104 protein-coding genes, 1 tRNA gene, 1 pseudogene and 1 riboswitch (1 of these 107 cut by a window edge) are annotated in these 113,797 nt (G+C 64.0%); of the genes and pseudogenes, 65 read left to right on the top strand and 41 right to left on the bottom strand.

The window, feature by feature from the left end:
- Window positions 1–282 precede the first annotated feature (282 nt).
- Both BLQ92_RS21570 and BLQ92_RS21575 read left to right on the top strand, forming a co-directional pair.
- Window positions 283–1,449: an MFS transporter gene (locus BLQ92_RS21570; protein WP_090686576.1), complete on the top strand. Its 1,167-nt coding sequence runs from the start codon at window positions 283–285 to the stop codon at window positions 1,447–1,449.
- 82 nt (window positions 1,450–1,531) lie between these two features.
- Window positions 1,532–2,689, top strand: coding sequence for an MFS transporter (locus BLQ92_RS21575; RefSeq protein WP_090686577.1), 1,158 nt, complete (start codon window positions 1,532–1,534; stop codon window positions 2,687–2,689).
- 64 nt (window positions 2,690–2,753) lie between these two features.
- Here BLQ92_RS21575 and fahA read toward each other — a convergent pair whose 3' ends face one another.
- From fahA to BLQ92_RS21590, 3 genes are all read right to left on the bottom strand, one after another.
- Entirely contained in the window at window positions 2,754–4,064 is a 1,311-nt protein-coding gene (fahA, locus tag BLQ92_RS21580) for a fumarylacetoacetase (RefSeq protein ID WP_090686578.1), read from the bottom strand.
- Window positions 4,061–5,443 carry a homogentisate 1,2-dioxygenase gene (gene hmgA / locus BLQ92_RS21585; RefSeq protein ID WP_244106377.1) on the bottom strand — a complete coding sequence of 461 codons (1,383 nt, stop codon included), beginning with the start codon at window positions 5,441–5,443 and terminating at the stop codon, window positions 4,061–4,063. The genes fahA and hmgA overlap by 4 nt, the downstream gene beginning before the upstream one ends.
- 139 nt (window positions 5,444–5,582) lie before the next feature.
- Entirely contained in the window at window positions 5,583–6,938 is a 1,356-nt protein-coding gene (locus BLQ92_RS21590; RefSeq protein WP_090686579.1) for an MFS transporter, read from the bottom strand.
- 239 nt (window positions 6,939–7,177) lie between these two features.
- On the opposite strand from BLQ92_RS21590, the gene BLQ92_RS21595 reads away from it, so the two are divergent.
- On the top strand, window positions 7,178–8,002 hold the full coding sequence (locus tag BLQ92_RS21595; protein ID WP_090686580.1) for an EAL domain-containing protein: 825 nt from the start codon (window positions 7,178–7,180) through the stop codon (window positions 8,000–8,002).
- Window positions 8,003–8,005: 3 nt separating this feature from the next.
- Here the strand turns inward: BLQ92_RS21595 and BLQ92_RS21600 are convergent, their stop codons facing one another.
- A complete protein-coding gene (locus tag BLQ92_RS21600; RefSeq protein WP_090686581.1) occupies window positions 8,006–8,791 on the bottom strand; it encodes an IclR family transcriptional regulator in 786 nt (261 codons plus the stop codon).
- 106 nt (window positions 8,792–8,897) lie between these two features.
- On the opposite strand from BLQ92_RS21600, the gene BLQ92_RS21605 reads away from it, so the two are divergent.
- The gene (locus tag BLQ92_RS21605) at window positions 8,898–10,088 is read left to right on the top strand and encodes an acyl-CoA dehydrogenase (RefSeq protein ID WP_090686582.1); all 1,191 of its coding nucleotides are present in this window, start codon (window positions 8,898–8,900) and stop codon (window positions 10,086–10,088) included.
- A 235-nt stretch (window positions 10,089–10,323) separates the two neighbouring features.
- On the opposite strand, the gene BLQ92_RS21610 is transcribed toward BLQ92_RS21605, so the two are convergent.
- A complete protein-coding gene (locus BLQ92_RS21610; protein ID WP_090686583.1) occupies window positions 10,324–10,962 on the bottom strand; it encodes a peroxiredoxin in 639 nt (212 codons plus the stop codon).
- A gap of 342 nt (window positions 10,963–11,304) precedes the next feature.
- On the opposite strand from BLQ92_RS21610, the gene BLQ92_RS21615 reads away from it, so the two are divergent.
- The 3 genes from BLQ92_RS21615 (at window position 11,305) to BLQ92_RS21625 (ending at window position 12,636) form a co-directional block, all read left to right on the top strand.
- A complete protein-coding gene (locus BLQ92_RS21615; protein WP_007584918.1) occupies window positions 11,305–11,607 on the top strand; it encodes an ElaB/YgaM/YqjD family protein in 303 nt (100 codons plus the stop codon).
- Window positions 11,608–11,721: 114 nt separating this feature from the next.
- Window positions 11,722–12,108, top strand: a complete 387-nt coding sequence (locus tag BLQ92_RS21620; RefSeq protein ID WP_090686584.1) for a phage holin family protein — start codon at window positions 11,722–11,724, stop codon at window positions 12,106–12,108.
- Between the two features lie 63 nt (window positions 12,109–12,171).
- Window positions 12,172–12,636 carry a DUF3318 domain-containing protein gene (locus tag BLQ92_RS21625; RefSeq protein WP_090686585.1) on the top strand — a complete coding sequence of 155 codons (465 nt, stop codon included), beginning with the start codon at window positions 12,172–12,174 and terminating at the stop codon, window positions 12,634–12,636.
- Between the two features lie 32 nt (window positions 12,637–12,668).
- On the opposite strand, the gene BLQ92_RS21630 is transcribed toward BLQ92_RS21625, so the two are convergent.
- The 8 genes from BLQ92_RS21630 to BLQ92_RS39540 form a co-directional block, all read right to left on the bottom strand.
- Window positions 12,669–13,142, bottom strand: coding sequence for a type IV pilin protein (locus BLQ92_RS21630; RefSeq protein WP_090686785.1), 474 nt, complete (start codon window positions 13,140–13,142; stop codon window positions 12,669–12,671).
- Window positions 13,143–13,182: 40 nt separating this feature from the next.
- Window positions 13,183–13,701, bottom strand: coding sequence for a pilus assembly PilX family protein (locus BLQ92_RS21635; protein ID WP_425194952.1), 519 nt, complete (start codon window positions 13,699–13,701; stop codon window positions 13,183–13,185).
- A 32-nt stretch (window positions 13,702–13,733) separates the two neighbouring features.
- On the bottom strand, window positions 13,734–14,543 hold the full coding sequence (locus tag BLQ92_RS21640; RefSeq protein ID WP_425312475.1) for a PilW family protein: 810 nt from the start codon (window positions 14,541–14,543) through the stop codon (window positions 13,734–13,736).
- Window positions 14,540–14,953 carry a type IV pilus modification PilV family protein gene (locus tag BLQ92_RS21645; protein ID WP_244106376.1) on the bottom strand — a complete coding sequence of 138 codons (414 nt, stop codon included), beginning with the start codon at window positions 14,951–14,953 and terminating at the stop codon, window positions 14,540–14,542. The genes BLQ92_RS21640 and BLQ92_RS21645 overlap by 4 nt, the downstream gene beginning before the upstream one ends.
- Before the next feature lie 8 nt (window positions 14,954–14,961).
- Window positions 14,962–15,528, bottom strand: coding sequence for a GspH/FimT family pseudopilin (locus BLQ92_RS21650; protein ID WP_090686587.1), 567 nt, complete (start codon window positions 15,526–15,528; stop codon window positions 14,962–14,964).
- Window positions 15,529–15,678: 150 nt separating this feature from the next.
- Window positions 15,679–16,161, bottom strand: a complete 483-nt coding sequence (gene nrdR / locus BLQ92_RS21655; protein ID WP_090686588.1) for a transcriptional regulator NrdR — start codon at window positions 16,159–16,161, stop codon at window positions 15,679–15,681.
- Window positions 16,162–16,164: 3 nt separating this feature from the next.
- Window positions 16,165–17,412 carry a serine hydroxymethyltransferase gene (gene glyA, locus BLQ92_RS21660; RefSeq protein ID WP_090686589.1) on the bottom strand — a complete coding sequence of 416 codons (1,248 nt, stop codon included), beginning with the start codon at window positions 17,410–17,412 and terminating at the stop codon, window positions 16,165–16,167.
- A gap of 163 nt (window positions 17,413–17,575) precedes the next feature.
- A riboswitch (ZMP/ZTP riboswitch) is annotated at window positions 17,576–17,675 on the bottom strand.
- On the bottom strand, window positions 17,662–17,979 hold the full coding sequence (locus BLQ92_RS39540; protein ID WP_143016649.1) for a hypothetical protein: 318 nt from the start codon (window positions 17,977–17,979) through the stop codon (window positions 17,662–17,664). It overlaps the preceding riboswitch by 14 nt.
- Window positions 17,980–18,045: 66 nt before the next feature.
- On the opposite strand from BLQ92_RS39540, the gene ydfG reads away from it, so the two are divergent.
- From ydfG to BLQ92_RS21710, 9 genes are all read left to right on the top strand, one after another.
- Window positions 18,046–18,792 (top strand): bifunctional NADP-dependent 3-hydroxy acid dehydrogenase/3-hydroxypropionate dehydrogenase YdfG, encoded by a 747-nt coding sequence (ydfG, locus tag BLQ92_RS21670; RefSeq protein WP_090686590.1) that lies wholly within the window; start codon window positions 18,046–18,048, stop codon window positions 18,790–18,792.
- A gap of 66 nt (window positions 18,793–18,858) precedes the next feature.
- Window positions 18,859–19,338, top strand: coding sequence for a tol-pal system-associated acyl-CoA thioesterase (gene ybgC / locus BLQ92_RS21675; RefSeq protein WP_090686591.1), 480 nt, complete (start codon window positions 18,859–18,861; stop codon window positions 19,336–19,338).
- 154 nt (window positions 19,339–19,492) lie between these two features.
- A complete protein-coding gene (gene tolQ, locus BLQ92_RS21680; protein ID WP_074265790.1) occupies window positions 19,493–20,170 on the top strand; it encodes a protein TolQ in 678 nt (225 codons plus the stop codon).
- A 10-nt stretch (window positions 20,171–20,180) separates the two neighbouring features.
- On the top strand, window positions 20,181–20,633 hold the full coding sequence (gene tolR / locus BLQ92_RS21685; protein ID WP_090686592.1) for a protein TolR: 453 nt from the start codon (window positions 20,181–20,183) through the stop codon (window positions 20,631–20,633).
- Entirely contained in the window at window positions 20,630–21,634 is a 1,005-nt protein-coding gene (gene tolA, locus BLQ92_RS21690) for a cell envelope integrity protein TolA (RefSeq protein WP_090686593.1), read from the top strand. The genes tolR and tolA overlap by 4 nt, the downstream gene beginning before the upstream one ends.
- Window positions 21,635–21,749: 115 nt before the next feature.
- A complete protein-coding gene (gene tolB / locus BLQ92_RS21695) occupies window positions 21,750–23,042 on the top strand; it encodes a Tol-Pal system beta propeller repeat protein TolB (RefSeq protein ID WP_090686594.1) in 1,293 nt (430 codons plus the stop codon).
- Between the two features lie 18 nt (window positions 23,043–23,060).
- Complete coding sequence (gene pal / locus BLQ92_RS21700) at window positions 23,061–23,570, top strand: peptidoglycan-associated lipoprotein Pal (protein WP_090686595.1); 510 nt, start codon at window positions 23,061–23,063, stop codon at window positions 23,568–23,570.
- 15 nt (window positions 23,571–23,585) lie between these two features.
- On the top strand, window positions 23,586–24,335 hold the full coding sequence (ybgF, locus tag BLQ92_RS21705) for a tol-pal system protein YbgF (protein ID WP_090686596.1): 750 nt from the start codon (window positions 23,586–23,588) through the stop codon (window positions 24,333–24,335).
- A gap of 181 nt (window positions 24,336–24,516) precedes the next feature.
- A tRNA-Lys gene (locus tag BLQ92_RS21710) sits at window positions 24,517–24,592 on the top strand.
- 67 nt (window positions 24,593–24,659) lie between these two features.
- Here the strand turns inward: BLQ92_RS21710 and BLQ92_RS21715 are convergent.
- Entirely contained in the window at window positions 24,660–26,345 is a 1,686-nt protein-coding gene (locus tag BLQ92_RS21715; RefSeq protein ID WP_090686597.1) for an ABC transporter substrate-binding protein, read from the bottom strand.
- Window positions 26,346–26,518: 173 nt separating this feature from the next.
- On the opposite strand from BLQ92_RS21715, the gene BLQ92_RS21720 reads away from it, so the two are divergent.
- The 4 genes from BLQ92_RS21720 to BLQ92_RS21735 all read left to right on the top strand — a co-directional run bounded on the left by BLQ92_RS21720 (window position 26,519) and on the right by BLQ92_RS21735 (window position 30,034).
- On the top strand, window positions 26,519–27,325 hold the full coding sequence (locus BLQ92_RS21720; protein ID WP_090686598.1) for a hypothetical protein: 807 nt from the start codon (window positions 26,519–26,521) through the stop codon (window positions 27,323–27,325).
- A 519-nt stretch (window positions 27,326–27,844) separates the two neighbouring features.
- Window positions 27,845–28,198 (top strand): hypothetical protein, encoded by a 354-nt coding sequence (locus BLQ92_RS21725; RefSeq protein ID WP_090686599.1) that lies wholly within the window; start codon window positions 27,845–27,847, stop codon window positions 28,196–28,198.
- A complete protein-coding gene (locus tag BLQ92_RS21730; protein ID WP_090686600.1) occupies window positions 28,198–29,337 on the top strand; it encodes a glycosyltransferase family 4 protein in 1,140 nt (379 codons plus the stop codon). Before BLQ92_RS21725 ends, BLQ92_RS21730 begins: the two co-directional genes overlap by 1 nt.
- Before the next feature lie 325 nt (window positions 29,338–29,662).
- On the top strand, window positions 29,663–30,034 hold the full coding sequence (locus BLQ92_RS21735; protein WP_090686601.1) for a hypothetical protein: 372 nt from the start codon (window positions 29,663–29,665) through the stop codon (window positions 30,032–30,034).
- Window positions 30,035–30,085: 51 nt separating this feature from the next.
- Here the strand turns inward: BLQ92_RS21735 and BLQ92_RS21740 are convergent, their stop codons facing one another.
- Window positions 30,086–30,709, bottom strand: a complete 624-nt coding sequence (locus tag BLQ92_RS21740) for a ParB-like protein (protein ID WP_090686602.1) — start codon at window positions 30,707–30,709, stop codon at window positions 30,086–30,088.
- 247 nt (window positions 30,710–30,956) lie between these two features.
- Between BLQ92_RS21740 and BLQ92_RS21745 the strand changes: the two genes are divergently transcribed.
- Window positions 30,957–31,769, top strand: a complete 813-nt coding sequence (locus BLQ92_RS21745) for a mechanosensitive ion channel family protein (RefSeq protein ID WP_090686603.1) — start codon at window positions 30,957–30,959, stop codon at window positions 31,767–31,769.
- Window positions 31,770–31,882: 113 nt separating this feature from the next.
- Here the strand turns inward: BLQ92_RS21745 and BLQ92_RS21750 are convergent, their stop codons facing one another.
- Window positions 31,883–32,554: a VTT domain-containing protein gene (locus BLQ92_RS21750; protein WP_090686604.1), complete on the bottom strand. Its 672-nt coding sequence runs from the start codon at window positions 32,552–32,554 to the stop codon at window positions 31,883–31,885.
- Window positions 32,555–32,638: 84 nt separating this feature from the next.
- Between BLQ92_RS21750 and BLQ92_RS21755 the strand changes: the two genes are divergently transcribed.
- The 3 genes from BLQ92_RS21755 to miaA are packed head-to-tail and all read left to right on the top strand — an operon-like array spanning window position 32,639 to window position 35,922.
- Entirely contained in the window at window positions 32,639–32,821 is a 183-nt protein-coding gene (locus BLQ92_RS21755; protein WP_090686605.1) for a hypothetical protein, read from the top strand.
- A gap of 7 nt (window positions 32,822–32,828) precedes the next feature.
- On the top strand, window positions 32,829–34,913 hold the full coding sequence (mutL, locus tag BLQ92_RS21760) for a DNA mismatch repair endonuclease MutL (protein ID WP_090686606.1): 2,085 nt from the start codon (window positions 32,829–32,831) through the stop codon (window positions 34,911–34,913).
- 55 nt (window positions 34,914–34,968) lie between these two features.
- A complete protein-coding gene (gene miaA, locus BLQ92_RS21765) occupies window positions 34,969–35,922 on the top strand; it encodes a tRNA (adenosine(37)-N6)-dimethylallyltransferase MiaA (RefSeq protein WP_090686607.1) in 954 nt (317 codons plus the stop codon).
- A 143-nt stretch (window positions 35,923–36,065) separates the two neighbouring features.
- Here miaA and purM read toward each other — a convergent pair whose 3' ends face one another.
- On the bottom strand, window positions 36,066–37,133 hold the full coding sequence (purM, locus tag BLQ92_RS21770) for a phosphoribosylformylglycinamidine cyclo-ligase (RefSeq protein ID WP_090686608.1): 1,068 nt from the start codon (window positions 37,131–37,133) through the stop codon (window positions 36,066–36,068).
- A 195-nt stretch (window positions 37,134–37,328) separates the two neighbouring features.
- Between purM and BLQ92_RS21775 the strand changes: the two genes are divergently transcribed.
- The 8 genes from BLQ92_RS21775 to BLQ92_RS41140 all read left to right on the top strand — a co-directional run bounded on the left by BLQ92_RS21775 (window position 37,329) and on the right by BLQ92_RS41140 (window position 44,032).
- Window positions 37,329–38,405 (top strand): AI-2E family transporter, encoded by a 1,077-nt coding sequence (locus tag BLQ92_RS21775; RefSeq protein ID WP_090686609.1) that lies wholly within the window; start codon window positions 37,329–37,331, stop codon window positions 38,403–38,405.
- A gap of 80 nt (window positions 38,406–38,485) precedes the next feature.
- The gene (gene hda / locus BLQ92_RS21780; RefSeq protein ID WP_090686610.1) at window positions 38,486–39,238 is read left to right on the top strand and encodes a DnaA regulatory inactivator Hda; all 753 of its coding nucleotides are present in this window, start codon (window positions 38,486–38,488) and stop codon (window positions 39,236–39,238) included.
- Entirely contained in the window at window positions 39,231–39,917 is a 687-nt protein-coding gene (locus BLQ92_RS21785) for a histidinol-phosphatase (RefSeq protein ID WP_090686611.1), read from the top strand. Before hda ends, BLQ92_RS21785 begins: the two co-directional genes overlap by 8 nt.
- Window positions 39,914–41,503, top strand: a complete 1,590-nt coding sequence (gene pcnB / locus BLQ92_RS21790) for a polynucleotide adenylyltransferase PcnB (RefSeq protein ID WP_090686612.1) — start codon at window positions 39,914–39,916, stop codon at window positions 41,501–41,503. The genes BLQ92_RS21785 and pcnB overlap by 4 nt, the downstream gene beginning before the upstream one ends.
- A 48-nt stretch (window positions 41,504–41,551) precedes the next feature.
- Window positions 41,552–42,127, top strand: a complete 576-nt coding sequence (gene folK / locus BLQ92_RS21795; protein WP_090686613.1) for a 2-amino-4-hydroxy-6-hydroxymethyldihydropteridine diphosphokinase — start codon at window positions 41,552–41,554, stop codon at window positions 42,125–42,127.
- Entirely contained in the window at window positions 42,124–42,852 is a 729-nt protein-coding gene (locus BLQ92_RS21800) for a deoxynucleoside kinase (protein ID WP_090686614.1), read from the top strand. The genes folK and BLQ92_RS21800 overlap by 4 nt, the downstream gene beginning before the upstream one ends.
- Before the next feature lie 37 nt (window positions 42,853–42,889).
- Window positions 42,890–43,705 carry a 3-methyl-2-oxobutanoate hydroxymethyltransferase gene (gene panB, locus BLQ92_RS21805; protein ID WP_090686615.1) on the top strand — a complete coding sequence of 272 codons (816 nt, stop codon included), beginning with the start codon at window positions 42,890–42,892 and terminating at the stop codon, window positions 43,703–43,705.
- Between the two features lie 192 nt (window positions 43,706–43,897).
- Entirely contained in the window at window positions 43,898–44,032 is a 135-nt protein-coding gene (locus tag BLQ92_RS41140) for a hypothetical protein (protein ID WP_279607923.1), read from the top strand.
- Between the two features lie 103 nt (window positions 44,033–44,135).
- On the opposite strand, the gene BLQ92_RS21810 is transcribed toward BLQ92_RS41140, so the two are convergent.
- From BLQ92_RS21810 to hrcA, 7 genes are all read right to left on the bottom strand, one after another.
- A complete protein-coding gene (locus BLQ92_RS21810) occupies window positions 44,136–46,106 on the bottom strand; it encodes a chorismate-binding protein (RefSeq protein ID WP_090686616.1) in 1,971 nt (656 codons plus the stop codon).
- A gap of 28 nt (window positions 46,107–46,134) precedes the next feature.
- Complete coding sequence (gene dnaJ, locus BLQ92_RS21815) at window positions 46,135–47,274, bottom strand: molecular chaperone DnaJ (protein WP_090686617.1); 1,140 nt, start codon at window positions 47,272–47,274, stop codon at window positions 46,135–46,137.
- Between the two features lie 267 nt (window positions 47,275–47,541).
- A complete protein-coding gene (gene dnaK, locus BLQ92_RS21820; RefSeq protein ID WP_280517446.1) occupies window positions 47,542–49,518 on the bottom strand; it encodes a molecular chaperone DnaK in 1,977 nt (658 codons plus the stop codon).
- A gap of 270 nt (window positions 49,519–49,788) precedes the next feature.
- Complete coding sequence (gene grpE / locus BLQ92_RS21825; RefSeq protein ID WP_090686619.1) at window positions 49,789–50,382, bottom strand: nucleotide exchange factor GrpE; 594 nt, start codon at window positions 50,380–50,382, stop codon at window positions 49,789–49,791.
- Window positions 50,383–50,868: 486 nt separating this feature from the next.
- Window positions 50,869–51,276 (bottom strand): RNA-binding S4 domain-containing protein, encoded by a 408-nt coding sequence (locus BLQ92_RS21830; protein ID WP_090686620.1) that lies wholly within the window; start codon window positions 51,274–51,276, stop codon window positions 50,869–50,871.
- A gap of 61 nt (window positions 51,277–51,337) precedes the next feature.
- Window positions 51,338–52,408, bottom strand: a complete 1,071-nt coding sequence (gene hemH / locus BLQ92_RS21835) for a ferrochelatase (RefSeq protein WP_090686788.1) — start codon at window positions 52,406–52,408, stop codon at window positions 51,338–51,340.
- Between the two features lie 225 nt (window positions 52,409–52,633).
- Complete coding sequence (hrcA, locus tag BLQ92_RS21840; RefSeq protein ID WP_090686621.1) at window positions 52,634–53,653, bottom strand: heat-inducible transcriptional repressor HrcA; 1,020 nt, start codon at window positions 53,651–53,653, stop codon at window positions 52,634–52,636.
- A 240-nt stretch (window positions 53,654–53,893) separates the two neighbouring features.
- Here hrcA and BLQ92_RS21845 point away from each other — a divergent pair, with 240 nt between their 5' ends.
- Window positions 53,894–54,796, top strand: a complete 903-nt coding sequence (locus BLQ92_RS21845; RefSeq protein WP_090686622.1) for an NAD kinase — start codon at window positions 53,894–53,896, stop codon at window positions 54,794–54,796.
- A 54-nt stretch (window positions 54,797–54,850) separates the two neighbouring features.
- On the top strand, window positions 54,851–56,566 hold the full coding sequence (recN, locus tag BLQ92_RS21850) for a DNA repair protein RecN (RefSeq protein ID WP_090686623.1): 1,716 nt from the start codon (window positions 54,851–54,853) through the stop codon (window positions 56,564–56,566).
- A gap of 110 nt (window positions 56,567–56,676) precedes the next feature.
- On the opposite strand, the gene glnE is transcribed toward recN, so the two are convergent.
- The gene (gene glnE, locus BLQ92_RS21855) at window positions 56,677–59,481 is read right to left on the bottom strand and encodes a bifunctional [glutamate--ammonia ligase]-adenylyl-L-tyrosine phosphorylase/[glutamate--ammonia-ligase] adenylyltransferase (RefSeq protein WP_090686624.1); all 2,805 of its coding nucleotides are present in this window, start codon (window positions 59,479–59,481) and stop codon (window positions 56,677–56,679) included.
- Window positions 59,482–59,657: 176 nt separating this feature from the next.
- Between glnE and BLQ92_RS21860 the strand changes: the two genes are divergently transcribed.
- The 6 genes from BLQ92_RS21860 (at window position 59,658) to BLQ92_RS21890 (ending at window position 68,683) form a co-directional block, all read left to right on the top strand.
- A complete protein-coding gene (locus BLQ92_RS21860) occupies window positions 59,658–63,857 on the top strand; it encodes a YhdP family protein (RefSeq protein WP_090686625.1) in 4,200 nt (1,399 codons plus the stop codon).
- 127 nt (window positions 63,858–63,984) lie between these two features.
- Complete coding sequence (locus tag BLQ92_RS21865; protein WP_090686789.1) at window positions 63,985–64,827, top strand: carbon-nitrogen hydrolase family protein; 843 nt, start codon at window positions 63,985–63,987, stop codon at window positions 64,825–64,827.
- 97 nt (window positions 64,828–64,924) lie between these two features.
- The gene (tldD, locus tag BLQ92_RS21870; protein WP_090686626.1) at window positions 64,925–66,391 is read left to right on the top strand and encodes a metalloprotease TldD; all 1,467 of its coding nucleotides are present in this window, start codon (window positions 64,925–64,927) and stop codon (window positions 66,389–66,391) included.
- A gap of 321 nt (window positions 66,392–66,712) precedes the next feature.
- Complete coding sequence (gene aroG / locus BLQ92_RS21880) at window positions 66,713–67,786, top strand: 3-deoxy-7-phosphoheptulonate synthase AroG (RefSeq protein WP_090686627.1); 1,074 nt, start codon at window positions 66,713–66,715, stop codon at window positions 67,784–67,786.
- Window positions 67,787–68,009: 223 nt separating this feature from the next.
- On the top strand, window positions 68,010–68,348 hold the full coding sequence (locus BLQ92_RS21885) for a type II toxin-antitoxin system RelE/ParE family toxin (RefSeq protein WP_090686628.1): 339 nt from the start codon (window positions 68,010–68,012) through the stop codon (window positions 68,346–68,348).
- A gap of 2 nt (window positions 68,349–68,350) precedes the next feature.
- Window positions 68,351–68,683: a helix-turn-helix domain-containing protein gene (locus BLQ92_RS21890; RefSeq protein WP_090686629.1), complete on the top strand. Its 333-nt coding sequence runs from the start codon at window positions 68,351–68,353 to the stop codon at window positions 68,681–68,683.
- Window positions 68,684–68,762: 79 nt separating this feature from the next.
- Here the strand turns inward: BLQ92_RS21890 and BLQ92_RS21895 are convergent, their stop codons facing one another.
- The gene (locus BLQ92_RS21895; RefSeq protein WP_090686630.1) at window positions 68,763–69,317 is read right to left on the bottom strand and encodes a cob(I)yrinic acid a,c-diamide adenosyltransferase; all 555 of its coding nucleotides are present in this window, start codon (window positions 69,315–69,317) and stop codon (window positions 68,763–68,765) included.
- Between the two features lie 193 nt (window positions 69,318–69,510).
- Between BLQ92_RS21895 and BLQ92_RS21900 the strand changes: the two genes are divergently transcribed.
- From BLQ92_RS21900 to proC, 6 genes are all read left to right on the top strand, one after another.
- Window positions 69,511–70,926 (top strand): FAD-linked oxidase C-terminal domain-containing protein, encoded by a 1,416-nt coding sequence (locus BLQ92_RS21900; protein WP_090686631.1) that lies wholly within the window; start codon window positions 69,511–69,513, stop codon window positions 70,924–70,926.
- Window positions 70,927–71,016: 90 nt separating this feature from the next.
- Complete coding sequence (locus BLQ92_RS21905; protein ID WP_090686632.1) at window positions 71,017–72,510, top strand: FAD-linked oxidase C-terminal domain-containing protein; 1,494 nt, start codon at window positions 71,017–71,019, stop codon at window positions 72,508–72,510.
- Window positions 72,511–72,638: 128 nt separating this feature from the next.
- Entirely contained in the window at window positions 72,639–73,727 is a 1,089-nt protein-coding gene (glcE, locus tag BLQ92_RS21910) for a glycolate oxidase subunit GlcE (protein WP_090686633.1), read from the top strand.
- 7 nt (window positions 73,728–73,734) lie between these two features.
- The gene (glcF, locus tag BLQ92_RS21915; protein ID WP_090686634.1) at window positions 73,735–74,961 is read left to right on the top strand and encodes a glycolate oxidase subunit GlcF; all 1,227 of its coding nucleotides are present in this window, start codon (window positions 73,735–73,737) and stop codon (window positions 74,959–74,961) included.
- A 69-nt stretch (window positions 74,962–75,030) separates the two neighbouring features.
- Window positions 75,031–75,729, top strand: coding sequence for a YggS family pyridoxal phosphate-dependent enzyme (locus BLQ92_RS21920; protein WP_090686635.1), 699 nt, complete (start codon window positions 75,031–75,033; stop codon window positions 75,727–75,729).
- Window positions 75,730–75,745: 16 nt separating this feature from the next.
- Window positions 75,746–76,561 (top strand): pyrroline-5-carboxylate reductase, encoded by an 816-nt coding sequence (proC, locus tag BLQ92_RS21925; RefSeq protein WP_090686636.1) that lies wholly within the window; start codon window positions 75,746–75,748, stop codon window positions 76,559–76,561.
- Between the two features lie 126 nt (window positions 76,562–76,687).
- On the opposite strand, the gene ubiA is transcribed toward proC, so the two are convergent.
- The 7 genes from ubiA to recG form a co-directional block, all read right to left on the bottom strand.
- Entirely contained in the window at window positions 76,688–77,551 is an 864-nt protein-coding gene (gene ubiA, locus BLQ92_RS21930) for a 4-hydroxybenzoate octaprenyltransferase (RefSeq protein ID WP_090686637.1), read from the bottom strand.
- Window positions 77,552–77,753: 202 nt separating this feature from the next.
- Window positions 77,754–78,242, bottom strand: coding sequence for a Dps family protein (locus tag BLQ92_RS21935; RefSeq protein WP_090686638.1), 489 nt, complete (start codon window positions 78,240–78,242; stop codon window positions 77,754–77,756).
- A 165-nt stretch (window positions 78,243–78,407) separates the two neighbouring features.
- Window positions 78,408–78,566: a hypothetical protein gene (locus tag BLQ92_RS40110; protein WP_175772416.1), complete on the bottom strand. Its 159-nt coding sequence runs from the start codon at window positions 78,564–78,566 to the stop codon at window positions 78,408–78,410.
- A 158-nt stretch (window positions 78,567–78,724) separates the two neighbouring features.
- Entirely contained in the window at window positions 78,725–80,176 is a 1,452-nt protein-coding gene (locus BLQ92_RS21940; protein ID WP_090686639.1) for a catalase, read from the bottom strand.
- A gap of 38 nt (window positions 80,177–80,214) precedes the next feature.
- Window positions 80,215–80,352, bottom strand: coding sequence for a hypothetical protein (locus BLQ92_RS40115; RefSeq protein WP_175772417.1), 138 nt, complete (start codon window positions 80,350–80,352; stop codon window positions 80,215–80,217).
- Between the two features lie 212 nt (window positions 80,353–80,564).
- Complete coding sequence (locus BLQ92_RS21945; protein ID WP_090686640.1) at window positions 80,565–81,524, bottom strand: LysR substrate-binding domain-containing protein; 960 nt, start codon at window positions 81,522–81,524, stop codon at window positions 80,565–80,567.
- Between the two features lie 157 nt (window positions 81,525–81,681).
- A complete protein-coding gene (gene recG / locus BLQ92_RS21950) occupies window positions 81,682–83,976 on the bottom strand; it encodes an ATP-dependent DNA helicase RecG (RefSeq protein ID WP_090686790.1) in 2,295 nt (764 codons plus the stop codon).
- Between the two features lie 155 nt (window positions 83,977–84,131).
- Here recG and queA point away from each other — a divergent pair, with 155 nt between their 5' ends.
- The 5 genes from queA (at window position 84,132) to secF (ending at window position 90,384) form a co-directional block, all read left to right on the top strand.
- Window positions 84,132–85,181 (top strand): tRNA preQ1(34) S-adenosylmethionine ribosyltransferase-isomerase QueA, encoded by a 1,050-nt coding sequence (queA, locus tag BLQ92_RS21955; protein ID WP_090686641.1) that lies wholly within the window; start codon window positions 84,132–84,134, stop codon window positions 85,179–85,181.
- 240 nt (window positions 85,182–85,421) lie between these two features.
- Entirely contained in the window at window positions 85,422–86,657 is a 1,236-nt protein-coding gene (gene tgt, locus BLQ92_RS21960) for a tRNA guanosine(34) transglycosylase Tgt (RefSeq protein ID WP_244106240.1), read from the top strand.
- A 252-nt stretch (window positions 86,658–86,909) separates the two neighbouring features.
- A complete protein-coding gene (yajC, locus tag BLQ92_RS21965) occupies window positions 86,910–87,233 on the top strand; it encodes a preprotein translocase subunit YajC (protein ID WP_090686642.1) in 324 nt (107 codons plus the stop codon).
- 145 nt (window positions 87,234–87,378) lie between these two features.
- Entirely contained in the window at window positions 87,379–89,415 is a 2,037-nt protein-coding gene (gene secD / locus BLQ92_RS21970) for a protein translocase subunit SecD (protein ID WP_090686643.1), read from the top strand.
- Between the two features lie 18 nt (window positions 89,416–89,433).
- Window positions 89,434–90,384, top strand: coding sequence for a protein translocase subunit SecF (gene secF, locus BLQ92_RS21975; protein WP_090686644.1), 951 nt, complete (start codon window positions 89,434–89,436; stop codon window positions 90,382–90,384).
- Window positions 90,385–90,481: 97 nt separating this feature from the next.
- On the opposite strand, the gene BLQ92_RS21980 is transcribed toward secF, so the two are convergent.
- The 4 genes from BLQ92_RS21980 to BLQ92_RS21995 all read right to left on the bottom strand — a co-directional run bounded on the left by BLQ92_RS21980 (window position 90,482) and on the right by BLQ92_RS21995 (window position 93,643).
- Entirely contained in the window at window positions 90,482–91,759 is a 1,278-nt protein-coding gene (locus BLQ92_RS21980) for an MFS transporter (protein ID WP_090686645.1), read from the bottom strand.
- 112 nt (window positions 91,760–91,871) lie between these two features.
- Window positions 91,872–92,438 (bottom strand): YceI family protein, encoded by a 567-nt coding sequence (locus tag BLQ92_RS21985; protein ID WP_090686792.1) that lies wholly within the window; start codon window positions 92,436–92,438, stop codon window positions 91,872–91,874.
- A gap of 72 nt (window positions 92,439–92,510) precedes the next feature.
- A complete protein-coding gene (locus BLQ92_RS21990) occupies window positions 92,511–93,074 on the bottom strand; it encodes a YceI family protein (RefSeq protein ID WP_090686646.1) in 564 nt (187 codons plus the stop codon).
- Window positions 93,075–93,082: 8 nt separating this feature from the next.
- Window positions 93,083–93,643: a cytochrome b gene (locus BLQ92_RS21995; RefSeq protein WP_090686647.1), complete on the bottom strand. Its 561-nt coding sequence runs from the start codon at window positions 93,641–93,643 to the stop codon at window positions 93,083–93,085.
- A 349-nt stretch (window positions 93,644–93,992) separates the two neighbouring features.
- Between BLQ92_RS21995 and BLQ92_RS22000 the strand changes: the two genes are divergently transcribed.
- The 8 genes and pseudogenes from BLQ92_RS22000 (at window position 93,993) to BLQ92_RS22035 (ending at window position 103,009) form a co-directional block, all read left to right on the top strand.
- Window positions 93,993–94,700 (top strand): paraquat-inducible protein A, encoded by a 708-nt coding sequence (locus BLQ92_RS22000; protein WP_090686648.1) that lies wholly within the window; start codon window positions 93,993–93,995, stop codon window positions 94,698–94,700.
- 7 nt (window positions 94,701–94,707) lie between these two features.
- Window positions 94,708–95,322 (top strand): annotated as a pseudogene (locus BLQ92_RS22005) (paraquat-inducible protein A); the annotation flags it as partial.
- A 163-nt stretch (window positions 95,323–95,485) separates the two neighbouring features.
- The gene (locus BLQ92_RS22010) at window positions 95,486–97,144 is read left to right on the top strand and encodes a PqiB family protein (protein ID WP_090686649.1); all 1,659 of its coding nucleotides are present in this window, start codon (window positions 95,486–95,488) and stop codon (window positions 97,142–97,144) included.
- Window positions 97,141–97,956, top strand: a complete 816-nt coding sequence (locus BLQ92_RS22015) for a PqiC family protein (RefSeq protein WP_090686650.1) — start codon at window positions 97,141–97,143, stop codon at window positions 97,954–97,956. The genes BLQ92_RS22010 and BLQ92_RS22015 overlap by 4 nt, the downstream gene beginning before the upstream one ends.
- Before the next feature lie 155 nt (window positions 97,957–98,111).
- Window positions 98,112–100,211 (top strand): site-specific recombinase, encoded by a 2,100-nt coding sequence (locus BLQ92_RS22020; protein ID WP_090686651.1) that lies wholly within the window; start codon window positions 98,112–98,114, stop codon window positions 100,209–100,211.
- A 71-nt stretch (window positions 100,212–100,282) separates the two neighbouring features.
- A complete protein-coding gene (locus BLQ92_RS22025; protein ID WP_090686652.1) occupies window positions 100,283–101,566 on the top strand; it encodes a THUMP domain-containing class I SAM-dependent RNA methyltransferase in 1,284 nt (427 codons plus the stop codon).
- A gap of 197 nt (window positions 101,567–101,763) precedes the next feature.
- Entirely contained in the window at window positions 101,764–102,150 is a 387-nt protein-coding gene (locus BLQ92_RS22030) for a VOC family protein (protein ID WP_090686653.1), read from the top strand.
- A gap of 58 nt (window positions 102,151–102,208) precedes the next feature.
- Entirely contained in the window at window positions 102,209–103,009 is an 801-nt protein-coding gene (locus tag BLQ92_RS22035) for a helix-turn-helix transcriptional regulator (protein ID WP_090686793.1), read from the top strand.
- Between the two features lie 41 nt (window positions 103,010–103,050).
- Here the strand turns inward: BLQ92_RS22035 and BLQ92_RS22040 are convergent, their stop codons facing one another.
- The 3 genes from BLQ92_RS22040 to BLQ92_RS22050 are packed head-to-tail and all read right to left on the bottom strand — an operon-like array spanning window position 103,051 to window position 106,012.
- The gene (locus BLQ92_RS22040) at window positions 103,051–104,505 is read right to left on the bottom strand and encodes an NAD(P)(+) transhydrogenase (Re/Si-specific) subunit beta (RefSeq protein ID WP_090686654.1); all 1,455 of its coding nucleotides are present in this window, start codon (window positions 104,503–104,505) and stop codon (window positions 103,051–103,053) included.
- Window positions 104,502–104,843: an NAD(P) transhydrogenase subunit alpha part 2 gene (locus tag BLQ92_RS22045; protein ID WP_090686655.1), complete on the bottom strand. Its 342-nt coding sequence runs from the start codon at window positions 104,841–104,843 to the stop codon at window positions 104,502–104,504. Before BLQ92_RS22045 ends, BLQ92_RS22040 begins: the two co-directional genes overlap by 4 nt.
- 26 nt (window positions 104,844–104,869) lie before the next feature.
- Window positions 104,870–106,012, bottom strand: a complete 1,143-nt coding sequence (locus tag BLQ92_RS22050) for a Re/Si-specific NAD(P)(+) transhydrogenase subunit alpha (RefSeq protein ID WP_090686656.1) — start codon at window positions 106,010–106,012, stop codon at window positions 104,870–104,872.
- 183 nt (window positions 106,013–106,195) lie between these two features.
- Here BLQ92_RS22050 and BLQ92_RS40755 point away from each other — a divergent pair, with 183 nt between their 5' ends.
- The 3 genes from BLQ92_RS40755 (at window position 106,196) to BLQ92_RS22065 (ending at window position 109,624) form a co-directional block, all read left to right on the top strand.
- Window positions 106,196–106,759, top strand: a complete 564-nt coding sequence (locus BLQ92_RS40755; RefSeq protein ID WP_090686657.1) for an NUDIX hydrolase — start codon at window positions 106,196–106,198, stop codon at window positions 106,757–106,759.
- A complete protein-coding gene (gene mnmA / locus BLQ92_RS22060) occupies window positions 106,756–107,913 on the top strand; it encodes a tRNA 2-thiouridine(34) synthase MnmA (protein ID WP_090686658.1) in 1,158 nt (385 codons plus the stop codon). Before BLQ92_RS40755 ends, mnmA begins: the two co-directional genes overlap by 4 nt.
- 100 nt (window positions 107,914–108,013) lie before the next feature.
- Window positions 108,014–109,624, top strand: coding sequence for an FMN-binding glutamate synthase family protein (locus BLQ92_RS22065; RefSeq protein ID WP_090686659.1), 1,611 nt, complete (start codon window positions 108,014–108,016; stop codon window positions 109,622–109,624).
- Window positions 109,625–109,702: 78 nt separating this feature from the next.
- On the opposite strand, the gene BLQ92_RS22070 is transcribed toward BLQ92_RS22065, so the two are convergent.
- Window positions 109,703–110,317 (bottom strand): glutathione S-transferase family protein, encoded by a 615-nt coding sequence (locus BLQ92_RS22070; RefSeq protein WP_090686660.1) that lies wholly within the window; start codon window positions 110,315–110,317, stop codon window positions 109,703–109,705.
- 208 nt (window positions 110,318–110,525) lie between these two features.
- On the opposite strand from BLQ92_RS22070, the gene pepP reads away from it, so the two are divergent.
- The 3 genes from pepP to dusB all read left to right on the top strand — a co-directional run.
- Entirely contained in the window at window positions 110,526–111,935 is a 1,410-nt protein-coding gene (pepP, locus tag BLQ92_RS22075; RefSeq protein ID WP_090686661.1) for a Xaa-Pro aminopeptidase, read from the top strand.
- Window positions 111,936–111,954: 19 nt separating this feature from the next.
- Complete coding sequence (locus BLQ92_RS22080) at window positions 111,955–113,193, top strand: UbiH/UbiF/VisC/COQ6 family ubiquinone biosynthesis hydroxylase (RefSeq protein ID WP_090686662.1); 1,239 nt, start codon at window positions 111,955–111,957, stop codon at window positions 113,191–113,193.
- Window positions 113,194–113,373: 180 nt separating this feature from the next.
- Window positions 113,374–113,797 carry the beginning of a tRNA dihydrouridine synthase DusB gene (dusB, locus tag BLQ92_RS22085; RefSeq protein ID WP_090686663.1) on the top strand. Its footprint extends 641 nt past the window's final position, so 424 of the gene's 1,065 nt are visible here — the first part of the coding sequence; it begins with the start codon at window positions 113,374–113,376; its stop codon lies off the right edge, out of view.

Raw genomic sequence — 113,797 nt, forward strand, 5'->3', positions numbered from 1 at the left:
TGCCTGATGCCTGATGCCTGATGCCTGATGCCTGATGCCTGATGCCTGATGCCTGATGCCTGATGCCTGATGCCTGATGCCTGATGCCTGATGCCAGCAAAGCATAGGCAAACGGTGCGGTCGGCCGTTCAACGAAAAACAACATCTCGGTTGCTCCACTGCAGATGCATTTTGGCTTAGGTACAATCCCTTACATATTTGCCCTGCCTGCGCCCGCGCTCTCGCTCCGAAAACGCGCGCCGGCCACGCGCCCCGCGCGGACTTCGCACCGATCTCCCCATCATGCCTTTGCCTCTGCTTGCCCTTGCCGTAGCCGCGTTTGGAATCGGTACCACTGAATTCGTCATCATGGGTTTGCTGCCCGATGTGGCGCGCGACCTGGCCGTCTCGATCCCGGCGGCCGGCATGCTGGTATCGGCCTATGCCCTCGGCGTGACGATTGGCGCGCCGATCGTCGCCATTGCCGTGGCCAATATGCCGCGCAAGAAGGCGCTGATGAGCCTGATCGGTGTGTTTATCGTCGGCAATCTGCTGTGCGCGATCGCCCCCAACTACGGCGTGCTGATGGCTGCGCGGATCGTCACGGCGTTTTGCCACGGCGCCTTCTTCGGCATTGGTTCGGTGGTCGCAGCCGGTCTTGTGGCGCCGAACCGGCGTGCCCAGGCAATCGCCCTGATGTTCACCGGTCTCACGCTTGCCAACGTGCTCGGCGTGCCGCTCGGCACCGCGCTCGGTCAGGCCGTCGGCTGGCGCGCGACGTTCTGGGCAGTGACCGTCATCGGCGTGTTGGCCGCCGGCGCGCTGGCGGTTTGCCTGCCCGCGAAGATCGAGATGCAGAAGGCCAGTCTGGTGCGCGAATTCAGTGTGCTGAAGAACCCGCAGGTACTGATGGTGCTCGGCATCAGCGTGCTCGCATCGGCCAGCCTGTTCTCCACCTTCACCTACATCACGCCGATCCTCGAGGACGTCACCGGCTTCACGCCGCATGCGGTCACGCTGGTGCTGCTGTTGTTCGGCCTCGGCCTGACGGTGGGCAGCACGCTCGGCGGCAAGCTGGCCGACTGGCGCCTGATGCCTTCGCTCGTGGCGTTCCTGCTGGCCATCGTGGTGATCCTGACGATCTTCGCCGGCACGATGCATTCGGCGCTGCCCGCGATGATCACCATCTTCGCGTGGGGCGTGCTCGCTTTCGCAATCGTGCCGCCGCTGCAGATGCTGATTGTCGACCGCGCGAGCCATGCACCGAACCTCGCCTCGACGCTCAATCAGGGCGCCTTCAATCTGGGCAACGCCACCGGCGCGTGGCTCGGCGGCATGGCGATCGGCGCAGGTGCGCCGCTCACGACGCTGCCGTGGGTCGGTGTCGCAGCGGCTATCGGCGCGCTTGGTTTGACGCTGTGGTCGGCTTCGCTGGAACGCCGTGCACCGCGCGCTGCCGTTCCTGGCTGAACCTCACCGCAACGCTAACATAGCGACCCGCGTCGCTATGTCAGGGTGCATATGACACACGGGCGGTGTAGCATCTCGCCCGATGAAAGTCATCTTCACACGCGATTTTCTCGCACTCATTCTTAGCGTCGCGGTAGTCGGACTCGGCAGCGGCGCCACTCTTCCCCTTACCGCACTGGCGCTGACACAGGCTGGCTATGGCACCGACGTGGTCGGCCTGCTGACCGCTGCGCAGGCCGGCGGCGGACTCCTCGTGGTGCCGCTGGCCGGCTGGATCGCGGCGCGCTTCGGCGGCCGGCAAGTGATTGTCGGCGCGGTGCTGGTGGTCGGCATTGCCACGGCGCTCATGCAGTTCAGCACCAACCTGCTTGTTTGGGGTGTGCTGCGCGTCTTGTGCGGCGCGGCGCTGATGCTGCTATTCACGATCGGCGAAGCATGGGTCAACCAGCTCGCCGACGATGCCACACGCGGCCGCGTTGTCGCCATCTATGCGACCAACTTCACGCTATTCCAGATGGCCGGGCCGGTACTCGTCAGTCAGGTGGCCGATTTCACCGCGTGGCGCTTTCTGCTGTGCGGCGCGCTCTTCATGCTGGCGCTGCCGGCACTCGCGGCGATCCGCTCGGCGCCCGCAGCCTCCGCTGAAGAAGAGGTCCACGGCGGCTGGCGCCAGGTGCTGCCGCTGATGCCCGCGCTCGTGATCGGCACGGGCTTCTTTGCGCTGTTCGACACCATCGCGTTGTCGCTGATGCCGCTCTTTGCGATGGCGCACGGCATCTCCGGCGAGGTAGCCGTGCTGTTCGCCTCGGCGCTGCTGCTCGGCGACACCACGATGCAATTTCCGATCGGCTGGCTGGCGGACCGGCTCGGCCGCGAGCGCGTACACATCGGCGCCGCGATGGTCGTGGTGCTGCTTTTGCCGCTGCTGCCGTGGGCGATCTCGTCGCCGTGGCTGTGCTGGCCGTTGCTGTTCGTGTTGGGTGCGGCGGCGGGGTCGATCTACACGCTGTCGCTGGTGGCCTGCGGCGAGCGCTTTCGCGGCGTGGCGCTGGTGTCGGCCAGTTCGCTGGTGGGGGCGTCATGGAGCGCGGCGAGCTTCGGCGGACCGCTGATCGCCGGAACGCTGATGAAGAGCGTCGGCAATGACGCGATGATCGGCGTGCTGCTGGTCAGCGCGCTCGCGTTTCTGGCGGCGGTATGGTGGGAAAAGCGGCGTGGTTCGGTGCAGGCGCTACAGTGACGATGAACGCGCGCGCAGCGTTTTTAAGGGGGCGCCGCTTTGCAGCCACGCCCCTCTCTTCACCTTACTTCTGCGCCGGCAAAATCTCGCCCACGCACGTGCCGAAGCCGACCCGGTAACCATCACCCTGGCACCATCCGGCAAGCGTCAGTTCGTCGCCGTCCTCGATGAAGGCGCGCGTCCCGCCCTCCTTCAACTCCAGCGGATTCTTGCCGTTCCACGTCAGTTCCAGCAGGCTGCCGTAGGAATCTTCGGTCGGTCCGCTGATGGTCCCCGAGCCCATCAGGTCGCCCACCCGCGTATTGCAGCCGGACACCGTGTGGTGCGCGAGCTGCTGCGCCATGGTCCAGTACATATGCCGGAAGTTGGTGCGCGCGATCGTGCTTGCCTGCTGCGCATGCTGAGGCCGCAGTTTGACTTCCAGCGCGATATCGAACGCATGCGCGCCGTCATGCAGCAGATACGCGAGCGGCTGCGGCTCCTGCGCCGGTTGCGCGACGCGGAACGGCTCGAGGGCGTCGAGCGTAACGATCCACGGCGAAATGGTGGTGGCGAAAGTCTTCGCATTGAACGGCCCGAGCGGCACGTATTCCCATTGCTGAATGTCGCGCGCGCTCCAGTCGTTGAGCAGCACCATGCCGAAGATGTGGTCCTCGGCATCGGCGCAGCCAATCGGCTCGCCAAGCGCATTGCCGCGCCCGATGACAAAGCCGGTCTCCAGTTCGATATCCAGCTTGCGGCACGCGCCGAATACCGGACGCTCGTGGTCGGGCAGCTTCAACTGGCCGCTGGGACGCCGCACCGGCGTGCCGCTCACCACCACCGACGAGGCCCGGCCGTTGTAGCCGATCGGCATTTCGGACCAGTTCGGCAGCAAGGCGTTCTTAGGATCACGGAACATCGAACCGACGTTCGTCGCGTGTTCCTTCGACGAGTAGAAGTCCGTGTAGCCGGGAATCTGCACCGGCAGGTGCAGCGTGGCGCCGGCCAGCGGCGCGAGCGCGCGTTCGCGCAAGGTGGCGTCGTCGCGCAGCGTGGCGGTATCGCGGGAGAGCAGGCTGCTCAACTGGATACGCACGCTGCGCCAAGCATCGCGGCCCAGCGCGATGAAATCGTTGAGCGTGTCGCGCGCGAACACCTCCTGGCTTGCCGCCCCGCCCGTGAGGCGCAGCAGACCGGCGGCTTGCAACACCGCCAGATCGGCGATGCGATCGCCGATCGCCACGCCCACTCGCGGCGCCGCGTTGCGCGCGTCGCTGAAAATGCCGAACGGCAGGTTCTGGATCGAAAAATCACAGGTGGGATCGTTCGCGGCTTCGATCCAGCTTTTGCGCGACGCGTCGAGGGTCGCCTGAAGATCGCTCGATGCGTTCATCGTTGCTCCGGGTTGAAGTGTTTCTTGAGGCCCTGCCAGCACTCGTAGTAATGCGCCTGCAGTTGCGCCGTTTCCAGCGCGAAGCGGGTCGGCTTGATCAGCGTGCGGGTTTCGAACATAAAGGCCATCGTGTCGCCGACCTTGTGCGGCTTCGAGGTGTCGCTGTGCGAGGCCTTCTCGAAGGTGTCCGCATCCGGACCGTGGCCCGTCATGCAGTTATGCAGGCTCGCGCCTCCCGGCAGAAAGCCCTCGGCCTTCGCGTCGTAGACGCCGTGCACGAGGCCCATGAACTCGCTCGCCACGTTGCGGTGGAACCAGGGCGGGCGGAAGGTGTTCTCAGCAGCCAGCCAGCGCGGCGGGAAAATCACAAAGTCGATCGTGTCGACACCTGGCGTATCGCTTGGCGAATGCAGCACGAGGAAGATCGACGGATCCGGATGATCGAAGCTGATCGAGCCGATCGTGTTGAAGCGGCGCAGGTCGTACTTGTAGGGCGCGTAGTTGCCGTGCCACGCAACCACGTCGAGCGGCGAATGGCCGATGTCGGCGCGCCACAGGTTGCCGTTGAGCTTCGCCACCAGTTCGAAGGCGCCCTCGCGGTCTTCGTACCAGGCATGCGGCGTGAGGAAGTCGCGCGGATTGGCGAGACCGTTCGAACCGATCGGCCCGAGGTCCGGCAGGCGCAGCAATGCGCCGAAGTTCTCGCAGATATAGCCGCGTGCTGCACCGTCGGGCAGCGAAACGGAGAAACGCACGCCACGCGGGATCACGGCGATCTCGAACGGCTCGACGTCGATCAGTCCGAATTCCGTTGCGATGTGGAGGCGCCCTTCCTGAGGCACGATCAGCAGTTCGCCATCGGCACTGTAGAAGAAGCGGTCCTGCATCGAACGGTTGGCGGCGTACAGGTAAATCGCACAGCCGCTCATTGCTTCGGCCGAACCGTTGCCGGCCATCGTCACCCAGCCGTCGATGAAATCGGTCGGCTCGGTGGGCATTGGCAGCGGGTCCCAGCGCAACTGGTTCGGTGGCGTCGGCGGCACCTCGTGGAAGTTCGCCACCAGCCGGTGCGAAGGCAGCGCCGTGAACGGCTGATGCACCGCCGCCGGACGGATCCGGTACATCCAGGAACGGCGATTGTGGCTGCGCGGCGCGGTAAAGGCCGTGCCCGACAGTTGTTCGGCGTACAAACCGTATGCCGCACGCTGCGGCGAGTTGCGGCCCTGCGGCAGCGCGCCCGGCAGCGCTTCCGTAGCGAACTCGTTGGCGAAACCCGACTGATAACCAGGCTCGATGTCGGACCGCCCGCGGCGTTCTGCACGATGACTTGCCTGGTCCTCTGCTGCCAGACTCGCGGGCTTGTGTGTGGTGTTATCCATCCAGATTCTCCGTTGAAACGCCGGCCCTTTTTGAGGTCGCTTTAGGGCCGCTTCAAGGCCGCTTGAGGGCCGCTTTTTGGCCGTTCTTAAGCCGCTTATGGCCGCTCGCGGGCCGTCTTCAGGTGTTCAAAGCGTTTTCTCAGACCGCTTGCGCCGTCGTGTTGCCGCGTTGCCGGGTGGCTCCTGCCAGCGCGATCACCAGCAGCGCCGAGCACAGCACCGGTACGGCGGCCGCATGAAAGAGTGCTGCGTTCGACCAGTTGAGCGCAATCAGTTGCCCGCCGACCAGCGGTCCGATCACCGAGCCGATCCGGCCAATGCCCAGACTCCAGCCGATGCCGGTCGAGCGCAGCGTGGTCGGATAGAAATGGCCAGCGAGTGCATTCACGGCCGGCTGGCCGCCGACCACGCAGAAGCCGCCGGCGAACACGACGATCAGGAGCCACGGCAGTGCATGGGCAAGCGTGCCGATCATGCCGACCGTCACGGCGGCGCCCACGAAACACACGAACAGCACCCGCACAAAACCGAAGCGCTCGATAAACCAGCCCAGCAGCAGCGTGCCCACCACGCCACCGGTCTGCAGCACGGTGCCGACGATCACCGCGGTGGCAGGCGTATAGCCCGCTTCGTGCATGACGGTCGGCAGCCAGTTCGACAGGAAGTACAGATCGATCAGGTTCATGAAACTGATGGCCCAGAGGATCAACGTGACCGGAGTGCGGCCAGCGCGGAACAGCTCGGCCACCGGGGCCCCGCCGCTCGCCTTTTCGCGCACGACGAGGCGCGTATCGGCGCCGATCGGCAGGCTTGGGTCGAAGCGGCCGAGCCAGCGCAAGGCGCGCTCATGACGGCCCTTGAGCACCAGAAACTGCAGCGATTCCGGCAGCGCAACCAGCATCGCGAAGGCGAGCAGCAGCGGCACCGTGCCGCCGACCCAGAACACCGCGCGCCAGCCGTACGACGGAATCAACGCCGCACTGATGAAGCCGCCCAGCGCCGCACCGAGCGTGAAACCGCACGACACCAGCATCATCCGCTTGACGCGGTGCGCGGTGCTCGAGAATTCGCCGACCAAGGCCATCGCGTTCGGCATGATGCAGCCGAGCCCAAGACCGGTGATGAAGCGCAGCGTGAGCAAGGCCGGAATCGTCGTCACGAACGGCGTCGCCAGCATGGCGAGCGCGAAGAACAGCGTCGCGCCGATCAGCACCGGGCGCCGGCCAATCTTGTCCGCCAGCACCGACAACCCCAGCGCCCCCAGCAGCATGCCGAACAGGCTCGCGCTGAACACCGGGCCGAGCGCCGCCTTCGACACATGCCATTCACCGATCACGCTCGGCGCGACGTAGCCCATCGCTTGCGCGTCGAAGCCGTCGATCACGAGGCACAGGCCGCACAGCAACAGCAGCAGCAACTGAAAAGCCGGGTGATGCGTTTCGCCGAGCACGCGCTCGACTTCGATCACGTTGCCGGATGCGGGTTGGGCATTCATTGAGTCGTCTCCTCGTCCTGACCGGTGCGAACGGATTCGCCACCGCAGTTATTTTGCGATTTACGAATAGTAAAACTAATTATGGATAGTGAAATTAACGTTAACCCTGGATCTCCGTGCGAACCCCGATATCGTTATCAGCAATTAGTTCATGTAAGCGCGGTGCGGACTGCTACCATCGATAGATGCGGCCAAACGCCGTGCTTCGATGCGCGAACGACGCGCCACAACAGCCACTCATGATTCCGCAGACCGTCCCGCAACTCGTCGCCCGTGCAGCCGAACACCCGTTTCTCGGCGAGCATCTGGCGTTGGGCGAAGGCATCCATCACGACATCGCCGTCGCCCGTTTCGACGGGCTCGAACTCGCCAGCGCCTACGAGCCGATCTTCGATATCAGCGTGCATGCGCTCGCCCAGTCGCTGTCTTCCTCGCCAGATAGCGCGGAGCGCTTTGGCGATGAGCTGGGGTTCCAGGCGGTGACGCAGCGCCTCGACGGCGAACCCTTCGACCCGTTCGACCGCGTCGAAGACGACCCGCAACTGGTGGCGCTGGACCGTATGTCGCGCACGCTGCACGCGATCAATTTCTTCGGTGCGCAACGTCATGGCCTGCTGTTCCTGCGGGTCCACGAGCGCTTGCTGAAAAGCGTGAAGTACGACCACGGCCGGCACTTCTCGACCGTGCTGGTTTCGTTTGGACTCAATCCGTCGCGGATCGTGATTGAATTGCCGGCTGCCGCGGTGGCGCACCGCACCTTTCTCGGCTATCTGACCAAGAGCTATCAGCGCTATGGGTTCAAGGTGGCGGGCAATCTGCCGAACGCCGGCCAGATCCTTTCGGTGTCCGACATGGCGCGGCTCGACTTCATCAAGATGGATGCGGGCCTCGCCCTGCGCGATGCGATGGTGAAGCCGCTAGTGGGCTATGCGAACCGCTTGCGGATTCCGCTGATCTTCAACCGGGTGGCAAGCGAAGCGCAGTTCGACTTGCTGCAGCAGTACGACGTGCGCTTCGTGCAAGGGCCGCTGTTTGCGGTGCATAGCCACGATGGGGCGGTGTGAGATTCAGCCCGTATCGCCCAGCCGGCGCGCCAGCGCCTTAAGGCGCGGCCCGACATTCTCGCGAAACACCTCTTCCCCCATCGACGACGCCGGCCCGCTGCAACTGAGCACCAGCCAGCGCCCCTCGCGCGGCTCGCGAAACGGTACCGCGACCGCGTTCACATCGTCGTTCCAGTCACGAAACGAGTAGCAGCAGCGTTCCTGTGCGAACGCCTCGATTTCCTTCTCTGCGTCCGCCACCAGCGCGGCGCCCTGCTTGCCGGCAGCCTTCTTCAACTCGACAAGCAAAGCCGCGCGCACGTCGAGCGGCTGCACCGCCAGATACGCACGTCCCATCGAACTGGTGAGCATGGACAGCTTCGAACCCGACGCCAGGCCCAGTGTGAGCGCCGTCTCGCTGCGGATCGTCTCCAGATAGATCATGTCGAGCCCGTCCCGGCAGCCCAGCGACACGGCGGCCCCCACCTCGCGCGCGAACGTGCGCATATGCGGCCGCGCGAGTTCAAGCGTATCGGTGCCGGATAGCAGCGCGAAGCCAAGTGACAGCACCCCGGCGTCGAGCGCATATTTGCCCAAGGTTTCGTCGAGGCGCAGGTATCCCAGCACCGTCAACGTATAAGCCAGACGATTGACCGTAGCCTTCGGCAAGCCCGTGCGTTCGACGAAGTCGCGATTGCCGAGCATCGTCTCGCCGGGACGGAACGCGCGCAGCAGGTCAAGGCCACGGGCTAACGCGACCACAAATTTGCGCTCGTCGAGCGGATCGAGGGGAGTGGATGCAGGCGTCATAGGGTGCTACACTCAAGTCTGATTTGCAAAACATTGTTCCGCACAGCGGAATTCAAGTCAAGTCTTTCTTCAAGTCATACGAGATTCGATTCAGGAGATACGCATCATGGCCGACGCCGCGCAGTTTCACTGGGAAGATCCGCTGTTGCTCGATCAGCAGCTCACCGAAGAAGAACGCATGGTGCGCGAAGCCGCCGCAGCCTATGCGCAAGACCGGCTGCAGCCGCGCGTGCTGGAAGCGTTCCGCCATGAAAAAACCGACATCGAGATCTTCCGCGAAATGGGCGAGCTCGGCCTGCTCGGCCCGACCATTCCTGAGGAATACGGCGGCCCGGGCCTGAACTACGTGAGCTACGGCCTGATCGCGCGTGAAGTGGAACGCGTCGATTCCGGCTACCGTTCGATGATGTCGGTGCAGTCGTCGCTGGTGATGGTGCCGATCTACGAATTCGGCTCGGATGCGCAAAAGTCGAAGTACCTGCCGAAGCTCGCCAGCGGCGAATGGATCGGCTGCTTTGGCCTGACCGAGCCGAACCACGGCTCCGATCCGGGCAGCATGGTCACGCGGGCGAAGAAAGTGGACGGCGGCTTCTCGCTGTCGGGCACGAAGATGTGGATCACCAACTCGCCGATCGCCGACGTGTTCGTCGTGTGGGCCAAGCTCGAAGAAAACGGCAAGGACGCGATTCGCGGCTTCATTCTCGAGAAGGGCTGGAAAGGCCTGTCCGCGCCGACCATTCACAGCAAGGTGGGCCTGCGCGCCTCGATCACCGGCGAGATCGTGATGGATGAAGTGTTCGTGCCGGAAGAGAACATGCTGCCGAAGGTCAGCGGCCTCAAGGGCCCGTTCACCTGCCTGAACTCGGCGCGCTACGGCATCGCCTGGGGCGCGCTCGGCGCGGCTGAAGCCTGCTGGCATACGGCGCGCCAATACGTGCTGGACCGCAAGCAGTTCGGCCGGCCGCTCGCCGCCAACCAGTTGATCCAGAAGAAGCTCGCCGACATGCAGACCGAGATCACGCTCGGCCTGCAAGGCGTGCTGCGCCTCGGCCGCATGAAGGACGAAGGCACGGCGGCCGTCGAAATCACCTCGATCATGAAGCGCAACTCGTGCGGCAAGGCGCTGGACATTGCCCGGCTCGCCCGCGACATGCTCGGCGGCAACGGCATTTCGGACGAATTCGGCATCGCTCGACACCTGGTGAATCTGGAAGTCGTCAACACCTATGAAGGCACGCACGACATTCACGCGCTGATTCTCGGCCGCGCGCAAACGGGGATTCAGGCGTTTTTCTGATTCCCCAAAACAACAACCCCACAGTCCGCTAAGGCGCCCGGGGGGATGTGTTTTGACCGGTTGAAGCACTGAAGTGCCGGCGCCCCGCAATGCAAAAGGCCAACCCTCTGTGGTTGGCCTTTTGCATTGCGGGAGCGCTCCGGGTTGTTGCTCCGGGTTGTTGCTCCGGGTTGTTGCTCCGGGTTGTTGCTCCGGGTTGTTGCTCCGGGTTGTTGCTCCGGCTCGTTGCGCCGGCTTACTTGTTCGGCTGCGGCGTGAGGCGCAGATACGGACGCAGCGCCTTGTAGCCCTTCGGGAATTTCTGCTTGATCACTTCCTCGTCCTTCAGCGACGGCACGATCACCACGTCGTCGCCATGCTTCCAGTTGCCCGGCGTGGCGACCTGATAGTTGTCGGTGAGCTGGAGCGAGTCGATCACGCGCAGTACTTCGTCGAAGTTGCGGCCCGTGCTGGCCGGGTAGGTAATGGTCAGACGCACCTTCTTCTTCGGGTCGATGACGAACAGCGAGCGGACCGTGAAGGTCTCGCTTGCATTCGGGTGAATCATGTCGTACAGCTGCGAAACCTTGCGGTCGCCATCAGCAAGAATCGGGAACCCGACACTGGCGGCTTGCGTCTCGTTGATGTCCTTGATCCATTCCTTATGCGACTCCGCGCTGTCCACCGACAGGGCGATCGTCTTCACATTGCGCTTTTCGAATTCGCCGGCGAGCTTGGCGGTCAGACCGAGCTCAGTGGTGCAAACCGGCGTGAAGTCCGCCGGATGTGAAAACAACACGCCCCAGCTATCGCCCAGCCATTCGTGGAACTTGATGCGGCCAATGCTCGAATCCTGTTCGAAATCCGGTGCGATATCGCCAAGACGTAGACTCATGTTGCAGCTCCTTAGTATGGTTGGACGGTCCGCGGAGGCTCCCGCCTCGCGGCACTCCGCAAATTTAGAGCATACGGGAGCGCGCGTACACCGCGAACCAACATCGCTTCACAACTTTATGCGTTTTTGTAATTTTCGTTGGAATGGAGGAAACTTTACGGGACAGATCAACTCCATCATGATCGGGGTTTGCCATGCGTCGGTGCTGGGCGAGAGCGCCCTGGGCAGCGGCGGATCGACCGGGAATGGTTCGTGCGTTCGTTTGCTTATAACTGCTGCGCTCGCCACTGGGCGTTTCTTTGGTTACGATTCACGCATGCCATACCTAGATGGGAGCTGTAAATGTCGGAAGTCAACAAGGAGAGATTGATGTCGGATATCAAAACCGTCCTCGCGGACGCTGAAGACCTGCTGAAACAGGCCGCGAGCGCCACCGGCGAACGCGCTTCCGAACTGCGTGAAACGGCGCTCTCGCGCCTGAAACAGGCCAAAGAGAAGGCGGCTGACGTGCAGGTGGTGGTGGTCGAGAAAGGCAAGAAGGCTGCCCGTGCCACGGATGACTACGTGCACGAGCATCCTTGGGCTTCGATCGGCATCGCCGCTGGTGTCGGCGTACTGGTCGGCCTGCTGATCAATCGCAAGTAAGAATGGCTGGTACTGCCGGGTGGTTTTCCCGGCATGCCGCTGACACGGGTTGACCGGTGCCTGTCTGGCCGGTCCGCTTCTTCTGGCGCATCTCACGCGCAACGCGCTCAAGCCATGACGATCGACAATCAATCGAAGCGCGCGGATCACAGTCCCTTGCGCCGCCTCATCAGTTCCGTGTTCTCGATTCTGCAGACACGGCTTGAACTGATCGGCATCGAACTGGCGGAGGAAAAAGACCGCCTGCTGGGCGTGCTGTTTCTCGGACTTGCCGCGATGATGCTGGCCACCATGGCCTTGATCGCGCTCACCGCGCTGGTCGCCATCGCGTTCTGGGACACCTACCGGTGGCAGTCGCTCGCCGGCATTACTGCCGTCTATGCGATCGCCGCAGTCATCTGCGCGCTGAAGGCGCGCAGCGGTTTGCACAGCGCACCCATGGTGTTCGAAGCAACGCTTGCCGAGTTCGAGAAGGATCGCGAGATCTTCCACAAACCGTGACACAGGCCCGCGCCCGCCGCCTGCCCCGTTCGCCTTCCCGACCACCCCTGCCGCCAACACACCATGAGCTCTAGCCGCCCGGATACCGCCTTTCGCAGCAAGCGCCCGCCCTCCCGCGACCTGAGCGCGCCGCATCTGCGCGCCCTGCGCAAGGAGCTGTTGCTGGTGCGCTCGGACGTGGAGCGCATGGAACTCGCGCAGGCCACGATCGAGTTGCGTCAGGCGGTCACGCATTTCAGCTGGCTCAAGTTCATCGTGCCGGGCTTCGCGGGCATGCGCTGGCGCAAGGCCAGTGCCGCCAGCGCGGGGATTGGCGCGCTGCTGAAGGAATATCCGCTGATCAGCTCGATTGTTTCGTTGCTGCTCGCCAAGCCGCTGCGGGCAACCGTTGCGGCGAGCGCGAAGCCAGTGCTGAAGTGGGGCAGTCTTGCGCTGGCTGCGTGGGAGGCGTATCGCATCTGGCAACAGATGAAGAATGACTCGCGCGGCACTTCGAACGATACGACGGATAGCAATAGCGAGGACTGAGCCTTGCGGCTTGCCTGGCGGCGCGGGATTGCTCATTTCGTGCTCCAGCAAAGATCTGGGTCTGCCGCTGCGGCACCCTCTTTGGTGCGATTCGTACGCAAACCGGTGGCGTCGAGTGTGAAGATGCCGCACGGGTCATCGTGCATTGGCCCCGCCTCGACCGGACGCGCCTCCACGGCGTAACCTCCATTTATTTCGTCAGCGGGAAGCGCCTGCAGCCGGTAGACAGGCGTTCCGAACGGCGGCGCCTGATCGAGTCCAGCGGGCAACGGACTCACCTCACCTGAGGTACCCGCCTCCATGAACTGTGCAGCACGATAGAGCGCCGACGCGGCGTCGATCCGGTGCGACCGGGCGACGTGGCCGCGGTAAGACGGCACGGCGTACGCCACCAGGATTGCCGCGATCGCTAGCGCGATGATCAGCTCAAGGAGCGTGAACGCAGCAGCAAGCTGCGGCCTTGAACGTGGCGCCCTGATGCCGAACTTTGAACGTGACGGCTTCATGCCGTAATTTGAACGCGGCGGCTTCATGCCGGATCCGTCCTTAAAAAGGACGTGCGGCGACGCGCCGCCAATGCCGCTCGCTCTTCTCACCGTCCACGACCAGTTCCAGTTGCAACCATACCTGCGATTCCCGCGTACGGCCGAATCCCCGCGCCGTGAGCAGATACGCCCGCGCCTCGGGCCGGGTGCTCAGCCGCCATGCTTCCACCAGACATTGCGGCGCGGCGACGGAGCCGGGCCACTGAGCGATAGGGGCGAAGGCGTTGGCAGTGAACGCCGGTTCGAGTTTCCATCCCGTCGGCTCGGCGACGACTGCTGCTATGACCGGGGCCGCACCAGCCGCGACCGAGCGGGCGCACAGCGTCAACGCTGAGTCGGCGGCGTGAAAGGCTTGCAGGGTATCGCGGAGGTTGGCCGTCGCGCGCGCTGCCGCTAATGAGGCTTCGAACCAGGCCGCCGAGGTGACCAGCATCATCGACGAGATCAACAGCACGATCGGCAGGGCCGCGCCTTGGGTGGGCCGGGTGCGCGAGGTATGCGGGGTTCGCGGGGTTCGCACCGCGATTTCCCGTTGTCGCCTGGCGCAAGTCGTCATGAGCCGTCAGCCTCGTTGTTGCGTATCGCCACCCGCCGCCAGAACGCCTGCCGCACGCGCATGTCCGCGCCCGTCACCTTCGCGCCGTCGCAATCGACGTAACGCGAGCGCCGCCCCTGTGGCGCACCGCGCACCAGCACACAAAGGTCCACCGCGATCACGTTGGCCCACTGGCCCGCTACGACAGCCGATGCGTCGAGCGCGGTCTGCGCCCCGGCAAGCCAATACTTGAGCCGCAACCGCTCGACACCCTCGACCAGCGGCTGCGCAGAACCGGACTTGCCGTTGCCGTCGCAATACAACTCGGACTCGCCTGTCGAGCCGCTCAACTTTGCGTAGTAGCGGTTGACGATCAACACGCGTCCCGCACCGAACGCCGTAGTCCCTGCGCTCACGGCCTGGCCGAGACAATCGGTCGACTGGCCGGTGGACGATGGCCATGTCGAAACTGTGTCACCGACGTAGCGGATCGCGATGCCGTCCGAGCGGCTTGTCAGCGCTTCGCACGTGAGGTTATCGTCGACCCCCGTGGGCCGCGCGGACGAACATCCGAACAGCGTTGGCCTCGGTTGCGACTGAGGCGCGTCGGCCGGGACGAACCCGGTCATCTGGATCTGCTGACCGATCAACGTGAGTGCCGCGAGACCTGCTTCGCGCACCTGAAGTGCGTCCCCGGCCCGGCCGAACGCCGCGCGTTGTGCGCGATACAGCGAGACGGCGCCGACGGTCACCACCAGCCCCAACGCCAAGGCAATCACTAGTTCGACCAGGGTATGGCCGCGCGGACGAATCATGCCTTGCTTCATTTGACAAACGCCACGGCAACGCATGCCAATCCGGCGGCGACAGGCAGCTCACCGCACGAGTCAGGCTTTACCGTCACCCGCTCCGGCGCCGGCATGCTGCTCACCGCCGACCACAACACGCGAGCAAACGAGACTCCGTCGCCGCGCTCGCTGGTCGACGCCTCGCCCTTCGGCAGCAAACTCGCCGCGCGCGCGCTCCACTGGCGCAAGGCGGCGTCGCCGCCAGTTGGCGCGCGTGAGCTTTCGGCAACCGCGTCAGCGAGGAACGCTGCGTGCTCGCGCAACGCCGCCGCGCGGGTCTCGCGAGCGATCCACAACTGCGTTGCGATCAGGCCGAGGGCCGTAACAGCCGTCAATGCGACCGCCAGCATCACCTCGATCAGCGACGCCCCACGTGATTGCCTGGACATGGTGGCTTTCATGACGCTGCCCCACAAGCGCCGTCGGCGATGCGCGGGCGTCCGCCTGCGGCAATGCGGATACAACGGCGCCACAACTCACCCTGAGTAGCGCCGGAAGGAAAATGCGGTGCGATATCGAAGCTGCGAAAACTGCCGATCAACTGCCCTGCCGGCGGCGTGAAGGTCAGGTTCGTCTGCGTCCCGGCGATACTCACTGCCGCGAGTTCGGCTTGAGCGCGCAATATCATCGGCGTTCCGGTCCGCTCGACCATCACCGCCCAACCGCACGACCAGTCCGCGACCCCAGCGCGGCACGCTTGTCCCGAGGCCAGACAGCGACGCGACGCATCCACCCGGCACACCGTCACGCGTGCCCCACGCCTAACCGCTTCGCTGCGTGCGTAAGAGAGCGTCGAAAGCAGCACTCTGGCGCGGGCGTCGACCTGGTCGCGCACGTGCCACGCAACCAGCGATGGCGTGGCCATCACGGCGATCACCGCCAATAACGCGACCACCACCAACGTTTCGATCAGCGTGAAACCGCCGCGCCCACGCGGCAAAGCGACACCGTGCTTCATCTGCATTCCTTAGCTTCAAAAGAATGCGATCAATTTACTCAAGCGGGAGTGGCTCAACAATCGGCCGAACGGCCAGGTAGCGGACGAGCGGAGTCACCCGCAACAATGTCGGCGTGACGGCTACAGAGGGGAATGATGATGCTAATGCGCCAACTATCAGCGTTTGCGGGACGGCTTGGGCGGCGTGGCCGCACGGCGAAACTCTTCGATGACGTCTTCGAATTCGGAGACATCCTCGAAACGCCGGTACACCGAAGCAAAGCGGACGTAGGCAATCGTGTCGAGCTCGCGCAACTCGTTCATGACGAGTTCGCCGAGGCGCTCGCTGCGCACTTCGCGCTCGCCACTGCCCAGCAGCTGGTATTCGATGCGGGCAACCGCCGCGTCGACCGCGTCCGCCGCAACCGGGCGCTTGCGCAGCGCCAGTTGCATGCTCGCGAAGATCTTGCGGCGATCGAATTCGGTGCGGCTGCCATCCTTCTTGACGACCGACGGCAACGCCAGCTCGACCCGCTCATACGTCGTAAAACGTTTGTCGCAGGCCGGGCAGCGGCGGCGCCGGCGAATCGCGGCGCCGTCCTCGGATACGCGGGAGTCCACGACCTGCGTATCGTCGTGCCGGCAGAAGGGGCAGCGCATCGCTTACTTGTAGACCGGGAAGCGCTTGGTCAGCTCCGCGACCTGCGTGCGAACACGTTCGATCGTCGCTGCGTCTTCCGGGTTGTCCAGCAAGTCGGCGATCAGGTTACCCACCTGCTCCGCTTCCTTCACGCCAAAGCCACGGGTGGTCATGGCCGGCGAACCCAGACGAATGCCGCTCGTGACGAACGGCTTTTCCGGATCGTTCGGGATGGCATTCTTGTTGACCGTGATATGCGCCGCGCCGAGCGCCGCTTCGGCGGCCTTGCCGGTGATGTGCTTGGCGCGCAGATCGACCAGCATGACGTGGCTTTCGGTACGGCCCGAAACGATGCGCAGACCGCGCTTCACGAGCGTCTCGGCCAGCACGCGGGCGTTTTCCACGACCTTTTGCTGGTATTCCTTGAATTCCGGCGACAGCGCTTCCTTGAACGCAACGGCCTTACCGGCGATCACGTGCATCAGCGGGCCACCCTGGATGCCAGGGAAGATAGCCGAGTTGATCTGCTTTTCGAACTCGGCCTTCATCAGGATCACGCCGCCGCGCGGGCCGCGCAGGCTCTTGTGGGTCGTGGTGGTGACGAAGTCTGCGTGCGGCACCGGGTTCGGGTAGACGCCTGCCGCGATCAGACCGGCGTAGTGCGCCATGTCGACCATCAGGTACGCGCCGACCGACTTGGCGATCTTCGACAGACGTTCGAAGTCGATGCGCAGCGCGAACGCCGAAGCGCCCGCGACGATCATCTTCGGCTTGTGTTCCTGGGCGAGCTTCTCGGCCGCGTCGTAATCGATGTCTTCCGCTTCGTTCAGGCCGTAGCTGACGACGTTGAACCACTTGCCCGACATGTTGACGGGCGAGCCGTGCGTAAGGTGGCCACCGTGCGCGAGGCTCATGCCCATGATGGTGTCGCCCGGCTTGAGCATGGCGAAGAACACACCCTGGTTAGCCTGCGAACCCGAATTCGGCTGGACGTTCGCGGCTTCCGCGCCGAACAGTTCCTTCACGCGGTCGATAGCGAGCTGCTCGACGATGTCCACGTATTCGCAACCGCCGTAGTAGCGCTTGCCCGGGTAACCTTCGGCGTACTTGTTGGTGAGCTGCGAGCCTTGTGCAGCCATGACAGCCGGGCTCGTGTAGTTTTCCGACGCGATCAGTTCGATGTGATCTTCCTGGCGGCGGTTTTCCTGCTCGATCGCCTTCCAGAGTTCGGGATCGACGTTGGCGATGGTGCTTTGGGCTCTGTCAAACATACGGGTTCCGTTGAGTGTGTTCAGGTTGACCGGGTCGTGCGCGAGGCGCGTAGAAGGTACGCGGCGCTGCTGGCGGCTGGGCCAGCCCTGACGTGGCGGATGAAGATGCGCCGCACACGCGAGGCAGGACAGCCACCGGCGGCGCAGATGAATGCGCGCGGATCACGGCTGCCCAGGCGAACGGCAAAACGGCACCCTGCGCTTCACGGTGGGTCGCTCCACCTTGAACCTGTTTGGTTCTATCGCCAGTCACGCAGGGATGAGCGCGTTAGTGTATTGGAAGCGCCTGGAATAGGCAACCGAATCGCCGCGCAGGCCGTCCCGGCGACGGGCGACGCCCCGACCGCCATAGTCACGGTTCGCCGCGGCGCCCCGATCCACGGCCAAACGTCTGACGAAAATCCGCCCCGTCCCAGCGCCGCCGGATGGCCGGCGGCTAACGATGAAGCCCTTCGGCAAGCCCCACAGCGGGCCATCCGGCGGGACACCCAGCCAGCCACCGCCCGTGCCCCGGTCCTCCCCGCTGTCGCGGCCGTCCCGCAGACGCTGCGCTGGGACCAAGGTCATTCTTGCCGCATCGCCGCATTGCAAGTAGGCTTGGCGACTATCTCCCCTCCCCACCAGGAAACCGCAATGATCGTGTTCGTTACCGGGGCGTCCGCAGGATTCGGCGCTGCCATCGCCCGTACTTTTGTCAAGGGCGGCCATCGCGTCGTCGCCACCGCGCGCCGCAAGGACCGTTTGCAGGCGCTGGCCGACGAACTGGGCGAGGCGCTCCTGCCGTTTGAGCTGGATGTGCGCGACCGCGCCGCCGTCGAGGCGGTGCCCGCCGCGCTGCCCGAAGGCTTTGCCGCCATCGACGTGCTGGTCAACAACGCGGGCCTCGCCCTCGGCCTCGAACCGGCGCAGCGCGCCAACCTCGACGAATGGCAAACCATGATCGACACGAACTGCACAGGTCTCGTGCAGGTCACCCATGCGCTGCTGCCGGGCATGGTCGAGCGCCAGCGCGGCCATGTGTTCAACCTGAGTTCGGCGGCCGCCAACTGGCCCTACGCGGGCGGCAACGTGTACGGCGCCACCAAGGCTTTCGTGCGCCAGTTCAGCCTGAACCTGCGTGCGGATCTGGCCGGCACCCCGCTGCGCGTGACCGACGTCGAGCCCGGGCTGTGCGGCGGCACGGAGTTTTCGAACGTGCGCTTTCGCGGCGACGACGCCAAGGCCGCGACCGTCTACCAGAACGTGCAGCCGCTCACGGCCGAAGACATTGCCGACACGATCTACTGGACCGCGACCCGCCCGGCCCACGTCAACGTCAACACGATCGAGCTGATGCCCGTCGCGCAGTCGTTTGCGGGGCTGTCGGTGCATCGCGGCTAAAGCCTGTTACCCGCTGTTACCCGGACGCACCTGCGAAATCACGTCGGATTGTGCGTTCCGGGTAAAATGCGCGGCATGAATATGTCCCCGAGCGAGCCCGGCGCCGAAATCGGCTTCATCTGGCCGATTCGCGTGTACTACGAAGATACCGACGCTGGCGGCATCGTGTTCTACGCGAATTATCTGAAGTTCTTCGAGCGGGCGCGCACCGAATGGCTGCGCGCGTGCGGCATCGAACAGGATCGGCTGGCGGAGCAAAGCGGCACCCTGTTCATCGTGCGCAGCACCGCGATGGACTATCGCGCGCCAGCCAGGCTTGACGATCTGATCAAAATCGTCAGCCGGCCTGAACGAATTGGCCGCGCGTCGGTCGATTTCTCACAGGAAGCCTGGCGTGACGGCACGCTGCTTGCTACCGGGACCATTCGGGTCGGCTGTGTCGACCGGGTAGCACTGCGTCCTGCCGCCATTCCGGAACCCGTGCTCGCCGCCTTGCGGCGCGGGCCCGGAGTAACTGCACCCAGCGTGTCAACGAACAACGGCTGAACATCGTTGTTACGAGGCCAGTGAACTCGTATCGATCAAGCAACACAAAGCATGGTTCGGCCCGCGGTTTGCCGATGCTTCCGGTTTCCCCACGGCAAGCTTCGACGGACCTTGCAGCCGGACGCCCCCATCCGGGACGTTACAAAGAACCTCTATGAACACTACACAAGATCTATCGATCATTTCGCTCGTTCTCAATGCGAGCCTGCTGGCCCAGGCAGTGATGGCGCTGTTGTTGCTGCTGTCGCTGCTGTCGTGGACTTTCATCTTCCGCAAGTGGTTTGCGATCCGCCGTGCGCGGGCGCAAACTGAGCGTTTCGAACGCGACTTCTGGTCCGGCGGCGACCTGCAGGCCCTCTATCAAAGCGCCGCGAACAACCGCCATACCATCGGCGCCCTGGAACGGATCTTCGAATCCGGCATGCGCGAGTTCCTGAAGGGCAAGGAAAAGCGTCTCAACGACCCCGGCCTGATCCTCGACGGCGCCCGCCGTGCCATGCGTGCTGCTTTCCAACGAGAGATGGACGTGCTCGAAGCCAATCTGGCGTTCCTCGCCTCGGTGGGTTCGGTCAGCCCGTACATCGGTCTGTTCGGCACCGTGTGGGGGATCATGAACGCGTTCCGCGGTCTGGCTAACGTCCAGCAGGCTACGCTCGCCAACGTCGCGCCCGGCATCGCCGAAGCGCTGACCGCGACCGCAATCGGCCTGTTCGCCGCGATTCCTGCCGTGGTGGCCTATAACCGCTACGCGCACGATATCGACCGTCTGGCGATTCGCTTCGAGACCTTCATCGAAGAATTCTCGAACATCCTGCAGCGTCAGGCGCACTAAGGAGTCCACGATGGCCGGTTCCTCAAGTCGCTCCTCCAGTATGCGCGGCGGCCGTTCGCGCCGCGCGATGGCCGACATCAACGTCGTGCCGTATATCGACGTGATGCTCGTGCTGCTCGTGATCTTCATGGTGACCGCGCCGCTCGTCGCACCGTCGATCGTCAATCTGCCCACCGTCGGCGGAGCCGCTCCGCAGCAGCAGACGCCGCCCGTGGTCGTCAACATTCGTGCCGATGGCAACATGAACGTCAAATACAAAGACGACAATGGCGCCATGCAGCAGGAAGACATGACGCGAGCGGATCTGAACAGCTTCGTCACCGACCGCGAGCAGTCGCACCCGGACCAGCCGGTTGTGATCGCCGCTGACAAGACGGTGAAGTACGAAGCCGTAATGAACGTGATGTCCGACCTGAAGGCTCGTGGCGTCAAGCGCGTTGGCTTGCTCGTCAAATCGCAATGATCCGCAAGAATTCCGCTTACCCGCTCCAGCCTCCGCGTGAACGCGGCACCTGGCGAGCCTTTGCGCTCGCGCTGGTGATGCACGTGCTGCTCGGGTTCTTTCTGTACCACGGCATTCAATGGCAGAACAGCACGCCGGCAGGCGCTGAAGCCGAACTGTGGACGGAGGTGCCCGATATCACGACGCCGCGGCCGCCCCCGCCGCCCGTGCCGGTAGCCCCTGCCCCGCCTCTGCCCGATGAACAGGCCGATATTGCGCTGCAGGAAAAGAAACGCCAGCAACAGGAAGCCGCGCGCCAGGCGCAGCTTGCCGAGCAACAGCGCCTGCAACTGCAGGCCCAGCAGGAGGCTGAAGCAAAGCGCCAGCAGCAGCTCGCAGCCGACCAGGCGGCGCAACTGGCCGCCCAGAAGGCCGCGGCGACCAAGCTGAAGCAGCAACAGCAGCAGGCTGAGAAGCTCAAGCAGCAGCAACTGGCCGAGCAGCAAAAGCAGGATCAGTTGAAGCAACAGCAAGAGGACCTGCAGAAGCAGGCCCAGGCTGATGCGCAGAAGAAGGCTGACGCGCAGAAAGCGGCCAAGGCAGCCAAAGCGGCAGCCGACGCAGCGCAGGCGAAGAAGCTCGACCAGGAACGCCGGGCGCGTCTCGCGCAGATGCAAGGCATGGCGGGCGGCGAAGGCTCGACGGGCAATGGTCTGGCCAAGAGCGGCACGGGTAGTGGCTCGGGCGGGACGTCCACCTCGCCGGGTTATGCCGACAAGGTCCGGCGAATGGTGCGCCCGAAGATTGTGTGGTCAGGTGACACGCAGGGTCTGGAAACCGTGGTCTCGGTCCATTGCGCGCCGTCCGGCACGCTGTTGAGCGCGACGGTCACGCGCAGCAGTGGCAACCAGCAGTGGGACGACGCCGCACTTCGGGCGGTTCAGCTCACCGACCCGATGCCCGTGGATACGGACGGTAAAGCGCCAGCAAGCTTTTTGATTACGTTGCGGCCGGCAAATTGACAATGGCTCCGGCGGCCCCGCCCGGCGGGGCCTTCCCGGGAACGAATTGAAAATTTCCGGGTCTGTCTGCTGTCATACAGTGTTAGAAATCTGATTTTTTGGGAATCCATACAGCATGAGTTTGATGACCAAGCTAGGCCTGCGGACTTTGGTAGCGTCGTGCCTGATTGCGGCCGGCGGCGCCGCGCACGCGCAACTCAACGTCCTCGTCACGGGCGTCGGGTCCACCCAATTCCCCATCGCAACGGCGAATTTCGCCAATGAAGCGAACTCGCCGCAGCAGGTCAGCACCATCGTGCGCCAGGATCTGCAGCGCAGCGGCAAATTCACCAATATCGACGCCGGCAGCGCGCCCGTTTCGGAAACCGATTCGGTCGACCTCGGCAGCTGGAAGGCCAAGGGCGCCAACGCGTTCGTGGCCGGTAGCGTGAATCGTCTGCCGAACGGCCAGTACGAAGTGCGCTTCAAGCTATACGACACGGTCAAGGGCGAAAGCCTCGGCGGCCTGGTGCTGGTGAGTCCGGAAAGCGGCCTGCGCATGAGCGCGCATAAGGTTGCGGATTACATCTATGCAAAGCTGCTCGGCGATCGTGGCGTGTTCGCCACCCGCCTGTCTTATGTCATCAAGACCGGCAACCGCTACCAGTTGCAGATTTCCGATTCGGACGGCCAGGACGCGCACATCGCGCTGTCGAGCCCCGAGCCGATCATCTCGCCGGCGTGGTCGCCTGACGGCACGAAGGTCGCCTACGTGTCGTTCGAAAAGAAGAAGCCCATCGTCTACATCCACGACCTGCCCACGGGCCGTCGCATAGTCGTCTCGGATCAGAAGGGCAATAACAGTGCACCGGCCTGGTCGCCGGATGGACGCACGCTGGCAGTAGCGCTTTCGCGCACCGGCAATACGCAGATTTTCGCCGTCAATGCTGACGGCAGCGGCCTGCGCCGGCTGACGCAAGGCACCTCGATCGACACCGAACCGAACTACTCTCCTGACGGACAGTGGATCTATTTCACCAGCGACCGCGGCGGTCAACCGCAGATCTACAAGATGCCGGCGCAGGGCGAAAGCGCGGGCGCAGCCCAGCGCGTCACGTTCACGGGCAACTACAACACCAGCCCGCGCGTGAGCCCGGACGGCAAGGAACTGGCCTACATCTCGCGTGTAGGCGGCGCCTTCAAGCTGTATATCCAGGACTTGCAGTCCGGGTCGGCAACCGGCTTGACCGACACAACACATGACGAATCGCCGAGCTTCGCGGCGAATGGTCAGTACATTCTTTACGCCACACAGGTGAACGGCCGTGGCGTGTTGGCCGCAGTATCGACCGACGGTCGCACTCGGCAGGTCCTGTCCGTTCAGGGCGGCATCGTTCGCGAGCCGTCCTGGGGCCCGTTTATGCAATAACACACAAGGAGAGTAACAATGATGTCCAAACTTCGTATCGTCTTTGCCGCATTGCTGGTCGGTGCTCTGGCTGCCTGCCATTCGGGCGTCAAGCTCGACGAAAACGCCAACAAGGGTGGCGCGGTCGCTACGCAACCGAACCCGAATGCAGTCGCACAAGTGAACGTCGACGAGCTGAACGATCCGAACAGCCCGCTCGCCAAGCGTAGCGTCTACTTCGACTTCGACAGCTACTCGGTCAAGGACGAATACCAGGCGCTGCTGGGACAACACGCACGTTACCTGAAGGCACATCCGGAGCGTCACGTGCTGATCCAGGGTAACACCGACGAACGCGGCACGAGCGAGTACAACCTGGCACTCGGCCAGAAGCGTGCTGAAGCTGTGCGTCGCGCGCTGTCGCTGCTTGGCGTGCCGGATTCGCAAATGGAAGCCGTGAGCCTGGGCAAGGAAAAGCCGCTGGCCGACGGTCATGACGAAGCATCGTGGGCACAAAACCGCCGCGCTGACCTCGTCTACCAACAGTAATAGGTGATGAGCCGTATGACGCAACGTTTCTCCTGGCTGCGCTTTGCTGCAGCCGCCTGCGTAGCAGGCTCGGCCTTGATGGCCGTGCCGGCTCACGCCGGCATGTTCGACGACGACCAGGCCCGTCAGGCGATTCTCGATCTGCGTACCAAGACCGATAGCCTGTCGAGCCAACTGTCGGCCGCCCAGCGGACCATCCTCGATCAGTCCAACCGCCTCGACCAGCTCAACCAGCAGGTCGCGACGCTGCGCGGACAGAACGAGGACATGGCGAACCAGCTTGCCACGCTGCAGAAGCAGCAGAAGGACTACTACACCGACCTCGACACGCGGTTGAAGAAGTTCGAACCGCAGCAGCAGACGGTTGATGGCGTAGAAGGCACGGTCCAGCCGGGCGAGACGGACGCGTTCAATGCGGCTTCGACGCAGTTCCGCAATGGCGACTTCAAGAACGCGGCGGCTTCGTTCCGCAGCTTCATCGCCAAGTATCCGCAGAGCCCCTACCAGCCGACCGCGCAGTACTGGCTCGGCAACGCGCTGTATGCACTGCGCGACTACAAGGGCTCCACGGCTACGTGGGAAGGCGTCGTGAAGAATTACCCGCAGCATCCGCGTGCGCCGGAAGCGCTGCTCGCGATTGCCAACAATCAGCTCGAGCAAGGTCAGAAAGCGGCAGCGAAGAAGACCCTCGAGCAGATCGTCGCGCAGTACGGCAACTCAGATGTCGCGCAGTCGGCGCAAAGCAAGTTGTCGCAAATCAAGTAGTTCAGGCAGTCGCAGTATCAAGCGTAGTGTCGGATTACACGCCACGCGCGCCTCTCGCCGGGAAGCCCGGGGCAGTCGATGCCTCGGGCTTTTCGTTTTATGGAGTAACGCGCTCGTTGGGATGTCGCCCAGATGGGTTGACAAGTTCGGCGAGCTATCGCTATAATCCCGCTTCTCTTTTGGGTCGTTAGCTCAGCTGGTAGAGCAGCGGACTTTTAATCCGTTGGTCACAGGTTCGAATCCCGTACGGCCTACCAAAAGATTCAAGGGCTTACATGCGCATGCGTGTAAGCCCTTTTCTTTTGCGGCGCCTAATCAAGCCCCCTACCGCAACCAAAGATCAGCAAACGGCACCAGCCCAAACGACATGTCCTTCACCCCAGCGACATGCGCCTCTGCATGAACATACCGAATCTCGTGCGAGATCGGGATCAGCCAACCCTCCTCGACCAACTGCTTGCCGATCACGGCATATTCGCGCATGCGCGCCTGAGCGTCGGCGTTTGCCCGGATTGCCCGCAACTGCTGGTCTACGAGTCGCTGTTGATCAAGTGGCGTCCAGCGCCTAAACAGAGTGTTTGAGGCAAACCACTCATAGCAGCCGAGATCCTGATCGGGATTCATGGACTCGATACGCAGAACCAGGTCGGCGGAGTCCAACCAGTCATGCCGAAGATATTCGGCAAAACCCAGCGCCACCACCTCCAGCTCAATCTGCGCCTCCTTAAGCCGGTCTTTTATCAAGGCGGCCAACGCCAGGCGCTCGTCGGTCCGTATCGTGACCATCGTCAGCCGGGTGTGCTCGGGTATGGGAGGACGACCACGAGGCGTCGCTACCCGATGTTCCCATTCTGGCAGCATCCCCGATGCAGGTCGTCGAGCCCCGTCATCGTTCGCGATCAGCACAGTGGGCGCGAGCCAATCTGCCAGCGCCAATCTTTGCGCGGCATCTGCGAAGAATGGGCGCTCGGGATTGCACACAATACTCGTACAACCCGGCAACACCTCGGCAACGCTGCTCTGCGTCTTCGAACTACAACAGTAGCCGAAATGGAGGTCAAACTCCGGCGTATCGTCCGAACCCTCGATGACCCAAAGATCGATCTCGTCGAGTAGCGCGCGCTCGCGGTAGTAGTCCTCGAACACCGATAGGGTCAGCCGGTATTCGCTACGGCGCGTCAGTTTGAAGGGGCCGCTTCCGATTGGCATGAGCGCAAAATCGCTGTTTCGATTTCGTGGGATGATCGATGCCTCCACGGCCGCGAGGTAGTGGGGCCACAGGTAGTCCGTGCTGTTTAGACGGCACGTCACTCTTCGGCAGCCACCCGTCTCCACCGAGTCCAGACCTTCGAACAGAGATTGATAACACCCCGGCGTATCGCGCAGCCGCAGTAAGGTCTGTCGCACATCTTCCGTTTCCAGTTCGCTTCCATCGTGGAAGCTGAGACCGGGTCTCAGCCAGAAATGCCAGACTCTACCGTCATCTTCCGACTCCCAATAATGGGCAAGTGCTGGCACCAGTTGCTGCGTAGTCCGATCGAATTCGGTTAGCCGCGAGAATATCTGGCTGACCAGATGGGCTTCCAGACTAGTCGGAATGTCATTCGGATCTAACGCCGCTACGGGCCGGCGCAGCGGTATCCGGACGCGATTGCGCGAACCGCCGGCCTGCGGCACCTGCAGGAAATCCGGCAGTCGTGCCGCCAGTTGCTTGCGCTGTTCGCCGTCCAGGCTAGCAAACGCTTCCTCCAGCTCGCCCTCGGCTAGCAAGCCGGACAAATGATCCAGAGTCACTTGTTGCGGCGAGACGAGCATGGTCAAGCGGGAAAAATGACCTCGACCGCGCGCAGCTTCCCAACGCAACCAGCCCCTCTCCTCCATCTTGCGCAGCAATAGCCGCGCGTTGCGCTCGCTGCAGTTCAAGGCCCCTGCCAGCGCGGGCAGGCCCGGTTGCTCGGGCTGCCTGTCCAGCAAAGCGTGCAGCTTTTGGAACTGGTCGATGAGGCGCATAAAAGAGGAAATTAAATTTATGTTGCCGTCCGTTTTTATTTTCCTCTTTGCCTTGCATCATGTCCACAATCGTCAATAGACGAACGGCTCGAAGGGCACGTTGCTCGCAACACGCGGCGCACCCACCCATCGATGTGTATCTGTCTCGCGGCAAAAAAGAAAAGGAAACAATCATGAACCGGCAAGAACTGGGCATAAACGTCAAGACTGGACTCACCGGATGCGGGCCCGCATGCCATGAGATCCGCAGCGTTAGCGCGACGCGCGTCTGGAGTTGGCTCGTGGACGGCTTTCGCATTGCCCGTGCACAACCGCTGATGTGGATCGTCACGATTCTAGGTAGCGCCGATCTGGCGACGGCGTTCGAACTTGCCGCACCGTTTCAACTACTCGCGACGCTGCTGCTGGCGGTACTTGCGGGCGCAACGGTACTCACGCCGGCAGGCAATGGCAACCCGCACCAGTGGAGCATCGGCGCGACGTTCCGCGTGCTGGTGCGAAATCGCAACGCGCTATTCACAGTGGCACTGGCTTGCGCCGCTATCGTCGTAGCCGGCGAACTGCTCTCTTTTGCACTGCTTCACATCAAGCTGACCACGAGAACGGTGGCAAGCGGCGCGCACAGCCTGTCGATCATCTTTGGTGAATCCAGTGACCGGGCGGGTTCGTTGCAGACCGTTCTAAACGCGATGGTTCTTGCGATTGCAATTGCGGCAGTGTGGTTCGCACCGGCGTTGATCATTCTGCAAAGGGCCGCGCCGCTCGAGGCCATGTCGACGAGCCTGCGTGCGGTGTTCCATAACGGGCCGGTTGCCCTTCTCTATGCAGGAGTATTGGCCGCCGACGCCTTGCTCGCAGCGGCAATGCCGATGTTCGTGCGTGGCCTGGTGCTGACGCCAGCGATCAGCGCGCTGATCCTGCTATCGATGCACGGTAGTTACAACGATATTCTTTCAATCGGCATTTCACGGGAGGATTAGATGCCACAGCGGTTTTCTGAAAGCCGATGGCACGCCCCCCCGAACGGCTTAACAGCTTCCTCGCAATTGCCTCAAAAATATTCGCACCATTTTGAGGCAGATCGATTCAAACAAGCATGCATGCGCTTATGCACTGGCATGGCGCGTCGAAAGGGACCCACATTCCATTCATACATATTTTTGAAACGATTCTCTTGTGACATTTTTAAGTCCAAAGTACACGAAATTGCTTGATGCCGGTCCGCCGTCATCTTCGTCGAGCCCGTTTTCAAGCGCGCCCATTAACACGCAAAACGTGAACTTATCGGCTGCCGGATAAGCGACGGGATACTTACGTCCTGAAACAGACCTCATCCGTTCACGATAAATCACACGCTAAAGCCACGCGTAATATTCCATTCCGCTTATCGCTTCGAATGCAAATTGGAAAAGCCATCGCCATGGACCAGTGAATTAAGACCACACATCTGAAGCTGATGCAACCCCATCAACCCGTCACGCGTGATTACGGAGGGTTCAATGCGGCTTTTGCTTTCGAACGCGTTTCTTTCGATTGTCAGCAACGCGGCTGACCCGGCCACGCTCATCGTTCGCGCACATCGCGCTCGCGACATCGAGACCGTATTCGGCAATGGCTTTGAGGTGGTGACGCTGCCCGGCCGCATCTATCCGTTCCGTGCGTTCATTCCCCGCCGGGTTGTCGCCGACACGATCGCCGTACAGCTGTTCCACATCAATTACGGCAAGTTCAAGGACTCGGTCGCCGACGCAACGCTGTATGACGTGTATGCGAGGGTCTGCGATGTGATGGCGGACCTGCAGGACGTTGCGACGCGGGGTTCGGTTCCACGCAATGGGTTCCGTTCCCTGTGATGGAGCCAGTCGCGCAAATCTCCCTGACGCCAGGCTTGCCGCGCGCGAAGCTTACTGTGTTCTACGTGCAGCCGCTGGTCACACGCTATCGCGTCGAGGTCATCGATACGCTGAGCCGGCTCTTCAAGGTCAAGGTATTCGCCAACTCTAGCGGAATCGAGTCGCGCGGCTTTTCGCGGGAAGCACCCAGCTGCGACGAATTCGTCGAGACAGGCATCACGCATGTATTCACATGTCGCATCAAGCTTCAGGCGCGGGTCTTCGGGGAAATCGTACGAGTACGCCCCGCCGCTGTCCTGATCTTTGCCGACATGTCCTATCTGTCGCTATGGCTCGCTCTGCTCGCGGGGCGGGCGTTAGGCGTGCCGGTGGTGATCCACGGCCAAGGACTATACCGTCACGCGAAACCGAGGTTGGCCCGCACCGTCTGCTATCGCGCAGCGGTCGCCCTGTCGACGCGCTACGTCTGCTACTCCGAAGCATCGAGACTGTCGCTTGAGCGCATTGGTTGTCCGCGCGCAAAACTGATCGTCGCAGACAATTCACTATGTGTCACACGAACCGTCAAGCCCGAGGAAAAGACGGGTAACGAGCAGGGTGTGTTGTTTCTCGGACGGTTGCGCGACGGTTCGAGTGTCGAATGCCTGATCGAGGCAGTCGAACAGTTGCACCGCCATGGGCACGAGATCGTCCTGCATCTGGTGGGGGATGGAGAGCATCGCGGGCGGCTGCAACGCACTTATGCAAATAGTCCGTACCTGATCTGGCACGGCGCCATTTTCGATGACGAGGAAATTGCCGCGATCAGCCGTAGATGCCGGATCGGCTGCTATCCCGGCGACGCTGGCCTGAGCGTGGTCCATATGTTCGGGCTGAGTTTGCCGCCGCTAGTGCACGATCAACTCGAACTGCACATGGGCCCGGAGCCGGAGTACGTGGAACACGGCGCGAACGGATTCCTCTATCACCGGGAAAGCGGAGCCGGAACACTCGCCGCGACGCTTGAACAGATCTGGGTGCTACCGCCGGAATCGATCCGCGAAGTCAGCGCTCGCGCGTTTTCGAAATATCAGCAACTCAACTCCCCCAGCTTGGGTCAGCGTCTGGCGGCAATCGTCGATAGCGCGATCCAGCAATGACAGATCGCCGGGCGACGCGCGGCGTACGTTGCGACCGACGCTCGGCGCGCGCGCCTTGCGTCGGTCCGACCTGACCTTCCGGCATCACATTCCGACAGAAAACACGAAACATCGCGCAGGACAAGCCAGAACCATCCATACGAACGCGCGGGGAAATCCTCTAACTCATCCCCTCATTCAATCGCAGTCCGAACATTCTCATTTATTGAGACATAAAGACATGTAATGATCGCGCCCGGTTCGCTCGCAATGTGTTGCAACGGTCACCGTCTGTCTAACGCATGCATCGGCGCAGCCGAACAACCCGCGCATTCATCCCAAAATCATGAGCAACTTTCTGTTCGATCTGGCAACGAATCTCGCCATTCTTGCGACGCTGCTGATCGCATGTCATCTGTGCAATCTAGCCAAACGGGATCTCGCCTTGAACGGCGGCTATGTTTACCTCGTGCTCGCAACGACCGCGCTGGTGTTCGACGCGACGCTCACGTTCTGCGTATTCGCCGACGCCCCAAGCCGCTACGGAAAGTTCAGCTCGACCAATGCGTTTGTCGAGCGCGCGTGTGCCTACACGCTTACCTGCGCGCTCGCGCTGTATTGTGCACGGCGCGTGCGGCTGCATAGAAATAAAGCCAAAGCCGGCGACGCGCTGGTCATCCGGACCTCGCCGTACACCGAGTCGCAACTGCCGATGTGACAACGCGCCACCGCGTCCGCTGCTGCGGCGGCGTCAGTCCAGGCGCCATCTTCAAGCCGCCGCAATCACCCCCGACCAGCCGGGCAAATAACGCGCATCAGGCGTATGAGCGAGAGTCTTCGCCAGATCCAGCGCCTTAGCGAAGTTTTTCGCGATCTTGCTCTCCGGCACTCGCGGCCGCAGAAAGTCAGCCCACAGGAATTCGCTGAACGGCGTCGCGTCCTTGGCATAGCCGCCCGCATTGCGCAGCTCACCGGCAAGACTCCGATAAGGATCGTCGCTCATTTCCGTGACCACCTTCGGCAGATGTTCGTAGTCGTAACGCGAGCCGTCCGCGCCAAACGGATGGACCCACTGGTTGTGCTCCATCATCCGCCAGAAAATCGTGAAATCGAGCCACGACAGGTCTTTCAGCACCATCACCTTCACTTCCTTGACACCCTCTTCGAGTAGCGCCCGTCCAAGGTGATGATGGTCGACGATGTAGTAACGGCTCTCCGGTCCCAGCACCGCGGGAAACGAGTGCGAATCGATCGCGACACCGCGTTGCTTCTTGTTCAAGGTCTTCCAGTGAGCACGCTTGAGCGCCACCTCACGATAACCCACTGTCATCTGGGTAGGCCGCAATGCCTCGAGTTTTGCCGGGATAAAGTGAACATCTCTATTCGGAACCATGGTCTGCCTCATCAAATCGTTAAATCAATTTAGCGAAAAACAATAGCGCGAATCAGGCACGCCGTTAATACCCGTCAATACATTTTGCATAGGTTCAGGAATGGTCCTTGCCTACGTGCGAGCCGTCGCCTATAACTTGCGAAGACCGAGAGTGAGAAACCTCGCCCCTCGTCAGGCATTGCATCCACTGTGTTGAATCGAAGCTGTTCGTCATCAGTCACACGCAACCGACCCGAGCGAGGACACCTTGAATCTCGAATCCATACGCCTCTTCCTCATGACGCGAGGCTTCGACCTCGGCACCAAAGTTCTCGGTGCGATTGTCCTATGGATCGTCGGCCGATGGGTGATCGGCATCATCACAGGCCTGCTGCGCAAGCTGCTTGCGCGCGGTGGGCGAGTCGATCCCACTCTCGCGCACTATCTCGGCTCGATTCTCGGCGCCCTGCTGAACCTGCTGCTTATCCTCGCGATCCTGCAGGTGTTCGGAGTACAAACCACTTCGTTCGCGGCCCTGCTCGCGGGTCTCGGTCTTGCCATCGGCACTGCGTGGGGCGGCCTGCTCGCCCACTTCGCCGCGGGTATTTTCATGCAGGTGCTGCGCCCCTTCAAGGTTGGCGACTTCGTCATGGCCGGTGGGGTGACCGGCACCGTTCAGGAGTTGGGCCTGTTCGGCACCACAATCATCACGCCCGACAACGTCACGACAATCGTCGGCAACAACAAGATCTTCTCGGACACGATCTCCAACTACAGCGTGTTGCCGGTGCGCCGCGTCGAACTGACGGCGAAGATCGCCAACGGGGTCGATCCGATCGATGCGGCCAATCGCCTGCGCGCTGCCATCGTCAAGATTCCTAATGTCGCGGACAGCCCGGCGCCCGATATCGAGGTTCTGTCGTTCACGCCGGAAGGTCCGTTGCTATGCGTGCGACCCTATACGCATACCAACAACTACTGGCAGGTCTACTTCGACACCAACCGGGCCATCATCGAAACCTTCCGGGAAGCAGGCTTCCCGACGCCGGAGACCCCGCTCGTGCGACGCGCGGCGACCTAGCGAGGACGAAAAAAAGCGGCGCAGCGAGATTTCGCGGCGCCGCTTTTGTTGGCCGGGGTTTGCCGGGCCTGGCGTGAGGCCAACCACGGCTTCGTGGCCGGCTCGTTTGCAGCTTAGCGGCTGCCCGGCTTGGGCGCCGGCTTACGCATCATCTTCCACAGCGCGCCCAGCACCACCGGCACGATCGCAGCGCCAGCGCCAATCAACACGATCACGTTCAGGTACTGGCGAATAAACGGAATGTTGCCGAAGAAGTAACCGAGCAGCACTAGCAACAGCACCCAGAACAGCGCGCCCGCAACGTTGAAGAACTGAAAGCGGCTCACAGTCATCTGCGACGCGCCGGCGACGAACGGCGCGAACGTGCGCACCACCGGAATGAAACGCGCCAGCACGAGGGTCTTGCCGCCGTGTTTTTCATAGAAGTTGTGGGTCTTCTGCAGCGCCTCCCGATCGAGGAAACGTTCAAGCAACGGGATATGCGAGTCGAACACCTTGGGTCCGATCGCCTTGCCGATCAGGTAATTCACCGTATTGCCGCCGACCGCGGCCACCAGCAGCAGCGCGATAAGCGCACCGAGGCTCATTTCACCGCTTGCGCAGAACGCGCCGCCAATGAACAGCAGCGAGTCACCCGGCAGAAACGGCAGGACGACCAGGCCGGTTTCGCAAAAGACGATCAAGAACAGCACGGCGTAGACCCAGGCGCCGTACTCATGAATGAAAACCCCCAGAAACTTGTCGATGTGCAAGACAAGATTCACGAACTGCAGCAGCGTGTCCAAAAGCGTCCCTTATTGAGCGAATATTGAGCGAATTGAGCAAATGGCGTAGACGGCCGAAGCTGCAAGCCGTCATGGCGCGGTGAAATGAGCAACGATTTCTCGCCCGAAGGCGCTGAAATTGACCGCGCCATGATACCGAAAGTGCCCGGCTGCAATAAGAAATCTGCGTGCGCAGGCGCACACCGTCCGCTCGTGACGGTCGCGGGCAAGCAGCGCACCCTCGCCTCGCGCGACGGTGAAAGGCGGGTTGGCAGCGAGTCGCTATAATTTCGCCATGTCCGAATTCTCCGAACCGCCTATCGACGCCGCCACCCAGGCTGTGGCGCCCGCCCTACGTCCATTGCGGGCAATCCAGCCCTTGCCGGACCTGCTGATCAGCCAGATCGCTGCCGGCGAAGTGGTCGAACGGCCGGCTTCGGTCGTTAAGGAGCTGCTGGAGAACGCACTCGACGCCGGCGCGAACACGCTGCGCATCTTGCTCGACGAAGGCGGCGTCAAGCGGATCTCGATCACCGACGACGGCTGCGGCATCCCCGAAGGCGAACTCACGCTCGCCCTGATGCGCCACGCCACCAGCAAGATCCGCTCGCTCGCCGAACTGGAAGCAGTAGGCACGCTCGGGTTTCGCGGCGAGGCGCTGGCCTCGATTGCCTCGGTGTCGGAAATGCTCATCACGAGCCGCACCGCCGACGCACCGCACGCAATGCGTATCGAGGCGCAAACCGGCGTATTGAGCCCAGCGGCCGGCACACAGGGCACGACCATCGAGGTGCGCGAGCTGTACTTCAACACCCCTGCGCGCCGCAAATTTCTGAAAAGCGAGCAAACCGAACTCGGCCATTGCCTGGAGATGATCCGCCGCGTGGCGCTGGCGCGGCCGGACGTCGCGATTTCGGTGCTGCATAACGGCCGCGCGGTCGAGCACTGGAACGCCACCGATCCGGCCACGCGCGTCGGCAAGATCATGGGCGAGACCTTTGCGACTGCCCATCTGCCGCTCGACGAGTCGGCCGGCCCGCTCGCGGTGTACGGCTGCGCGGGCCTGCCGACTGCGAGCCGCGGCCGGGCGGACCAGCAGTATTTCTTCGTCAACGGGCGCTTCGTGCGCGACAAGCTGTTGACCCACGCCGTGCGTGCCGCCTACGAAGACGTGCTGCACGGCGACCGCTACCCGTCATACGTGCTGTTTCTCGATCTGCCGCCCGAGGGCGTCGACGTGAACGTGCATCCGTCGAAGATCGAAGTGCGCTTCCGCGACTCGCGCTCGATCCACCAGTTCGTCTTTCACGCCGTGCAGCGCGCGCTGGCGCGGCACGCCGGAGCGTCGCCGGAGACGACCGCCGGTGGACACGCAGCGCATCTCGAACCGGTTGCAGGCGGCCCGGCGTCATTCGCGGGCACGCCTCTGGGCGGTGCGGGCGTGGGCGGTGGGGCTGGCGGTTTCGGTGGCGCGGGTGGCAGCGGCGGCTTTGGCAGCGGCGGCTTCGGCGGCAGCGGTGGTGGCTTCGGTAGCGGTGGTAACGGCGGCGGTGGCGGTGGCGGCGGTTTCGGCGCCCAGGGCGGCAATACCTGGTTGCGACAGGCGCGCATGACGCAGGGAACGCTGCCTGTCGCGCAACCGCTTGCACTCTACGACGCGCTGTTCGGCCGCAAAGATAGCGGCGTCGGCACCGCACAGGGTACGACCACGCTGGAGGCCCGCGATTCCGCCGCCGGCACGCCATCGTTCTTCGCTCCCTCGACGGACGGCAACGCGGCCTTTCACGGCACGGACGAGCAACCGCTTGGCTTCGCCCTCGGCCAGATTCACGGCATTTACGTGCTGGCGCAGAACGCGCAAGGGTTGGTGATCGTCGATATGCACGCGGCGCACGAGCGAATTCTGTACGAGCAGTTCAAGAACGCGCTGGCTGACCGGGCGATTGCGGTGCAGCCCTTGCTGATTCCGCTGACGATGCAGGCCGACCCGATCGAGATCGGCACGGTGGAGGAAGAGCGCGAGACCCTCGATGCACTGGGTTTTGACCTGGCGGTGCTATCGCCGACGACGCTGGCGATCCGCGCGGTGCCGGCCCTGCTCAAGGACGCCGACCTGCAGGCCTTGGCCCGCGCGGTGCTAACCGACCTGCACGCGTACGGTGGCTCGCGGGTCCTGACCGAACGGCAACACGAACTGCTCGGCACGCTGGCCTGCCACCATGCAGTGCGCGCGAACCGGCGCCTGACGCTGGATGAAATGAATGCGCTGCTGCGCCAGATGGAAGCCACCGAGCGCGCGGACCAATGCAACCACGGGCGACCGACGTGGTATCAACTGACGCTATCGGACCTCGACCGATTGTTTATGCGCGGCCAATGAGCTCGCACGCCGCCCCCTTACAGCCGCAGCCACCGGCGCTGCGGCCACGCCGATCATGACGCAACATCCCACCACTCCGGTCGCCTGCCTGCTGGGCCCGACCGCCTCCGGCAAGACCGCCGCCGCACTTGCGCTGGCGGAGCGACGGCCGGTGGAGATCATCAGCGTGGATTCGGCACTGGTGTACCGCGAGATGGACATCGGCACGGCCAAGCCGACGCCGGAAGAGCGCGCACAGGCGCCACACCATCTGATCGATATCATCGATCCAGCGGATGCTTACTCGGCTGCCGAATTCCGCACGGACACCTTGCGCCTGGTGGCCGAGATCAGCGCGCGCGGACGGGTACCGTTGCTGGTGGGCGGAACGATGCTGTACTACAAGGCGCTGACACAGGGCTTGAACGACCTGCCGACGGGCGACGCCGAGGTTCGCGCGACGCTCGATGCGGACGCGGTGCGCGAAGGCTGGCCGGCTTTGCATGCCCGGCTGGCCGAGGTGGATCCGGTAACGGCGGCGCGGCTCGCACCGAACGACTCGCAGCGGATCCAGCGGGCGCTGGAGGTGTTCATGTTGACGGGGCAGCCGATGTCGGTGTTGTTGGCGGCGCCAGTGCAGGCTGACGAAGCGGCGTTGCCGTGGCGGTTTGTGCCGGTGGCGCTGGAGCCGTCCGATCGCAGCGTGTTGCATGAGCGGATCGCGCGGCGGTTCGATGCCATGCTGGCGGGTGGGTTTATTGACGAGGTTGAGCGGCTGCGAGCGCGGGGGGATTTGCATGCCGGGCTGCCGTCGATGCGGTGTGTGGGGTATCGGCAGGCCTGGGAGTATCTCGACGGAGTGGGGGATTTTGCCTCCATGCGGGATAAGGGGATTTTTGCTACGCGGCAGTTATGTAAGAGGCAGCTCACCTGGCTGCGGGGGATGACTGAACGCGTTGTGGTTGACTGTTGTGCGGGGGATGCAACTGAGCGGGCGTTGCGGGCTCTTGAAAGCGTTATTGATCAGTGAGTCTTTTTTGCCCTGCAGGCAAATCCCCGGCCGGCAAGGCACAAAAAACAAAAAGGCCGTCCAGCAAAAAGCCAGACAGCCTTCGAGTCACCCACAAAGCCAGCAGCGCGAAAAAAGACACTCCGCGCTGCGAGCAAAAAAACTCAAACAACCACAGTCTGCGCCTCGCCCTCAGCGCTATTGCGCACAGCGCCGATCTTCCAAACCTGCTCGCCGGCGGCAGCCAACAGGCCGATGGCCTTATCAGCATCCTCAGCGGCAACAATCACGGCCATACCAATCCCGCAGTTGAACACGCGGTGCATTTCCGCGTCAGCAACGCCACCATGCTTCTGCAACCACGAGAACAGCGGCGGCAGCGGCCAAGCCTTATGATCCAGCTCGGCCGTCAAGCCAGCCCGCAAAACCCGCGGAATATTTTCAACCAGCCCACCGCCGGTGATATGCGCCATCCCCTTCACGGAGATCTGCTCCATCAACGACAGCAGCGGCTTCACATAAATATGCGTCGGCGCCATTAGCGCATCGGCCAGCGACCGGCCATCAAAGTCAGCCGACAGATCCGGCTGCGCCCGATCAATAATCTTGCGCACCAGCGAGAAACCATTCGAATGAATGCCGCTGGAAGCCAGACCCAGCACAACATCACCCGGAACAATCGTGCTACCGTCGATAATCTTGCTCTTTTCGACCGCACCAACCGCAAAACCAGCCAGATCGTATTCGCCGTCGGGGTACATGCCCGGCATTTCCGCCGTTTCGCCGCCAATCAGCGCGCAGCCAGCCAGCTCGCAACCCTGTGCGATGCCCTTCACGACCGTCGAGGCCGTGCCGACGTCGAGCTTGCCGCAGGCAAAATAGTCGAGGAAGAACAGCGGCTCGGCGCCCTGCACCAGGATGTCGTTGACGCTCATCGCCACCAGATCCTGGCCCACCGTGTCGTGCTTGTTCAGATGAAACGCCAGCTTCAGCTTGGTGCCGACGCCGTCCGTGCCGGAGACGAGCACCGGTTCGCGGTATTTCTTCGGCACCTCGAAGAGCGCGCCAAACCCGCCGATGCCACCCAGCACACCGTCACGCAACGTTTTCTTGGCAAAGGGCTTGATCGCGTCGACAAGGGCGTCGCCCGCGTCGATGTCCACGCCGGCGTCGCGATACGACAGACCTTGGGCCGAATCTGTTGAATGCTGGGCGGATTTCGGTTGATTCATGGGGAAGAGCTCGAAGGTCGGTAAAATGCGATTTTAACCGATGCCGATCCAGAGTTGGCGCTTTAGCGCCTTACTCTGGTCCCATACACAGTTGCCGATCCAGAGTTGGCGCTTTAGCGCCTTACCCCGGTCCCATGCAGAGTTGCCGGCCGCCTGGCTGGACTTTCACCCGAGCAATACCCCAGGAAACCCATTTTGCAGCAGAACTCCTCGATTCTGACACCGTATCAGCGCCGCGCCTTAGTCTGGGTCGCCATCGCGCTCGGCCTCGGCATCCTGCTCTGGCTGCTCAGCCCGGTGCTCACACCGTTCCTGCTAGGGGCCATCCTCGCCTACATCCTGCAGCCCGGCGTTGCGTGGATGGTACGGCGGCGCGTGCCGCGCGGCCTCGCCGCCCTGCTGATGATGCTGCTGTTCACCCTCCTGCTCACTATCATGATCCTGCTCGTGCTGGTGGTGATCCAGAAGGAGGGCCCGCAGCTCAAACAGCAGGTGCCCGTGCTGTTCGCGCACGTCAGCGCGTGGCTGCAGCCTAAACTTGCCCTGCTCGGCCTCGCCGATTCGCTCGACTTCGCCAGCATCCGCGACCTCGTCATGGGTCAGCTCGAAGGCAGCGCGCAAACCGTCGCCCTCTATGCGTGGACCTCGATCCGCACCAGCGGCAACGTCATGATCACCGTGATCGGCAACGTCGTGATGGTGCCGCTCGTGCTGTTCTACCTGCTGTACGACTGGAACCGCATGCTCGAGCGCGCCGAAAGCTTCGTGCCGCGCCGCTGGCTCGACAAGACCGTGCAGCTCGCCCGCGACATGGACCAGATGCTCTCGCAATACCTGCGCGGCCAGTTGCTGGTGATGGGCGTGCTCGCCGTGTTCTACGCCATCGCGCTCACCATCGCCGGTTTCGAGATAGCATTGCCGGTCGGCATCTTTACCGGCGTGGCGGTCTTCATTCCGTATATCGGCTACGCCACGGGCCTCGCGCTGGCGCTGCTCGCCGCGCTGCTGCAGTTCGGCGACTGGTATGGCTTTGGCGCCGTCGCCATCATTTATGGTGTCGGGCAGATTCTCGAGAGTTTCTTCCTGACGCCGCGCCTCGTCGGCGAACGGATCGGCATGCACCCGCTCGCCGTGATCTTCGCCTTGCTCGCGTTCGGCCAATTGTTCGGCTTTTTCGGCGTATTGCTGGCGCTGCCCGTTAGCGCGATCCTGTCGGTGGCCCTGCGCGAACTGCGGCAAGGCTATCTGTCGAGCACGCTTTACAAGAACTAACCATTTACTGGCTCACTGGCTAACTCGCTCACCGGCTACTAGCGGTTCCTGGTGGTTCCATTACCGGCTTTTACACTACTGTGCTTCGTCAACTGACGCTCGATCTCGGCACCCCGCCGCCATCGACATTCGACAATTTCTTCCCCGGCGCCAACGCCGAGCTGGTCACACGGCTGCGCGAGCTGGAAGGCGCGCTCGCGGCCGGCCCCGTGGCCGATCGCAGCTTCTACATCTGGGGCGAAACCGGCAGCGGCCGTACCCATCTGCTGCAGGCGCTGGTCCATGAGGCGCAGCCCGGCCACGCGCGCTTTGCGAGCCCGCAGAGCAGCCTCGCCGCCTTTGCCTTCGACCCGCGCGTGGCGCTCTACGCCATCGACGATTGCGATGGCCTGTCCGGCGCGCAGCAGATCGCCGCGTTCAACCTGTTCAACGAAGTGCGCGCGCATCCCACCAGCGCTTTCGTGGCAGCCGGGAATGCGGCGCCGATCGGTCTTGCGGTACGCGAAGACCTGCGCACGCGCCTTGGCTGGGGTCTGGTGTTCCATCTCGCGCCGCTGCCGGACGAAGGCAAAGCCGCCGTGCTCAAGCACGCCGCCCGCGAACGCGGCATCGCGCTTGCCGACGACGTGCCGGCCTACCTGCTCACGCACTTCCGGCGCGACATGCCGAGCCTGATGGCCTTGCTGGACGCGCTCGACCGCTTCTCGCTCGAACAGAAACGGGCGGTCACGCTGCCGCTGTTGCGCACCATGCTGGCATCCCCGGCAGGCACCGAAGAATTGAGAACGGCAACCGTTTCACCCGCTTCAAGTAAAATGGGCCCCCATGGCTAATCTCGCTCTCTTCGACCTCGACCACACGCTCATCCCCACCGACAGCGACCACGAATGGGGCCGCTTCATGGTGAAGCACGGCATGGTCGACGCCGAAAACTTCGCGCGTGAAAACGATCGCTTCTTTGCCGACTACAAGGCCGGCAAGCTCGACATTCACGCCTATCTCGTCGCCATGCTGACACCGCTCGCGAAGTACTCGCGCGCGCAGCTCGACGAGTACCACCAGATGTACATGCACGAAGTGATCAAGCCCGCCATCGTGCCGGCCGCGCTCGAACTGGTGCGCCAGCACCGCGACGCGGGCGACCTGTGCTGCGTGGTCACCGCCACCAACGAATTCATCACCGGCCCGATCGCCGCCGTGTTCGGTGTCGAGAAGCTGATCGCCTGCGAAGCGGAAACCGTCGACGGCCAGCCGCACTCGGACTACACCGGCCGTCCCACCGGCACGCCCAGCTACAAGGAAGGCAAGATCGTCCGTACCGAGGCTTGGCTCGCTTCGCTCGGCAAGACATGGTCGGACTTCGAGCGCAGCTATTTCTATAGCGATTCGCACAACGACATTCCGCTGCTCGAAAAGGTCACCGACCCGATCGCGACCAATCCGGACGACACGCTGCGCGCCCATGCGCAAGCGCACGGCTGGCGCATCCTAGAACTCTTTCAACCCACGTGATCAAAAAACTTATCCGCAAACTGTTCGGACAGGATCCGGCACCCGCTGACGCTACCGCACCCTCCGAAGCAGAGCAGGCCGCCCACACGCCAGCCGGAGCCGGCCGTAGCGACGCCGCTGCCGCCAAACCGCGCCGCAAACCCGCCGCGCGCGACACCGCCAAGGCTCCACGCGAACCTGACGTGCCGGTGATCATTTCCGCGGACGTGCACGGCATCAACCCCGCGCTGATCTCGCGCAACGCCATTCGCGTCACCGAAGGCCTGCAGCAGGCCGGCCACCGGGCGTTTATCGTCGGCGGCGCCGTGCGCGATCTGCTGCTCGGTATCGCGCCGAAAGACTTCGACGTCGCCACCGACGCCACCCCCGAACAGGTGCAGAAGCTGTTCCGCCGCGCGCGCATCATCGGCCGGCGCTTCCAGATCGTGCACGTGCAGTTCGGCCAGGAAATCATCGAAACCTCGACGTTCCGCGCCCTCGTCGATCCGCCGGCGGCCGACGCCGCGCCGCCGCGGCGCCTGAAGCGCGACGAACTCGACCGCCGCACTCACGCCGTCGACGCGAGCGGCCGCGTATTGCGAGACAACGTCTGGGGCGAGCAGCACGAAGACGCCACGCGCCGCGACTTCACCATCAACGCGATGTACTACGATCCGGCCACGCAAACCGTGCTGGATTATCACAACGGCATGGCCGACATGCGCGCCCGGCTGTTGCGCATGATCGGCGACCCGGCCACGCGTTACCGCGAAGACCCGGTGCGCATGCTGCGCGTGGTGCGCTTTGCCGCCAAGCTCGGCTTCGAGATCGAAGACACCACGCGCGCGCCGATCACGGAGATGGCCGACCTGATCAACAACGTGCCGGCGGCGCGTCTGTTCGACGAAATGCTCAAGCTGATGCTGTCGGGCCACGCGCTCGCCTGCCTGAAGCGACTGCGCCAGGAAGGCCTGCATCACGGCCTGCTGCCGCTGCTCGACGTGGTGCTCGAGCAGCCCCACGGCGAAAAATTCATTACGCTGGCACTGACCAACACGGATAACCGCGTGCGCGCCGGCAAGCCGGTCTCGCCAGGTTTCCTGTTCGCTACCCTGCTGTGGCACGACGTGCAGCAGCGCTGGCAGGCCTTCGAGGCGCAGGGCGACTATCCGGTGCCCGCGCTGCACCGTGCGATGGACGACGTGCTCGACATGCAGACCGAGAAGCTGGCGATCCACAAACGCTTCTCATCGGACATGCGCGAGATCTGGGGCCTGCAGTTGCGCCTCGAAAAACGTTCGGGCCGCAGCGCGCTGAAGCTGCTGGAACACCAAAGATTTAGAGCGGGGTATGATTTCCTCCTGTTGCGCTGCGAATCGGGCGAACTCGATGAGTCGGTCGGTGCGTGGTGGACGGAGTTCATCGAAGGAGACGCCGCGGCGCGCGAGACGTTGCTCACGCAAGGCGGGAAGGACCGGAGCCCCAAGAAACGCCGGCGGCGCAGCAGTAGCGCCAGAAACCGCAAGCCGGGCGACGGAATGGAGGGCGGTGCGAGCGTGGACCGCGCAGCAGACGACGTGAGCCAAGGCGGCTCGCACGAAGACTGACGCGGCCGCGTTGCGGGCCGTCGAACGATAGTCGCAGGAAGTGATGCCATGACGGTTGCTTATCTCGGCCTCGGCGCGAATCTCGGGGATGCGCGCCAGACCCTGAAAGACGCGGTGGTGTGTCTCGCCCAACAGCACACCATCACCGTGCTCGCCAAGTCGAGCCTGTATCGCACTGCCCCGATCGATGCGGGTGGTGACGACTACTACAACTGCGTCGTGAAGCTCGAAACGACGCTGTCGGTTCGGCATCTGCTGGCGCTGTGCCACAAGATCGAACTGCACTTCGGCCGCGAGCGGCCGTTTCGCAACGCGCCCCGCACGCTCGATCTCGACATCCTGCTCTACGGCGATCACTCGATCGACGAACCCGATCTGATCGTGCCGCACCCGCGTCTCATCGAGCGCGCGTTCGCCTTGGTGCCGCTGGTCGAACTCGACCCGGCTCTCATGATTCCGCAACACGGCCGTGCCGACGCCTTCCTCGCGGCCGTCGCCGATCAGCGCATCGAAAAGATGAAGTCGCCGTGCCAGTGCCCAGTGCTCAATGCACTTAGCGGTGGCAACCAGGAGGCCAGCCAGGCCGCCCAAGCCACCAAGGCCACCAAGGGCCCTTGCTCATGAGCGCCACTCCGCTGACGGTCACGGCGCCGCAGCTACGCCCGCCGTTCCGCTACATTGCGATCGAAGGTCCGATCGGCGTCGGCAAGACTTCGCTGGCGCGGCGTCTGGCTGAACGATGGTCAATGCACACATTGTTCGAACGGCCCCAGGACAACCCGTTTCTCGAGCGCTTCTACCGCGACACCGGCCGTTATGCATTGCCCGCGCAACTGCACTTCGCGCTGCAGCGCGCACAACAGGCACAGGAGGTGACGGCTGTGTATGCCGCCGGCACGCCTCTGATCGCCGATTTCATGACGCAGAAAAACGAGATCTTCGCGCGGCTCACGCTGCCTGAAGACGAATGGCAACTGTATCGCGCACTTGCAAAACGCATCGACGCCAGCGGCGATGCCCAGGCACCCCGGGCAACTGCGGCGGGAACCCCAGGCGCAGCCCCGGCGCCGGACTTTGTCGTGTACCTGCAAGCCAGCCCGGAAGTGCTGTTTGCGCGCATCCAGAGGCGTGCCGTACCGATGGAACTACAGATTTCCGACGCGTACCTGCACGCCCTGTGCGACGCGTATAACGAGTTTTTCTATCACTACGACCGCACCCCCGTGCTGACGGTCAACGCCGAACACCTGAACCCGCTCGACTCGGACGCGGACCTTGCACTGCTCGTCGAACGCATCGAGACGATGCGCGGGCGCAAGGAATTCTTTGTCAAAGGCACCTCGCTGTAAGCGACGTCGCCCCCCTCTTTCTTCAACGGATTCCCTCATGACCTATTTGCAGGAAACGAGCCGCAACGCCATTACGGTACCGAAGCTGCAGGCGATGCGCGACACGGGCGAGAAGATCACCATGCTGACCTGTTACGACGCGAGTTTTGCGGCGTTGCTGGACCGCGCAGGGGTCGACTCGCTGTTGATCGGCGACTCGCTCGGCAACGTGGTGCAAGGCCAGACCACGACGCTGCCGGTTACGCTCGCCGAGATCGCCTATCACACCGCCTGCGTGGTTCGGGCGCGTCCGTCGGCGCTGGTCATTGCCGATCTGCCGTTCGGCACCTACGGCACGCCGGAGGCGGCGTTCGCCAGCTCGGTGGAATTGATGCGCGCCGGCGCCCAGATGATCAAGCTGGAAGGCGGCGAGTGGCTGGCCGGCACGATACGCTTTCTGGTGGAGCGGGCGGTGCCGGTGTGTGCGCACATTGGCCTCACGCCGCAATCGGTGCACGCGTTTGGCGGCTTCAAGGTGCAGGGCAAGACAGAAGCCGGCGCCAGCCAGTTGCTGCGCGATGCGCTCGCGATCCAGGATGCGGGCGCGCAACTGGTGGTGATGGAAGCGATCCCCAGCCTGCTTGCCGCCGAGGCGACCAAACAGTTGCGGATTCCCACCATCGGCATCGGTGCGGGTGTGGATTGCTCGGGCCAGGTGCTGGTGCTGCACGACATGCTGGGGATTTTCCCCGGCAAGCGGCCGCGCTTCGTGAAGGATTTCATGCAGGGGCAGCCGAACATTGGCGCGGCCGTCGAGGCGTACGTACGCGCCGTCAAGGACGGTTCGTTCCCGGGACCGGAACATACGTTTTGAGATAGCTGCCGGGCGACTGCCACGGTCGCCCACTGGGGCAACACCTGGCGGAAACAGGAACGCAGGGGCAACGCGAAAATTCCTGGGGCACCGGCGCTGAATTGGGACCCGTCCGATTTCCGCTGAAGGTCATGTCGTCTATCTTGCTCGATTCACTTCTGCGGCCTCGCCGCAAACCGAATCGAGACGACCATGAGCCCCATTTGCCTGATCAACGTCGCGGAGATCCGCGATCACGCCCGCCCCTCGCCTGATCTGCGCGAGACCACGCGCTATCCACGCGTCATCAACTGGATAGCGCGCCTGCTGCGCATCAACCGCGGCTAACGTGGCACCTGTCGCGGGCCCCAAACTTGGCTCAGACCCACCAGACACCGCCGCGCACGTTCGCGACCTACCAAAATCAGGCGTCGCTCGCCTGAGCCATACGCTACAGGACGCGCGCCGCGACTGCGCCGCGCAAGGCGTTGCAAACGAGCAGCGCCTCGGCATTCAGTACATCGGAGCGTGTCAGCGCACGCTCAGCCGCACCTAACTCCGAGTCTTCGAGCAGCACGCCGCGCATCACACCGGGCAACACGCCTGACGACAACGGCGGAGTCCACCAGCGCCCGGCCAGCTTCACGAACACATTCGAGCGGCCACCTTCCGTCAATTCACCACGCTCATTGAAAAACAACGTATCGAAGGCGCCGAGCGCCTCGGCATTGCGCCAGCCGCGGTCGTATTCTGCGCGGCGCGTGGTTTTGTGATGCAACAGCAAATCGCTTGCCTCGGTCGCCGTGAAGCCGTGATCCGGTGCGAGCAGCACGCCGACTACGCTATCGGCAAGCGGCATCAACGGTGCGGCGCTCAGTTGCACGGTGCCGCTTTTGGCGAGCGCGAGCCGCACACGATGCGGCATTCCCGCCGCTAGCAGCGCACATTGCGCTTCGAGGCGCTCACGCAAGCCGGCTTCGTCGAACCGGAAACCGAGCCACGCCGCGCTCCTCGCCAGCCGCGCGAGATGGCGCTCAAGGTGGCGGATGCCATCCTCACGCGTCGCGTACATTGTCTCGAACAGCTCGAAGCCGGGATCGGCATCGGTCAGAAACCTGGCTTTCAATTCGCACTCCGCATATTCGTCGGCGGCGACGCTATCCAGCACGATCCCCGCGCCCACTCCCATGCTGCCCCGGCGCTCACTGGCGCCGCGTGCCGGCGCATCGAGCGTCAAGGTCCGAATCGCGACCGACAGGCAGAAGTCGCCGCAAGCGTCTTGCGCGGCGCTGGACAGTGCGGGAGCGCTCGCGTGAGACGAGCCGCCTGGCAGATCCGCGGAGCCGCAGGTGGCCGGAACGTCCACGGCGTCGAGCCAGCCGATCGTGCCGGTGTAGAGGCCGCGTGGCGTGCTTTCGAGCGTGTCGATCAACTGCACCGTGCGATGCTTCGGCGCCCCGGTGATCGACCCGCAGGGGAACAAGGCGCGCAGCACGTCGGCAAACGAGGTTCGTGCGCGTAACGTCGCTTCCACCGTCGACGTCATCTGCCACACCGACGCGTAAGGCTCGACCGAGAACAACGCTGGCACCTTGACCGAACCTGTCTCGGCGACTCGCGAGAGGTCGTTGCGCAACAGGTCGACGATCATCACGTTCTCGGCGCGGTTCTTCGGATCGTTGACGAGAAATTCCGCAGCGCCCCGATCGGCGACGGAATCGTCCGGCGTGCGCGGCGCGGTGCCCTTCATGGGGCGCGCGCGCAGCCTCGCCCCCGTCTTCTCGACAAACAGCTCCGGCGAGCACGACAACACCCAGCGGTCGTCCGGCAACGCGATCAGCGCACCAAACGGAACCGGCTGCCGCTCGCGCAGGCGCCGATACAATCCAGCCGGCGTGCCGAACACATCGAACCCAAGGCGGTAGGTGTAGTTGACCTGATAGGAGTCGCCGATCCGCAACGCCTCATGGATCGCGCCGATGGCCGCGTCGAACTGCGCCGGATCGACGCTCGCGCGCACGCCCGCCGTACCGGCCACCGATGGCTGCGCCGCGCCGCCGTCGCATTGCGTCAGCCAGGCATCGGCTTCTTCACGCGAGAGCTTCGCGCAGCGTTCGAACAATAAAAAACGCAGCGTGGCATCGCCACGCTGCGTTTTTTGCTCACCAACCGATTCGCCACCGGACGCCTGGGCAGCACGCTCCAGCACGAGCTGCCGGCCGAACTCATACTCGCCCAGCACCACAGCGTGCAAACCGCGCCGCAGATCGGCCGCGACAGCGGCGCACACCGCATCGAGCTGCGCCACATCGGCACAGACCCGTTCATGCAAAAACTGCGTGTAGAGACGGCTCGAGCGCCGCGCCGCCGTCGCGTCGCAATCGTCGAGCAATGCGAACACGGCGCCGCGATCATCAACCATCTTGCCTACCGCCAACTTCAAACAGCCATTAATCGAAGAAGCTCTTCACCCGATCAAACCAGCTCTTGCTTTGCGGGCTATGGCGCGCGCCGCCCTCGACCAGCGATTTCTCGAACTGCTGCAGCAGCTCGCGCTGCGGCTCGGTCAGCTTGACCGGCGTCTCCACTTGCACGTGCACGTACAGATCGCCGGCAATGCTCGAACGCAGCCCCTTGATGCCCTTGCCGCGCAGACGGAACGTCTTGCCCGACTGGGTGCCTTCCGGCACGGTGAAGCTCGCGCGGCCCGCCAGCGTCGGCACTTCGATCTCGCCGCCGAGCGCCGCGGTGGTGAACGGAATCGGCATCTGGCAATGCAGGTCGTCGCCGTCGCGCTCGAACACCGAGTGCTGCTTGATGTGAATCTCGACGTACAAATCGCCCGACGGACCGCCGTTGATGCCCGGCTCGCCGTTACCGGCCGAGCGGATGCGCATGCCATCGTCGATACCCGCCGGAATCTTCACTTCCAGCGTCTTGGTTTCCTTCACCTTGCCCGCGCCGTGGCAATGCACGCACGGATCAGGAATGTGGCTGCCGGTGCCGTGACACTTCGGGCAGGTCTGCTGGATGCTGAAAAAGCCCTGCGACATGCGCACCGAACCCGCGCCATTACAGGTCGGGCAGGTTTCCGGCTTGGTGCCGGGCTTCGCGCCCGAGCCGTGACAGATTTCACACGATACCCAGCTCGGCACGCGGATCTGCGTGTCGTAACCGTGCGCGGCCTGCTCCAGCGTGATTTCCATGCTGTAGCGCAGATCGGCGCCGCGATACACCTGCGGGCCGGCACGGCCACCGCCACGCGCGGCGCCACCGGCCGCCTGGCCGAAGATGTCGCCGAAAATATCGCCGAATGCGTCGGCAAACCCGCCGAAGCCCTGCGCGCCGGCGCCGCCCATGTTCGGGTCGACGCCTGCATGGCCGTACTGGTCGTACGCCGCACGCTTCTGCGAGTCCGACAGCATTTCATAGGCTTCCTTCACCTCTTTGAAATGCTCTTCCGCATCCTTGTTGCCCGGATTGCGGTCAGGGTGATGCTTCATCGCCAGCTTGCGATAAGCCTTCTTGATTTCGTCGTCGCTCGAGTTCTTTGCGACGCCCAGAACCTCGTAGTAATCCCGTTTCGCCATATCGGTTCAACGCCCTCCGCGCAGCAAGGCACGGCGGCTCCTCTTGAATGCTGGAGTCTCGCGACTCGTCCGGCCGCTGCTCGCCCGCCGTTTACGCGGCTTGAGCAACGCCCTCCATAAAACAAATGTGCCCGGAGAGCCCAAACAGGCTCACCAGGCGCGATAACCGCTTTGCAGGTTGATGCATCCGGAACGGGTGCAGACCATTTTTCTGCCGGGCCGCACACATCGCTGTGTGCGGCTTTACGGTCAAATTGCGACCTGGCTTTAGTCCCTCTTCACTTCCTTGAACTCGGCGTCGACCACGTCGTCTTCCGGCTGGCTCGCGCCACCGGCCGAGGCACCGCCGGCCGCACCAGCAGCACCAGCAGCACCTGCCGCTGCGCCTGCTGCACCTTGCGCAGCCTGCATGTCGGCGTACATCTTTTCGCCAAGCTTCTGCGAGGCCGTTGCCACGACTTCGATCTTGGCTTCGATCGCCGCCTTGTCGCTCGAACTGCTCTTCAGCGTTTCTTCGAGGTCCTTCAGCGCCGCTTCGATCTTTTCCTTCTCAGCCGCGTCCAGCTTGTCGCCGTACTCGGTGAGCGCCTTCTTCGTGCTGTGCACCAGCGCGTCGCCCTGGTTACGGGCATCGGCCAGCTCGCGCAGCTTGTGATCTTCTTCCGCGTTCGCTTCGGCGTCCTTCACCATCTTTTCGATTTCGGCTTCCGACAGACCCGAGTTCGCCTTGATGACGATACGGTTTTCCTTGCCCGTCGCCTTGTCCTTCGCGCCGACGTGCAGAATGCCGTTCGCGTCGATGTCGAAGCTCACTTCGATCTGCGGCACGCCGCGCGGTGCCGGCGGAATGCCTTCGAGGTTGAACTCGCCCAGCAGCTTGTTGCCGGCTGCCATTTCGCGTTCGCCCTGGAACACCTTGATCGTCACAGCGCCCTGGTTGTCATCCGCGGTCGAGTAGACCTGCGCATGCTTGGTCGGGATCGTCGTGTTCTTGTTGATCATCTTCGTCATGACGCCGCCGAGCGTTTCGATGCCGAGCGACAGCGGGGTCACGTCGAGCAGCAGCACGTCCTTGCGGTCACCGGACAACACCTGGCCCTGGATCGCGGCGCCTACAGCCACGGCTTCGTCCGGGTTCACGTCACGGCGCGGTTCCTTGCCGAAGAATTCCTTAACCTTGTCCTGCACCTTCGGCATACGCGTCATACCGCCGACGAGAATCACGTCGTCGATTTCACCAACCTTCACGCCCGCGTCCTTGATCGCCAGACGGCACGGTTCGATGGTGCGTTCGATCAGTTCTTCAACCAGCGCTTCGAGCTTCGCACGCGTAATTTTCAGGTTCAAGTGCTTCGGACCCGACGCGTCTGCCGTGATGTACGGCAGGTTGATTTCGGTCTGCTGGCTCGACGACAGTTCGATCTTCGCCTTTTCAGCCGATTCCTTCAGGCGTTGCAGCGCGAGCACGTCCTTCGACAGATCGACGCCTTGTTCCTTCTTGAACTCGCCGATGATGTAATCGATGATGCGCTGGTCGAAGTCTTCACCGCCAAGGAACGTATCGCCGTTCGTCGAGAGCACTTCGAACTGCATTTCGCCGTCAACGTCGGCGATTTCGATGATCGAAATGTCGAACGTACCGCCGCCGAGGTCATACACGGCAATCTTGCGGTCGCCCTTCTCAGCCTTGTCGAGACCGAACGCGAGCGCAGCTGCGGTCGGTTCGTTGATGATCCGCTTGACTTCCAGACCCGCGATGCGGCCGGCGTCTTTGGTAGCTTGACGCTGGCTGTCGTTGAAGTACGCGGGAACCGTGATCACGGCTTCCGTGACCGGCTCGCCGAGGTAGTCTTCAGCGGTCTTCTTCATCTTGCGCAGGACTTCAGCCGAGATTTGCGGCGGAGCCAGCTTCTGATCGCGCACTTCGACCCATGCGTCGCCGTTGTCGGCCTTGACGATCTTGTAAGGCATCAGACCGATGTCTTTCTGCACTTCTTTTTCTTCAAAGCGGCGGCCGATCAGGCGCTTGACCGCGTACAGCGTGTTGCGCGGGTTCGTGACCGACTGACGCTTCGCAGGCGCGCCGACGAGAATCTCGCCGTCTTCCATGTAAGCAATGATCGACGGCGTGGTGCGCGCACCTTCCGAGTTCTCGATCACCTTGACCGAGTTGCCTTCCATGATCGCCACGCACGAGTTGGTCGTGCCGAGGTCGATGCCGATAATTTTGCCCATTTCACTAATCTCCTGACTTTGATCGCTGCAGTAGGTTGCCTTGTGCCCATCTGGCGGCAAGGCAACCCGCCTTCAATTCATACCTGCACTCAACATAAGTGCGTCCGCATCGTTTTCAAGACCTTGAATGCAATGCGGTCTTTAATTTTTTTCAATCGGCTGCGGCTGCGGGGGCGGCGGGGGCGCCGTCAGCCGGGCCGCGTTCGCAGGGCTGCCATCAGCCAGCCCGCGTTCGGCGCGCGGCCGGCGGCTGCGAGCCGTCCAGGCTATGCCTTACGCTTACTTCGGCTGCGCGACAGTAACGAGCGCCGGACGCAGAACCCGGTCGGCAATCACGAAACCCTTCTGCAGCACGGAGACGACCGTGTTCGCTTCCTGGTCAGCCGGTACCATCGAGATAGCCTGGTGACGATGCGGGTCGAACTTCTCGCCAGCCGGCGGGTTGATCGGAACCACCCGGCCCTTCTCAAGCGCACCGTTCAACTGACGCAACGTCAGTTCGACACCTTCGCGGACCTTCTGCAGGTCGTCGGACGAGTGGGCGACGGCCGCCTCGAGACTGTCGACCACCGGCAGCAGATGCTCGGCAAAGCTTTCGATGGCGAACTTGTGGGCCTTGGCGACGTCTTCCTGCGCGCGGCGGCGCACGTTTTCGGTCTCGGCCTTGGCACGCAGGAAGCTCTCCTGCAGCTCGGCGATCTTGGCCTGCGCTTCGGCCAAAGCAGCTTCGGCGCCAGCCGGCGCAGCCGAACCCGCTGCAGCTTCAGCCGGGTTGGCTTCCGGCTGAACTGCGGCTGCCTCGGCGGCTTGGCGCGCGGCTTCTTCGGCGGACGTGGGATTCTGGCTCGTCGGGTTCTCTTGCGTGTTTTCCATGTCGCTGAAAGTCTTTAAAAATTAAAAGCCAAAGGGTGGCCGCACGGGTTTCCGGCGGGCTCGTTCGAGCGTTGCGGAAACACCACACACACCACCGCTCATCGTCGCTGCATTTGGGGGCCCAAACCACGATTTCAAGGCGTCAAACGGAACTTTTCGCACCGCAGCAGTGCGACGAGAAATGCCTCGTTACAACCATTACTCTGACTTCATCAGAATGAGATTGAGCGCGTTCGTGGACTGACCTACACTGCAATTGTTCGTCGGGAGACGCACGTTAACCCTAACCCGGCGCATACCACTTCATTCAATTCAACGCGCGGGTTCGTACTGCATCCTTTCGGGGGAGTACCGTGAAACTGACCTTTGCAATATCCGTGGTCGCCTTGGTGCTCATCGCGGGAACCACAACCATCTGCATGTCCGGGGCCGTCAACGACAGCACGACCGAGTATGGCGGTGTGCATGCCACGATGGAACAACTGTTCAATCCCCACCTGAAAGTTTGTCGATAATGCGCCGGTCGCGCTTGGTCGGGCGCCCGTGCAAAGCGGCGGCCGGCTCGCGATAGGTCTTGCGCCGCTCCTGCTCCACCTGCCGCTTCACCTTGCTCTCCTCAGTCTCTGCATAAAGCGTCTGCGCCACACTCGCCGGACCACGCACGTCACATACACCCAGCACCTCCACCTGCCAGACGATCCGCTCGATCTCGATCTCAACCAGGTCGCCCACCCGCACGTCCTTGGCCGGCTTGACCGCCGCACCGCCAATCCGCACATGACCTTTGTCGACAGCGTCCGCTGCAAGCGAACGGGTCTTGAAGAAGCGTGCGGCCCATAGCCATTTGTCGATGCGCAAACGCGCACCGGGTTCAGTTGCGATCTTGTAGTTCATCGGTCAGTCTGGCGCCGTAAGCGACGCACCAAGCGCGTTGAAACGATGCTGCACGGCAGGTTCACGTCGTCACCGCGCCTTGCGCGGTCGCTGCCTGCACCGGCCAGCCCTGCAGATTCTGCGCGACGATCTCACCCAGTGCGGCAATCCAGGCCTGCGAGGCGTTCAGGCAAGGAATCCGGTGAAATTCCTTGCCGCCTGCATGCACGAACTCGTCGCGAACTTCCATGCCAATTTCCTCGATAGTTTCGAGGCAATCGGCAGTAAAGCCCGGACAAAATACATCTGCGCGGCGCACACCCGCCGCGCCCAGCTCCTTGAGTGTCGGCGCAGTGTAAGGTTGCAGCCATTCGGCCTTGCCGAAGCGCGACTGAAACGTGACACGGCACTCCACCGGCGAGAGTTCGAGCGCCTGCATCAGCAGCGCGCCCGTTTGCTGGCACTGGTCGTGGTACGGATCGCCCAGATCGAGCGTGCGCTTAGGCACGCCGTGGAAACTCAGCACCAGCTTGTCGCCGGCCGCGAAGTCCGGACGGCCGTGCGCGTGCCAATAGTGGTGCACCTGCGCAGCCAGCGCCGCAATATAGGCCGGATGGTCGGCGTATTGGCGGATGGTGCGGATTTCCGGCTGGTTGCGCATGCGCTTGAGCGCCGAAAACGCATCGTCGAAGGCCGTAGCCGTGGTGGACGACGAGTATTGCGGGTACATGGGCACCAGCAGCACACGCTCGGCGCCGGCCAGCTTCAACTGGTTCAGCATGGCCGGGATGCCCGGCATGCCGTAACGCATCGCGTACTCGACTATTACCGTGTAGTCGTTCACCTGCAGCAGATGCCTCAACCCTTCCACCTGCTTCTCGGTGAACACGCGCAACGGCGAACCTTCGGGCGTCCACACCGCGGCATATTTCCTGGCCGACGAGATGCCGCGCAACGGCAGGATCAATAGCCGCAGGATTACCTGCCAGATGACGGCAGGAATCTCGACGACCCGCGGATCGGACAGAAACTGCGCCAGATAGCGGCGCACGGCCCGCGGCGTTGGGGCGTCCGGCGTGCCTAGATTGATCAGCAAGACCGCAACACGATGGGATGTGGCAGGCTGCGAAGGCCGCTCGAGATCAAAACGCATAGGCGACAGGGTTGGCCGCGTGCAGCGGAAACGGTTCAGGTGGAACTCATTATAACGGTGCGGTCCGCCGCGCATACCTGGCCGTTCGGCCGATTGGCAAGCTCCTCGCCACCCTGCATCATTTGCAGCATGGCGTTGCGGCACGGGCCGGGCGGCTCATACAGGCAGCGCGTTGCGCAAACGCAGGCATAGACATACGTCTGCGCCGCTCGCGAGAGCTGGCGCCTACTGCTGGCTAAGCGTCAGCGAAAGCAGGCGCGCCGTAATGTCGACGATCGGAATCACGCGGTTGTAGGCCATCCGCGTCGGCCCGATCACGCCGAGCGTGCCGACAATCTTGCCGTTCACTTCATACGGCGCGGTCACCACGCTCATTTCTTCGATCGGCACGAGGTTCGACTCGCCGCCAATGAAAATCTGCACGCCCTGGGCGTGACTCGACACGTCGAGCAACTGAAGGAGGCTGGTCTTTTGGTCGAATACATCAAACAGCTTGCGCAGCCGCGCCATATCCGAGGAAAGGTCGGCGACTTCGAGCAGGTTGCGCTCGCCCGAGATCAGCACGGTCTCGCCGGTGTCGGCTTCGTCCGTGCTGGCCGTCACGGCGGCGTGCATCAGCGTGGTCATATCGCCGCGCAACTCGTCGATCTCTTCGCGCAGGCGCCGGCGCACTTCGTCGAAGGACAGGCCGGCAAAATGGGCATTGATGTAATTGGAGGCCTCCACGAGCTGCGACGGCGAAAAATCGCGCTGGGTGGCCATGATGCGGTTCTGGACGTCGCCCTCGGGTGTGACGATGATGAGCAGAATGCGCTTGTCGGACAGACGCATGAACTCGATCTGCTTGAACACGTGGCTGCGCCGCGGCGTCAGCACCACGCCGGCAAACTGCGAGAGGTTGGACAGCACGCTAGCCGCCGCCGCCACGATCTTCTGCGGCTCGCCCGCCTGCAGCGTGGTCTTGACGGTGCGCATGACGGCTTCTTCGTCAGCGGCCGACTCGACGGTCAGCATGGTGTCGACGAACAGGCGGTAACCGCGCGGCGTGGGAATGCGGCCCGCCGAAGTATGCGGACTGATGACGAGCCCCAGCTCCTCCAGATCGGACATCACATTGCGAATCGTCGCCGGGCTCAGCTCCAGGCCGGAGTAGCGGGACAACGTGCGCGAGCCGACCGGCTGACCCTCGGCGATATAGCGCTCGATCAGCGTTTTGAGGAGGGTTTGTGCGCGGGGATCTAGCATGACGGAAAATTTTAGCTTAATGACGTGACAACCGCGAGCGCTAACAATTCTAGCGGTGCTGGCAAGGTTGCCCGAGCGCTTACTCCGGTCCCATGCAGAATGGTTGCTGTCATCAGGACTTCACCATTCTAACGATAATCCTGCGCAGACCGGACAGCGCGCCGCTCACCCGCCCCGCGCCGGCCGCCCATGTGGCCGCGGACGGTTCTTTTCAGCCCCCACCTATGGTGTAATGCCGGCATGCAAGTTACCAGCCAGTTCAAGACCGTCGCGCTCGTCGGGCGCAGCAATACGCCAGGCATCGGCGAGCCGCTGACCGCGCTCGCCTCGTGCATCGCGAAGCGCGGCTTCGAGGTGGTGTTCGAAGCGGAAACCGCCGCCGAGATCGGCGTGACCGAATACCCCGCCTTGCGCCCGGCGGAGATCGGCGCGCGCGCCGACGTGGCCGTGGTGCTGGGCGGCGACGGCACGATGCTCGGCATCGGCCGCCAGCTTGCGCCCTACCGCACGCCGCTGATCGGTATCAACCACGGGCGGGTCGGCTTTATCACCGACATCCCGATTTCCGACATGCAGGAAATCGTCCCGCAGATGCTCGGCGGCCACTTCGAGCGCGAGGAGCGCATGCTACTCGAAGCGCGCATCATGCGCGACGGCAACCCGATCTACCACGCGCTGGCGTTCAACGACGTGGTGGTGAACCGCAGCGGCTTCTCAGGAATGGCGGAACTGCACGTGGCCGTGGACGGCCGCTTCATGTACAACCAGCGCTCGGACGGGCTGATCGTCGCCACGCCGACCGGCTCGACCGCGTACGCGTTGTCATCGTCGGGGCCGATCCTGCATCCGCAGTTGCAAGGCATCGTGCTGGTGCCGATTGCGCCGCACGCGCTGTCCAACCGCCCTATCGTGCTGCCGGACGACTCGAAGGTCAGCATCCAGATCGTCTCGGGCCGCGACGTGAACGTCAATTTCGACATGCAGTCGTTCACCGCGCTCGAACACAACGACACAATCGAAGTGCGCCGCTCGCGCCATACCGTGCCGTTGCTGCACCCGATCGGCCACAGCCACTTCGCGACGCTGCGCAAGAAGCTGCACTGGAACGAATACCCGTCGCACGAAGACGACATCAAGCCCTGAACGAATCCTGAGCACCTGGCCGCAGCCGGTAACCCAAGCCACCACACGACCTCCATGCTTCGCCACCTCTCGATACGCGACTTCGTCATCGTCGCCGCGCTCGATCTTGAATTCGACAGCGGCTTTACGGTTTTTTCAGGTGAAACAGGCGCCGGCAAGTCGATCCTGATCGATGCTCTCGCGCTAGCGCTCGGCGCCCGCGCCGACGCCAGCGTCGTGCGCACCGGCGAGGCCCGTGCCGACATCACCGCCGAATTCGAAACCCACGCGCAAGTTGAGCAATGGCTCGACGAGCAAGCGTTCGCCACGCCAGGGGCCTCAGGCGGCGCCGTCGGTGCGAACGGCGTGCATGGCGCAGACGGCGTCGATCCGCACGGCAACACGGTCATGCTGCGGCGCGTGGTGGATGCGAACGGCCGCTCGCGTGCCTTCATCAACGGCACCGCAGCGACGCTCACGCAACTGCGCGAGGTCGGCGAGATGCTGGTCGATATTCACGGGCAGCATGCCCACCAGTTGCTGATGCGCCCAGACGCGCAGCGAGAACTGTTCGACACCCACGCCGGCCTCGTCGACAAGGCCGCCGCCGTGAGCCGCGCATGGCGCACGTGGCGCGACAAGATGCAAGCGGTGGAAACGGCCAGGACCCGCGACCGCGAACTGCAACTCGAGCGCGAGCGGCTCGCCTGGCAACTGACCGAACTCGACAAGCTCGCCCCGCAACCGGGCGAATGGGAAGAGGTCAACGCGGAACACAACCGCTTGTCGCATTCGGCCAATCTGATCGACGGCGTGCAAGGCGCGCTCAACGCGCTGTCCGAATCGGACGAGGCGATGATCACGCATCTCGCCTCGATCGTCTCGAAGCTGCGCGATCTGGCGGAAATCGACCCGGCGTTGAACGATGCCCTTGCTGCGCTCGAGCCGGCCGAAATCCAGTTGCAGGAAGCGGCCTATTCGCTGAGCCACTACGCGCAGCGGCTGGAGCTCGATCCTGACCGGCTCGCCCAGATCGAGAAACGCGTCGACGCCTTGCATTCGGCCGCGCGCAAGTTCCGTCTGCAGCCGGAAACGCTGCCCGAAGAACACGCGGCTCGCCGTGCGCAACTAGCCGCGCTGGACGCCGCCGCGGATCTGGAAAGCCTGCACGCCGCCGAGGCGAAAGCGAAGGAAGCCTATCTGGCCGAAGCCAAGCTGCTCTCGAAGGCGCGCGCCAAGGCAGCCAAGGCCTTGGGCTCGGCGGTCACCACCGGCATGCAGGAACTGTCGATGAAAGGCGGCAGCTTCGAAGTCGCCCTGGTCGCGCTGCCGGAAGGCGGCGCACACGGGCTGGAGCAGGTCGAGTTCCGCGTGGCCGGCCATGCCGGTGTGCCGCTGCGGCCGCTCGCCAAAGTCGCGTCGGGGGGCGAACTGGCGCGTATCAGCCTCGCGCTCGCGGTAATCGCCAGCGCCGCCAGCCCGACGCCGACCCTGATCTTCGACGAAGTGGATACGGGCATTGGCGGCGGCGTCGCGGAAGTGGTCGGACGGCTGCTGCATCAGCTCGGGCGCGCCCGCCAGGTGCTGTGTGTGACGCACTTGCCGCAAGTGGCCGCGCGTGGCGACCATCATTTCCAGGTGGCGAAAGCGTCTAACAAGAAAGGCGGCACGGTCAGCAGCGTGACATCGCTCGACAAGGCGAGCCGCATCGAGGAGGTGGCACGCATGCTGGGTGGGCTGGAGATCACCGCCACCACCCGCAAGCACGCCAAGGAGATGCTGGCGGCGTAGGCAACCGTCGGCCTCAGGGGACACGCAGCTATTCGCTCAGTCGCGCGCGCCCTTGACCCGAAGGGCGCCGCCCAAGGTCACCCCAAGGTCACCCCAAGGTCATCAGAAGCTTACGCAGCGCATCCCCCAAACACGCGCTTCCACAGCGCCAGCACCGCCTGCCGCTCCGCCCCGACTGCCGCCGGCTCGACCCGCGCCTTCTCCATGCCATCGAGGCGCAGCTTGTGCTGCAGCTTGCGATAAGTGCGATACGCCGCGCCGACCGTCTCGGCCTCTTCCGCGCTCATCATCCCGAAACGCGACACCTCGCGCAGCAAAGCGATATTGCCGGTATTGCGGATCAGTTCGGGATCTCGCGCCGCGTGCAGCAGCACCCAGTACTGCACGGTGAATTCGATATCCACCATGCCGCCGCGATCGTGTTTCAGGTCGAACAGCTCGGTCCGGTTCGGATGCCCTGCCTCGACACGCTCGCGCATCTCGACAATCTCCTTGGCGAGCGGCCCGGCCTCACGCGGTGTGGTCAAGACCTGCTCGCGGATCGCCTCGAAGCGGGCGCCGATCTCGGCATCGCCCGCGCAATAGCGCGCCCGCGTCAGCGCCTGGTGCTCCCAGACCCACGCCGTATTGGCCGCATCGCCTTCACGCAACTGGTAGCGCCTGAACGCGTCCAGATCCGTGACGAGGAGGCCCGATTCGCCGTTCGGCCGCAGCCGCAGATCCACGTCGAACAGCGTGCCGGCACCGGTGGCCATCGTGAGCCACGTGATCAGGCGCCGCGTGAAGGTCGAATAGACGTCCGCCGCTGCGTCGTCCGGGTCGTCGTAGAGGAAGATCAGGTCGAGGTCGGATGCGTAACCCAGCTCCTTGCCGCCCAGCTTTCCATACGCAATGACGGCAAAGCGCGGCACCTCGCGGTGCCGTTTGGCCAACTGCTTCCAGACCGCCTCGAGCGTCACGTCGAGCACGGCGTCCGCGAGTTCGGAGAGCCGGTCGCTGACGTGCTCCACGCTCAGCTTGCCGGCCAGATCGATCAGCAAAATGCGGAACACTTCGGCCTGGTGAGCGTGGCGCAGCAGGTCCATCTGCTGCTCCACGCCATCCGCCGCCGCGAGGCGCAAGCGCAGCGTGCGCTTGAACTCGGGCCAGTCGAACGGGCTGGCAATCGCCTCGTCGTCGAGCAGTTCATCGAGCAGTTGCGGATGGCGAAGCAGATAGCCGGCCGCCCAGCGCGAGGCGCCCAGCACCGACAACACCCGGTGCAAGGCCTGCGGATACTCGGTGAGCAAGGCCAGATAGGCGCCGCGCCTGCTCACCGCTTCGAGCAGGTCAAAGAAGCGCGCCACCGTATCGCCGCGCCGGGTGGGCGGCTCCAACGTGCGCGCCGCTTCGAGCGCCCGTTGCGCGACGATGTCGAAGCGCTGCCGGCTGCGCTCGGCAAGCCCCGCGTAACGCGACGAATTCCACACGGCGCGCAGCCGCGCGAGCAGTTCGTCCGGCTCGGGAATCCCCAGCTCGACCAGACGCGCGTGCAGCGCTGCGTCCGCGCTATCGTCGGCGAGCGCGCTACTCCAGACCCATGCCGCCGCGCCGTCTTCCGGCGCGCCGCAGCCGTCGCGGCCGCTCACCTTATCGGCGAAAATCTGGTCGAACTGCTGTTCGACCAGTTCGCGGTGCGCGTCGAGCTTCGTCATCAGCGCCGCGTAATCGTCGAAGCGCATGGCATGCGCGAGCGCCGCGCGTTCGTCCGGATCGACCGGCATGGCGTGCGTCTGTGCGTCGTTGCGGTACTGCAGGCGGTGTTCGAGTTCACGCAGAAAGCGATAGGCCTGCGAAAGCGCCACGCACACGGCCGGCGCGATCAGACCATGCGCCGCGGCGTGGCGCAGCACGGCCAGCGTCGGGCGCACCCGAAAGCCCGCGTCCTGACCGCCGCGAATCAACTGGAACACCTGGGCGCTAAACTCGATCTCGCGGATCCCGCCGCGGCCGAGCTTGATGTCGTCGGCTTTGTCCGGCCGCATCGAGGCGCGGCGCTGCGCTTCCTGGCGGATCTGCAAGTGCAGGGCGCGGATCGCGCTGATGACGCCGAAGTCCAGATAGCGGCGGTAGATAAACGGCGTGACGATCGCATCGAGCTGCTTCGACAGGCGCTGCGCGGCCTCGCTGCCACCTTCGGAGACAAGCCGCCCCTTGATCCAGGCGTAGCGTTCCCACTCGCGGCCCTGCACGTAAAAATACTCTTCGAGCATGCCAAGGCTACACACCAGCGGTCCCGAATCGCCGTTCGGGCGCAGCCGCATATCGACGCGAAACACGTAACCGTCGGCGGTCACCTCGGCCAGCGCGGCGATCAGCCGTTTGCCGAGGCGGGCAAAAAAGTCCTGGGTGGCAATCGGCGAACGCTGGCCGCCGGCGGTTTCGCCGTCTTCCTCGTAGACGAAGATCAGGTCGATATCCGACGAAACATTCAGTTCACGGCCGCCCAGCTTGCCCATGCCGACCACCCCGAGCGTCAGCCGCTCGCCCTCGGGGCCGCGCGGCTCGCCGTAGAGCACTTCGAGATCGGCGGACAACACCGCCATGGCCCGCTGGATCGTGGTTTCAGCGAGGTCGGTCATCGCGCCGGTCACTTCGGCGACGTCGGCCCGGCCGGCCAGATCGCGCTCCATCACGGCGCAGAACACCTCTGTGCGCAACTGGCGCAGCGCGCGCTTCAAGGCATCTTCGGTCAGCGAGCCGCCGTTGGCGGCCGCTAGTGCCGCGCAAAGCTCATCGAAGCGGGCCTCGATCCGCTCGCGGGTGACCGGCGCCTGCGCCAGCGCGGCGATCCGCCCGGCGAGTTCGGGACGGGCTGCGAACCCACGGGCCGCATAGTGTGAATAGCTGGAACTCAGGAGGGAGGCGTCGGTCATCAGAAGGTCTGGATCGCTGATTGCTACATTCGTCTTATCACGAGGCGTCGCCTCGCGTCGCGTTGCTCGCGAGGCGGCATGGGCACAGGGTTTGACGGATATTCGTCGTGGCTGGCCCGTGTGTTACATTTCGTCGTTAGACTGCAAAACTACCATACGCCCACCCCCGCCGCAGCATGTCCGAGCGAAACGAATCCGCCGAGCAACAGGAAGCCGGACAAGTCAGGCCAGTGAGCAGCAGCGACCACGTAGTGCTGCGCCACACCCTGCGAGTGCTGCTGGCAATCGCGCTGGTTATTTACTTCATCGCGGCGGCGCTGTTCCTGGGTCTGCGCTACGGCTTGCTGCCGCACGTCGATGCGTTCCGGCCGCGCATCGAAGCCCTCGTCTCCGACAAGATCCACGCACAGCTGGAAATCGGCAAACTCGCGCCGCACTGGACCGGCTTCCAGCCCGGCATCGACGTCACCAATCTGACGATTCGCGACCGCGACGGCAAGCTCGGGCTGAACATCCCGCACGCCACCGCGACCGTCTCGTGGAGTTCGCTATGGCAGTTCAAGCCGATTCTCTCCACTCTGATTGTCGATCAGCCCGACGTGCTGATCGAGCGCAGTTCTGACGGCTCGCTCTCGGTGGCCGGCGTCACCGTGCCGAGCACCCACACCGGCAACGACACCTTCAGTTCCTGGCTGCTGCGGCAGCAGGCCATCGTGCTGCGCGGCGGCACGCTGCGCTGGCGCGACGCGCGCCACGACGCGCCCGAGCTGGCGCTGCAGAACATCCGCCTCGCCATCCTGAACGACGGCTACGACCACCATCTCGCGCTGCAGGCTCCGCCGGACGGCAAGGTGCTGCACGGCCCACTCGATTTCCGCGCGCACTTCAAGAACGCGCGGCTGTCGGCCATCGGCAAGCCGATCAACTGGACCGGGCAGGCCTATATCTCCACGGGGCCCGTCGATCTGCCCGCGCTCGCCCACTACATGGATTTCCCGATCGAGACCAACGCGGGGCGGATCGACAACGCTATCTGGATCGACTTTGCGCAAGGCCAGATGAAGTCGGCAAGCGGCGAACTGTCGGGCACCAACGTCTCGTTGCGCGTGCGTCCGACCCAGCCGCGCCTCGATGTGCCGGTCGCAAGCTTCTCGTGGAAACTCGATATCGCGCCGGGCGACTACACGCTGCAACTCGATCATCTGCATGCCGAACTGGGCCAGCCGCCGCTCGACGACGGCACGCAACTGACCCGCATCCTCGCGCTCACCACGCTGACCGGCCACTACCGCCGGCCGTCGGTGCAACACGGCCAGTTGATCAGCGTGACCGGCGACCGGGTCGACCTCGGGATTCTCGCGGAATTCAGCCGTGCGCTGCCGCTGTCGAGCCGCCTGCTCAATGAACTGGTGCGTTTCGATCCGCGCGGCCTCGTGTCGAACTATCTGATCGAGGTCGAACGGGCCAAGCCGGATTCCGGCGAAGCGGCCAGCGAGCACAACGCGAGCGGCTCCGAGCCGATCGTGCGCTACCGCTTCAAGGCGGACCTGCAGGGCATCAGCGTGGCCGCCCAGGAGCCGCCGCCGGGGCTGACGCCGCTGGGGCACCCGCGCGCGGGCCTGCCGGGCGTCGAAAACCTGTGGGGTAGAGTGGACGCCGACGACACCCACGGCGTCATGACGATCGATACCAACAATGTGGCCGTCACGCTGCCGGGTGTGTTCGACGACCCGCGCCTCAAATTCGACCGCCTGCAAGGCCGCGGTAGCTGGACCGTCAAGCCGGCCGCGCCGGGCGAAGCGCATAAGGCGTTTGCCATTTCCGTGCCGCAACTGAGCGTCGCCAACGCGGACACCGCCGCCACGGTCACGGCGGACTACAGCAACCCCGGTCACGGCCGCGGCTCGCTCGACCTGACGGCAAAGTTCGAGCACGCCCAGGTCGCGCGCATCGTCCGTTACCTCCCCACCAGCATCAGCGAGAAGCTGCGCACCTACCTCGGTCACGGGCTGCAAGCCGGGATCTCGCGCGGCGCGGTAATCGAGGTGCACGGCGACCTCACCAGGTTCCCCTACTCGCGCGACCCGAGCGCCGGTGTGTTCCATATCGTCGCGCCGTTCAAGGGCGGCAAGTTCGACCCGTCGCCGTATCCACCGCGCAAGATGAAGGACGGCGTGACGCCGAATGTGTGGCCGCCGCTGGACGATATCGACGGCACCTTCGAGTTGAAAGAGAACGTGTTGCGCTTCGATGTCGAGCGGGCGCGCTATAAGCGGGTCGCGCTCAACAAGGTCAGCGGCAAGATCGACGATCTGGGCACCAAGGCCTCGAGCCTCGTGATCAATGGCGATGGCCACGGGCCGCTCGCCGACATGATCGAGTACGTCAACGAGAGCGCGCTCGGCGGCCTGTCGAAGCACGTCGGCGAGAAGGTGCGCGCCGAGGGGCCCGCGTCGCTCGCGTTGAAGCTGACGGTACCGCGCACGCCGAAGCCGCATATCGCCGTCGAGGGCGCAGTGGGCTTCCAGAACAACCGCCTGAGCATGGACAATGTGCCGCCGTTGTCGCAACTGACCGGCAAGGTGCGCTTCACCGAACACACCGCCCAGCTCGACCGGCTCGCCGGCCAGTTCCTGGGCGGCGACGTGCATGCCAACGGCGGCGTGCAGAATAACGGCAGCTATGCGCTTGATTTAAACGGCCATATTGCCGTCGATGCCGCCCGCGGGCTCAACCTGCACGGCCCGGCGGCCCAGGTGCTCACGCGCATGAGCGGCAGCGCGCCGTATGACCTGAGCGTGAGCGGCGCCAAGGGCCGTTTGCCGGTCGTCACCGCCAATTCCGACCTGAGCGGCCTCGCGCTCGACTTCCCGGCGCCCTTCAACAAGCCGGTCGGCAAGCCGATGCCGCTGCATTTCACCTTCAAGCCCGCCGCCTCGGATAGCGACGCCGGCCTGCAGCGCGCCGATCTGCAATTCGGCCCGATCGCCGCCACGTATCTGCTGCGCCACACACCCGGCCAGCCGCCGGCGGTGGTGGTCGGCGCGGTCGGCGTCAACAAGCCAGCCGAATTGCCGACCGAAGGCGTGATCGCCGCGGTCGACATCGACGCCTTCGACGCCGATCAATGGCGTGCTCTCGTGACCCAGATGCGCAGCAAGGAAGCCGCCGCGCCCGCCACCCCGGCCAGCGCGCCGAGCGCACCCAACCCGACGCTGACGCAGTTCCTGCCGAACCGCTTTGCCGTACACATCGGCACCCTGACGCTGCTCAAGCGCCACTGGGAAAGCGTGATCGTCGGCGCCTCGCGCGACAACGGCAACTGGCAGGCCAACGTTGCGTCGAACCAGGTCTCCGGGCACGTCGCCTGGCTGCCCGGCCCGACCAAGGGTTCGCCCGGCACGCTGCAGGCGCGACTCGCCCGGCTGGTGATTCCCTCCGCTACCGAAAACGACCTGCTCGGCCAGGCGATCTCGGCGCCGGCGCAGAACATGCCGTCGATAGATCTGCTGGTGAACGAGCTGATCGTACGCGGCCACAACTTCGGCAGCCTCGAAGTCGATGCGCACAACTTCGAGGAAGACGGCGTGCCGGTCTGGCAACTGGACAAGCTCGACATCAGCAACCCGGCCGCGACGCTGAGCGCCACCGCCAACTGGCGCACCTCGACGCGCCTTGGCGCCAGTGCCGACGAAGACACGCCGAAGCGCACCGTGTTCGACTTCAAGCTCGACATCAAGGATGCCGGCGCGCTGCTCGAACAGGCCGGCCAGCCGCGCACGCTCAAGGGCGGCAGCGGCACGCTGTCGGGCAAGGTGGTGTGGCGCGGCGGTCCGACCCAGATCGACTACCCGACGCTCAACGGCAACCTCTCGGTGGATCTGCGCCATGGCCAGATTCTCAAGGTCGATCCGGGCGTCGCCAAGCTGCTGGGCGTGCTGAGCCTGCAAAGCCTCGCGCGCTTCGCGACGCTGAATTTCCGCGACGTGATCGGCGAGGGCCTGCCGTTCGAGAGCGTCACCGGCACCGGACAGATCAGCGACGGCATCGGCCGCACGGACAACTTCAAGATGGTCACGGCACCGGCGCGCGCCGAGATGTCGGGCTCCGTGGACCTCGCCCAGGAAACCCAGGACCTGTACGTGCACGTCGTGCCGACGGTCAGCGCGGGCGCGGGCGTGGTGGCCGCTACGGTGATCAATCCGCTGTTCGGGCTCGCCGCGCTGGTGGCCGATTTCGCGCTGTCGAAGTCGATCTCGAAAGCGTTCGCGCTGGACTACGCCATCACCGGTTCGTGGTCGAAACCGCACGTCGAGCGGTTGCACGGCGATCGCGGTAAGATGGACCTGCCGGCTTCGGCCGTGGAAGCGCAGTGAGGCCTGAGTCAGTTGGCTCAGCGGGCTCACGGCGCCTGCGGTGGCGGACCGGCGGCGGTACCGCCTTGATCGACGTATGCAGCACCTGCGGTTGGTGCTGCCCAGCCGGGAGTCTTTCGAAACGCTCATGAGCGAACAACACGCCTACTCCACCTCCCCTAGCCCGTCCTTCCGCGTCGCCGCCTTGCAGATGGTGAGTACGCCGGATCGCGAGCGCAATCTCGCCGAAGCCGGGCGCCTGATCTCCGAGGCTGCCGCCGACGGCGCGCAACTGATCCTGCTGCCCGAGTACTTCTGTTTCATGGGCTTCAAGGACACCGACAAACTCAGCGTGCGTGAACCCTATGGCGACGGCCCGATCCAGCGCTTTCTGGCGGACGCGGCGCGCCGCCACGGCGTCTGGGTGATCGGCGGCACGCTGCCGCTGACCGCGCCGGAAGCCACCCGCGTGCTGAACACCACGCTGGTGTTCAACCCGCAGGGCGAGGAAGCCGCACGCTACGACAAGATTCACCTGTTCAACTTCGAAAAAGGTGACGAATCGTTCGACGAGGCGCGCACCATCCGTCCCGGTGACGAGGTCCGCACCTTCGAGACGCCATTCGGACGGGTGGGTCTATCGGTCTGCTACGATTTGCGCTTTCCGGAGCTGTACCGCCGGATGGGCGATTGCGCGCTGATCGTGGTGCCGTCGGCCTTCACGTATACGACCGGCCGCGCGCACTGGGAAATGCTGCTGCGCGCCCGCGCCGTGGAGAACCAGTGCTACGTGCTCGCCGCGGCGCAAGGCGGCAAGCACGAGAACGGCCGCCGCACATGGGGACACAGCATGCTGATCGACCCGTGGGGCGAGATCGTCGCGGTACGCGACGAAGGCGCCGGTGTGGTGGCCGGCAATCTCGAACGAGCACGCATCGACGAGGTCCGGCAGAGCCTGCCGGCCTGGCGCCACCGCGTGCTGACGAGCTAAAACTGAATCAGACATTGAAAGTCCGACGCCGCCCACCCATGTATGCGATGCGCGTGCGCCAACCGAACCCCTTTGTATCGAGCAGAACATACTTCGCATGAACATCATCGAACCCGGTATCCGTAATCTCGCCACCGCCAAGGACGTGCTCCTCACGCCCTACGGCCTCGACGAAGCCCTGCTCACCCGCACGCTCGCCGAGATCTTCACGCACCGCATCGACTACGCGGACCTGTACTTCCAGGCCACCCGCAGCGAAGCCTGGAGCCTCGAAGAGGGCATCGTGAAATCTGGCAGCTTCAGCATCGATCAAGGGGTGGGCGTGCGCGCCGTCTCGGGTGACCGGACCGCGTTTGCTTATTCGGACGATCTGTCGCCTGAAGCGATCCGCCAGGCGGCACTCGCCACCCGCTCGATCGCCAAGGCCGGCGGCGGCAAGCAGAAGATCAAGGTGGCCTCGTCGCTGACCGGCATTGCCGGGCGCGATCTGTACCTGCCGTCCGATCCGCTGCATTCGCTCGACGCGACCGCCAAGGTCAAGCTGCTCGAGCGCATCGAGCAGATGGCGCGCGGCCGCGATCCGCGCATCACCCAGGTGATGGCGGGCCTCGCCGGCGAATACGACGTGGTGCTGGTCGCCCGTAGCGACGGCGCGTTGGCCGCGGATATTCGCCCACTGGTGCGCGTCTCCGTCACGGTGATCGCCGAACAGAACGGCCGCCGCGAGATCGGCAGCGGCGGTGGCGGTGGCCGCTTCGACTACGGCTATTTCACCGACGACGTGCTGTCGAAGTATGTCGACGACGCGGTGCATGCCGCGCTGGTCAACCTCGACGCCCGCCCGGCCCCGGCCGGCGCGATGACGGTCGTGCTCGGGCCGGGCTGGCCTGGCGTGCTGCTGCACGAAGCGATCGGCCATGGTCTGGAAGGCGACTTCAACCGCAAGGGTTCGTCGGCGTTCGCCGGCCGTATCGGCGAACGGGTTGCCGCCAAGGGCGTCACGGTGGTCGACGACGGCACGCTGCCGAACCGCCGCGGCTCGCTCAATATCGACGACGAAGGCAATCCAACCCAGTGCACCACGCTGATCGAGGACGGCATCCTGAAGGGCTATATCCAGGACACGCTGAACGCTCGCCTGATGAAAATGCCGGTGACAGGCAATGCGCGCCGCGAATCGTACGCCGCGCTGCCGATGCCGCGCATGACGAACACCTACATGCTCAATGGCGACAAGGACCCGCAGGAAATCATCGCCTCGGTCAAGAACGGCCTGTATGCGGTGAATTTCGGCGGCGGCCAGGTGGACATCACCAACGGCAAGTTCGTGTTCTCCGCCTCCGAGGCGTACATGATCGAAAACGGCAAGGTGACCTATCCGGTCAAGGGCGCGACGCTGATCGGCAGCGGCCCGGAATCGCTCAAGTACGTCACCATGATCGGCAACGATATGGCGCTCGATTCGGGCGTCGGCGTGTGCGGCAAGGAAGGTCAGAGCGTGCCGGTGGGCGTCGGCCAGCCGACCCTGCGCATTGAGAAGATGACGGTCGGCGGAACGGCCTGATTGACTCAGAGACGCACACTTCGCGCATCAACTAAGTGAAGTGTGCGGATTTCCCGCATTTTCGCCACCCCAGGTTGTCAACCGGGACAGCCCGGGTTATAAAGTCAATCACCCTTTTTGACCTGCGACCTTACTTTCGCCATGTCCTCCAAGTTTTACTTTTACTTTTTCTGGCATCTCAGACCGCTGGCGGATCGAGAGGGGTGTTAGTGCACGTAAGGCACCCGAAATTCCCGAAAAACCGCCAGCGAGTCTGGCGGTTTTTTTTCGCCCTGCGCGAACACACTGCACACGCTACGAACCGAATCCTGGAGAACCACCATGCCCCCGCATAACACCGACGATGTCCGTATTCGAGAATTGAAAGAACTCACGCCGCCTGCCCACCTGATCCGCGAATTCGCCTGTGAAGAAGCGGTGTCGGACCTGATCTACCATTCGCGCCAGTCGATGCACCGCATCCTGCACGGCATGGAAGACCGCTTGATCGTGATCATCGGGCCGTGCTCGATCCACGATACCAAGGCAGCGCTCGAATACGCGGGACGTCTGGTCGAACAGCGCAAGCGCTTCGCGGGCGAACTCGAAATCGTGATGCGCGTGTACTTCGAAAAGCCGCGCACGACGGTGGGCTGGAAGGGTCTCATCAACGACCCGTACATGGACAACAGCTTCAAGATCAACGAAGGCTTGCGGACCGCGCGCGAACTCCTGTTGCGCATCAACGAACTCGGCCTGCCGGCCGGCACCGAGTACCTCGATATGATAAGCCCGCAGTACATCGCGGACCTGATCTCGTGGGGTGCCATCGGCGCGCGCACGACCGAATCGCAGGTGCACCGCGAACTGGCCTCCGGCCTGTCGTGCCCGGTGGGCTTCAAGAACGGCACCGACGGCAATGTGAAGATCGCCGTCGACGCGATCAAAGCCGCCTCGCAGCCGCACCATTTCCTCTCGGTGACGAAGGGCGGCCACTCGGCGATCGTCTCGACGGCCGGCAATGAGGACTGCCACATCATCCTGCGCGGCGGCAAGGCGCCGAACTACGACGCGGATAGCGTCAACGCGGCCTGCGCCGATATCGGCAAGGCTGGCCTCGCGGCGCGTCTGATGATCGACGCGAGCCACGCCAATAGCTCGAAGAAGCACGAGAACCAGATTCCGGTGTGCGCGGACATCGGCCGCCAGATCGCCGGCGGCGACGAGCGGATCATTGGCGTGATGGTCGAATCGCATCTGGTCGCCGGCCGCCAGGACCTCAAGGAAGGTTGCGAGCTGACCTACGGCCAGAGCGTGACCGATGCGTGCATCGGCTGGGACGAAAGCATCGGCGTGCTGGAAGGTCTGGCCGAAGCGGTCAAGCAACGCCGCATCGCGCGCGGCAGCGGGAATTAAGCAGGCTCACACCCTCGCCGCGCAGTCGCCCAAGCACCACGCTTTACCTCAGTAAAAACGGCCCAATCGGCTTTCGCCGATTGGGCCGTTTCCTTTTGGGTTGGCCATTTGGCCGAATGTTCGTTCATCGCACGCCCCTGTACCGTAACTCTCCATGGTGGGACAGGGAGCATCTTGCCCTTCCCGGAAGAGTGGTATACAATTTTATACATAAAGGGCGTGCATGCAGCGCGATAAAGAGATTCGCTGGGTGGGTTCCAGCTTTGACGATTTACTGGCCTTTCCAGACGAGGCACGTCGGCAGGCCGGTTTTCAACTCGGTAAAGTCCAGGCCGGTCTCGACCCTGACGACTGGAAACCCTTTGATGCCGTTGGCGCCGGTACGCGCGAAATCCGCATCACGGAGGCCAATGGTATCTACCGGGTGATGTACGTGGCGAAGTTCGTGGAGGCGGTGTACGTGCTGCACTGCTTCCAGAAACAGACCCAGGCCACGAGCCGGCACGACCGGGATATTGCCGAGGCGCGCTATCGCGCGGTGATTAACGAGAGAAGGACATAGCCATGACCATCGACACCAAAATCCGTCACGTGACGAAGCCGGGTGCAAATCTGTTCCTGGAACTGGGTTTCCCCGAGGAAGAAGCCGCGCGGCTGCACGCCGCGTCGCAGAAACAGATCAACGACACCCGGCTGCTCAAGGAACAGTTGATGACCGAACTGTCGAGCTGGATCGACGAGCACCATCTGAAGCAGGCCGAAGCCGCCGAGATTCTGATGGTCTCGCGTCCGCGCGTGTCGGACGTGGTCAACAAGAAAACCGCCAAATTCACTATCGACACGCTCGTCGAAATGATGAGCCGGATCGGCAAGCCCGTTACGCTGGCGGTCGGCTGAGGCGCCACCGCGCGGCTGGTTTGGCAGCGCCGCTGTGTAGCCTCGTAGCCTCCCCCGTGCAGCCCTCCCCCCCCGTCACCTATTTCGCGCCGCGCTCGTGGTGCCAGAGCACATCGCTGCCGCCATCCGCGCGATTCAACACCCGCGCCAGCACAAACAGCAGGTCGGACAGGCGGTTCACATACTGGCGGGGCGCGGCGTTGATCGCCTCGCTCTGACCCAGCGCCACAATAGCCCGCTCGGCACGCCGGCACACCGTCCGGCAGACATGCGCAAGCGCGGCCGCGCGCGAGCCGCCGGGGAGAATGAACTCCTTGAGCGGCGGTAGCGTCGCATTGTAGTCAGCGAGCCAACCGTCGAGCTGGGCAAGGTGCTTGTCCATGATCATCGTGTGGCCCGGAATGCACAGTTCTCCGCCCAGGTCGAACAAATCGTGCTGGATCGCCGTCAGGGCTGAGCGCACATTCTCCGGCAGGCTTTCGCACAGCAGCACGCCGAGATTCGAGTTGAGTTCGTCCACTTCGCCAATCGCCGCAATCCGCGCGTCGTCCTTGCGTACCCGGCGGCCGTCGCCAAGGCCAGTCGTGCCGTCGTCGCCGGTGCGGGTGGCGATCTTGCTCAAGCGGTTGCCCATGATAGATGCTGTCCTTTCAGTGTCGGATACGCGGCGATGCCCGCCGATGGCGCTCATCCCGTGTCTATCCCAGTATTGCCGCCATTATAGGTTCGGCCATCCGCCGCCCGCCTTGCTAGCGGCGTAAAGCATGGGGATCGGCGTAAAATGAGTTACAAGCTACAGACGCCATGCCCGTCATCAGGAGACACGTGTGAACCATCCCGCGCCGCCAGCCCCTCTGCGCCGTCCCTTCCCCGCTGAGCTGCTCACTGCGCTCAAGCCGGCTTTTGGCGAGCGTGTTTCCGTTGCCGAAGCCATACGTGCCCATCACGGACGTGACGAATCGCCGTTCGATCCGCAATTGCCCGACGCCGTGGTGTTCGCGCGTACTACGGAAGAGGTGCAGAGCATCGTCAAACTCTGCGGTCAGTACGATGTGCCGATTATTCCCTACGGCAACGGTTCTTCGCTGGAAGGGCATCTGCTGGCGGTACAGGGCGGTGTCTCGATCGATCTGTCGGAAATGAACCGCGTGCTGTCGATCAACGCGGAAGACCTCACCGTCACTGTCGAGCCTGGCATCTCACGTAAGCAACTGAACGAAGCGCTGCGCGACACCGGCCTGTTCTTCCCGATTGACCCAGGCGCGGATGCCAGCATTGGCGGCATGTCGGCCACGCGCGCCTCGGGCACAAACGCCGTGCGCTACGGCACGATGCGCGAGAACGTGCTCGGCCTCACCGTCGTGCTGGCGGACGGCCGTGTGATCAAGACCGGCACGCGGGCCCGCAAGTCATCGGCCGGGTATGACCTGACGCGGCTCTTTGTCGGCTCGGAAGGCACGCTCGGCGTCATCACCGAAATCACCCTGCGGCTTTATCCGCAACCGGAGGCCGTCTCGGCGGCCGTGTGCACGTTTCCGTCGATGGGCGATGCGGTGCGCGCCGTCATCGAAACCATTCAGATGGGCGTGCCGATCGCGCGCGTCGAGTTTGTCGATTCGCTCGCCATCCGCGCGATCAACCGTCACTCGAACCTGACGCTGCGCGAGGCGCCCACGCTGTTCTTCGAATTCCATGGCACCGAGGCTGGCGTGAAGGAACAGGCGGAAACGGTGCAGGAGATTGCTGCGCAGAACGCCGGTGAAGGCTTCGAATGGGCCACCCGTCCGGAAGACCGCAGCCGTCTGTGGAACGCGCGGCACAACGCCTACTTCGCGATGCTGCAACTGAAGCCCGGCTGCCGCGCGGTCACCACCGACGTCTGCGTGCCGATCTCGCGGCTCGCCGAGTGCGTGGTCGAGACCGAACAGGATCTGCTGGCCTCGCCGCTGCCCTGCCCGATCGTCGGCCATGTGGGCGACGGCAATTTCCACGTCGCGATCCTGATCGACCCGGCCAGGCCCGAAGAGCTCGCCGAAGCCGAACGGCTCAACCAGCGGATCGTACAGCGTGCGCTGCGCATGGACGGCACCTGCACGGGCGAACATGGCGTCGGCCTGCACAAGATGGGCTTTTTGCTCGAAGAGCATGGCGAGGTCGCCGTCGATACCATGCGTTCGATCAAGCACGCGCTCGATCCGCGCAATCTGATGAACCCCGGCAAGATTTTCTCGTGGGCGGCTTAGGCCACGCCCGTTAGCATCTGCTCTGGCAGTTGCAATACCTCGCGCGGCAAGACCGCGCCCCAGGCGCCACGGAGTACGAGGAGAGGAACGATGAATGCACCCGCCGAACTGTCGGCCGAAGTGCTCGCACAGCGCCAACGCGAAGTCGTGCAGGCGCTGATGGCCGTGCTGCCGACCCATTGCCTGCTGTACCGGGAAGAAGACACCGTCGCATACGAGTGCGACGGGCTCGCCGCCTACCGCCGGCTGCCGCTGGCGGTGGCATTGCCGGAAACCGAATCGCAGGTGCAGCGCATCGTGCAGATCTGCCACCGGCTCGACGTACCGATCGTCCCGCGCGGCGCCGGCACGGGCCTCTCGGGTGGCGCCATGCCGATCCGCCACGGCGTGGTGGTGTCGCTGGCGCGCTTCAGAAAGATCGTCGAAGTGGATTCGTACGCGCGCACTGCTACGGTTCAACCCGGCGTGCGCAACCTCGCTATTTCCGAAGCCGCCGCGCCCTATGGGCTCTACTACGCACCCGACCCCTCCTCGCAGATCGCCTGCACGATCGGCGGCAACGTCTCGGAGAACTCCGGCGGCGTGCACTGCCTGAAGTACGGCCTGACCGTGCACAACGTTCTGCGCGTGCGGGCCATCACGATGGAAGGCGAGGTGGTCGAGTTCGGCTCGCTCGCGCCCGACGCGCCGGGGCTCGACCTGCTGGCCGTGCTGATCGGCAGCGAAGGGATGTTTGCGATCGTCACCGAAGTCACTGTCAAGCTGATCCCGAGGCCCCAAACCGCCCAGGTCGTAATGGCGAGCTTCGACGATGTGGTGAAAGGCGGCGACGCGGTCGCCGGCATCATCGCGGCAGGCATCATTCCAGCCGGGCTGGAAATGATGGACAAACCCGCGACCCGCGCCGTCGAGGAGTTCGTCAACGCCGGTTACGACCTCGACGCCGCGGCCATCCTGCTGTGCGAATCGGACGGCACGCCTGAAGAGGTGGCCGACGAAATCGTCCGCATGACGGCGGTGTTGCGCGAACACGGCGCCACACGCATCCAGATCTCGCGCTCCGAGCAGGAGCGGCTGCGCTTCTGGTCCGGGCGCAAGAACGCGTTCCCGGCCGCGGGCCGTATCTCGCCGGACTATTACTGCATGGACGGCACGGTGCCGCGCCGCAGTATCGGACCGCTGCTTGCGCGCATCGAAGTCATGGAAAAAAAGTATCAACTGCGCTGTATCAACGTCTTCCATGCCGGCGACGGCAATATGCACCCGCTGATCCTGTTCAACGGCAACGATCTGGACGAGTGGCACCGGGCCGAGGCGTTCGGCTCCGACATCCTCGAAACCTGCGTCGAACTCGGCGGGACGGTGACGGGCGAGCATGGTGTGGGGATCGAGAAGATCAATTCGATGTGCGTGCAGTTCTCGCCGGAAGAACGCGATGCATTCCACGCGGTCAAGCGGGCGTTCGACCCGCCCGGCCTGCTGAACCCCGACAAGGGCATCCCGACGCGGGCCCGCTGCGCCGAGTACGGCAAGATGCACGTGCGCGGCGGCTTGCTGCCGCATCCGGATCTGCCGCGGTTCTAGACAGCTTTCGCCACCCGCTCTACCCGGCCCCTGCGCCCACCACCTGACAACCCGCTAGGGGTCCACTCCGGGTTGTCAGTCCGTCCCCGCCCGGTACAATCGAGCGAAACACAACGACGCAGGACACCATGGAAGAGGACGACATCGTCGCCGCATGGTCCGAACGCATCCGTTCGGCCACCGCCGAAGGCCGCCCGCTCCGCATTCGCGGCGGTGGCACCAAGGACTGGTACGGGCAGACGCTGGAGGGAGACATCCTCGACACGCGCGCGCATCGCGGCATCATCGCCTATGACCCTGCCGAACTGGTCATCACCGCGCGCGCCGGCACGCCGCTGCTGGAAATCGAGGCGGCGCTCGCCGAACACAGCCAGATGCTCGCCTTCGAACCACCCCATTTCGGTCCCAGCGCCACCTTCGGCGGTTGCATCGCGGCCGGCATCGCTGGGCCGCGCCGCCCGTCGGCCGGCGCCCCACGCGACTTCGTGCTCGGCGCGGTGATCATGAACGGCCACGGCCAGGTGCTGCACTTCGGCGGCCAGGTCGTAAAGAACGTGGCCGGCTACGACGTGTCGCGGCTCCTGGCCGGCTCGCTCGGCACGCTCGGACTGATCCTCGAGTTGTCGGTCAAAGTCCTGCCGCTGCCGAAGGCCGAAACCACCCTCAAGTTCGACATGAACGGCACCGACGCGGTCCGCAAGCTCAACGAATGGGGCGGCCGCCCGCTGCCGATCACGGCCAGCGCCTGGCGCCACGGCACGCTCGCGGTGCGCCTCGCGGGTGCCGAAGCGGCGGTCAAAGCGGCGCGCTCCGCGTTGGGCGGCGAAGTGGTCGATGCAGTCGAAGCCGAACGTTTCTGGGCCGGCCTGCGCGAACAAACCGATCCGTTCTTCGCCGCCATTGCGCCGAAGACGGCCTTGTGGCGCCTTGCGTTGCCGTCGATCACCGAACCGCTGCAACTGCCGGGCGCCCAGTTGATGGAATGGGGCGGCGGCCAGCGCTGGTGGATCACCGATACCGACGCGCAGACTGTGCGCATCAGCGCCAAGCAGGCTGGCGGCCACGCCACGATCTTCCGCACCGGACTTGGCTACGACCGCAGCGCCGGGGTATTCACGCCGCTGCCTGCCCCGCTGATGAAAATCCATCGCGGCCTGAAGGCCGCTTTCGACCCAGCCCGGATCTTCAACCGCGGCCGGCTGTACCCCGACTTCTGAGCGCGCGATGCAAACCAACCTCGCCGAGTTCATTCGCGACACCGCCGACGGCGCCGAGGCCGACGCGATTCTGCGCAAGTGCGTGCATTGCGGCTTCTGCACAGCGACCTGCCCCACCTACCAGTTGCTGGGCGACGAGCTAGACGGACCGCGCGGGCGTATCTATCTGATCAAACAGATGGTGGAAGGCGCGGAGGTAACGCGCAGCACTCAGACCCATCTGGACCGCTGCCTGACCTGTCGCAACTGCGAGACCACCTGCCCCTCCGGCGTGCAGTACGGGCGGCTGGTGGAAATCGGCCGCAAGATCACCGAAGAGAAGGTTGCCCGGCCGTTTGGTCAAAGGCTGCTGCGGCGCGTGCTGGCGAGCTTCGTGCCGAACAGCGCGCTATTCACGCCGACGATGCGCCTCGGCCAGCACATGCGCGCATTCTTGCCGAAGAAGCTGCGCGACAAGGTGCCGGCGCGCCAGCGGCCGCTCGAATGGCCGGAGGCGAAGCACGCGCGCAAGATGCTGATGCTCGCCGGGTGCGTGCAGCCGTCGATGATGCCGAACGTCAATATCGCCACGGCGCGCGTGCTCGATGCGCTCGGTGTCGAGACGGTCGTCGCGCCCGAAGCCGGCTGTTGTGGAGCGATCCGGCTGCATCTCGGCTACAACGACGAAGCGCTCGACGACATCCGCGCCAATATCGACGCGTGGTGGCCGCACGTCGAGCAAGGCGTGGAGGCGATCGTGATGAACGCCTCCGGCTGCGGCGCCACCGTCAAGGAGTACGGGCACCTGCTGCGTAACGATCCGGCCTATGCCGACAAGGCAGAGCGCATTACCGCGATGACCCGCGATATCTCCGAGATCGTGATCGAGTTCGAGGAAACGCTGGCCAGCGTGACGCGCCGACGCGCCGTGCACACCGTGGCGTTCCACCCGCCCTGCACGCTGCAGCACGGCCAGCAGTTGCGCGGCAAGGTCGAGCACATCCTCGCGGCGCTCGGTATCGAAGTGCGTCTGCCGGCCGACAGCCATCTGTGCTGCGGCTCGGCCGGCACCTATTCGCTGACGCAGCCGACGCTGTCGTACGCACTGCGCGATCAGAAGCTCGAAAAATTGCAGGCGCAGGAGCCACAGGTGATCGTATCGGCCAACGTCGGCTGCATCGCCCACCTGCAAAGCGGCACCTCGACGCCGGTAGCGCACTGGATCGAACTGGTCGAGCATATGTTGTACGCGTGAGGGGCAAGCCGGACAGCCGTCCGTATAATCCGGTACATCGCCCCCTGCGCAGATTTCTTCAGACGTCTCATGCCCGATCTCGTCCATAACCTCGCCGCGGTTCAGCAGCGTATCGCCCTTGCCGCGCAACTCGCTTCCCGCGAGCCGCGCTCGGTCACGCTGCTGGCGGTCTCGAAGACATTTCCCGCCGAGGATGTGCGCGCCGCCCATGCGGCCGGCCAGCACGCATTCGGCGAGAACTACGTGCAGGAAGCCGTGACGAAGATCGAAGCACTCGCGGACCTGCGCGCGTCGCTCGAATGGCATTTCATCGGCCCGCTGCAATCGAACAAGACGCGCCCGGTGGCGGAAAACTTCGACTGGGTGCATTCGGTCGATCGTCTGAAAATTGCGCAGCGGCTTGCGGAACAGCGCCCGGCGCATTTGCCGCCGCTCAACGTGTGCCTGCAGGTCAACGTCAGCGGCGAAGCAAGCAAAGCGGGCGTGACGCCGGCCGAAGCCGCCGAGGTCGCGCATGCCATCGCCGCGCTACCGCAACTGCGCCTGCGCGGTCTGATGTCGATTCCCGAACCGGCCGAGACCATCGAAGCGCAACGCGCGCCGCATCGCCAGTTGCGCGAGCTCTTTGAGCAACTGCGCGCCGGCGGGCTCGAGCTGGACACGCTCTCGATGGGCATGTCAGCCGATCTCGAAGCGGCGGTACTCGAAGGCGCGACGATCGTGCGCGTCGGTACGGCGATTTTCGGCGCCCGCGACTACTCACACTGAACTCTCCCTGAACATCATGAAAATCGCTTTCATCGGCGGCGGCAATATGGCCGCTGCAATCATCGGCGGTCTGATCAAGCACGGCGTCGCGCCGGCAGACCTGTACGCGATCGACCCGAACGAAGACGCACGCCAGCGCAACCAGCAGCAATTCGGTATCCGCACCGGTGCCGCGGCGGATGCCGCGCTCGCGCCGTTCGACGCGATCGTGCTGGCCGTGAAGCCGCAGGTTCTCAAAGCCGTGGCTGAGGGCCTGGCGCCCCATCTAGGCGCGAGGCAAGTGGTCATCAGCATCGTCGCCGGGATTCGCACCGAGGATCTGGCGCGCTGGCTCAACGGCCATCAGCGCATCGTCCGGGTGATGCCGAATACGCCGGCGCTGATCGGCATGGGCGTAGCGGGTCTGACGGCAACGGGCAGCGTCGACACAGCCGACCGCGAACTTGCGACGCAAGTGCTAGGCGCCGTCGGCGAAACCGTCTGGTTCGACGATGAAGCGAAGATCGACGCGGTCACCGCCATCTCGGGTAGCGGACCGGCCTATGTGTTCTACTTTATCGAAGCACTGCAGGAAGCCGCACGCCAGCTCGGCATGGATGAAGCGCAAGGCCGCGCGCTCGCTGTCGCGACCTTCACCGGCGCGGCGCAACTGGCAGCGCAATCGGACGAGCCGCCGGGTGTGTTGCGCGAACGGGTAACGTCGAAGGGCGGCACGACGGCGGCCGCGCTCGCTTCGTTCGACGCGAGCGGCATCAAGGACGCGATCGTGCGCGGGGTGCTCGCGGCGGACGCACGTGCGAAGGAAATGGGCGACGAGTTCGGCCAGCAGTAAGACGGCCTATAGGCGCCCGAAGGAAGGACACCGAGGCTAGCCGCCGCGCTACCTCGGCACCGCGCGGCGCGGCGCGGCTTGGCTTGGCTTGGCCGCATTGAAACCAGCGCGGCGCGCCAACCAGCCTCAGAACGAAGCGGCGGCGTAGTGCGCCGCAATCCCCACAAATAGCGCGCCGCCCAGCCAGTTGTTATGGCGGAACGCCGCGAAACACGCCATGCGTTCGCGGCCGCGAATCAGCGTGTAGTGGTAAATCGCGCAGCCCGCAGCGGCTGCCCAGCCGAGCCAGTACGGCCAGCCAAAACCCAGCGTCAGGCCGATGCGGATATAGATGCCGAGCGTCAGCGCGTAGCACAGCATGATCGCGAGCACGTCGTAGCGGCCAAAGGTCAGCGCCGAAGTACGGATACCGATCTTGACGTCGTCGTCGCGGTCGACCATCGCATATTCAGTGTCGTACGCCACCGACCAGAACACGTTGGCAAGCAGCATCAGCCACGCAAGCATCGGCACATGGTCCTGCACGGCGGCGAACGCCATCGGAATGCCGAAGCCGAAGGCGATGCCCAGATACGCCTGCGGAATCGCAAAGAAACGCTTGGTGAACGGATACGAACCGGCGACGAACAACGCCGCCACCGAAAGCTCCTTGGTCAGCGTATTGAGCGGCAGAATCAGGAGAAACGACACCAGCGCAAGCACCGCGGCCAGCACTACAGCCTCCCACGCCTTGATCTTGCCCGACGTAATCGGCCGGTTTTCGGTGCGCTTCACGTAGCGGTCGAAATCGCGGTCGGCATAGTCGTTGATCGCGCAGCCCGCCGAGCGCATCAGCACCGTGCCGAGCGTGAAGATCACCAGCAACGACAGCGAGGGACGCCCGTCCGAGGCGATCCACAGCGCGTTGAGCGTCGGCCACAGCAGCAGCAGGCTGCCGATCGGCTTGTCCATGCGGACGAGGCGCAGATACAGAGGGAGTCGGGCGAACATGGGCGGGCGTCGTCAAGTGCGGGCGGTGACGACATTTTAAGGTATGTGCGCGGGGGGGAACCGCGCAAGCGCGCAAGGCAGCCCCAGAAAAGCAAAACCTCCCCTAAGGGAGGTTCAGTGTTCCATCAAGCCGCCGGCAGCTGCGCGTCGTACAACACCTGCACAACCCTCCGGCGCAAAACGAAAATCAAGCGCCGCGACTTCAAGCCAGCATCGAACGCAGCATCCACGCGGTCTTTTCATGCGTCTGCATGCGTTGCGTCAACAGGTCGGCAGTCGGTTCGTCGTTGGCGGCTTCCGTTGCCGGGAAAATGCCGCGCGCGGTGCGCACCACGGCTTCCTGACCTTCCACCAGCTGGCGAATCATTTCTTCTGCCGCCGGCACGCCGTCCGCTTCCGGAATCGACGACAACTTCGCGAACTCCTTGTAGCTGCCCGGCGCATGCACGCCCAGCGCACGGATACGTTCGGCGATCGAATCGACAGCCAGCGCGAGTTCGTTGTACTGCGTCTCGAACATCAGGTGCAGCGTGTTGAACATCGGACCCGTGACGTTCCAGTGGAAGTTGTGGGTCTTCAGGTACAGCGTGTAAGTGTCCGCCAGCAGATGCGACAGGCCGTCTGCGATCTTCTTGCGATCCTTGTCGTTGATACCGATATTGACGTGTTGTACGGTTTCTTTCTTGGCCATCATGACTCCCTTTGAAGAGTGTGCGAACCGGCAGGCAGAGCATGACTCGCTCACGCGCAAACCCTCAACCTGCGAACGTCCGTTAGTTTATCGTACAAGTATGCAAACTTTGTGCGACCGCTGGTCACGACCCGCTTAGGCGCAGCACCGCTTCGGCAGTCGGTATTAACGGCCCGGCAGTTGCTGCAGCACGTGCGAGGTGATCAACGAATAGCCGGCCACCACGATCGCGAGACCAATCAGCTTGCGCGAAAAATTGCCGCCAAAAACAATCTGTGCCTCGCGGGCAAGCCGTGCGCTACCGCTACTCAACATCTGGACCATGATCGTTCTCCTTCAGTTCGTTTTCGAACAGGCGCGACGCCCATGCGTCTGCCCTGACTATCGGATCAGGCTCACGCGGCCTGCCTCAGCCGCTTGAGCCCGTTGCTGCGACCACCGGCCTCATCAGCCGGCCCGGTGGTACTTCGAAGTACTTCGCGTTACTTCGCCTTCTCATTGAGCGTCGCCAACGCGGCGACCACGCCTTCTGCATACGCCGGATCGATGCGGCGGAAATGCTCGAGCTGACGCTCGAGGATCTCCTGCGGCACGCCGTTGATATGGCGTGCGATGTTGCCGAAGAAGCGCTCGCGTTGCGCCGCATCGAACAGGCGGAACAGCGCAGCCGGCTGGCTGTAGTAGTCCTCGTCCTCACGATGCTCGTAACGGTCTACGGCACCCGCAGCAAGCGGCGGCTCGGACGCGTTGCGGTCCTGCGCAAAGCCGCCGAAGCGGTTCGGTTCGTAGTTCGCCGTGCCGCCGAGGTTGCCGTCCGTGCGCATCGCGCCGTCACGATGGAACCCATGGTGGAACGGGCATCGCGGTGCATTCACCGGAATCTGATGGTGGTTGATCCCGAGGCGATAGCGCTGCGTGTCGCCATACGAGAACAGACGCCCCTGCAACAGACGGTCCGGCGAGAAGCCAATGCCCGGCACCACGTTAGCCGGCGTGAACGCCGCCTGCTCCACGTCCGCGAAGTAGTTCTGCGCGTTGCGGTTCAACTCGATCGTGCCGACGTCGATCAACGGGTAGTCCTTGTACGGCCACACCTTGGTGATATCGAACGGGTTGTAGCGATAGTTCGCCGCATCCGCTTCCGGCATCACCTGAATGCAGAAGCGCCATTTCGGGAAGTTGCCTTGATCGATGTTGTCGATCAGGTCGCGCTGCGCGCTTTCCCGGTCCTGCGCCACCACTTGCGCTGCTTCGGCGTCGGTGTAGTTCTCGATGCCCTGCATCGACTTGAAGTGGAACTTCACCCAGAAGCGCTCGTTGTTCGCGTTGATGAACGAGAAGGTGTGCGAGCCGAAGCCGTGCATCTGGCGGTAGTTCTGCGGAATGCCGCGATCGCTCATCAGGATCGTCACCTGATGCAGCGATTCCGGATGACGCGACCAGAAGTCCCAGGCGGCCACGTTGCTGCGCAGGTTCGTGTACGGATCGCGCTTTTGCGTGTGGATAAAGTCCGGGAACTTGAGCGGATCGCGGATGAAGAACACCGGCGTGTTGTTGCCGACGATGTCCCAGTTGCCCTCTTCCGTGTAGAACTTGATCGAGAAGCCGCGCACGTCGCGTTCGGCATCGGCGGCGCCCCGCTCGCCTGCCACCGTCGAGAAACGCATGAACAGCGGGGTTTCCTTGCCGACTTCGGCAAACACCTTGGCCTTCGTGTAACGCGAGATGTCGTGCGTGACTTTCAGCGTGCCGAATGCGCCCGAACCCTTGGCATGCACACGCCGCTCCGGGATCACTTCACGGTCGAAATGCGCGAGCTTTTCGAGCAGCCACACGTCTTGCAGCACCACCGGCCCGCGTGCGCCTGCGGTCATCGAATTCTGGTTGTCGGCGACGGGCGCGCCGGCTGCCGAGGTGAGTTTGCTTTCAGACATCGTGTACTCCTGATGGGGGTTTCCTGGCAGGGCGGAAATCAGGCGCTCAGCGCGCGATCGACCAGCAACGAAAGCGCAACGGTGCGCACGCTGCTCATCGAGGCGGCGAATCGGAACGCCGGGCCGGCGGATTGGGTAGAAACCTGCTGGAATTGCTGCGCTTGAGGCTGCGTCATGATTTCCTCCGTGTTCTGTTGGATCGGGCGATCCATGGAGGAAACTATAACAATACTATCGATTTTCTGTGTTTGATAAATTTTATCTATTCGATAGGGACCGACGCTATTGGCCCTTCATGCGAACAAGGCCGGCGCACAGGGATGCGGCCGGCCTTGTCTTGTACTGCGCGATGGTGCTTTGGCAGGTGCTTCGCGTTGCCGTGAAAAGCTCAGTTCACCGCGACCGGTAGATCGAGTTTGTTCACACCCGCGAGGTCGCAGGCGTTGATGGCGTCGCAGATCGCGTCAATGGCGGGCATGCGCGTGAAACTCTTGCGCCACGCCAGCACGACCCGGCGATCCGGCACCGGTTCGTCGAAGGCCACGTAGCTGAGCAGCCCCGAATCGACGCCGCCCGCCTGCGGCTTGACTTCCTGCACCGACATGCGCGGCAGCACCGTAATGCCGACGCCGCTTGCCACCATATGGCGGATCGTCTCGAGCGACGAGCCTTCGAACGTCTTCTGGATGCCGTCCGCGTTCTGCGAAAAGCGCATCAGTTCGGGACACACGCCGAGCACATGATCGCGGAAGCAGTGGCCGCTGCCGAGCAGCAGCATGGTTTCCTGCTTGAGATCGTCCGGGTCGATCTTCGAGCGGTGTTCCCAGGCATGGCCAGACGGCAGCGCGACGACGAACGGCTCGTCGTAGAGCGGGCGCAGCATCAGCCCGGTTTCCGGGAACGGCAGCGCCATGATCGCCACGTCGATCTCGCCCTGCTTGAGCAGTTCGATCAGCTTGAGCGTGTAATTTTCCTGCAGCATCAGCGGCATCTGCGGGACGCGCTTGATCATCTGCTTGACCAGGGTGGGCAGCAGGTACGGTCCGATCGTATAGATCACGCCAAGGCGCAGCGGCCCGACCAGCGGGTCCTTGCCCTGCTTGGCGATTTCCTTGATGGCGAGCGTCTGCTCGAGCACGCGTTGCGCCTGGGTGACGATCTGCTCGCCGATCGGCGTCACGCTCACTTCGCTCGTGCCGCGCTCGAAAATCTGTACGTTCAGTTCGTCTTCGAGCTTCTTGATCGCCACGGACAGCGTCGGCTGGCTGACAAAACACGCCTCCGCCGCACGGCCAAAATGCCGCTCGCGGGCAACCGCGACGATATATTTCAATTCAGTGAGCGTCATTGGGGACCAATCAGTGCGATGAATTCGATAGGTTTCAGTTATACACCTATGGGGCCAATTCGCCAACCTCCCCCCGTACAGGGAATCCCCGAAAACGCGACAGGTCGTAACGCGGCCGTGCTCGGGGCCGCTGCGACGCCTGCACTGACGGGTCGCGTCAGGCTTTCAGGTACTGCTCCCGTGCGCCGAGCCAGCGCGCCAGATGCTGGGTGACCACCTCCGGGTACTTTTCCAGCAGGTGCGCAGCCGCCTCGCGCGCCGGCTCGATCATCCAGCCGTCCTGTTCCAGATCGGCAAAGCGCAGCATCGCCGCGCCTGACTGGCGGGCACCGAGAAACTCCCCTGGGCCGCGGATTTCCAGGTCGCGGCGGGCAATTTCGAAGCCGTCGGTGGTTTCACGCATGGTTTGCAAACGGGCGCGGGCCGTCATCGACAGCGGTCCGGTGTAGAGCAGCACGCACACGGACGCCGCGCTGCCCCGCCCGACCCGGCCGCGCAACTGGTGCAACTGCGCGAGGCCGAAGCGCTCGGCATGCTCGATCACCATTAGCGATGCGTTCGGCACGTCCACACCGACTTCGATCACGGTCGTCGCCACCAGCAATTGCACCTCGTTGCGGGTGAACGCGTCCATCACCGCGGCTTTCTCCGCCGGGGCGAGCCGCCCGTGTACGAGACCGACGTTGAGCTCGGGCAACGCGGCGACCAGCGTTTCGTAGGTTTCGACGGCGGTCTGCAGTTGCAGCGTCTCGCTTTCCTCGATCAGCGGGCAGACCCAGTAGACCTGGCGCCCGGTCAGCGCCGCCTCGCGGACGCGGCCGATCACCTCTTCGCGGCGCGCGTCGGAGACGAGCTTGGTGAGAATCGGCGTGCGGCCGGGCGGCAGTTCGTCGATGGTCGAGACGTCGAGGTCGGCGTAATAGGTCATCGCCAGCGTGCGCGGGATCGGCGTGGCGGACATCATCAACTGGTGCGGCTGAAAATCCTGCGCGCCGTCGGCCGCGTTGCGCGCCTTGGCGCGCAGCGCGAGGCGCTGCGCGACGCCGAAACGGTGCTGTTCGTCGACGATCACGAGGCCAAGCCGCGCGAACTCCACCGCATCCTGGATGATCGCGTGGGTGCCGATCACCAGCTGCGCAGTGCCGAGCGCCGCGGCTTCAATTGCGGCGCGCTTTTCTTTGGTTTTCAGGCTGCCGGCCAGCCACGCGACGCTCACGCCGAGCGGCTCCAGCCAGCCGCGCAGCTTGCGCGCGTGCTGTTCGGCGAGGATTTCGGTCGGCGCCATCAGAGCCGCCTGATAGCCGGCGTCGATGGCCTGCGCGGCGGCGAGCGCGGCGACGATAGTCTTGCCGCTGCCCACGTCGCCCTGCAGCAGGCGCTGCATTGGATGCGGCTGAGTCAGGTCTAGCGCGATTTCCCCGCCCACACGCTCTTGAGCGCCGGTCAGCGAAAACGGCAGCGCTTTCAGCAGACGCGCCACCAGCGAGGCCGGATCGTCCGCAGTACGACGCGGCATGCTCGGCGCGGCACGGGTGCGCCGTTCGTCATGAGCACTCTTTAAGGACATCTGCTGCGCGAGCAATTCCTCGAACTTGATGCGCACCCACGCCGGGTGCGTGCCGTCCATCAGCGCGGTCTCGTCGGAATCGACGCCCGGATGATGCAGCATGCGCACCGCCTGCATCAGCGGCGGTACGCCGAGCGGTTCCAGATACGTCCGCGCGACCGCTTCCGGCAGCAACTCGGGCAGCCACGTACGCGAGAGCGCGTTGTCGATCGCCTTGCGCAGATAGGCCTGGCTTACGCCCGCCGTGCTCGGATAGACCGGCGTCAGCACCTGCGGCAAGGGCGTGTCTTCATCCACCACGCGCACGGCCGGATGCACCATTTCCATGCCGAAAAAGCCACCGCGGACGTCGCCACGCACCCGCAGCCGCGCGCCGATCGCCATCTGCTTGACCTGCGAGCCGTAGAAATTCAGAAAGCGCAGCACAAGCTCGTCGCCGGCGTCGTCGCGCAGTTTGACCAGCAACTGGCGGCGCGGACGGTAGGCGATTTCGTTGTCGAACACCACACCCTCGGTCTGCGCCATGCCGCCTGGCAGCAGATGCCCGATCGGCGTCAACGAGGTCTCGTCCTCGTAGCGCATTGGCAGATGCAGGACCAGGTTGATGTCGCTCGTGAGGCCGAGTTTGGCGAGCTTGTCGACGGTTTTGGGGAGCGCCGGCGCGGCCTTGTCGGCCTTCTTGCCGGGCGCTGCGTCCGCCTTGGTAGTTTCACTCGCTTTGGTAGCTTTGGCGGCCTTCGCAGGCTTGGCGGATTGAATCCCCCTGGCGGCTTTGTCCGGCCCGGCCTTGAGCAGTTCGCCCCCCTTGCCGCGAGCGGCGGGGCGCTTCGGCTCGGCGCTCACTTCGTCGGTAGCGGAGGGCAAACGGCGGTCGGACAAAGGCATGGGTTGCTTCGCAAGTACAATATCGGCTTTCAAAGGTTTCGCGACGCCGCAGCGGCGTCCCGCAATCATAGCCGCACGCCGTGAGGCTTCGGTGCAAATCCGCCCGGTTTAGGGCCAATTCAGTTTCGTTTCACGTCCAGCATCCAGTCGTCCGCATGTTCACGCTTTCCGATTTCGATTTCGATCTGCCGCCCGAGTTGATCGCGCAAACCGCGTTGCCAGAGCGCAGCGCGAGCCGTCTGCTGGAAGTAGACAGCCTCGCCACGCCCGCGCGTTTCACCGACCGCCGCTTTGCGGAACTGCCCGAGTGCATCGCACCCGGCGATCTGCTGGTGTTCAACGATACCAAAGTCCTGAAGGCGCGCTTTCTCGGCCAAAAGGCCAGTGGCGGCAAGATCGAAGTGCTGGTCGAGCGGCTGACCGGTGAACGCACAGCGCTGGCGCAGATCCGCGCCAGCAAGAGCCCCGCGCCCGGCACGACGCTGCGTCTGGCGGATGCCTTCGACGTGACGGTCGGCGAGCGCGTCGAGCCGTTCTATACGCTGCACTTCCCCGACGACTGCCTCACGCTGATCGAGCAATTCGGCCGCCTGCCGCTGCCGCCCTACATCGAGCACGACCCCGACGCGACTGACGAGACCCGCTATCAGACGGTGTTTGCGCAGAATCCGGGCGCGGTGGCTGCGCCGACTGCGGGCCTGCATTTCGACGACGCGCTGCTGGCGCGTCTCACCGAACGCGGGGTCGAGCGTGCGACGCTCACGCTGCATGTCGGCGCCGGCACGTTCCAGCCGGTGCGGGTGGAGAACCTCGCCGAGCACAAGATGCACAGCGAGTGGTATCAGTTGCCGCAAACCTTGGTGGACCGGATCGCCGAGACGAAGGCACGCGGCAACCGCGTGATTGCGGTGGGCACGACCTCGATGCGCGCGCTCGAAGCCGCCGCCCGCGACGCCGAGGCCGCCGGCCGGCCGCTTGCCGCGATCGCCGCCGAAACCGATATTTTCATCACGCCGGGCTACAAATTCCGTGTGGTCGACCGGCTGGTGACGAATTTCCATTTACCGAAATCGACGCTGCTGATGCTGGTGTCGGCGTTCGCCGGCATCGAGACGATCCGCGCGGCTTACCGGCATGCGATCGAGGAGCGCTACCGCTTCTTCAGCTACGGCGACGCGATGCTGCTGACGCGCAACGACGGTTGAACCCCGGTGTGTCGCATAACGGATATACCGTGCGATACCGTTGCGCGCCGCCCGCGCCCGGAGTAGCCTGCCGCACCTTGCTGGATCGATCCAGCGTCTTGCAGCCTTGGCGCATCTGATGCGTCGGCCGTTTTACGCGACAGGTTGAGTCTTCGTAATTTTCTTTACCGAGCCGCCGTGGCACGCCCGGCGGCGTTCATCATTTGCGCCGGACTGTTCTCCGGTGGCACAGGAGTCCCCATGACCGAAGGTCATAGCCACGATACGAGCGCCTCGAGCGCAAACTGCCCAACTTGCGCCAATCACGGCGACAACAGCGCCGAACGCCCCGCCAACGGGCTCAAATTCGAGCTGCTCGCCACCGACGGCCAGGCCCGCCGCGGCCGCCTGACACTGAATCACGGCGTGGTCGAAACACCGATCTTCATGCCGGTCGGCACCTACGGCACCGTGAAGGCGGTCCAGCCGCGCGAACTCGAAGAGATGCACGCGCAGATCATCCTCGGCAACACCTTCCACCTGTGGCTGCGTCCCGGACTCGAGACGATCGGCGCGCACGGCGGCCTGCACCGCTTCATGGGCTGGAGCAAGCCCATCCTGACTGACTCCGGCGGCTTCCAGGTGTTTTCGCTGGGCGATCTGCGCAAGATCACCGAAGATGGCGTCACATTCGCTTCGCCGATCAACGGCGACAAGCTGTTCCTGTCGCCCGAAGTGTCGATGCAGATCCAGAAGGTGCTGGACTCGGACATCGTCATGCAGTTCGACGAATGCACGCCCTACGCCACCAACAATGTGCCCACCTCGCACAAGGACGCGGCGGACTCGATGCGCATGTCGATGCGCTGGGCCCAGCGTTCTATCAACGAATTCAACGGTCTGAGCAATCCGAACGCGCTGTTCGGGATCGTCCAGGGCGGCATGTTCGAAGACCTGCGCGACGAATCGCTAGCGGGCCTGGCGGAGATGGACTTCCACGGCCTGGCGATCGGCGGCCTGTCGGTCGGCGAGCCCAAGGAAGACATGATGCGTGTGCTCAACCACATCGGTCCGAAGCTGCCGGCCCACAAGCCGCACTACCTGATGGGCGTGGGCACGCCGGAAGACCTGGTGGCGGGGGTAGCGGCAGGTGTCGACATGTTCGACTGCGTGATGCCGACCCGCAACGCCCGCAACGGCTGGCTTTTCACCCGCTTCGGCGACGTCAAGATCCGCAACGCGACCCACAAGAACTCGCTGCGTCCGCTCGACGAAAGCTGTGGCTGCTACACCTGCCGAAATTTCACCCGCGGCTACCTGCATCATCTGCATCGGGTCGGCGAAATTCTTGGCGCGCAGCTCAACACGATCCACAATCTCCATTACTACCTCGAACTGATGAGCGAAATCCGCGCATCCATCGAGACACAGTCGTTCGAGGCCTTCCGCAAGCGCTTCCACGAGAACCGGGCACGCGGTGTCGAGCAGGCCGCCTAGAGGCCTCCCACGACAAAGCCATCTAAAAAAGAGCATTCGAATGCCGCATAGAAGGCCCACAATAGCGCCCGCTGACGGATTCCCCCGAAGAATCCGTCAGGGCAACACCCAAAACATTACAATTTCATTTCGAGACAGCCCAAAGAAGCTTTAACAGCTTGATCGGAAAGCCCATTTGCCGCGCCGTCGTACCAAATGCCGGTGGTAGAATAATCGGCTGATTTTTTTGATCGTTATAACGGAGAGACCAACGTGTCGTTCATTTCAAGCGCCTTCGCTCAAGGCACAGGCGGTGCAGAATCGAGCCTGATGAGCTTCCTGCCGCTGATCCTGATGTTTGGCGTGCTGTACTTCATCATGATTCGCCCGCAAATGAAGCGCCAGAAGGAACATCGCAACATGCTCGCCGCTATGGCCAAGGGCGATGAAGTGGTCACGAACGGTGGCATCGTCGGCAAGGTGACCAAGGTTAGCGACGCGTATGTCGGCGTTGAAATCGCTGAAGGCACGGAAATCACCGTGCAAAAGGCGTCGGTCACGACGATTCTCCCGAAGGGCACGATCAAGTCGCTGTAAGGCCTGCTCTCTCGCGTCCGGCGCGGCCTCGCGGAACTCAAGCCAGCATGCCTGCCATGTCATTCATGCAAACAGGCCCGCTGCGCCAGCCGCGCTCATCGCCGGACGCATCGCTTCCAAGCCAACCTTCCCGTTGGACCACTCCATGAATCGTTACCCCCTCTGGAAATATGTCGTGATGGTCGTGGCGCTCGCCATCGGCCTCATCTACACACTGCCCAATTTCTTCGGCGAAGCGCCGGCGGTGCAGGTGTTGAGCGGCAAGGCAACGGTCAAGCTCGATTCGACGACGCTGTCGCAAATCGAAGCCGCACTGGCTGCCAATCAGATCACTGCTTCCGACGTGACGTTCGACAACTCGTCGAGCAACGCGAATATCCGCGTGCGTCTGTCGGATACCGACACACAGTTGCGCGTGAAGGATCTGCTGTCGAAGACGCTGAACAGCGACCCGACCGATCCGAACTTCGTCGTCGCCCTGAACCTGCAAAGCGCCTCGCCGCGCTGGCTAACCGCACTGCACGCGCTGCCGATGTACCTCGGCCTCGACCTGCGCGGCGGCGTGCACTTCCTGCTGCAGGTGGACATGGCAGGCGCGCTGAACAAGAAGCTCGATTCCGACGCCTCGGACGCGCGCACCCTGCTGCGCGACAACAACATCCGCGACGGCGGCGTGAACCGCGTCAACCAGACGGTGGTGATCAATTTCGCCGACAAGGACACCGCGGACGCTGCCTCCAAGCAACTGTCGCGCAGCGTCAGCGAACTCCAGTGGGCCACGCAAACGGCGCCTGACGGCAGCTATCAACTGATCGGCACATTCACGCCGACGGTGCAGAAGACCGTCGAAGATGCCGCGCTCAAGCAGAACATCACGACGCTGCATAACCGGGTCAACGAACTTGGTGTCGCCGAGCCGGTGATCCAGCAGCAAGGCTCCGACCGCATCGTGGTCGAACTGCCGGGCGTGCAGGACACGGCGAAGGCGAAGGACATCATCGGCCGCACGGCGACGCTCGAAGCGCGCCTGGCCGACCCGGTCAACACCCATCCGCAACCTACGGATCCGGTGCCGCCGGGTGACGAACTGTTCACCGAAGGCAACCAGACGCCGGTGCTGTTGCGCAAGCAGGTGATCTTCACCGGCGACCGCATCATCGACGCGTCCGCCGGCTTCGACGAACACCAGCGTCCGTCGGTCAACATCCGCCTCGACTCGGCCGGTGGCCGCGCGGTCGCTGCGGTGTCGCGCGACAACATCGGCAAGCCGATGGCGATGGTGCTGTTCGAAAAGGGCAAGGGCCAGGTGCTGACGGTCGCGACGATCCAGTCGGAACTGGGCGACCGCTTCCAGATCACCGGCCAGCCGACCCCGCAAGCCGCCGCCGACCTCGCGCTGCTGCTGCGCGCCGGTTCGCTTGCCGCGCCGATGGACATCATCGAAGAACGCACGATCGGCCCGAGCCTCGGCGCCGATAACATCAAGAAGGGCTTCCACTCGGTGATCTGGGGCTTTGCCGCCATCGCCGCCTTCATGATTGCGTACTACATGCTGTTCGGCGTGATCTCGATGATCGGCCTGTCGGTCAACCTGTTGCTGCTGGTGGCCGTGCTGTCGATGCTGCAGGCCACCCTGACCTTGCCGGGTATCGCCGCTATCGCGCTGGCGCTCGGTATGGCCATTGACGCGAACGTGCTGATCAACGAACGGGTGCGTGAAGAACTGCGTCACGGCGCGCCGGCCCAACTGGCGATCCAGAACGGTTACGCGCACGCCTGGGCGACGATTCTCGACTCGAACGTGACGACCCTGATCGCCGGTCTGGCGCTGCTCGCCTTCGGCTCGGGTCCGGTACGCGGCTTCGCGATCGTCCACTGTATCGGCATCTTGACCTCGATGTTCTCCGCGGTGTTCTTCTCGCGCGGTCTCGTGAACCTCTGGTACGGCGGCAAGAAGAAGCTGAAGTCGCTGGCAATCGGTCAGGTGTGGAAGCCGGCAGCGGTTGAAGGTGCAGGCGCTGCCTATCTGGGCATCGAAGACGCCGCAACCGACACGGCACGTGCGGTTAGCGCTGCCTCCGCCAAGCCGAAGGCCACGGCCCAGGCTCGCGCCGGCAAGCCGACGGTGCGCCGTCGCAACGCTCCCGACAATACGCCGCAGAAACCGGGTTCATCCCGCTGAGTCCCGGAGAACAAGACCATGGAATTTTTCCGCATTCGCAAAGATCTGCCGCTCATGCAGCGCGCGTTGGTGTTCAACGCGATCTCGCTGCTGACGTTTATCGCAGCTGTGTTTTTCCTGCTGCATCGCGGGCTGCATCTGTCGGTGGAGTTCACCGGCGGGACGGTGATCGAAGTCCAGTATCCGACCACCGTGCCGCTCGAACCGGTGCGCGGCACGCTCACCAAGCTCGGCTACCCGGATGCCCAGGTGCAGAACTTCGGCACCTCACGTGACGTGCTGATCCGTCTGCCGGTCAAGGCCGGCCTCACCTCGGCTCAGCAAAGCGACCAGGTGATGGGCGCGCTGAAGGGTGAAGACGCTCAGGTTCAGTTGCAGCGCGTCGAGTTCGTCGGCCCGCAGGTCGGCAAGGAACTCGTCACCAACGGCCTGCTCGCGCTCGCCTGCGTGGTGGCCGGCATCGTGATCTACCTGTCGTTCCGCTTCGAATGGAAGTACGCCGTGGCCGGTGTGATCGCCAACCTGCACGACGTGGTGATCATTCTCGGCTTCTTCGCGTTCTTCCAGTGGGAGTTCTCGCTGTCGGTGCTGGCCGCCGTGCTCGCGGTGCTAGGCTACTCGGTGAACGAATCCGTGGTTATCTTCGACCGGATTCGCGAGACCTTCAAACGCGAACGCAAGATGACGGTCATTGAAGTCATCAACCACGCGATTACCAGCACGATGTCGCGGACCATCATCACCCACGGCTGTACGCAGATGATGGTGCTGTCGATGTTCCTGTTCGGCGGCCCCACCCTGCACTACTTCGCTCTGGCGCTGACGGTCGGCATTCTGTTCGGTATCTATTCGTCGGTGTTCGTTGCTGCGGCGCTGGCGATGTGGCTGGGCGTGAAGCGCGAAGACCTGATCAAGGACAAGAAGGAACGTCACGATCCGAGCGACCCGAACGCGGGCGCGCAAGTCTAAGGTTCGAGGCAGTCACAGGCAGTCAAAAACGAGAAAGGCCGGTTCAGTCGAACCGGCCTTTCTCGTTTACCACCGACGCGCACACTTCACACTGCGTTCAGCGAAACCCCAGCTTCCGCCGTGCCGCGCGCAACGCAATCAGACTGATCACCGCAGCAAACATCATGTAGAAACTCGGCGCCACCTTCGACCCAGTCGCGCCGATCAGCCAGGTGATGATGAACGGGCCAAAGCCACCGAAAATCGTCACCGCAATGTTGTACGCGAGGGACATGCCCGTGGTGCGTGTCTGGACCGGGAAAATCTCCGACAACAAGCCCGGCAACGCAGCGAAATAACCCGTCATCAAAAAGCCGAGCACGATCTGCACGGCAATCAGCGTGCCGAAGCTCGGATGCGCGACGAGGTAGACGAAGGCCGGATAGATCAGCACGAGCAGCAGCAGCGCCGACACCAGCATGATGCGGGTGCGGCCATGACGGTCCGACAGATGGCCGACTAGCGGCGAGAACAGCATCTGGATCACGCCGGTCAACGCGATCGCGGCAAACGCGACCCACGGGGCGAGCCCCAGTTGCTTGACGCCGTAGGTCGGCATGAAGAGCACGAGATAGGTCGAAACGGTGCCCAGCACCACCACCCCCACCGCGATCAGCAGGCGTGTTTTCTGACTCGCAAAGGTGTCGCGCAACGGCGTGGTGGTGGTCTCTGCGGCAAGAAACTCCGGCGTCTCGTCGAGCCGGGTGCGGATGTACCACGCCACCGGCCCGATCAGCAGGCCGAAGAAGAACGGCACGCGCCAACCCCATGCCGCCATCTGCCCGGCGGACAACTGGCCTGTCAGCACCACCCCGAAACCGGCTGCCAGCAGCGTGGTCAGCCCTTGGCTCGCCACCTGCCAGCTCGCGAAAAAGCCGCGCCGGCCGGGGACGTGCTCAGCAAGAAAAGCCGTCGCGCTGCCGAATTCCCCGCCCGCCGAAAAGCCCTGCATCAGGCGCGCGGCGACGAGAATCAGCGGCGCCGCGAGGCCGATGCTCTGGTAAGTCGGCAGGACGGCAATGATCAGCGTGCCGGCCATCATCAGCAGGATCGACAGCGTGAGCGCGGCCTTGCGCCCGGCGCGGTCCGCATAGGCGCCGATCACGATCGCCCCCAGCGGCCGCATGAAGAACGACACCCCGAACGTGCCGAGCGTCAGCAGCAACGACACCGTGTCATTGCCGGTAGGAAAGAACAGCTTCGCGATCAGCACCGCGAAGAACCCGTAGACCACCAGGTCGAACCACTCCAGCGCGTTGCCAATAGAAGCGGCCACCACCACCCGCCACGAGTTTGGCCGGCTCGCGGCGAGGTTTGCAGACGTCGTTGCGTTCATGCAGATCTCCGTTGCGCGTGTAATAGTCGTATGAGCGATCAAACCTGCCCGTGTATGGCCGGACTGGATGCGCGCACAACCAGTCCGATGCCAGAGCCGCTAACTGAGCCGCTTACTGCTTGATGCCTTCCGCCTGGATATGCAGCTTGGTATCCATGCTGAATCCATACTTGCTGCCGAAGTCCATGCCGTAATCCGCACGGTTGAAATGGGCGCTGGCCTCCACGCCGCACACTTCGCGCTTGAGCATCGGATGCGGCATGCACTTGAACGATTCGATGGTCAGGTTCAGCGGCTTGGTCACACCGTGCATCGTCAGGCTGCCGATCACTTCAACCGGCTTGTCGCCGTCGAACCTGATATCCGTGCCTTTGTACGTGACGGACGGGTACTTGGTGACGTCGAAAAACTCATTCGATTGCAGATGCTCGTCGAGCTTGCTATTGCCCGTCTGGACCGAAGTCGGGTCGACCGTCACGTCGACCGTACCGGTTTTGGCGGCGCGGTCGAGCGTCACCGTGCCGGAACTTTTCGTGAACTTGCCGCGCCACACCGACAGGCCGCCGAAGTGATCCGCTTCGAAACTCGGGTAGGTATGGGTCGGGTCGAGCATATAGGTGTCGGCCGCAACCGCGTTAAACGAGACGGAAGCGGTCAGGGCGGTAGCAACAATCAGCAGGGTTTTCTTCAAGTCAGGCTCCTTTCAGGAAAGCACCGCGCCTCGCGCCGGTGCGGGTCCGCAGCGTGTTTCTTATTTACGTGCTGCGACGATATGAAACTTGATGATGACATCGTCGGCCACCACCGAGGTGTCCTTCCACTCGCCGGTGCCGATATCGAACTGCGAGCGCTTGATCGTGAGCGAGCCGTCGAACGCCTGGCTCGCGCCCTGCTGCGTCACGCTCACCGGCACCACCACGGTCTGCGACTTGCCCTTGATGGTCAGCTTGCCGGTCACCTTGAACTGGTTGCTGCCGGCCGGCGCGATTGCGCTCGACACGAAGGTGGCCTGCGGGAACGTCTTCGCGTCGAACCAGTCCTTGCCGCGCACCTGGTCGTTATAACTCTCGTCGCCCAGATCGTAGCTGCCCACCTCGACGCTGAACTGTGCGCTGCCGTCGGCCGGCTTGGCCGCGTCGAACTTCACGTCCGCGCTGAACTTGTTGAACTTGCCCTCGACCGGCACGTTCATCTGCTTCGAGGTCGCCGTGATCGTGCTCTTCGTCACGTCGACCTGGGCAAGCGCACTGCCCGCCGCACTCAGCGAGGCGGCAGCAAACGCCGCCAGCATGTAGCGATAAAACGAGACTTTCATGTGGGTCCTTATTTGATGAAAGGGAGCATGCGCGACAGCAGGCCGTCGCGGTCCAGCCATTGGTGCTTGAGCGCCGCTGCCACATGCAGCACGAACAGGGCGAGCAGCGTGTAATTGAGCGCGATGTGGAGATTCTTCAGCAGGACCTTGAGCATCGGGTCGGGTGCGATCAGACGTGGCAGCGGCACGAGCCCCAGGTACACCACCGGCACGTTGGCGGCCGAGCTATACAGGTAGCCGGACAGCGGTATCGCGATCATCAGTACGTAGAGCAGCAGATGCGTGAGGTGGGCCGCGCCCCGTTGCCAGGACGCCATGCGGCGCGGCAGCGCCGGCGCACCGTGGGTAGCGCGCCAGAGAATGCGCAACACCGACAGCCCGAACACCGTCACGCCGATCCATTTATGCCAGGAAAAATAGCGCAGTTTGGTGGGCGTGAAGCCCGGGATATCGGTCATCACCCAGCCAAGCGCGAAGCCGCAGACAATCAGCAGTGCGATCAGCCAGTGAAGCGCGATAGCGGTTCCCGTATAGGAGTCGCGCGCGCCGAAGTTAGGTTTGGGTGCCATGAAAGATCAACGCAAGCTGAATGGTTAGCGGCACAAGCCGAGGCCGCCATGCTACCCCAAGCCGAAAAAGCCGGTTGAGGGAGTTCCGCTGGGCGGACTACGCCGACCATGACAGCATAACCAGAAGGATTGAACAATTGGGGCCGGAGAATGTCTGACGCAGGTCAGATAGCGCGAGGCCGGTGCCTGCGCCTCGTCTGCGATACCTGGCTTACCGGGCTGGGCCGCGCGCCCGGCCAAAGCACGCATGGCGGTGAGCCTTTGGTACTATTGCTGCTGGCTTTCGCCCGACCTTACCGTGCAAGCCTGCGTTGCACGCCCCGCTCACGTCGTTTTGCCCTTCTGCCGTATGGAACATGACAACCTGATCGCGTGCCACGAGTGCGATACCCTTTTCCAGAAGCCGCACCTCACCGGCCGCCGCCTCGTGGCGCGTTGCCCGCGCTGCGGGGCCACGCTCTATCACGCCGTGTCGCGGCGGCTGGACATCATTAGCGCGATGACGCTGGCCGCGCTCTTCACCTTCATCATCGCCCAGGCTTATCCGATTCTGGAACTGGACGCCAACGGCATTACCTCGCAAACCACCCTGTTCGGCGCGCTGGTGGCGCTGTGGAACGAGGACATGCAGATCGTCGCGGTCATGGTGTTCTGCGCGACCACGCTGTTCCCGTTGACCGAGCTCGTCGCGCTGCTCTACGTGCTGATCCCGCTGCGCTCGGGTTACGTGCCGGCGGGCTTCAACCAGGTGCTGCGCGCCATCCAGTTTGTGCGGCCGTGGGGCATGATCGAAGTGTTTATGCTCGGCGTATTGATCACCATCGTGAAGATGGTCAGTCTTGCCCGCGTGATCCCCGAGGCGGCGCTGTTCGCCTTCGGCGCGCTGACCTTGATGTTCGCCGTGGTCGTCACGTTCGACCCGCGCACCTTGTGGGATCTCGCCGACGAACTGAATGCGCGCCGTGCCCGGCCCATGCCGCGTACCGCGGCCGACAGCGCCGCGGCCGCTGTCACGGCCAACGCAGCCGGCCAGTCGGCCACGCCCAATCAGGGATAAGCAAACGATGAAATACATCACCGCGCTACGCGCGGGCCTGGTTTCCTGTCACGCGTGCGGCCGCGTCGCACCGCGCATCCGCTCGATCACCGCGCAGCACTGCTCGCGCTGCGGTGCGGTGCTGCACCGGCGTAATCCGGATAGTCTGATGCGCACCTGGGCGCTACTGATTGCTGCGGCATTGCTGTATATTCCGGCGAATCTGCTGCCGGTGATGCATACGGCTTCGTTGCTGGGTTCGGAAGACGACACGATCATGAGCGGTGTTGTCTACTTCTGGACCTCGGGCGACTGGCCGCTCGCCGTGATCGTGTTTATTGCCAGCATCATGGTGCCGATGCTCAAGCTCAGCGTGCTCGTGCTGCTCACCATCACGGCCCAGCGCCGTTCGCACTGGCGCCCCACCCAGCGCATGAAGCTGTACCGGATGGTGGAGCGGATCGGCCGCTGGTCCATGCTCGACGTGTTCGTCGTGACGCTGACGGTTGCGCTGGTGCGTTTCAAGTCGCTTGCCGTGATCACGGCCGGGCCCGGCGCCATCGCGTTCGGCTCGGTGGTGATTCTGACGATGCTGGCGTCGATGCAGTTCGATCCACGACTCATCTGGGACAATGTCGAAGGCGAGGACATCGCGGAGAGTGCGAAGCGCGCCAGACGTGCGAACGGTGCAAAAGGCGCACGCGGTGCTAACGGCGCACGAGGCGTGACCGGTGCAACCGGCAACAAGGGCACGCAAGACCTACAAGACGCAACAGGCAGTCCCCAACAATCTCAGGACCCCAAACATGACTAGCCCGCAAGGACCGACGCCCGCCCCCAGCGCGCCGCGCAACGATTCGAACGGACCCACACTGCCACCGAACCTGCCCGATCCCGAGATCGAACCGCGCGGTCACTGGCTGCCGTCGCTGGTCTGGGTGATTCCGCTGATCGCCGCGCTGATCGGCGTCGCGCTCGTCATCAAGTCCGTGACCGAGAAAGGGCCGGAGATCAGCATCAGCTTCAACGACGCCGAAGGCCTCGAACCCGGCAAGACCCAGGTCAAGTACAAGGACGTCGACATCGGCCTCGTGAAAGCCATCAAGCTGTCGAAGGACCTCTCGCATGTGCTGATCCAGGTCCAGTTGACCAAGGAAGCCGAGAACTTTGCCGTCAAGGACACCCGCTTCTGGGTGGTGCGGCCGCGCGTGGGCGCAAGCGGCGTCTCGGGCCTGAGCACGCTGCTCTCGGGCGCATATATCGGGGTGGACGCCGGTCATTCGCAAGATAGCCAGAGGGAGTTCATCGGGCTGGAAACGCCGCCGCCGATCACCGGTGGACAAAAGGGCCACCAGTTCACGCTGCATGGCGACTCGCTCGGCTCGATCGATATCGGCTCGCCGATCTTTTACCGGCGCGTGCAGGTGGGCCAGGTCGTGGGCTTCTCGCTCGACAAGGACGGCACCGGGGTGACGCTGCAAGTGTTCGTGTCCGCGCCGTACGACCAGTACGTCGGCATCAATACGCGCTGGTGGCACGCCAGCGGCGTCGATCTGCGGCTCGATTCGAGCGGCTTCAAGCTGAACACGCAGTCGCTCGCGACGGTGCTGGTCGGCGGCCTGTCGTTCCAGTCGCCGCCGGGGCAGCCGGTCGGCCCGCAGGCGCCGAACAACAGCACCTTCCGCCTCGGTTCGGATGAAGCCGATGCGATGCGCGAACCGGACGGCGTGCCGTTGCGCGTCGTGATGAACTTCAACCAGTCGCTGCGAGGGTTGTCGGTCGGCGCGACGGTCGATTTCCGCGGCATCGTGCTCGGCCAGGTCACCAATATCGGCATCGACTACGACCCGAAGACCAAGAACTTCACCATGCCGGTGACGATGAACCTGTACCCCGACCGCCTCGGCAAGCGCTTCCGCGAGTCGGCGCCGGAGCCGGGCAGCGTCGCCGGACAGCAACTGCTGCAGCGTCTGGTCCAGCACGGCCTGCGCGGCCAGTTGCGCACGGGCAACCTGATTACCAGCCAGTTGTATGTAGCGTTGGATATCTTCCCGAAAGCGGCGCCGGCGACAGTCGACGTCACCCGCGATCCGCTCGAGCTGCCGACGATTCCGAACACGCTCGACGAGTTGCAGTTGCAGGTGGCCGACATTGCCAAGAAACTCGATCAGGTGCCGTTCGACCAGATCGGGGCGAACCTGAACAGCTCGCTGAAGAACGCCGACCAACTGTTCACGCGTCTGAACACCGAAGTGGTGCCGCAGGCTCGCGACACGCTAGCGGCCGCCAAGCAGACCTTCGGCTCGGCCGAGGCGACGCTGCAGCAGGACTCGCCGCTGCAATCGGACGTCCATCAGGCGCTGCAGGAGCTGACCCGCACGTTGCAGTCGTTGAATGCGCTGTCGGACTATCTGGAACGCCATCCGGAATCGTTGTTGCGCGGAAAACCAGGAGATCAACCATGATGTTTGCCCGGCTCCCCCGTTCGCCGCGCGGGCTTGCCCGCGCCGCCGCGTGCCTCGGCGTCTGTGCCGGACTGCTGGCGCTGGCGGCATGCTCTTCTTCGCCGGCAAGCCGCTTCTACACGCTCGGTGCGGAAGCCACCCCAGCCGCCCCGGCTACGGCACGCACAGCGGCAACGCCGGCGCTGCTGATCGAAGTCCCGCCGGTCGACGTGCCGTCCCAGGTTGCAAAGAACCAGTTGGTGGTGCAGACCGGCCCGACCCAGGTGCAGGTGCTCGAACAGGAACGCTGGGCCTCGTTGCCCGGCGACGAGATCCGGCGCGCGCTGTCGTCCGATCTCACGCAGCAGTTGGGCACAATCGACGTGTACGGCACCGCGTACCCGGAAGGCACGCCTGTGTATCGCGTCAGCATGAACGTGCAGCGCTTCGAATCGTGGCCCGGCTCGCATGCGCTGATCGACGCGGTGTGGAGCGTGCGCGCCGTGCGCAGCGAAGCCGTCATGACCTGCCGCAGCGTGGTGAGCGAACCGGTAACGGGCAGCTACGACGCGCTGGTCGAGGGGCATCGCCAGGCGGTGCAGCAGATTTCCACGCAGATCGCCGCCGGTATCCAGGCGTTGGCGGCAGCGACGCCTCGCATGCCGACGAGCGCTGCCGCCAGGAGCGCGTCCGGTGTACCAGCACGGATGGCGCCGCCGACGGTGCCCTGCCCGCTGCCAATCGGGCCTGGCGCGGCGCTCGATGGTGCGGGTGTTGCTGCGCGTGTGTCCCTCGGCAGCCACGTCAGCAGCCTCGCCGGCATGAACGGCTGATTTGCCGGCATGGCAGCGGCAGACGCACTGCGCCCGTCTGCCGCCATCACTTCCCACGCCCTATCCCATCCGGCCAGCTTGCCGGATCCTCTCTGTTTGGCGATCCTGAATGCTTCGGAGCACGGGATCGCGCCTCACCACGCATTTAACACTTCATGTTTCGTTCCATCAAAACCTTCGTCAAGAAATGGCGCGCGTCACGCAACAGCGGGCATCAGCTCGATGCGCTGCTGGCGATCGCCGACCAGAACGCGCCATATGCGGACCGCAGCGAATGGCTGATCGAGCTGGCGCACTGGATCCATCGCGGCGGCACCGTGCAGACGGTCGCGCAGGAGCCGGCCGAAGACGACACGCGCCGGCTGCCCGAGCACGCGCGCTTGCGCTATCTGCTGCATGTGCTGGACCGCAACCCGGCGTGGAAAGCCAACGTCGCCGGCATCCTGCGCGCGTTGCTGCGCGAGAGCGACGGCATCTCGTTGTTGTGCGATGCCGGCATGCCAGTGCATTCGGCCTTTTTCGGGGCGCTGTTCGAACGTTTCGAGTCTTCGCTGATTCCGCCCGCGCCGAATCGCCGCGACCTCACTGCGATCTTCACGCTGATGTTCACTTCGGAGCAGGACGCCGAATGGATCGCCGCGCTGCCTACCGATCTGCTCGTACGCATCCACGATCTGTTTATCTATGAGCAGGACGCCAGCGATCCGCGCGAGGGCGTGCCGTTCTCGCTCGACCTGCTCGCGGCCCTGCACAACCTGACCTGCCAGATCAGCTCCACTGGGCTGTCGCAAACGGTGCGCAGCCGTCTCGGCGACGCTGACGCGCGAGTGGCGATGGAGAAGCAGCCGTTCTACCGGCTCACGCGCGCCATGCTGGCGGTAGAAGCGGCCCACCAGGCGGTCGAGGAAGGCGCGGAGCCGGACAAGCTGCTCCATGAGGTCAACTATCTGCGGGTGCTGCTCGACGAATGCCGCATAGCGACCGACAGCGTCTTCGCACACCTGTACCGCAACGGCGTGAGCGTCGACATCGTGTTCCAGGTCGAGCGGATGCGCATGCGCATCCAGCGCGCCGAACATCTGCTCGATGCGTGGATGGCCTCCGACGACCTGCATGCCGGCTCGCGCCTCACCGCCGAACTGGTGAAGGCGAACCATGCGAGCCAGAGCGTCTCGCATTTGATGCGCAGCAATTTCTCATTGTTGGCGCGCAAGGTGGTCGAATACAGCGCGGACACGGGCGAACACTACATTGCCCGCGACCGCGCCGAGTACCTGAAGATGCTGCGCATGGCAGCGGGCGGCGGGCTCGTCACGGTGGTGACCGTATGCGTGAAGTTTGCGATCACCGGTGCCCACCTGCAGTCGATGCTGGAGGGCTTGCTCGCCGGCATCAACTACTCGGCCAGCTTCCTGCTGATGCACTTCCTGCATTTCTCGCTCGCCACCAAGCAGCCCGCCATGACGGCGCCGACCATCGCCCGCGAACTCGACGGCGCAGGCACCCCTGAAGGGGTCGACAGCTTCGTCAGCTCGGTGGTCGCGCTGATCCGCACCCAGGCGGCGGCCGTGCTCGGCAACGTGATGCTGGTGTTTCCGGTCTGTCTGGGCGTGCAGTTGCTGTGGCACGCGGTCTTTCATGCGAACATTATTTCCCCCGAAAAGGCGCATGCCACGCTGCATTCGTTCTCGCTGCTCGGGCCTACGCCGCTCTATGCCGCGCTGACCGGCGTGCTGCTGTGGTCCTCGAGCCTGCTCGCGGGCTGGGCCGACAACTGGTTCGTGCTGCACCGGGTGGCCGACGCGCTCACCTACAACCGCCGCTTGCGTATGACGCTGGGCGCCGCCGGCGCCGCGCGGCTGGCGAAGTTCTGCCGCTCCAACGTGGCGGGCGTAGTGGGCAACATCACGCTGGGCCTGATGCTCGGCCTCGTGCCCGCGATCCTGACCGCGTTCGCCTTCGCCTTCGAGGTCCGGCACGTGACGCTGAGCTCCGGTTCGATCGGCGTGGCGCTCGGCGTGCTCGGCAAAGGCGCGCTGGATTTGCCCGAGTTCTGGTGGGCCGTCGCTGGCACGTTCAGCATGGCGATCCTAAACGTCGCCGTCAGTTTCGCCCTCGCGTTTCATATGGCCGTGCGCTCGCGCGACCTGCGCCGCAACTACGTGCGCTCGCTGCGCGGAGCGATCTGGCGCCGGATGTTCAAGCGACCGCTGGATCTGGTGTGGCCGGTGAGCGCGTCGCGCGAGGAGCATTGAACGCGGCAGCGTGGGCGGCCCACCCCGACCGCGTACAATAGCGCCTTATTCAACGCCTCCCGGCAACCTCAATGTCATTCGATTTTTTCATTCCCTGCCCTCGCGGCCTTGAAGCCGCGCTTGCGGCCGAACTCGCCGAAATCGCCACGCGCCACCTGAACGGTGCGCCGTTCACGGCTGGCGCGCAGGTGCCGGGCGGCGTGCATTTCCGCGGCGGCTGGGCTGCCGGCATGGCGGCCAACCTGCATTCGCGCATCGCCAGCCGGGTGTTGCTGAAAATCGCCCACCGGCCGTATCGCAGCGAGCAGGACATCTATGCCCTCGCGCTCGAGCAACGCTGGGAACAGTGGTTCTCGGCGCGTGAAACGCTGCGCGTCGACGTCACGGCGATCAAATCGCCGCTGCGCAGCCTCGAATTCACCACGCTGCGCGTCAAGGACGCGATCTGCGACCGTCTGCGCGAAGTGAGCGGCGAGCGTCCGAACATCGACACGAGCGCGCCGGACGTGCGCGTGTTTGCCTTCCTCACCGCAACCGACTGCACGCTGTACCTCGATACCTCGGGCGAGCCGCTCTTCAAACGCGGCTGGCGTCTCGACAAGGGTGCGGCGCCGCTGCGCGAAAACCTCGCGGCCGGCATCCTGCGCCTGACCGGCTGGACAGCCGGCACGCCGCTGTACGATCCGATGTGCGGTAGCGGCACGTTCCTGGCAGAAGCCGCTCAGGTCGCGCTGAACATCGCGCCGGGGGTCGAACGCCGCTTCGGCTTCGAGAAGCTCAAGCAGTACGAGGCCAAGACCTGGCAGACGCTGAAGGCGGCTGCAATGGACGCGAAGCACGCGGCACGCGCCTCGCGCTCCGATTTGCAGATTTTCGGCAGCGATATTTCGGGCGACATGCTCATCAAGGCACGCGCCAACTTCGAGCGCGCCGGCCTCTCGGCGGTCTCGCTCAAGCAGGTCGACGCCCGCGGCATGGCGCCGCCGTCGTCGGAGCCGGGCATTCTGGTCGCCAACCCGCCGTACGGCGAGCGGATCGAAGTGCGTGGCCGCAATGCGCGCGGCGAACTCCGTGAGACGCGCGAAAACCGCGATGACGACAGCTTCCGCCGGGTCCAGGAAGAGGCGCCGGACAGCGAATTCTTCAAGGCGCTCGGCGATGCGCTCAAGCAGCGCTTCACCGGCTGGCATGCGTTCATCCTGACGTCGGATCGCAAACTGCCGGGTCAATTGCGGCTTCGCGAGTCGACCAAGACGCCGTTGTTCAACGGTGCGCTCGAATGCCGCCTGTTCCGCTTCGACCTGATCGCCGGCAGTGTGCGGCAACGTCCGGCGAACGATACGCCGGCGGCTTGATCACACGTTGAGCGAACGGCTGCGGGCGCAAGGTCGGCAGCCAGGGCGGTGCTGCCGCATCGTCCGCCCGAAGGTCCCGGTCATTCAGAAAGCCCTGCAGGCTACTGACAGAACGTTGTCAGTAGCCCCGCCGCACACTCCTCCTCACGCCATCCGGCGAATCACACGGGCCTACCCACCGCCCCAAGGAGAGTGTCATGTCAGCAGCCGCAACCCACGTCGTTTCCTGGTTCGAAATTCCGACCGTCGACTTCGAGCGCGCCGTGCGTTTCTACGAGACCGCGCTGGATACCACGCTGCGGCGTGAAAATTTCGGCGATCAGCCGATCGGGATCTTCCAGTACACCGAGCCGGCCACCGGCGGCTGTATCATCCACAGCCCCACGCTCAAGCCTTCCGCCGATGGCGTGGTGGTCTATCTGAACGCGCAGCCGAGCGTCGATGCCGTGCTGGCCCGTGTCGAGAAGGCTGGTGGCAAGGTGCAAGGGCCCGTCATCGAACTGCCGCAGGATATCGGCTATATCGGCTTCTTCACCGATACCGAAGGCAACCGCATCGGACTGCATGCGCCGAAAAACGGCTGACGGATTGGCCCGCGCGCTGCGGTGCCCATGAACTGCCCATGCAGCGCCGATGGGCATCATGCGGCGCTATGATCGCGGGACTACCCAACCGCGGGCCGCCCGAGCGCGGGATCGCCCGAGCGCGGGCCGCCCGATCACCGAACCACCCGCCTCTTCCTACAAGACGCCCACGATGACGCGCCGTGCCGACCGCCTGTTCCAGATTGCCGAGCTGCTCCGCGGCCGGCGCCTGACCACCGCGCAACAGCTCGCGGACTGGCTGCATATCTCGCCGCGCACGGTGTACCGCGACGTGCGCGATCTGCAGCTTTCCGGCGTGCCGATCGAAGGCGAAGCGGGCATCGGCTACCGCCTGAACCGCTCGGCCAGCCTGCCGCCACTCACCTTCACCGTCGACGAACTCGCCGCGCTCGCGGCCGGCGCACGCATGCTCGAAACCTGGGGCGGTGCGAGCTTCGCGAAAGGTGCTCGCGGCGCGCTGGCGAAGATCGCCTCGACAATGCCCGCCGACAAGCGCGCGACCCTCGACCGGCTGCCGATCTTCGCGCCGTCGTTTCACATCAAGGGGGAGTTTGCGGAGAAAGTCGACGCGCTGCATCTCGCCATCGACGGCAAGCGGGTCGTGAGCTTTGCCTATCGCGATCGCAAAGGCGAGCATACGGAGCGGCGCGTCTGGCCGCTAGGGCTCGTTTATTGGGGGGCGCGCTGGACCATCGGCGCGTGGTGCGAATTGCGCGAAGACTTCCGCAATTTCGACGTCGAACAGATTCGCGAACTGCAGGTCCTCGAGCCGTTCCCCGATATGGAGGGCAGACGGCTCGCGGATTTTCTAAGGCACGTCGAGGTGAAACAGCGGTAACTTCAAGGGCAGTTCAGGGCCGCACACCGCGGCCCTCGCCCTCACTCCACCGACTTCACCATATCTTCGATCACCTTCTTCGCATCGCCGAACACCATCATGGTCTTGTCCATGTAGAAGAGGTCGTTGTCGAGACCCGCGTAGCCGGCCGCCATCGAACGCTTGTTGACGATTACCGTGCGCGCCTTATAAGCCTCGATGATCGGCATGCCCGCAATCGGCGACTTCGGATCGTTCTTTGCCGCCGGATTCACCACGTCGTTGGCGCCGAGCACGAGGACGACGTCGGTCTGGCCGAACTCGTTGTTGATGTCGTCCATCTCGTAGACAAGGTCGTAAGGCACCTCGGCTTCCGCGAGCAGCACGTTCATATGCCCTGGCATGCGGCCCGCCACCGGGTGGATCGCATAGCGCACGTCGATGCCCTTCTCGATCAGCTTGTCGGTGAGCTCCTTCAACGCATGCTGTGCGCGTGCCACAGCGAGACCATAGCCCGGCACGATCACCACCGTCTCCGCGTTGCCCAGCATGAACGAGGCATCCTCGGCCGAGCCCGACTTCACCGGCCGCTGCTCCTGGGCACCGCCCGTAGCCGCCGCGCCAGGTTCCGCGCCGAAGCCGCCGAGCAGCACGTTGAAGAACGAGCGGTTCATCGCGTGACACATGATGTACGAGAGGATCGCGCCCGACGAGCCCACCAGCGAGCCGGCAATGATCAGCATCGGATTATTCAGCGAGAAGCCGATGCCCGCCGCCGCCCAGCCCGAGTACGAATTGAGCATCGACACGACCACCGGCATATCCGCGCCGCCGATCGGGATGATGATCAGCACCCCCAGCGCGAACGCGATCAGCGTCATGATGATGAACGGCAGCCACGACTGCGTGAGAAAGAAGATCACGCCAAAGCCGATCATGCCGATCGCGAGGAACAGGTTGATCAGATGCTGGCCCGCATACACCACCGGCGCGCCCTGAAACAGGCGGAACTTGTACTTGCCGGAGAGCTTGCCGAACGCGATCACCGAACCGGAGAACGTGATGGCGCCGACGAACGTACCGATAAACAGTTCTATTCGATTGCCATAGGGCAGGAAGCCCGGCACCGGATTATCCGGGTCGACGAGGCCGAACGCCGACGGCTCCGAGACCACCGCATAGGCGATGCACACGGCGGCGAGACCGATCAGCGAGTGCATGGCCGCGACCAGTTCCGGCATCTTGGTCATCTCGACGCGAGCCGCGACGAACGCCCCCACCGCACCGCCGACTACCAGCGCCGCGAACAGCAGGCCGAGACCCAGTCCAAGGTTCGAACCCAGCCCAGCGGCCTGTTTGAAAATCAGCGCGATGGTCGTGAGGATCGCAATCGCCATCCCGGCCATGCCGAACGTATTGCCGATGCGCGCCGTCTTCGGATTCGAGAGGCCTTTGAGCGCCTGAATAAAGCAGACCGAAGCAACGAGATAAAGCAGCGTGACGACGTTCAGACTCATTGCTTACCCCCTTCAATGCGCGCCTGACCGGCAGCGGGAAGCTTCTTCGGCTCTTTCTTCTTGAACATTTCCAGCATTCGCCGGGTCACGAGGAAGCCGCCGAATACATTCACTGCGGCAAGCCCGACCGCCAGGGTGCCGAAGAACTTGCCGGTCCCGCCGACGGTGAGCCCGGCGGCAAGCATCGCACCCACAATAACAATTGCCGAAATCGCATTGGTCACCGCCATCAGCGGCGTATGCAGGGCCGGCGTGACGTTCCAGACCACGTGGTAGCCCACGTAGATGGCCAGCACGAAGATGATCAGGTTGATGACCGTATGGTTGATGACTTCCATGACCGTTCTCCCAGGAAGCGATTCGTTTATGCCTTGCGCGTGACTTCGCCGTCACGGGCCAGCAGCGTAGCCGCGACGATGTCGTCCGCAAGATCGATGTTGAGTGCGCCTTCCTTGTTGATGATCAGCTTCAGGAAGTCGAGCAGGTTGCGCGCGTAGAGCGAGGAGGCATCGGCGGCCACCATCGAGGCCAGGTTCGTATAGCCGACAATCTGCACGCCGTGCTTTGTCACGACCTTGTCGGCTTCCGTCAGCGGACAGTTGCCGCCACGCTGGCCTTCATACTCGGGGCCACGGCCCGCGGCAAGGTCGATCAGCACCGAGCCTGGTTTCATTGCCTGCACGGTTTCCACCGAGATCAGCGTGGGCGCAGGACGGCCGGGAATCAGTGCGGTCGAGATGACGATATCGGCCTGCTTGGCGCGCTCGTGCACCAAGGCTCCCTGGCGGGCCAGCCAGCTTGGCGGCATCGGCCGCGCATAGCCGCCGACGCCCTGGGCGGCCTCGCGCTCCTCGTCGGTCTCGTACGGCACGTCGAGAAATTTGGCGCCGAGCGACTCGATCTGCTCCTTCACCGCCGGGCGCACGTCGGAGGCCTCGATCACCGCGCCGAGCCGCTTGGCCGTCGCAATCGCCTGCAGGCCCGCGACGCCCGCGCCCAGGATCAGCACGCGCGCCGCTTTCACGGTGCCGGCGGCTGTCATCAGCATCGGCATAAAGCGGGGGTACAGGTCGGCGGCAAGCAGCACGGCCTTATAGCCGGCGATGTTGGCCTGCGAGGACAGCACGTCGAGGCTTTGCGCGCGCGTGGTGCGCGGCGCGGCTTCCAATGCGAACGCAGTCACGCCGGCAGATGCGAGCTTGGCCGCATTGTCGGCATTGAAAGGATCGAGCATGCCAACCAGCACCGCGCCGCGTTTCAACTGCGGCAGCTCGGCGTCGGTAGGCGACTGGACTTTGAGAACGAGATCGGCGCCAAATGCAGCGGCTGCATCGACGATTTCCGCGCCGACTGCGCTAAACGCATCGTCGGGGAAGCTGGCGCCGGTGCCGGCGCCGCTCTGGATCGTGACCCGGTGGCCCTGCGATACGTATTTCTTGACCGTCTCGGGGGTGGCGGCAACGCGGGTTTCGTACGCTCGCGTCTCGGCTGGCACTCCGATGTGCATCGTTGAATCCTCCTCGGCCTTCCTGTTATTACGACAGAGCTGCCGACGAGGCACGCCGGCTTGCAATTGCAACGGCTACGACACCACTTTAACCGAAACCAGGGGGCTTGCCGAAATCAGGGACAATCCGGGGGCGGCCCGCTTCCCGGCAGCCGCCGTCCATAGACGGTAAAATACCGCCCCATGAATCCGGAAACCTGGGCTGCACACGTCACCGTGGCCGCCATCGTCGAGCGCGACGGACGCTTTCTCCTCGTCGAGGAGCATACGGACGACGGGCTGCGCCTCAACCAGCCCGCCGGCCATCTGGAGGCGGGTGAAACGCTCGCCGAGGCGGTCGTGCGCGAAACGCTCGAAGAATCCGCGCATCCGTTCACGCCCGAAGCATTGGTGGGCGTATACATGACGCATTTCGAGCGCCCGGCCCGCAGCGATGCAGGTGGTGCTGGCGACGCAAGCGGCGCGGCGCAAGACCCGAGCGGCAGCCCGGCGAGCGGTGTCACCTATCTGCGTTTCACGTATTGCGGCAGCAGCGGCGAGGCCGATGCCAACCGCGCGCTCGATCCCGATATCGTCCGCACGCTGTGGATGAGCGCCGACGAGCTGCGCGCTTGCCCCGAGCGGCATCGCACGCCGCTCGTGATGCGCTGTATCGACGATTACCTCGCAGGCCGGCGTTTCCCGCTCGACTTCGTGCATACGCATTCGGTCGGGCCCACCCGATCAAGCAAGTCAGGCAACCCATGAGTAAGCAGAAAGTCGTAGTAGGCATGTCGGGCGGCGTCGATTCGTCGGTCACCGCATGGCTGCTCAAAGAGCAAGGTTACGATGTCGTCGGTCTTTTCATGAAGAACTGGGAAGACGACGACGACGGCGAGTACTGCTCGACGCGGCAGGACTGGATCGATGTCGTCTCGGTGGCCGATCTGATCGGCATCGACGTCGAAGCGGTCAACTTCGCCGCCGAATACAAGGACCGCGTGTTCGCCGAATTCCTGCGCGAATACTCGGCCGGCCGCACGCCGAACCCGGACGTGCTGTGTAACGCCGAGATCAAGTTCAAGGCCTTCCTCGATCACGCCATGTCGCTTGGCGCCGAGACCATTGCGACCGGCCACTATGCGCGCGTGCGTGAGGTCGAAGGCCGCTTCGAGCTTTTGAAGGCGCTCGATCACACCAAGGATCAGTCGTACTTCCTGCATCGCCTCAATCAGGCGCAGTTGTCGAAAACGATGTTTCCGCTCGGCGAAATCCCCAAGACGAAGGTGCGCGAGATCGCCGAGCAGATTGGCCTGCCGAACGCGAAGAAGAAAGATTCGACCGGCATCTGCTTTATCGGCGAGCGGCCGTTCCGCGATTTTCTGAACCGCTACCTGCCTACCAAGCCGGGGCCGATGAAGACGCCGGACGGCAAGGTGGTCGGCGAGCATATCGGCCTCGCGTTCTATACGTTCGGCCAACGCAAGGGCATCGGACTTGGCGGCAGCAAGGAAGGCAGCGGCGAGCCCTGGTTCGTCGCAGGCAAGGATATTCCGTCGAACACGCTCTATGTCGCGCAGGGTCACGATCATTCGTGGCTGCTGAGCCACCAGCTGAGCGCGGGCAACACCAGTTGGGTGGCCGGCCACCCGCCGGCGGAAGACTTCGCGTGCGGCGCGAAAACCCGCTACCGGCAAGCCGACGCCGCCTGCACCTTCAGCACGGTGGGCGAGGCCGACGGCCATTTCGCGCTCGATTTCGTGGACGCGCAGTGGGCTGTCACACCGGGGCAATCGGCCGTGCTCTACGATGGCGACATTTGCCTCGGCGGCGGCATCATTGAACACGCGGCTACTGCGCAGCCGGTCGTGCGGCAGCCTCAAACCGCCGCGCTGCTGACCGCGCGCCAGGCAGCGCGGTAAGCAGTACCGCAGGCGGTCCGGCCAGATCGCGGCAGGATCGCAGTACCCCCGCAGTCACACAATAATCAGCGGTCAACCGCTCTCTGCAACGGAGTCCCCCATGTTTTCTCGACGTTATCTGGCCATGTGGTGCGCGGTTGTGCTGCTCGTCGCCTGTGCGGCGCTCGCCGCCACCCACCACCTGTCGTGGTTCTGGATCATCGTCCCTGCGCTGCTGGTGGCGCTCGGCGTGTTCGATCTGAACCAGGAGCGTCACGCGATCCTGCGCAACTATCCGTTGTGGGGTCACTTCCGTTTCATGTTCGAATTCATCCGGCCGGAGATCCGCCAGTATTTCGTCGAGGACGATACGGATGAAAAGCCGTTCTCGCGCGCCCAGCGCAGCATCGTGTATCAGCGAGCCAAAAACGACGTCGACAGCCGTCCGTACGGCACCGAACTCGACGTGAAGGCCATCGCGCACGAATGGATCAGCCACTCGCTCGCGCCGACCAAGCTCGACGGCCACGACTTCCGCGTGGTGGTCGGCCCGGATCGCAAGCAGCCATACTCCATGTCGATCTTCAACGTCTCGGCGATGAGCTTCGGCTCGCTCTCGGCCAACGCAATCATGGCGCTCAATCTCGGCGCCAGGAAAGGCAACTTCGCGCACGACACCGGCGAAGGCTCGATGTCGAAGTATCACCGCGAGCATGGCGGCGACATCATCTGGGAAATCGCTTCGGGCTACTTCGGCTGCCGCAACGACGACGGCACCTTCAACCCCGACAAGTTCGCCAAACAGGCGCAAGAGCCGCAGGTGAAGATGATCGAGGTGAAGCTCTCGCAAGGCGCGAAGCCGGGGCATGGCGGTGTGCTGCCGGCCGCCAAGATCACGCCGGAGATTGCCGAGACGCGCGGCGTGCCGATGGGCCGCGACTGCATTTCGCCCGCCACTCACTCCGAGTTTTCCACGCCGCGCGGCTTGCTCGAATTCGTCGAGCGATTGCGTAACCTCTCAGGCGGCAAGCCGACCGGCTTCAAGCTCTGTATCGGCCACCCGTGGGAATTCTTCGGTATTGCCAAGGCGATGCTGGAAACGGGCATCCTGCCGGACTTCATCGTCGTGGACGGCGCGGAAGGCGGCACCGGTGCAGCCCCGCTCGAATTCACCGACCACGTCGGCGTGCCGTTGCAGGAAGGACTGCTGCTCGTGCACAACACGCTGGTGGGTATCGGCCTGCGGCAACGGATTCGCATCGGCGCGAGCGGCAAGATGATTACCGCGTTCGATATCACCAAGACCCTCGCGATCGGCGCCGACTGGGTCAACTCGGCACGCGGCTTCATGTTCGCGGTGGGCTGCATCCAGGCGCAGACCTGTCACACGGGCCGTTGCCCGACCGGCGTCGCCACCCAGGATCCGGTGCGCCAGCGTGCGCTCGTGGTGCCAGACAAGTCGGACCGCGTGTTCAACTTCCATCACAACACCTTGCACGCGCTGCAGGAAATCATTCAGGCTGCGGGTCTCAAGCATCCAGCGGAACTGCGCGCGCATCACATCGTGCGGCGGGTGTCGTCGCATGAGGTGAGCCTGATGTCGGATCTGCTGAAGTACCTGGAGCCGAACGATCTGCTGAACGGCAACTACCGCTACAAGCTGTACGAGAAATGGTGGCCGGTGGCGAGCGCTGAGTCGTTTGCACCGAAGGTGGAGCTGGCGGCGACCTGAGCGTGCCGTTACGAAGTAGATGCGGCCGGCGGCACTCGCCCCGGCCGAGAAGCACGGCGCCGCGAGGCGCCGCTATTTTTAGTCCGCCGGCACCGTATCGAGAAACGACTGCCGCTGCGACAGCTTCTGGAAGTGTTTGTCGAGATTCGGATAGGGCTCGCGCCAGTTCAGCTGCGGCATGCGGAAATCGAGGTAGCCGAGCGCACAACCCATGGCGATATCCGCCAGCGTGTAGCGATTACCCGCGCACCACGGATTGCTGCCAAGCCCCTGCGACATCGCCACCAGGCCATCGTCGATCTTGCGCTGCTGGCGCGCCACCCACGCCTCCGAGCGGTGTTCCCCGGTCCGTTGCGTGCCTTCGAGACGGATCAGCACAGCCGCATCCAGCATCCCATCTGCGAGCGCTTCCCAGCAGCGCACTTCGACGCGTTCACGCCCCGACGGCGGAATCAGCTTGCCGACCGGCGACAACGTATCCACGTACTCGCAGATCACGCGCGAGTCGAACACCGCCTCGCCGTCCTCCATCACGAGACACGGTACCTTGCCGATCGGATTGAAGGTATGGATGGTGGTGTCCGGCGCCCAGACGTTTTCTAGCACCAGCTTGTAGTCGATCTTCTTTTCGGCGAACACGATCCGTGCCTTGCGGACGAACGGGCTGCCGAGCGAACCGATGAGTTTCATCATCACATCTGCCTTTTCTGCTTCTGGAATTGGGCGGAAGTATACGTTGGTTGACGGCCATCCAGACTGCCGTGCCCCATCTTCCGGAACATCGCCCGCCGGACCTGTGGACGGATTGCAACATTGCCGCGTACCGCGCCGGAGGTCCATCCGGCCGGGTGTCCTGGGTGCACGCCGAATGCGTACCCCAATAGGGCGCTACAATCTCACAATGAACCAGCCAAACGAAACCACTCTCGCCATCGACGTCTACCGCAAGCGCCGCGAGCGCGTGCTTGCCGCGCTTCGCGCGGCGGGCGGTGGCGTCGCCATCGTCCCCACCGCGCCGGAAGTGCTGCGCAACCGGGACGCCGACTATCCCTACCGGCACGACAGCTACTTCTACTACCTGACCGGCTTCACCGAGCCGCAGGGGCTGCTCGTGCTGGACGCCAGCGCCGGCGAGAATGGCCCGGCTTCGATCCTGTTCTGCCGCGCCAAGAACGCCGAGCGCGAGATCTGGGACGGCTTTCGCTTCGGCCCCGAGGGCGCCCGCGAGGCGTTCGGCTTCGACGCGGCGTTTGCCGTTGACGACATCGAAATCCAGATGCCGCTGATCCTCGCCGACAAGCCGGCGCTGCACTACGCGCTCGGCAGCTCGGCCGGGCTCGACGAACAGGTGCGCCGCTGGCTCGACGCGGTGCGCGCCAAAGGCCGCAGCGGCGTCGCCGCGCCCGCCGCCGCGCACGACCTGCTGCCGCTCCTCGACGAGATGCGTCTGTTCAAGGACAACCACGAAGTATCGATCATGCGCCGCGCCGGCGAGATCTCAGCGCAGGCGCATCGCCGCGCCATGGCTGCGTGCCGCCCCGGCGTGCGCGAGTACGAACTCGAAGCCGAACTGCTGTACACGTTCCGCAAACACGGTGCGCAAGGGCCGGCCTACGGCTCGATCGTCGCCGCCGGCGCCAATGCCTGCGTGCTGCACTATGCGGCAGGCAACACCATTGCTCAGGACGGCGACCTGATCCTGATCGACGCCGCCTGCGAACTGGACGGCTACGCCTCCGATATCACCCGCACGTTCCCGGCGAACGGCCGCTTTACGCCGGCCCAGCGCGAGCTGTACGACATCGTGCTGGCCGCCCAGGAAGCCGCGATCGCCGCCACTCGGCCCGGCGCCACCTTCGACGATCCGCATAACGCAGCGCTGCGCGTGCTATCGCAGGGGCTGCTCGATACCGGCATCGTAGACAAGGGGCTCTACTCCTCGGTCGACGAGGTGATCGCAGAGCGTGCCTATGCGCCGTTCTACATGCACCGCACCAGCCACTGGATCGGCATGGACGTGCACGACTGCGGCGACTACCGCGAACGCGGCGCGCCGCGCGATGCACAAGGCGCGCTGCCTGCGCGCACCTTGCGGCCGTCGATGGCGCTGACGATCGAACCGGGCCTCTACATTCGCCCGGCCGAAAACGTCCCCGAGAAATACTGGCATATCGGCATCCGGATCGAGGACGATGTCGTCGTCACGGCGGACGGCTGCGAACTGCTGACGCGCGACGTGCCGGTCAAGGCCGACGAAATCGAAGCGCTGATGCAGGAAGCGCTGGCCACAAGCACTGCGCGTAGCGTGTGACGGGACGGATAGCTCGCCCATGACCGACGTTTCTCAACCGGCCGGTGCGCCGCAGACTGGCGCGCTCGAGGCGCCTGAAGCGGCTGTAGCGCCGTTCGATTTCGACGTGACCATCGTCGGCGCCGGACCGGTCGGACTCGCGCTGGCCGGCTGGCTCGCGCGCCGCAGCGCGACCCAGCGGCTGTCGATTGCGCTGATCGACGCGCGCAGGCCGGAAGACGCCCAGGGCGACCCGCGCGCGATCGCTGTATCGCAGGGCAGCCGGATGATTCTGGAGCCGCTGCGCTGGCCGGCGGACGCCACTGCGATTCACCGCATTCACGTCTCGCAGCGCGGACATTTCGGCCGTACGCTGATCGACCACACCGAGCATGGCCTGCCCGCGCTCGGCTACGTGCTGCGCTACGGGTCGATCGTGCAGGCGCTCGCCGAAGCCGTACAGCCTACCTCGGTGCACTGGTTCCAGTCGACCTCGGCGCAGACGCCGGTTCAGGAACACGATGGCGTCACGCTGCCGGTGCAAAGCGGGGAAGTCACGCGTCATCTGCGCACCCGCATTCTGGTGAATGCCGAAGGCGGGCTGTTCCACGAGCAGCAGAAAAGCGGCAGCGCCAGCGGCACGCGCGACTATGGCCAGACCGCGCTGGTCGGCACCGTCAGCGTCTCGGCGCCGCGGCCGCATGTCGCGTGGGAGCGTTTCACCGAACAAGGGCCGATCGCGCTACTGCCGACCGGCGGCGCACGCGACGCCGATTACGCGCTCGTCTGGTGTTGCTCGCCCGAGGAAGCGGCGCGCCGCGCCCAGTTGCCCGACGATGCGTTCCTGCAGGAGCTCGGCGCCGCGTTCGGCGACCGGATGGGACGCTTCACGCAGATCAAAGGCCGCGCCGCCTTCCCGCTCGGTCTGAACGCCCTCGATACGCTCGTCAAGGGACGGATCGCGGCGATCGGCAATGCGGCGCAGACGCTGCATCCGGTGGCCGGACAAGGGCTGAATCTCGGCCTGCGCGACGCGCACGCGCTCGCCGACGCGCTTTCGCAGCACGGCCCGACGCCGCTCGCATTGGCCACGTTCGCGCAGCGCCGCGCACTCGACCGGCGCCTGACGATCCGCTCCACCGATACGCTCGCCCGCCTCTTCACGGTCGACTTTCCGGCCCTCGGCACGCTGCGCGGACTCGCGCTGACCGCGCTCGAATTCGTGCCGCCGGTCAAAACCGCGCTGGCACGGCAGATGATGTTCGGGCAGCGCCGCTGATCTGGCGCGGCTCGTTCGCGTTCCGCGGGTCTATGAGACCGCGCATTTTCATAGAACATTTAATGGGTTAGGACACCCTCAAGTCAGGTGTCGACTATCCGTTAACGCTAAAATACCGGTTTTCCCTCGTCATTTGCTACCGTCCCCATCACACCGATGTGGGGCGGCTGCGCCCCTGCCATGCCCACTCTCGGCTCCCACAATCTGCGCAACAACCTGTTCGTCGCCCCCATGGCGGGCGTGACCGACCGGCCGTTCCGCCAGCTCTGCAAGCGGCTGGGCGCGGGCTATGCCGTGTCGGAGATGGTCGCGTCGAACGCGCAGTTGTGGAAAAGCGAGAAAACCATGCGCCGCGCCAACCACGCGGGCGAGGTCGAGCCGATCGCCGTGCAGATCGCCGGCGCGGATCCGGCCATGATGGCCGAGGCGGCGCGCTACAACGTCGCCAACGGCGCGCAGATCATCGACATCAACATGGGCTGCCCGGCCAAGAAGGTCTGCAATGTGGCCGCCGGTTCGGCGCTGCTGCAAAACGAGCCGCTCGTGCAGCGCATCGTCGAGGCCGTAGTGGGCGCCGTGGGCGTTGGCCCTGACGCGGTGCCCG

It is taken from the genome of Paraburkholderia phenazinium, assembly GCF_900100735.1.
Lineage (GTDB): Bacteria > Pseudomonadota > Gammaproteobacteria > Burkholderiales > Burkholderiaceae > Paraburkholderia > Paraburkholderia phenazinia.

Coding starts and splice junctions, on each gene's coding strand:
- BLQ92_RS21570 (WP_090686576.1), top strand. CDS start 283: ATGCCTTTGCCTCTGCTTGCCCTTGCCGTAGCCGCGTTTGGAATCGGT.
- BLQ92_RS21575 (WP_090686577.1), top strand. CDS start 1,532: ATGAAAGTCATCTTCACACGCGATTTTCTCGCACTCATTCTTAGCGTC.
- fahA (WP_090686578.1), bottom strand. CDS start 4,064: ATGAACGCATCGAGCGATCTTCAGGCGACCCTCGACGCGTCGCGCAAA.
- hmgA (WP_244106377.1), bottom strand. CDS start 5,443: ATGGATAACACCACACACAAGCCCGCGAGTCTGGCAGCAGAGGACCAG.
- BLQ92_RS21590 (WP_090686579.1), bottom strand. CDS start 6,938: ATGAATGCCCAACCCGCATCCGGCAACGTGATCGAAGTCGAGCGCGTG.
- BLQ92_RS21595 (WP_090686580.1), top strand. CDS start 7,178: ATGATTCCGCAGACCGTCCCGCAACTCGTCGCCCGTGCAGCCGAACAC.
- BLQ92_RS21600 (WP_090686581.1), bottom strand. CDS start 8,791: ATGACGCCTGCATCCACTCCCCTCGATCCGCTCGACGAGCGCAAATTT.
- BLQ92_RS21605 (WP_090686582.1), top strand. CDS start 8,898: ATGGCCGACGCCGCGCAGTTTCACTGGGAAGATCCGCTGTTGCTCGAT.
- BLQ92_RS21610 (WP_090686583.1), bottom strand. CDS start 10,962: ATGAGTCTACGTCTTGGCGATATCGCACCGGATTTCGAACAGGATTCG.
- BLQ92_RS21615 (WP_007584918.1), top strand. CDS start 11,305: ATGTCGGAAGTCAACAAGGAGAGATTGATGTCGGATATCAAAACCGTC.
- BLQ92_RS21620 (WP_090686584.1), top strand. CDS start 11,722: ATGACGATCGACAATCAATCGAAGCGCGCGGATCACAGTCCCTTGCGC.
- BLQ92_RS21625 (WP_090686585.1), top strand. CDS start 12,172: ATGAGCTCTAGCCGCCCGGATACCGCCTTTCGCAGCAAGCGCCCGCCC.
- BLQ92_RS21630 (WP_090686785.1), bottom strand. CDS start 13,142: ATGAAGCCGTCACGTTCAAAGTTCGGCATCAGGGCGCCACGTTCAAGG.
- BLQ92_RS21640 (WP_425312475.1), bottom strand. CDS start 14,543: ATGAAGCAAGGCATGATTCGTCCGCGCGGCCATACCCTGGTCGAACTA.
- BLQ92_RS21645 (WP_244106376.1), bottom strand. CDS start 14,953: ATGTCCAGGCAATCACGTGGGGCGTCGCTGATCGAGGTGATGCTGGCG.
- BLQ92_RS21650 (WP_090686587.1), bottom strand. CDS start 15,528: ATGCAGATGAAGCACGGTGTCGCTTTGCCGCGTGGGCGCGGCGGTTTC.
- nrdR (WP_090686588.1), bottom strand. CDS start 16,161: ATGCGCTGCCCCTTCTGCCGGCACGACGATACGCAGGTCGTGGACTCC.
- glyA (WP_090686589.1), bottom strand. CDS start 17,412: ATGTTTGACAGAGCCCAAAGCACCATCGCCAACGTCGATCCCGAACTC.
- BLQ92_RS39540 (WP_143016649.1), bottom strand. CDS start 17,979: ATGACCTTGGTCCCAGCGCAGCGTCTGCGGGACGGCCGCGACAGCGGG.
- ydfG (WP_090686590.1), top strand. CDS start 18,046: ATGATCGTGTTCGTTACCGGGGCGTCCGCAGGATTCGGCGCTGCCATC.
- ybgC (WP_090686591.1), top strand. CDS start 18,859: ATGCGCGGCATGAATATGTCCCCGAGCGAGCCCGGCGCCGAAATCGGC.
- tolQ (WP_074265790.1), top strand. CDS start 19,493: ATGAACACTACACAAGATCTATCGATCATTTCGCTCGTTCTCAATGCG.
- tolR (WP_090686592.1), top strand. CDS start 20,181: ATGGCCGGTTCCTCAAGTCGCTCCTCCAGTATGCGCGGCGGCCGTTCG.
- tolA (WP_090686593.1), top strand. CDS start 20,630: ATGATCCGCAAGAATTCCGCTTACCCGCTCCAGCCTCCGCGTGAACGC.
- tolB (WP_090686594.1), top strand. CDS start 21,750: ATGAGTTTGATGACCAAGCTAGGCCTGCGGACTTTGGTAGCGTCGTGC.
- pal (WP_090686595.1), top strand. CDS start 23,061: ATGATGTCCAAACTTCGTATCGTCTTTGCCGCATTGCTGGTCGGTGCT.
- ybgF (WP_090686596.1), top strand. CDS start 23,586: ATGACGCAACGTTTCTCCTGGCTGCGCTTTGCTGCAGCCGCCTGCGTA.
- BLQ92_RS21715 (WP_090686597.1), bottom strand. CDS start 26,345: ATGCGCCTCATCGACCAGTTCCAAAAGCTGCACGCTTTGCTGGACAGG.
- BLQ92_RS21720 (WP_090686598.1), top strand. CDS start 26,519: ATGAACCGGCAAGAACTGGGCATAAACGTCAAGACTGGACTCACCGGA.
- BLQ92_RS21725 (WP_090686599.1), top strand. CDS start 27,845: ATGCGGCTTTTGCTTTCGAACGCGTTTCTTTCGATTGTCAGCAACGCG.
- BLQ92_RS21730 (WP_090686600.1), top strand. CDS start 28,198: ATGGAGCCAGTCGCGCAAATCTCCCTGACGCCAGGCTTGCCGCGCGCG.
- BLQ92_RS21735 (WP_090686601.1), top strand. CDS start 29,663: ATGAGCAACTTTCTGTTCGATCTGGCAACGAATCTCGCCATTCTTGCG.
- BLQ92_RS21740 (WP_090686602.1), bottom strand. CDS start 30,709: ATGGTTCCGAATAGAGATGTTCACTTTATCCCGGCAAAACTCGAGGCA.
- BLQ92_RS21755 (WP_090686605.1), top strand. CDS start 32,639: ATGAGCAACGATTTCTCGCCCGAAGGCGCTGAAATTGACCGCGCCATG.
- mutL (WP_090686606.1), top strand. CDS start 32,829: ATGTCCGAATTCTCCGAACCGCCTATCGACGCCGCCACCCAGGCTGTG.
- miaA (WP_090686607.1), top strand. CDS start 34,969: ATGACGCAACATCCCACCACTCCGGTCGCCTGCCTGCTGGGCCCGACC.
- purM (WP_090686608.1), bottom strand. CDS start 37,133: ATGAATCAACCGAAATCCGCCCAGCATTCAACAGATTCGGCCCAAGGT.
- BLQ92_RS21785 (WP_090686611.1), top strand. CDS start 39,231: ATGGCTAATCTCGCTCTCTTCGACCTCGACCACACGCTCATCCCCACC.
- folK (WP_090686613.1), top strand. CDS start 41,552: ATGACGGTTGCTTATCTCGGCCTCGGCGCGAATCTCGGGGATGCGCGC.
- BLQ92_RS21800 (WP_090686614.1), top strand. CDS start 42,124: ATGAGCGCCACTCCGCTGACGGTCACGGCGCCGCAGCTACGCCCGCCG.
- panB (WP_090686615.1), top strand. CDS start 42,890: ATGACCTATTTGCAGGAAACGAGCCGCAACGCCATTACGGTACCGAAG.
- BLQ92_RS41140 (WP_279607923.1), top strand. CDS start 43,898: ATGAGCCCCATTTGCCTGATCAACGTCGCGGAGATCCGCGATCACGCC.
- BLQ92_RS21810 (WP_090686616.1), bottom strand. CDS start 46,106: ATGGTTGATGATCGCGGCGCCGTGTTCGCATTGCTCGACGATTGCGAC.
- dnaJ (WP_090686617.1), bottom strand. CDS start 47,274: ATGGCGAAACGGGATTACTACGAGGTTCTGGGCGTCGCAAAGAACTCG.
- grpE (WP_090686619.1), bottom strand. CDS start 50,382: ATGGAAAACACGCAAGAGAACCCGACGAGCCAGAATCCCACGTCCGCC.
- BLQ92_RS21830 (WP_090686620.1), bottom strand. CDS start 51,276: ATGAACTACAAGATCGCAACTGAACCCGGTGCGCGTTTGCGCATCGAC.
- hemH (WP_090686788.1), bottom strand. CDS start 52,408: ATGCGTTTTGATCTCGAGCGGCCTTCGCAGCCTGCCACATCCCATCGT.
- hrcA (WP_090686621.1), bottom strand. CDS start 53,653: ATGCTAGATCCCCGCGCACAAACCCTCCTCAAAACGCTGATCGAGCGC.
- BLQ92_RS21845 (WP_090686622.1), top strand. CDS start 53,894: ATGCAAGTTACCAGCCAGTTCAAGACCGTCGCGCTCGTCGGGCGCAGC.
- recN (WP_090686623.1), top strand. CDS start 54,851: ATGCTTCGCCACCTCTCGATACGCGACTTCGTCATCGTCGCCGCGCTC.
- glnE (WP_090686624.1), bottom strand. CDS start 59,481: ATGACCGACGCCTCCCTCCTGAGTTCCAGCTATTCACACTATGCGGCC.
- BLQ92_RS21860 (WP_090686625.1), top strand. CDS start 59,658: ATGTCCGAGCGAAACGAATCCGCCGAGCAACAGGAAGCCGGACAAGTC.
- BLQ92_RS21865 (WP_090686789.1), top strand. CDS start 63,985: ATGAGCGAACAACACGCCTACTCCACCTCCCCTAGCCCGTCCTTCCGC.
- tldD (WP_090686626.1), top strand. CDS start 64,925: ATGAACATCATCGAACCCGGTATCCGTAATCTCGCCACCGCCAAGGAC.
- aroG (WP_090686627.1), top strand. CDS start 66,713: ATGCCCCCGCATAACACCGACGATGTCCGTATTCGAGAATTGAAAGAA.
- BLQ92_RS21885 (WP_090686628.1), top strand. CDS start 68,010: ATGCAGCGCGATAAAGAGATTCGCTGGGTGGGTTCCAGCTTTGACGAT.
- BLQ92_RS21890 (WP_090686629.1), top strand. CDS start 68,351: ATGACCATCGACACCAAAATCCGTCACGTGACGAAGCCGGGTGCAAAT.
- BLQ92_RS21895 (WP_090686630.1), bottom strand. CDS start 69,317: ATGGGCAACCGCTTGAGCAAGATCGCCACCCGCACCGGCGACGACGGC.
- BLQ92_RS21905 (WP_090686632.1), top strand. CDS start 71,017: ATGAATGCACCCGCCGAACTGTCGGCCGAAGTGCTCGCACAGCGCCAA.
- glcE (WP_090686633.1), top strand. CDS start 72,639: ATGGAAGAGGACGACATCGTCGCCGCATGGTCCGAACGCATCCGTTCG.
- glcF (WP_090686634.1), top strand. CDS start 73,735: ATGCAAACCAACCTCGCCGAGTTCATTCGCGACACCGCCGACGGCGCC.
- BLQ92_RS21920 (WP_090686635.1), top strand. CDS start 75,031: ATGCCCGATCTCGTCCATAACCTCGCCGCGGTTCAGCAGCGTATCGCC.
- proC (WP_090686636.1), top strand. CDS start 75,746: ATGAAAATCGCTTTCATCGGCGGCGGCAATATGGCCGCTGCAATCATC.
- ubiA (WP_090686637.1), bottom strand. CDS start 77,551: ATGTTCGCCCGACTCCCTCTGTATCTGCGCCTCGTCCGCATGGACAAG.
- BLQ92_RS21935 (WP_090686638.1), bottom strand. CDS start 78,242: ATGGCCAAGAAAGAAACCGTACAACACGTCAATATCGGTATCAACGAC.
- BLQ92_RS40110 (WP_175772416.1), bottom strand. CDS start 78,566: ATGGTCCAGATGTTGAGTAGCGGTAGCGCACGGCTTGCCCGCGAGGCA.
- BLQ92_RS21940 (WP_090686639.1), bottom strand. CDS start 80,176: ATGTCTGAAAGCAAACTCACCTCGGCAGCCGGCGCGCCCGTCGCCGAC.
- BLQ92_RS40115 (WP_175772417.1), bottom strand. CDS start 80,352: ATGACGCAGCCTCAAGCGCAGCAATTCCAGCAGGTTTCTACCCAATCC.
- BLQ92_RS21945 (WP_090686640.1), bottom strand. CDS start 81,524: ATGACGCTCACTGAATTGAAATATATCGTCGCGGTTGCCCGCGAGCGG.
- recG (WP_090686790.1), bottom strand. CDS start 83,976: ATGCCTTTGTCCGACCGCCGTTTGCCCTCCGCTACCGACGAAGTGAGC.
- queA (WP_090686641.1), top strand. CDS start 84,132: ATGTTCACGCTTTCCGATTTCGATTTCGATCTGCCGCCCGAGTTGATC.
- tgt (WP_244106240.1), top strand. CDS start 85,422: ATGACCGAAGGTCATAGCCACGATACGAGCGCCTCGAGCGCAAACTGC.
- secD (WP_090686643.1), top strand. CDS start 87,379: ATGAATCGTTACCCCCTCTGGAAATATGTCGTGATGGTCGTGGCGCTC.
- secF (WP_090686644.1), top strand. CDS start 89,434: ATGGAATTTTTCCGCATTCGCAAAGATCTGCCGCTCATGCAGCGCGCG.
- BLQ92_RS21980 (WP_090686645.1), bottom strand. CDS start 91,759: ATGAACGCAACGACGTCTGCAAACCTCGCCGCGAGCCGGCCAAACTCG.
- BLQ92_RS21990 (WP_090686646.1), bottom strand. CDS start 93,074: ATGAAAGTCTCGTTTTATCGCTACATGCTGGCGGCGTTTGCTGCCGCC.
- BLQ92_RS21995 (WP_090686647.1), bottom strand. CDS start 93,643: ATGGCACCCAAACCTAACTTCGGCGCGCGCGACTCCTATACGGGAACC.
- BLQ92_RS22000 (WP_090686648.1), top strand. CDS start 93,993: ATGGAACATGACAACCTGATCGCGTGCCACGAGTGCGATACCCTTTTC.
- BLQ92_RS22010 (WP_090686649.1), top strand. CDS start 95,486: ATGACTAGCCCGCAAGGACCGACGCCCGCCCCCAGCGCGCCGCGCAAC.
- BLQ92_RS22015 (WP_090686650.1), top strand. CDS start 97,141: ATGATGTTTGCCCGGCTCCCCCGTTCGCCGCGCGGGCTTGCCCGCGCC.
- BLQ92_RS22020 (WP_090686651.1), top strand. CDS start 98,112: ATGTTTCGTTCCATCAAAACCTTCGTCAAGAAATGGCGCGCGTCACGC.
- BLQ92_RS22025 (WP_090686652.1), top strand. CDS start 100,283: ATGTCATTCGATTTTTTCATTCCCTGCCCTCGCGGCCTTGAAGCCGCG.
- BLQ92_RS22030 (WP_090686653.1), top strand. CDS start 101,764: ATGTCAGCAGCCGCAACCCACGTCGTTTCCTGGTTCGAAATTCCGACC.
- BLQ92_RS22035 (WP_090686793.1), top strand. CDS start 102,209: ATGCGGCGCTATGATCGCGGGACTACCCAACCGCGGGCCGCCCGAGCG.
- BLQ92_RS22040 (WP_090686654.1), bottom strand. CDS start 104,505: ATGAGTCTGAACGTCGTCACGCTGCTTTATCTCGTTGCTTCGGTCTGC.
- BLQ92_RS22045 (WP_090686655.1), bottom strand. CDS start 104,843: ATGGAAGTCATCAACCATACGGTCATCAACCTGATCATCTTCGTGCTG.
- BLQ92_RS22050 (WP_090686656.1), bottom strand. CDS start 106,012: ATGCACATCGGAGTGCCAGCCGAGACGCGAGCGTACGAAACCCGCGTT.
- BLQ92_RS40755 (WP_090686657.1), top strand. CDS start 106,196: ATGAATCCGGAAACCTGGGCTGCACACGTCACCGTGGCCGCCATCGTC.
- mnmA (WP_090686658.1), top strand. CDS start 106,756: ATGAGTAAGCAGAAAGTCGTAGTAGGCATGTCGGGCGGCGTCGATTCG.
- BLQ92_RS22065 (WP_090686659.1), top strand. CDS start 108,014: ATGTTTTCTCGACGTTATCTGGCCATGTGGTGCGCGGTTGTGCTGCTC.
- BLQ92_RS22070 (WP_090686660.1), bottom strand. CDS start 110,317: ATGATGAAACTCATCGGTTCGCTCGGCAGCCCGTTCGTCCGCAAGGCA.
- pepP (WP_090686661.1), top strand. CDS start 110,526: ATGAACCAGCCAAACGAAACCACTCTCGCCATCGACGTCTACCGCAAG.
- BLQ92_RS22080 (WP_090686662.1), top strand. CDS start 111,955: ATGACCGACGTTTCTCAACCGGCCGGTGCGCCGCAGACTGGCGCGCTC.